Origin of the sequence: Stenotrophomonas sp. (genome assembly GCF_035634915.1) — a bacterium.
Lineage (GTDB): Bacteria > Pseudomonadota > Gammaproteobacteria > Xanthomonadales > Xanthomonadaceae > Stenotrophomonas.
Window position 1 is genome coordinate 1 of record NZ_DASQCB010000016.1, and the last position, 113,848, is coordinate 113,848.

The 113,848-nt window shown below is 67.1% G+C and carries 103 protein-coding genes and 5 tRNA genes (1 of these 108 cut by a window edge); 53 read left to right on the forward strand and 55 right to left on the reverse strand.

Translation table 11 applies throughout. The features are described from left to right. Positions 1-200: 200 nt before the first annotated feature. Both VER16_RS12000 and VER16_RS12005 read right to left on the reverse strand, forming a co-directional pair. Positions 201-287, reverse strand: a tRNA-Leu gene (locus VER16_RS12000). 151 nt (positions 288-438) lie between these two features. Next, a tRNA-Leu gene (locus VER16_RS12005) sits at positions 439-523 on the reverse strand. 129 nt (positions 524-652) lie between these two features. Between VER16_RS12005 and rnr the strand changes: the two genes are divergently transcribed. The 3 genes from rnr (at position 653) to rlmB (ending at position 4,710) form a co-directional block, all read left to right on the forward strand. Continuing rightward, on the forward strand, positions 653-3,118 hold the full coding sequence (gene rnr, locus VER16_RS12010; RefSeq protein WP_414716046.1) for a ribonuclease R: 2,466 nt from the start codon (positions 653-655) through the stop codon (positions 3,116-3,118). 119 nt (positions 3,119-3,237) lie between these two features. Further along, positions 3,238-3,732, forward strand: a complete 495-nt coding sequence (locus tag VER16_RS12015) for a GFA family protein (protein ID WP_108768330.1) — start codon at positions 3,238-3,240, stop codon at positions 3,730-3,732. A 234-nt stretch (positions 3,733-3,966) separates the two neighbouring features. After that, complete coding sequence (gene rlmB / locus VER16_RS12020) at positions 3,967-4,710, forward strand: 23S rRNA (guanosine(2251)-2'-O)-methyltransferase RlmB (RefSeq protein ID WP_079221277.1); 744 nt, start codon at positions 3,967-3,969, stop codon at positions 4,708-4,710. A 376-nt stretch (positions 4,711-5,086) separates the two neighbouring features. On the opposite strand, the gene VER16_RS12025 is transcribed toward rlmB, so the two are convergent. The 3 genes from VER16_RS12025 to VER16_RS12035 are packed head-to-tail and all read right to left on the reverse strand — an operon-like array spanning position 5,087 to position 9,725. Then, on the reverse strand, positions 5,087-6,526 hold the full coding sequence (locus tag VER16_RS12025; RefSeq protein WP_324808437.1) for an efflux transporter outer membrane subunit: 1,440 nt from the start codon (positions 6,524-6,526) through the stop codon (positions 5,087-5,089). Then, a complete protein-coding gene (locus tag VER16_RS12030; RefSeq protein WP_324808439.1) occupies positions 6,523-8,481 on the reverse strand; it encodes a MacB family efflux pump subunit in 1,959 nt (652 codons plus the stop codon). Before VER16_RS12030 ends, VER16_RS12025 begins: the two co-directional genes overlap by 4 nt. Continuing rightward, entirely contained in the window at positions 8,478-9,725 is a 1,248-nt protein-coding gene (locus VER16_RS12035) for an efflux RND transporter periplasmic adaptor subunit (protein WP_324808441.1), read from the reverse strand. Before VER16_RS12035 ends, VER16_RS12030 begins: the two co-directional genes overlap by 4 nt. Positions 9,726-9,930: 205 nt before the next feature. Between VER16_RS12035 and VER16_RS12040 the strand changes: the two genes are divergently transcribed. The 3 genes from VER16_RS12040 to VER16_RS12050 all read left to right on the forward strand — a co-directional run bounded on the left by VER16_RS12040 (position 9,931) and on the right by VER16_RS12050 (position 15,338). Next, positions 9,931-10,659, forward strand: a complete 729-nt coding sequence (locus VER16_RS12040) for a response regulator (RefSeq protein ID WP_324808443.1) — start codon at positions 9,931-9,933, stop codon at positions 10,657-10,659. A gap of 6 nt (positions 10,660-10,665) precedes the next feature. Beyond that, complete coding sequence (locus tag VER16_RS12045) at positions 10,666-12,063, forward strand: ATP-binding protein (protein ID WP_324808446.1); 1,398 nt, start codon at positions 10,666-10,668, stop codon at positions 12,061-12,063. 251 nt (positions 12,064-12,314) lie between these two features. After that, positions 12,315-15,338, forward strand: coding sequence for a two-component regulator propeller domain-containing protein (locus tag VER16_RS12050; protein ID WP_324808759.1), 3,024 nt, complete (start codon positions 12,315-12,317; stop codon positions 15,336-15,338). A gap of 126 nt (positions 15,339-15,464) precedes the next feature. Here the strand turns inward: VER16_RS12050 and rnt are convergent, their stop codons facing one another. From rnt to VER16_RS12130, 16 genes are all read right to left on the reverse strand, one after another. Further along, positions 15,465-16,064, reverse strand: a complete 600-nt coding sequence (rnt, locus tag VER16_RS12055) for a ribonuclease T (protein WP_414716049.1) — start codon at positions 16,062-16,064, stop codon at positions 15,465-15,467. Positions 16,065-16,183: 119 nt separating this feature from the next. After that, positions 16,184-16,501 (reverse strand): RcnB family protein, encoded by a 318-nt coding sequence (locus VER16_RS12060; RefSeq protein WP_324808449.1) that lies wholly within the window; start codon positions 16,499-16,501, stop codon positions 16,184-16,186. A 337-nt stretch (positions 16,502-16,838) separates the two neighbouring features. Next, positions 16,839-17,339, reverse strand: coding sequence for a DoxX family protein (locus tag VER16_RS12065; RefSeq protein WP_324808451.1), 501 nt, complete (start codon positions 17,337-17,339; stop codon positions 16,839-16,841). A gap of 24 nt (positions 17,340-17,363) precedes the next feature. Beyond that, the gene (locus VER16_RS12070) at positions 17,364-18,119 is read right to left on the reverse strand and encodes a DNA-binding domain-containing protein (RefSeq protein WP_324808453.1); all 756 of its coding nucleotides are present in this window, start codon (positions 18,117-18,119) and stop codon (positions 17,364-17,366) included. After that, entirely contained in the window at positions 18,112-18,987 is an 876-nt protein-coding gene (locus VER16_RS12075; protein ID WP_324808456.1) for a DUF692 domain-containing protein, read from the reverse strand. Before VER16_RS12075 ends, VER16_RS12070 begins: the two co-directional genes overlap by 8 nt. Continuing rightward, positions 18,974-19,333 carry a hypothetical protein gene (locus VER16_RS12080; protein ID WP_324808458.1) on the reverse strand — a complete coding sequence of 120 codons (360 nt, stop codon included), beginning with the start codon at positions 19,331-19,333 and terminating at the stop codon, positions 18,974-18,976. Before VER16_RS12080 ends, VER16_RS12075 begins: the two co-directional genes overlap by 14 nt. 298 nt (positions 19,334-19,631) lie before the next feature. Then, positions 19,632-20,339, reverse strand: a complete 708-nt coding sequence (gene phoU, locus VER16_RS12085) for a phosphate signaling complex protein PhoU (RefSeq protein ID WP_079221290.1) — start codon at positions 20,337-20,339, stop codon at positions 19,632-19,634. 65 nt (positions 20,340-20,404) lie between these two features. Continuing rightward, positions 20,405-21,235, reverse strand: coding sequence for a phosphate ABC transporter ATP-binding protein PstB (gene pstB, locus VER16_RS12090; RefSeq protein ID WP_108751511.1), 831 nt, complete (start codon positions 21,233-21,235; stop codon positions 20,405-20,407). A 19-nt stretch (positions 21,236-21,254) separates the two neighbouring features. After that, positions 21,255-22,118, reverse strand: coding sequence for a phosphate ABC transporter permease PstA (pstA, locus tag VER16_RS12095; RefSeq protein WP_108752633.1), 864 nt, complete (start codon positions 22,116-22,118; stop codon positions 21,255-21,257). Further along, positions 22,118-23,086: a phosphate ABC transporter permease subunit PstC gene (gene pstC, locus VER16_RS12100; protein WP_079221293.1), complete on the reverse strand. Its 969-nt coding sequence runs from the start codon at positions 23,084-23,086 to the stop codon at positions 22,118-22,120. The genes pstA and pstC overlap by 1 nt, the downstream gene beginning before the upstream one ends. A gap of 79 nt (positions 23,087-23,165) precedes the next feature. Further along, complete coding sequence (pstS, locus tag VER16_RS12105) at positions 23,166-24,254, reverse strand: phosphate ABC transporter substrate-binding protein PstS (RefSeq protein WP_324808464.1); 1,089 nt, start codon at positions 24,252-24,254, stop codon at positions 23,166-23,168. 402 nt (positions 24,255-24,656) lie between these two features. Continuing rightward, positions 24,657-25,676: a phosphate ABC transporter substrate-binding protein PstS gene (pstS, locus tag VER16_RS12110; protein WP_324808466.1), complete on the reverse strand. Its 1,020-nt coding sequence runs from the start codon at positions 25,674-25,676 to the stop codon at positions 24,657-24,659. Between the two features lie 183 nt (positions 25,677-25,859). Next, complete coding sequence (locus VER16_RS12115) at positions 25,860-27,071, reverse strand: OprO/OprP family phosphate-selective porin (protein ID WP_108768343.1); 1,212 nt, start codon at positions 27,069-27,071, stop codon at positions 25,860-25,862. Between the two features lie 203 nt (positions 27,072-27,274). Beyond that, positions 27,275-27,961 (reverse strand): endonuclease III, encoded by a 687-nt coding sequence (gene nth / locus VER16_RS12120; RefSeq protein ID WP_324808469.1) that lies wholly within the window; start codon positions 27,959-27,961, stop codon positions 27,275-27,277. Further along, positions 27,961-28,314 (reverse strand): hypothetical protein, encoded by a 354-nt coding sequence (locus tag VER16_RS12125; RefSeq protein ID WP_324808471.1) that lies wholly within the window; start codon positions 28,312-28,314, stop codon positions 27,961-27,963. The genes nth and VER16_RS12125 overlap by 1 nt, the downstream gene beginning before the upstream one ends. Before the next feature lie 4 nt (positions 28,315-28,318). After that, positions 28,319-29,113 (reverse strand): enoyl-CoA hydratase/isomerase family protein, encoded by a 795-nt coding sequence (locus VER16_RS12130; RefSeq protein ID WP_324808473.1) that lies wholly within the window; start codon positions 29,111-29,113, stop codon positions 28,319-28,321. A gap of 166 nt (positions 29,114-29,279) precedes the next feature. Here VER16_RS12130 and VER16_RS12135 point away from each other — a divergent pair, with 166 nt between their 5' ends. From VER16_RS12135 to VER16_RS12145, 3 genes are all read left to right on the forward strand, one after another. After that, the gene (locus tag VER16_RS12135; protein ID WP_324808475.1) at positions 29,280-29,981 is read left to right on the forward strand and encodes an FKBP-type peptidyl-prolyl cis-trans isomerase N-terminal domain-containing protein; all 702 of its coding nucleotides are present in this window, start codon (positions 29,280-29,282) and stop codon (positions 29,979-29,981) included. A 190-nt stretch (positions 29,982-30,171) separates the two neighbouring features. Beyond that, the gene (locus tag VER16_RS12140; protein ID WP_324808477.1) at positions 30,172-30,984 is read left to right on the forward strand and encodes a CoA pyrophosphatase; all 813 of its coding nucleotides are present in this window, start codon (positions 30,172-30,174) and stop codon (positions 30,982-30,984) included. Next, on the forward strand, positions 30,981-31,883 hold the full coding sequence (locus tag VER16_RS12145; RefSeq protein ID WP_324808479.1) for a sulfurtransferase: 903 nt from the start codon (positions 30,981-30,983) through the stop codon (positions 31,881-31,883). The genes VER16_RS12140 and VER16_RS12145 overlap by 4 nt, the downstream gene beginning before the upstream one ends. A 393-nt stretch (positions 31,884-32,276) precedes the next feature. Here VER16_RS12145 and VER16_RS12150 read toward each other — a convergent pair whose 3' ends face one another. Next, positions 32,277-32,843, reverse strand: coding sequence for an N-acetylmuramoyl-L-alanine amidase (locus VER16_RS12150; RefSeq protein ID WP_324808481.1), 567 nt, complete (start codon positions 32,841-32,843; stop codon positions 32,277-32,279). Between the two features lie 72 nt (positions 32,844-32,915). On the opposite strand from VER16_RS12150, the gene VER16_RS12155 reads away from it, so the two are divergent. Beyond that, positions 32,916-33,443 (forward strand): hypothetical protein, encoded by a 528-nt coding sequence (locus tag VER16_RS12155; protein ID WP_324808483.1) that lies wholly within the window; start codon positions 32,916-32,918, stop codon positions 33,441-33,443. Positions 33,444-33,588: 145 nt separating this feature from the next. Continuing rightward, complete coding sequence (gene rlmKL, locus VER16_RS12160; protein WP_324808485.1) at positions 33,589-35,727, forward strand: bifunctional 23S rRNA (guanine(2069)-N(7))-methyltransferase RlmK/23S rRNA (guanine(2445)-N(2))-methyltransferase RlmL; 2,139 nt, start codon at positions 33,589-33,591, stop codon at positions 35,725-35,727. Positions 35,728-35,852: 125 nt separating this feature from the next. Here the strand turns inward: rlmKL and VER16_RS12165 are convergent, their stop codons facing one another. The 9 genes from VER16_RS12165 to VER16_RS12205 all read right to left on the reverse strand — a co-directional run bounded on the left by VER16_RS12165 (position 35,853) and on the right by VER16_RS12205 (position 45,811). Further along, entirely contained in the window at positions 35,853-36,308 is a 456-nt protein-coding gene (locus VER16_RS12165) for a hypothetical protein (protein ID WP_324808487.1), read from the reverse strand. 105 nt (positions 36,309-36,413) lie between these two features. Further along, positions 36,414-36,743, reverse strand: coding sequence for a DUF3325 domain-containing protein (locus VER16_RS12170; RefSeq protein WP_324808489.1), 330 nt, complete (start codon positions 36,741-36,743; stop codon positions 36,414-36,416). Continuing rightward, entirely contained in the window at positions 36,740-38,374 is a 1,635-nt protein-coding gene (locus VER16_RS12175) for a PepSY-associated TM helix domain-containing protein (protein ID WP_324808490.1), read from the reverse strand. The genes VER16_RS12170 and VER16_RS12175 overlap by 4 nt, the downstream gene beginning before the upstream one ends. Beyond that, complete coding sequence (locus VER16_RS12180; RefSeq protein WP_324808492.1) at positions 38,371-38,691, reverse strand: DUF3649 domain-containing protein; 321 nt, start codon at positions 38,689-38,691, stop codon at positions 38,371-38,373. Before VER16_RS12180 ends, VER16_RS12175 begins: the two co-directional genes overlap by 4 nt. A 108-nt stretch (positions 38,692-38,799) precedes the next feature. Beyond that, positions 38,800-41,022 carry a TonB-dependent siderophore receptor gene (locus VER16_RS12185; RefSeq protein WP_324808494.1) on the reverse strand — a complete coding sequence of 741 codons (2,223 nt, stop codon included), beginning with the start codon at positions 41,020-41,022 and terminating at the stop codon, positions 38,800-38,802. Between the two features lie 260 nt (positions 41,023-41,282). Beyond that, positions 41,283-41,669, reverse strand: a complete 387-nt coding sequence (locus tag VER16_RS12190; protein ID WP_324808496.1) for a DUF4124 domain-containing protein — start codon at positions 41,667-41,669, stop codon at positions 41,283-41,285. A gap of 437 nt (positions 41,670-42,106) precedes the next feature. Further along, positions 42,107-43,393, reverse strand: coding sequence for a DUF445 domain-containing protein (locus tag VER16_RS12195; protein ID WP_324808498.1), 1,287 nt, complete (start codon positions 43,391-43,393; stop codon positions 42,107-42,109). Positions 43,394-43,516: 123 nt separating this feature from the next. Then, positions 43,517-44,395, reverse strand: a complete 879-nt coding sequence (locus VER16_RS12200; RefSeq protein ID WP_324808500.1) for a plasmid replication/partition related protein — start codon at positions 44,393-44,395, stop codon at positions 43,517-43,519. A 63-nt stretch (positions 44,396-44,458) separates the two neighbouring features. Then, a complete protein-coding gene (locus VER16_RS12205) occupies positions 44,459-45,811 on the reverse strand; it encodes an aspartate aminotransferase family protein (RefSeq protein ID WP_324808502.1) in 1,353 nt (450 codons plus the stop codon). 128 nt (positions 45,812-45,939) lie between these two features. Between VER16_RS12205 and VER16_RS12210 the strand changes: the two genes are divergently transcribed. Further along, complete coding sequence (locus VER16_RS12210; protein ID WP_324808503.1) at positions 45,940-47,436, forward strand: aldehyde dehydrogenase; 1,497 nt, start codon at positions 45,940-45,942, stop codon at positions 47,434-47,436. Positions 47,437-47,675: 239 nt separating this feature from the next. Here the strand turns inward: VER16_RS12210 and VER16_RS12215 are convergent, their stop codons facing one another. Beyond that, a complete protein-coding gene (locus tag VER16_RS12215; RefSeq protein ID WP_324808504.1) occupies positions 47,676-48,329 on the reverse strand; it encodes a hypothetical protein in 654 nt (217 codons plus the stop codon). Positions 48,330-48,460: 131 nt separating this feature from the next. Here VER16_RS12215 and VER16_RS12220 point away from each other — a divergent pair, with 131 nt between their 5' ends. Next, positions 48,461-49,759 (forward strand): MFS transporter, encoded by a 1,299-nt coding sequence (locus VER16_RS12220; RefSeq protein ID WP_324808506.1) that lies wholly within the window; start codon positions 48,461-48,463, stop codon positions 49,757-49,759. Here VER16_RS12220 and VER16_RS12225 read toward each other — a convergent pair. Further along, the gene (locus tag VER16_RS12225; RefSeq protein ID WP_324808508.1) at positions 49,740-50,201 is read right to left on the reverse strand and encodes a bacteriohemerythrin; all 462 of its coding nucleotides are present in this window, start codon (positions 50,199-50,201) and stop codon (positions 49,740-49,742) included. The two genes, VER16_RS12220 and VER16_RS12225, sit on opposite strands and share 20 nt — an antisense overlap. A gap of 71 nt (positions 50,202-50,272) precedes the next feature. After that, positions 50,273-51,625 carry a diguanylate cyclase gene (locus VER16_RS12230; RefSeq protein ID WP_324808510.1) on the reverse strand — a complete coding sequence of 451 codons (1,353 nt, stop codon included), beginning with the start codon at positions 51,623-51,625 and terminating at the stop codon, positions 50,273-50,275. A gap of 214 nt (positions 51,626-51,839) precedes the next feature. Here VER16_RS12230 and VER16_RS12235 point away from each other — a divergent pair, with 214 nt between their 5' ends. Then, the gene (locus tag VER16_RS12235; RefSeq protein ID WP_324808512.1) at positions 51,840-52,268 is read left to right on the forward strand and encodes a hypothetical protein; all 429 of its coding nucleotides are present in this window, start codon (positions 51,840-51,842) and stop codon (positions 52,266-52,268) included. Positions 52,269-52,317: 49 nt separating this feature from the next. On the opposite strand, the gene VER16_RS12240 is transcribed toward VER16_RS12235, so the two are convergent. Beyond that, complete coding sequence (locus VER16_RS12240; protein WP_414716047.1) at positions 52,318-53,970, reverse strand: MASE1 domain-containing protein; 1,653 nt, start codon at positions 53,968-53,970, stop codon at positions 52,318-52,320. Positions 53,971-54,172: 202 nt separating this feature from the next. Continuing rightward, positions 54,173-55,450: an FAD-binding oxidoreductase gene (locus VER16_RS12245; RefSeq protein WP_324808517.1), complete on the reverse strand. Its 1,278-nt coding sequence runs from the start codon at positions 55,448-55,450 to the stop codon at positions 54,173-54,175. A 162-nt stretch (positions 55,451-55,612) separates the two neighbouring features. On the opposite strand from VER16_RS12245, the gene VER16_RS12250 reads away from it, so the two are divergent. The 10 genes from VER16_RS12250 (at position 55,613) to VER16_RS12295 (ending at position 68,064) form a co-directional block, all read left to right on the forward strand. Next, entirely contained in the window at positions 55,613-56,374 is a 762-nt protein-coding gene (locus VER16_RS12250; RefSeq protein ID WP_324808519.1) for a gamma-glutamyl-gamma-aminobutyrate hydrolase family protein, read from the forward strand. Then, complete coding sequence (locus VER16_RS12255) at positions 56,371-57,768, forward strand: glutamine synthetase family protein (protein WP_324808521.1); 1,398 nt, start codon at positions 56,371-56,373, stop codon at positions 57,766-57,768. The genes VER16_RS12250 and VER16_RS12255 overlap by 4 nt, the downstream gene beginning before the upstream one ends. A gap of 94 nt (positions 57,769-57,862) precedes the next feature. Further along, positions 57,863-58,972 carry a polyamine ABC transporter substrate-binding protein gene (locus VER16_RS12260; RefSeq protein WP_324808523.1) on the forward strand — a complete coding sequence of 370 codons (1,110 nt, stop codon included), beginning with the start codon at positions 57,863-57,865 and terminating at the stop codon, positions 58,970-58,972. 337 nt (positions 58,973-59,309) lie between these two features. Next, positions 59,310-60,479, forward strand: a complete 1,170-nt coding sequence (locus VER16_RS12265) for an HlyD family secretion protein (protein ID WP_324808525.1) — start codon at positions 59,310-59,312, stop codon at positions 60,477-60,479. After that, a complete protein-coding gene (locus tag VER16_RS12270; protein ID WP_324808526.1) occupies positions 60,476-62,032 on the forward strand; it encodes a DHA2 family efflux MFS transporter permease subunit in 1,557 nt (518 codons plus the stop codon). Before VER16_RS12265 ends, VER16_RS12270 begins: the two co-directional genes overlap by 4 nt. Before the next feature lie 26 nt (positions 62,033-62,058). Beyond that, the gene (locus VER16_RS12275) at positions 62,059-63,585 is read left to right on the forward strand and encodes an efflux transporter outer membrane subunit (protein WP_324808528.1); all 1,527 of its coding nucleotides are present in this window, start codon (positions 62,059-62,061) and stop codon (positions 63,583-63,585) included. A 124-nt stretch (positions 63,586-63,709) separates the two neighbouring features. Next, positions 63,710-64,846 carry an ABC transporter ATP-binding protein gene (locus tag VER16_RS12280; protein ID WP_324808531.1) on the forward strand — a complete coding sequence of 379 codons (1,137 nt, stop codon included), beginning with the start codon at positions 63,710-63,712 and terminating at the stop codon, positions 64,844-64,846. Next, entirely contained in the window at positions 64,843-65,775 is a 933-nt protein-coding gene (locus tag VER16_RS12285) for an ABC transporter permease subunit (protein WP_324808533.1), read from the forward strand. The genes VER16_RS12280 and VER16_RS12285 overlap by 4 nt, the downstream gene beginning before the upstream one ends. Then, positions 65,772-66,614 (forward strand): ABC transporter permease subunit, encoded by an 843-nt coding sequence (locus VER16_RS12290; protein WP_324808535.1) that lies wholly within the window; start codon positions 65,772-65,774, stop codon positions 66,612-66,614. The genes VER16_RS12285 and VER16_RS12290 overlap by 4 nt, the downstream gene beginning before the upstream one ends. An 85-nt stretch (positions 66,615-66,699) precedes the next feature. Further along, a complete protein-coding gene (locus tag VER16_RS12295) occupies positions 66,700-68,064 on the forward strand; it encodes an NAD-dependent succinate-semialdehyde dehydrogenase (protein ID WP_324808536.1) in 1,365 nt (454 codons plus the stop codon). A 50-nt stretch (positions 68,065-68,114) separates the two neighbouring features. Here the strand turns inward: VER16_RS12295 and VER16_RS12300 are convergent, their stop codons facing one another. The 10 genes from VER16_RS12300 to VER16_RS12345 all read right to left on the reverse strand — a co-directional run bounded on the left by VER16_RS12300 (position 68,115) and on the right by VER16_RS12345 (position 77,619). Continuing rightward, entirely contained in the window at positions 68,115-69,137 is a 1,023-nt protein-coding gene (locus tag VER16_RS12300) for a magnesium and cobalt transport protein CorA (RefSeq protein ID WP_324808538.1), read from the reverse strand. A gap of 6 nt (positions 69,138-69,143) precedes the next feature. After that, positions 69,144-70,397 carry a DUF4105 domain-containing protein gene (locus tag VER16_RS12305; protein WP_324808540.1) on the reverse strand — a complete coding sequence of 418 codons (1,254 nt, stop codon included), beginning with the start codon at positions 70,395-70,397 and terminating at the stop codon, positions 69,144-69,146. Beyond that, on the reverse strand, positions 70,394-71,275 hold the full coding sequence (locus tag VER16_RS12310) for an HlyC/CorC family transporter (protein WP_324808542.1): 882 nt from the start codon (positions 71,273-71,275) through the stop codon (positions 70,394-70,396). Before VER16_RS12310 ends, VER16_RS12305 begins: the two co-directional genes overlap by 4 nt. A gap of 64 nt (positions 71,276-71,339) precedes the next feature. Further along, a complete protein-coding gene (locus tag VER16_RS12315) occupies positions 71,340-71,903 on the reverse strand; it encodes a hypothetical protein (protein ID WP_414716050.1) in 564 nt (187 codons plus the stop codon). A gap of 164 nt (positions 71,904-72,067) precedes the next feature. Further along, the gene (locus VER16_RS12320) at positions 72,068-72,673 is read right to left on the reverse strand and encodes a hypothetical protein (protein WP_324808543.1); all 606 of its coding nucleotides are present in this window, start codon (positions 72,671-72,673) and stop codon (positions 72,068-72,070) included. A 52-nt stretch (positions 72,674-72,725) separates the two neighbouring features. Further along, positions 72,726-73,211 carry an rRNA maturation RNase YbeY gene (ybeY, locus tag VER16_RS12325; RefSeq protein WP_324808545.1) on the reverse strand — a complete coding sequence of 162 codons (486 nt, stop codon included), beginning with the start codon at positions 73,209-73,211 and terminating at the stop codon, positions 72,726-72,728. Between the two features lie 52 nt (positions 73,212-73,263). Further along, a complete protein-coding gene (locus VER16_RS12330; protein ID WP_324808547.1) occupies positions 73,264-74,148 on the reverse strand; it encodes a hypothetical protein in 885 nt (294 codons plus the stop codon). A 37-nt stretch (positions 74,149-74,185) separates the two neighbouring features. Continuing rightward, positions 74,186-75,169 (reverse strand): PhoH family protein, encoded by a 984-nt coding sequence (locus VER16_RS12335; protein ID WP_324808549.1) that lies wholly within the window; start codon positions 75,167-75,169, stop codon positions 74,186-74,188. A gap of 233 nt (positions 75,170-75,402) precedes the next feature. Further along, positions 75,403-76,818: a tRNA (N6-isopentenyl adenosine(37)-C2)-methylthiotransferase MiaB gene (gene miaB, locus VER16_RS12340; protein WP_324808550.1), complete on the reverse strand. Its 1,416-nt coding sequence runs from the start codon at positions 76,816-76,818 to the stop codon at positions 75,403-75,405. A gap of 180 nt (positions 76,819-76,998) precedes the next feature. Continuing rightward, positions 76,999-77,619: a glutathione S-transferase family protein gene (locus VER16_RS12345; RefSeq protein ID WP_324808552.1), complete on the reverse strand. Its 621-nt coding sequence runs from the start codon at positions 77,617-77,619 to the stop codon at positions 76,999-77,001. Between the two features lie 81 nt (positions 77,620-77,700). Between VER16_RS12345 and VER16_RS12350 the strand changes: the two genes are divergently transcribed. The 7 genes from VER16_RS12350 (at position 77,701) to VER16_RS12380 (ending at position 83,754) form a co-directional block, all read left to right on the forward strand. Then, positions 77,701-78,669 carry a helix-turn-helix transcriptional regulator gene (locus VER16_RS12350; RefSeq protein ID WP_324808554.1) on the forward strand — a complete coding sequence of 323 codons (969 nt, stop codon included), beginning with the start codon at positions 77,701-77,703 and terminating at the stop codon, positions 78,667-78,669. 46 nt (positions 78,670-78,715) lie between these two features. Then, positions 78,716-79,642 (forward strand): lytic transglycosylase domain-containing protein, encoded by a 927-nt coding sequence (locus VER16_RS12355; RefSeq protein WP_324808556.1) that lies wholly within the window; start codon positions 78,716-78,718, stop codon positions 79,640-79,642. 179 nt (positions 79,643-79,821) lie between these two features. After that, positions 79,822-80,442 carry a ubiquinol-cytochrome c reductase iron-sulfur subunit gene (gene petA, locus VER16_RS12360; RefSeq protein WP_004151998.1) on the forward strand — a complete coding sequence of 207 codons (621 nt, stop codon included), beginning with the start codon at positions 79,822-79,824 and terminating at the stop codon, positions 80,440-80,442. Then, complete coding sequence (locus VER16_RS12365; protein WP_324808558.1) at positions 80,442-81,701, forward strand: cytochrome bc complex cytochrome b subunit; 1,260 nt, start codon at positions 80,442-80,444, stop codon at positions 81,699-81,701. The genes petA and VER16_RS12365 overlap by 1 nt, the downstream gene beginning before the upstream one ends. After that, positions 81,694-82,443 carry a cytochrome c1 gene (locus VER16_RS12370; protein ID WP_324808560.1) on the forward strand — a complete coding sequence of 250 codons (750 nt, stop codon included), beginning with the start codon at positions 81,694-81,696 and terminating at the stop codon, positions 82,441-82,443. The genes VER16_RS12365 and VER16_RS12370 overlap by 8 nt, the downstream gene beginning before the upstream one ends. 134 nt (positions 82,444-82,577) lie before the next feature. Next, positions 82,578-83,213: a glutathione S-transferase N-terminal domain-containing protein gene (locus VER16_RS12375; protein WP_324808562.1), complete on the forward strand. Its 636-nt coding sequence runs from the start codon at positions 82,578-82,580 to the stop codon at positions 83,211-83,213. An 85-nt stretch (positions 83,214-83,298) separates the two neighbouring features. Next, complete coding sequence (locus VER16_RS12380; RefSeq protein WP_324808564.1) at positions 83,299-83,754, forward strand: ClpXP protease specificity-enhancing factor; 456 nt, start codon at positions 83,299-83,301, stop codon at positions 83,752-83,754. A 39-nt stretch (positions 83,755-83,793) separates the two neighbouring features. On the opposite strand, the gene VER16_RS12385 is transcribed toward VER16_RS12380, so the two are convergent. The 4 genes from VER16_RS12385 to VER16_RS12400 form a co-directional block, all read right to left on the reverse strand. After that, on the reverse strand, positions 83,794-84,144 hold the full coding sequence (locus tag VER16_RS12385) for a DUF3301 domain-containing protein (RefSeq protein ID WP_324808566.1): 351 nt from the start codon (positions 84,142-84,144) through the stop codon (positions 83,794-83,796). 67 nt (positions 84,145-84,211) lie between these two features. Continuing rightward, complete coding sequence (locus VER16_RS12390; RefSeq protein WP_324808568.1) at positions 84,212-85,156, reverse strand: DUF2272 domain-containing protein; 945 nt, start codon at positions 85,154-85,156, stop codon at positions 84,212-84,214. A gap of 92 nt (positions 85,157-85,248) precedes the next feature. Then, positions 85,249-86,103 (reverse strand): carboxylating nicotinate-nucleotide diphosphorylase, encoded by an 855-nt coding sequence (nadC, locus tag VER16_RS12395; RefSeq protein WP_324808569.1) that lies wholly within the window; start codon positions 86,101-86,103, stop codon positions 85,249-85,251. Continuing rightward, positions 86,100-86,369, reverse strand: a complete 270-nt coding sequence (locus tag VER16_RS12400; RefSeq protein WP_324808571.1) for a Trm112 family protein — start codon at positions 86,367-86,369, stop codon at positions 86,100-86,102. Before VER16_RS12400 ends, nadC begins: the two co-directional genes overlap by 4 nt. A 58-nt stretch (positions 86,370-86,427) precedes the next feature. On the opposite strand from VER16_RS12400, the gene purE reads away from it, so the two are divergent. Then, on the forward strand, positions 86,428-86,931 hold the full coding sequence (purE, locus tag VER16_RS12405; RefSeq protein WP_079221357.1) for a 5-(carboxyamino)imidazole ribonucleotide mutase: 504 nt from the start codon (positions 86,428-86,430) through the stop codon (positions 86,929-86,931). Next, complete coding sequence (locus VER16_RS12410) at positions 86,928-88,076, forward strand: 5-(carboxyamino)imidazole ribonucleotide synthase (protein ID WP_324808573.1); 1,149 nt, start codon at positions 86,928-86,930, stop codon at positions 88,074-88,076. Before purE ends, VER16_RS12410 begins: the two co-directional genes overlap by 4 nt. A gap of 68 nt (positions 88,077-88,144) precedes the next feature. On the opposite strand, the gene VER16_RS12415 is transcribed toward VER16_RS12410, so the two are convergent. Beyond that, on the reverse strand, positions 88,145-88,723 hold the full coding sequence (locus VER16_RS12415) for a superoxide dismutase (protein ID WP_324808575.1): 579 nt from the start codon (positions 88,721-88,723) through the stop codon (positions 88,145-88,147). 119 nt (positions 88,724-88,842) lie between these two features. On the opposite strand from VER16_RS12415, the gene grxD reads away from it, so the two are divergent. The 11 genes from grxD to VER16_RS12470 all read left to right on the forward strand — a co-directional run bounded on the left by grxD (position 88,843) and on the right by VER16_RS12470 (position 103,107). Then, complete coding sequence (grxD, locus tag VER16_RS12420; RefSeq protein WP_324808577.1) at positions 88,843-89,163, forward strand: Grx4 family monothiol glutaredoxin; 321 nt, start codon at positions 88,843-88,845, stop codon at positions 89,161-89,163. Continuing rightward, positions 89,160-89,936 (forward strand): SDR family NAD(P)-dependent oxidoreductase, encoded by a 777-nt coding sequence (locus tag VER16_RS12425; protein ID WP_324808579.1) that lies wholly within the window; start codon positions 89,160-89,162, stop codon positions 89,934-89,936. The genes grxD and VER16_RS12425 overlap by 4 nt, the downstream gene beginning before the upstream one ends. A gap of 230 nt (positions 89,937-90,166) precedes the next feature. Further along, positions 90,167-93,379: a TonB-dependent receptor gene (locus tag VER16_RS12430; protein WP_324808581.1), complete on the forward strand. Its 3,213-nt coding sequence runs from the start codon at positions 90,167-90,169 to the stop codon at positions 93,377-93,379. Between the two features lie 250 nt (positions 93,380-93,629). Further along, positions 93,630-95,018 carry a nucleotide 5'-monophosphate nucleosidase PpnN gene (ppnN, locus tag VER16_RS12435; RefSeq protein ID WP_324808583.1) on the forward strand — a complete coding sequence of 463 codons (1,389 nt, stop codon included), beginning with the start codon at positions 93,630-93,632 and terminating at the stop codon, positions 95,016-95,018. 208 nt (positions 95,019-95,226) lie between these two features. After that, positions 95,227-95,745 (forward strand): Tfp pilus assembly protein FimT/FimU, encoded by a 519-nt coding sequence (locus tag VER16_RS12440; protein ID WP_324808585.1) that lies wholly within the window; start codon positions 95,227-95,229, stop codon positions 95,743-95,745. Further along, positions 95,736-96,212 carry a type IV pilus modification protein PilV gene (gene pilV, locus VER16_RS12445; protein ID WP_324808587.1) on the forward strand — a complete coding sequence of 159 codons (477 nt, stop codon included), beginning with the start codon at positions 95,736-95,738 and terminating at the stop codon, positions 96,210-96,212. The genes VER16_RS12440 and pilV overlap by 10 nt, the downstream gene beginning before the upstream one ends. Further along, complete coding sequence (locus tag VER16_RS12450; protein ID WP_324808589.1) at positions 96,209-97,405, forward strand: PilW family protein; 1,197 nt, start codon at positions 96,209-96,211, stop codon at positions 97,403-97,405. Before pilV ends, VER16_RS12450 begins: the two co-directional genes overlap by 4 nt. A 4-nt stretch (positions 97,406-97,409) precedes the next feature. Beyond that, positions 97,410-97,898 (forward strand): pilus assembly PilX family protein, encoded by a 489-nt coding sequence (locus tag VER16_RS12455; protein ID WP_414716048.1) that lies wholly within the window; start codon positions 97,410-97,412, stop codon positions 97,896-97,898. Beyond that, positions 97,895-102,535, forward strand: a complete 4,641-nt coding sequence (locus VER16_RS12460; RefSeq protein WP_324808593.1) for a pilus assembly protein — start codon at positions 97,895-97,897, stop codon at positions 102,533-102,535. The genes VER16_RS12455 and VER16_RS12460 overlap by 4 nt, the downstream gene beginning before the upstream one ends. A gap of 23 nt (positions 102,536-102,558) precedes the next feature. Further along, the gene (locus tag VER16_RS12465) at positions 102,559-102,972 is read left to right on the forward strand and encodes a type IV pilin protein (RefSeq protein WP_324808595.1); all 414 of its coding nucleotides are present in this window, start codon (positions 102,559-102,561) and stop codon (positions 102,970-102,972) included. 58 nt (positions 102,973-103,030) lie between these two features. Further along, positions 103,031-103,107 (forward strand) — tRNA-Asn (locus VER16_RS12470). 56 nt (positions 103,108-103,163) lie between these two features. Here the strand turns inward: VER16_RS12470 and VER16_RS12475 are convergent. Continuing rightward, positions 103,164-103,700 (reverse strand): GspH/FimT family protein, encoded by a 537-nt coding sequence (locus VER16_RS12475; RefSeq protein WP_324808597.1) that lies wholly within the window; start codon positions 103,698-103,700, stop codon positions 103,164-103,166. 130 nt (positions 103,701-103,830) lie between these two features. Here VER16_RS12475 and uvrB point away from each other — a divergent pair, with 130 nt between their 5' ends. From uvrB to VER16_RS12490, 3 genes are all read left to right on the forward strand, one after another. Then, on the forward strand, positions 103,831-105,852 hold the full coding sequence (gene uvrB, locus VER16_RS12480) for an excinuclease ABC subunit UvrB (protein ID WP_324808599.1): 2,022 nt from the start codon (positions 103,831-103,833) through the stop codon (positions 105,850-105,852). 104 nt (positions 105,853-105,956) lie between these two features. Further along, positions 105,957-106,031: transfer RNA gene (locus VER16_RS12485), tRNA-Val, on the forward strand. A 99-nt stretch (positions 106,032-106,130) separates the two neighbouring features. Next, positions 106,131-106,205, forward strand: a tRNA-Val gene (locus tag VER16_RS12490). A 192-nt stretch (positions 106,206-106,397) separates the two neighbouring features. Here VER16_RS12490 and VER16_RS12495 read toward each other — a convergent pair. The 3 genes from VER16_RS12495 to VER16_RS12505 all read right to left on the reverse strand — a co-directional run bounded on the left by VER16_RS12495 (position 106,398) and on the right by VER16_RS12505 (position 107,936). Then, positions 106,398-106,664, reverse strand: coding sequence for a hypothetical protein (locus VER16_RS12495; protein ID WP_324808601.1), 267 nt, complete (start codon positions 106,662-106,664; stop codon positions 106,398-106,400). Between the two features lie 184 nt (positions 106,665-106,848). Then, positions 106,849-107,136, reverse strand: a complete 288-nt coding sequence (locus tag VER16_RS12500) for a hypothetical protein (protein WP_324808603.1) — start codon at positions 107,134-107,136, stop codon at positions 106,849-106,851. 32 nt (positions 107,137-107,168) lie between these two features. After that, entirely contained in the window at positions 107,169-107,936 is a 768-nt protein-coding gene (locus VER16_RS12505) for a MipA/OmpV family protein (protein WP_324808605.1), read from the reverse strand. A 143-nt stretch (positions 107,937-108,079) separates the two neighbouring features. Here VER16_RS12505 and VER16_RS12510 point away from each other — a divergent pair, with 143 nt between their 5' ends. The 6 genes from VER16_RS12510 to msbA form a co-directional block, all read left to right on the forward strand. After that, positions 108,080-108,751 (forward strand): response regulator transcription factor, encoded by a 672-nt coding sequence (locus VER16_RS12510; protein WP_324808607.1) that lies wholly within the window; start codon positions 108,080-108,082, stop codon positions 108,749-108,751. A gap of 1 nt (position 108,752) precedes the next feature. Continuing rightward, positions 108,753-110,096 (forward strand): HAMP domain-containing sensor histidine kinase, encoded by a 1,344-nt coding sequence (locus VER16_RS12515; protein WP_324808609.1) that lies wholly within the window; start codon positions 108,753-108,755, stop codon positions 110,094-110,096. A gap of 68 nt (positions 110,097-110,164) precedes the next feature. Beyond that, a complete protein-coding gene (locus VER16_RS12520) occupies positions 110,165-112,552 on the forward strand; it encodes a DNA internalization-related competence protein ComEC/Rec2 (RefSeq protein ID WP_324808766.1) in 2,388 nt (795 codons plus the stop codon). Between the two features lie 3 nt (positions 112,553-112,555). Continuing rightward, a complete protein-coding gene (locus VER16_RS12525; protein ID WP_324808610.1) occupies positions 112,556-113,218 on the forward strand; it encodes a MotA/TolQ/ExbB proton channel family protein in 663 nt (220 codons plus the stop codon). A gap of 3 nt (positions 113,219-113,221) precedes the next feature. Next, positions 113,222-113,644 carry a biopolymer transporter ExbD gene (locus VER16_RS12530; RefSeq protein WP_324808612.1) on the forward strand — a complete coding sequence of 141 codons (423 nt, stop codon included), beginning with the start codon at positions 113,222-113,224 and terminating at the stop codon, positions 113,642-113,644. Continuing rightward, positions 113,641-113,848: the 5' portion of a lipid A export permease/ATP-binding protein MsbA gene (gene msbA / locus VER16_RS12535; RefSeq protein ID WP_324808614.1), read on the forward strand. 1,541 nt of this gene lie beyond the right edge of the window; the window shows 208 of its 1,749 coding nt (coding positions 1-208); the start codon lies at positions 113,641-113,643; its stop codon lies beyond the right edge, outside the window. Before VER16_RS12530 ends, msbA begins: the two co-directional genes overlap by 4 nt.

The following is a 113,848-nucleotide window of genomic DNA, read 5'->3' on the forward strand; positions in this document are numbered from 1 at the left end:
GACTCGTCTGTCGGCTCGACTCCGCAGATGCTTGCTTGACGGTCCCTCCACCCTGGCTCCTACATACCTCGTGGGAGCCGGGGGGAACATACAAGCTTGCTCGACTGCTGTGAGGATCAGTCGAGCAAGCTCGACTCTACAAAGGCCTGGATTGCAGGCAAGAAAAAACCCGCTTGCGCGGGTTGTTTTCTTTCTCGACATGGTGCCCAGGAGAGGACTCGAACCTCCACGAAGTTGCCCCCGCTAGCACCTGAAGCTAGTGCGTCTACCAATTCCGCCACCTGGGCGTCGAGGAGCGAGATTATGGGGTGTTGTTATGGGGGTGTCAACACCTTTTGCAGATCCGGGGTCGGATCCCGTTTCGCTTGCGAAAGGGGCTCTGACCCTGGCTGGATCGCAGGCAAAAAAAATCCCCGCCGAAGCGAGGAGTTTTTTCGTTGGTGCCCAGGAGAGGACTCGAACCTCCACGGTTTTACCCGCTAGTACCTGAAACTAGTGCGTCTACCAATTCCGCCACCTGGGCGTTCCAGAGGCGCAATTGTGAAGATGAATCCGCAGGCTGTCAACGACTTCCAACAAATATTTCACACGGGACCTCCAACGGTGAACGCTGACCGGTTCTGCACGCCTGCAACGGCTACCATGGAGGGCGATGACTACCAAAAAACCAAGCAAGGGCGGGAGCAAGTCCCGCAGCCAGGTCCCTGCCAAGGGTGCCAAGGCGGGCGCAGCCCGCACCACCAAGCCGGGCAAGCCGTTGCCGGGCTGGTTCCCGGAATTGAATGAAGGCGGTGCGCCGCCGCGCGGCCGCAAGGGCCGCAGCGCCGATGCCGCCGCACCGGGCCCGGCCCCGGGCCGCAAGCTGCCCCCCACCGGCAAGGTGATCGATGATCCCTACGCCGCCCGCGAAGCCGAGAAGTACGAGCAGCCCATCGCCAGCCGCGAGGCCATCCTGGCCCTGCTCGAACGTTGCGAAGGGCCGCAGACCGCCGAAGAACTGGGCGCGCGCCTGGGCCTGACCGCCGCCGACCGTGCCGAGGCACTGTCGCGCCGGCTCGGCGCGATGGTCCGGGACGGCCAGCTGGTGCAGAACCGCCGTGGCGGCTTCGCGCCGATCCAGACCCTGAACCTGGTCACTGGCGTGGTGATCGCCAATCCGGAAGGGTTTGGCTTCCTGCGCCCGGTCGAGGGCGGCGACGATCTGTTCCTGCCGCCCTATGAAATGCGCAAGGTGATGCACGGCGACAAGGTGCTGGCCCGGGTGACCGGCATCGATCACCGTGGCCGCCGCGAAGGCAGCATCGCCCGCGTGCTCGAGCGCGGCATGACCCGCCTGATCGGTCGCTTCAGCATTGAGATGGGCATCAATTACGTGGTGCCCGATGACAAGCGCATCCAGCGCAATGTGCAGGTACCACCGGACCAGACCGGCGGCGCGCGCGATGGCCAGCTGGTGGTGTGCGAACTGACCCAGGCACCGGACAGCCGCCGCCCGCCGATCGGCCGCATCATCGCCGTGCTTGGCGACAAGCTGACCGCATCGCTGGTGGTGGAGACCGCGATTCACGGCCACGAACTGCCGTTCGAGTTCCCGCAGGAAGTGCTGGACGAAGCCGCTTCGGTGCCGATGGTGGTCGAGCCGGCGATGATCGGCGACCGCGTCGACCTGCGCAGCACGCCGCTGGTGACCATCGACGGTGAAGATGCCAAGGACTTCGATGACGCGGTGTACTGCGAACCGAATGCCGACGGTTTCCGCCTGGTGGTGGCCATTGCCGATGTCTCCAACTACGTGCGCCCCGGCACGCCGCTGGACCAGGAAGCGCAGAAGCGCGCCACGTCGGTGTACTTCCCGGGCTTCGTGGTGCCGATGCTGCCGGAGACCCTGTCCAACGGCATCTGCTCGCTGATGCCCAAGGTCGACCGCATGTGCTTCGTCTGCGACATGCAGATCGACCGCGACGGCGTGGTCAGCCATTCGCGCTTCTACGAAGCAGTGATGAACTCGCACGCACGCCTGACCTACACCCAGGTGTGGAAGGCGGTGGGCGAGGACGATGCCGATACCAAGGCCTGGATGGGCCCGCTGCTGCCGCAGGTGCAGCGCCTGCACCAGTTGTACAAGGTGCTCTCCAAGGCGCGTGCCAAGCGCGGTGCCATCGAGTTCGAAAGCAGTGAAGTGCGCTTCGTGCTGGACAACCGTGGCGAGGTGACCCAGGCCGGCATGCTGGTGCGCAACGACGCACACAAGCTGATCGAGGAATGCATGATCGCGGCCAACGTGGAGGCGGCCAAGTACCTGCTGTCGCGCCACGTGCCGGCGCCATACCGCATCCATGAGAAGCCGCCGGAAACCAAGTACGCCGACCTGCTGGAATTCCTCAAGGAGTTCAAGCTGAGCCTGCCGCCGTGGTCGAAGGTGCGTCCGGGCGACTACACCAAGCTGTTGAAGAAGATCCGCGACCGTCCCGATGCCACGCTGCTGGAATCGGTGCTGCTGCGCAGCCAGAGCCTGGCGGTCTACAGCCCGGACAACAATGGTCACTTCGGCCTGGCGCTGGAGGCGTACGCGCACTTCACCTCGCCGATCCGTCGTTATCCCGACCTGCTGGTGCACCGTGCGATCAAGCATGCACTGTCCGGCAAGCCGCTGGACAAGTTCACCTACAACGCCCGCGAGATGGCCGCGCTCGCGCTGCAGTGCTCCGAGCGCGAACGCCGTGCCGACGAGGCCGAGCGCGAGGTCGACGAGCGCTACCGCGCGGCGTGGATGGAAAAGCATGTCGGTGGCCAGTTCGATGGCGTGATCAGCGGCGTCACCAGCTTCGGCCTGTTCGTGGAGCTGGATGATTCCAAGGTACAGGGCCTGGTCCACGTAACCCAGCTGCCGCAGGACTATTACAAGTTCGATGCCACCCGCAAGACGCTGACCGGCGAACGCCGCGGCAGCAGCTACCGGCTGGGTGACCGCGTGCGCATCCTGGTGCTGAAGGCCAGCATGGAAGAACGCAAGATCGACTTCCGCCTGGTCGAGCACAAGGGCGAGGACGAGGGCGATGGCCTGCCGCCGCTGCCCGAACGCGGCAAGCCGGCCAAGCGCACAAAAAAGCAATATTGAAGGTGTGCCGACCAACGGTCGGCACCCACGTTGCCCGGTAGGTGCCAACCGTTGGTTGGCACATTCCTCACCCGGTAGGTGCCAACCTTGGTTGGCACGACGTTCCGGAGGAACCCAGCATGCAAGGCCAACCCGAATACCGCGGCGGCTGCCAGTGCGGCGCCATCCGTTTCGAAGCGCGCGGCGCTCTCACCGACAGCTCGATCTGCCACTGCCGGATGTGCCAGAAGGCGTTCGGCGCCTACTACGCGCCGCTGGTCTCGGTGCGCGGCGCGCAGTTCAGCTGGACCCGCGGCCAGCCGCGCTATTTCCAGTCCTCCAACGTGGTCCGCCGCGGCTTCTGCGGTGACTGCGGCACCCCGCTGACCTACGAGGCCCCGGACGGCATGGCCGTGGCCGCCGGCGCCTTCGACGAACCCGAGCGCCTGCCGCCGACCCTGCAGTACGGCATGGAGCGCAAGCTGCCCTTCGTGGATGGCCTGGGCCTGCTGCCCGGCCGCCGCACCGAGGAGGACGTGGCCGCGCTGGAGTTCCTGGCGACGATCGTGTCCCACCAGCACCCCGACCACGACACCCCGCACTGGCCACCGCGCACCCGTTCAGCCGAAGGATGAACGGCGGGTAGCGCCGGGCCATGCCCGGCGAGCGCGCAGCGCGGCAGGCAAATAGCGTGCGGACCAACGGTCCGCACCCACCAAGCAAAGGTCAGCACCCACCAACCAGCGGTCCGCACCCACCAACCAACGGTCCGCACCTGCCGGGTAGCGCCGGGCCATGCCCGGCGAGCGCGCAGCGCGGCCGCCGCCGATGCTCTACCATAGCCACCCCCTTTCCGGTTCGGCCCCCGCATGAGCAAGAACAGCCAGTGGATCGTCGGCGTCAACGCCGTCGCCTCCTCCATCGAGAACGACGCCGACAACGTCCGCGAAGTGCTGGTCGAGGCCGGTGCGAAGAACCCGCGCCTGGTCGAAATCGAGGAAAACGCCCGCCGCAAGGGCATCGACGTGCGCAAGGTCAACAGCCAGGCGCTGGACGGTGTCGGCGGCTCGGTACGCCACCAGGGCGTGGCCGCGCGCTATGCCGCGGCCCGCACCTACAGCGAGAACGAGCTGGAAGGCCTGGTCACCGCTGCCGAAGGCAAGGCCCTGCTGCTGGTGCTGGACGAGGTGCAGGACCCGCACAACCTGGGCGCCTGCCTGCGTTCGGCCGCGGCAGCCGGCGCCACCGCAGTGATCATTCCCAAGGACAAGTCGGCCACGGTCAATGCCACCGTGCGCAAGACTTCGGCCGGCGCCGCCGACCTCATCCCGGTGGTGGCGGTGACCAACCTGTCGCGCTGCCTGAAGGACCTGCAGAAGCAGGGCGTGTGGATCTACGGCCTGGCCGGTGAAGCCACCGCCTCGCTGTACCAGCTGGACCTGAAGGGCAACATCGCCCTGGTGCTGGGCGGCGAAGCCGATGGCCTGCGCCGCCTGACCCGCGAGAACTGCGATGGCCTGGTCAAGATCCCGATGCCGGGTGAGATCGAGAGCCTGAACGTTTCCGTCGCCGCCGGCGTCAGCCTGTTCGAGGCCGTACGCCAGCGCGGTTGATCGACGGCATGACGTGATCGGGGTCAGATCCCTTTCCTATGGGAAAAGGGGTCTGACCCTTTTTTGTGGGCTCGGCTCTACGGAAGAATCGTGTCGACCAAGGTCGACACCTACCAGAGCAGAACCATGGTCAGGGCCCGTGCCGACCAACGGTCGGCACCCACCATCAGCAGCAGATTCCGGCAGCTCGCGGAAGTCTGTCGAGGGCGGGGTGGGTCCGGTGGCAGGGGTGTGAGCGGCATGGATGCCGCGACCAAGCCCCCATGGACGGGTTCACGGCGTCCCCTGCCACCGGACCCACCTCGCCATCCCACAGGAAGCCAGCTTTTGACGTTGACGTTGCTTCGGCAGGTGCGGGGCGCAGCCCCGCATCGCCTCAGCCCGCGCTGCCGCCCAGCGCCTTGAACAGGGTCACGTCGTTGCTCAGCTGGCTCTGCCGCACGCGCGCCAGTGACAGCTCGGCATCGCGACGGGTCTGCTGCGCTTCCAGCCAGGTGCGCAGGTCGGTGGCGCCCACGCGGTAGCGCACTTCCTGCGCACGCTCCACTTCCACCGCCTGGTCATACGATGCCTGCGAAGCGGCCACCTGCCGCGCCAGCTGCTCGCGCGCGGACAGCGCGTTGTCCACTTCCGAAAGCGCGGTGTACAGCGTCTTGCGGAAGTTGGTCGCGGCGATCTGGTAGGCGGTACCGGCGATGTCGGTGTCCAGCTGCGCGCGCTGCAGGTTGAGGAAGGGCAGCGAGAGGCCGGCGCCCAGGGTGGCCACCGGGTTGCGCAGCACATCCCCCAGCGAGGTCGCACTGGAACCGAGGCTGCCGGTCAGGCTCAGCGCCGGGTAGTACTGGGTGGCGGTCACCTTGATGGTCTTCAGGCTGTTGCGCAGGCGCAGTTCGGCCGCGCGCAGGTCAGGGCGGCGGCCCAGCAGATCGGCCGGCAGGCCTTCGTCGATGCCCGGGCTGCGCGCGGCCTGCAGGTCCTGCGGTTCGTCCTGCTGTGGCCACGGCGTGCCATCCAGCAGCACGGTCAGCGCGTTGCGCACCTCCACCCGTTGCTGTTCCAGCGCGCTCTGCGCCGAACGCTGCGATTCCAGGTTCTGCAGTGCCTGGCGCACTTCCAGCCGCGACACCGCGCCTGCGTCGAAGCGGGCCTGGACCAGGTCGCGGGTGCGCTCCAGCCGTTGCAGGTTGGCCTCGCCACTGGCAATGGACTGGTTGAGGTAGGCCAGCGTCCAGTACTGGTTGATCGTGTCACCGATCACCAGCAGCGCGGTGTTCTGCCGGTCTTCCTCGGTGGCCTGGGCTTCCCAGCGGGCGATGTCACGCTCGGTGCGCAGGCGGCCCCACAGGTCGATCTCCCATGACAGCGACACGCCGGTGGAATAGCCGCGGCTCCAGTCGGCGGCCTGGTCGGTGGGACGGCTGCCGCTGGCGCTGACGCCGGAAGAAGACGGCTGCGGCCACAGCGCGTTGCTGGCCAGCCCGGCCTGCAGCCGTGCACGCTGCACGGCCAGGCCGGCGGCCCCCAGGTCGCTGTTGGCGGCCAGCGCCTGCGCGACCAGGCGGTCCAGTCGCTCGTCACCGAAGCCGGTCCACCAGGTGTCCTGGCGGATGTCGCGGGCCGGGGTATCCAGGCTGCTGCGCGGGTCGTCGGCGGGTGCGTTGAGGGTGGCATCGCCCCGGCCATAGGTCGCGGCCACGTCCGGGTCCTGGATCGGGTAGCGGCCCACCGAGGCGCAGCCGGACAGGGCGAGCAGCACGGCGCCGGCCAGCAGCAGGCGCGACGGGGCAGGGCAGGTCAGTCGGGTCATCATCTTCATTCGCGGGCCAGGGCCTCCACCGGGTCGAGCTGGGCGGCATTGCGTGCCGGCAGGAATCCAAACGCCACGCCGATCAGGGTCGAACAGGCGAACGCGGCAATGATCGAGGCGGTCGAGAACACCACCTGGAAATTGCTGGAAAAGTGGCCGATCAGCACGCCCAGCAGCAGCGCCAGGCCGATGCCGAGCACGCCGCCGATCAGGCACACCAGCACCGCTTCGATCAGGAACTGCTGGCGGATGTCGCTCTGCCGCGCACCCACGGCCATGCGCACGCCGATCTCACGGGTACGCTCGGTCACCGACACCAGCATGATGTTCATCACGCCGATGCCGCCGACCAGCAGGGCGATGGCGGCAATGGCACCGATCAGCAGGGTCATCGTACGCGTGGTCTGCTCGATGGTCTCGCGGATCTCGGCGCTGTTGCTGAGGAAGAAATCCTCGGTGCCGTGGCGCAGGGTCAGCAGCCGCGTGATCGCTTCCTGTGCGGCATCCATCGGTGTTTCATCGTTGACGCGCACGGTGATGCTGGAGACGTAGCTCTGCCCCAGCATGCGCGACATCACCGTGGTGTACGGCACGAACACGCCCAGGCTGGTGCTGCCACCGAAACCGAAGCTCTGCTTCTTGGCCACGCCGACCACGCGCACCGGTACGTTGCCGAGCAGGATCACCTGGCCGATCGGATCGCTGTCCGGGAAGAACTGGGTCTTGGTGTTCTCGTCGATCACCGCTTCCTGGGCCAGGCCACGGATCGCGTCGCTGTCGAAGAAGCTGCCACTGAGCAGGGTCACGCCCTTCACCCGGAAGTACTGCTCGCCCACGCCACTGATCTGCGCGGTGGCCGACTGATTGCGGTAGCGCGCGGTGACCGAGGTCGACACGCTGGGCGTGGCGCTGTCCACGTAGCTCTGCTGGGAAAGCGCGTCGGCATCGCTGGCCTTCAGTGTCTGCACACGCGCCGAGCGCATGTCGCCGAACCCACGGCCGGGATAGACGTCGATGGTGTTGGTGCCCAGCGCGCTGATGTTCTGCAGGATCTGCTGCTGCGAGCCGTTGCCCAGCGCCACCACCGACACCACCGAGGCGATGCCGATGATGATGCCGAGCATGGTCAGGAAGGTACGCAGGCGATGGGCATTCATCGCCAGCAGGGCCATCCGGAAGGCTTCGGTGAAGCGGTCGCGGGCGGCGCGCCAGCTGCTGCCATGGGCGACGTCGGCGCTGGGCTGGCGCTGCGCGCGGTAGCTGGGTGCGTTGGGGTTGGCGCGGTCGGCGATGATCTCGCCGTCGCGGATCTCGATGATGCGCTGGGCGTGCTCGGCCACGCTCATGTCGTGGGTGACGATGATGATGGTGTGGCCTTCGGCATGCAGCTCGCCGAGGATCGCCATCACTTCCTCGCCCGATTTCGTGTCCAGCGCGCCGGTCGGTTCGTCGGCCAGGATCACCTCGCCGCCGTTCATCAGGGCGCGCGCGATCGACACGCGCTGCTGCTGGCCGCCGGACAGCTGACCCGGCTTGTGGTGCATGCGGTCGTGCAGGCCCAGCCGCTGCAGCAGCTGCTCGGCGCGCGCGTTGCGGGTCGGCCCGGGGCTGCCGGCATACACGGCCGGCACTTCGACGTTGCCACGGGCATCGAGGTCGCCCAGCAGGTGGTAGCGCTGGAAGATGAAACCGAAATGCCCGCGGCGCAGCTCGGCCAGCTCGTCCGGCTCCATCTTTCCGGTTTCGCGGCCGGCCACTTGGTAGCTGCCGCGCGTGGGGCGGTCCAGGCAGCCGAGGATGTTCATCAGCGTCGACTTGCCCGAACCGGACTGGCCGACGATGGCCACCATCTCACCGGCATGGATGTCCAGGTTGACGTCGCGCAGGACGGCGATGACATCATCGCCGGCCGGAAACTCGCGGCGCAGGTCGCGCAGGCGCAGCAGGGGGGCCGCCGTGCTCATCGGCGCGGGCCCATGCCACCGGGCGGGCCCATGCGCATCGCGCCGCTGCCGCGGTTGCCGGTGCCACTGCTGGCTGCGGCCGCACCGCCTTCGCCGACCACCACGCGCTCGCCTTCCTTCAGCCCGGACAGGATCTGCGCGGAAGCGCCGTTGTTGATGCCGACCTTGACCTTGCGCGGCTGCGGCTGGCCCTGTTCGTTGACCACGCGCACCACGCGCTCGCCGTCACGCGTCTTCGGGCCCAGCGCCACGGCCGGCACCATCAGCGCGCCCTTGGCCTGCTGCAGCAGCACCGAGACCTGTGCGGTCATGTCGATGCGCAGGGTGCCGTCGGGGTTTTCCACGTCGAACAGCGCGTTGTAGTAGACCGCGCTGCTGGAGCTGGAACTGGAGGAACTGCTGGAGCTGGACGAGCTTTCGTTGGCGATGGACGACGGTGCCGGATTGATCTGGCGCAGCGTGGCGTGGTACTTGCGGTCCGGGTCGCCCAGGGTGGTGAAGTACACCGGCATGCCGGCCTTGATCTTGACCACGTCGGCTTCGGAGACCTCGGCATTGACGGTGACCACGTCAAGCCGCGCCAGCATGACGATGGTCGGTGCGGTCTGGTTGGCGTTCACCGTGCGGCCTTCCTCGGCCACCACCGCCACCACGGTGCCGTCCATCGGCGCGGTGATGCGCGTATAGGCCAGATTCGCGCGCGCGGTGCCCAGTTCGGTCTCGCGGCCCTTGATCTGCGCCTCATAGGACTGCAGCTGGGCGCGGGCGGTCTTCAGTGTGGCCTCGGCGGCATCGTATTCCTGCCGCGAGGTGGCCTCGGCGGCCAGCATTTCCTTCTGCCGGGCGAAGTCCAGTTCGGCTTGGCGCAGGCTGGCCTGCTGCACGGCGCGCTGGGCGATCACCTGGTCCAGCGAGGCCTGCGCGTTGAGGACCTGGTTCTGCTGGGTGGTGGCGTCGATCTCGGCGATGAGGTCGCCTTCCTTCACCGTATCGCCCAGCTGCACCTTCAGCGATTTGATCTGGCCCGAGGCCTGCGCACCGACGCTGACCAGCTTGTAGGCATCGATCACGCCAGTGGCTTCCACCGTCTGTTCGATGTCGCCGCGGCTGACCGGGCTGGTGGCCAGGGCCGGCGCGGCGGGCTTGCGCAGCAGCCACCAGGCCAAGGCTGCAGCGAGCACGACAAGCAGGACGATCAGGATCAGGCGGCCCCGGCGGGACGCGGGCAACAGGCGGGAGATCACGTGGTGGCTTCACTCAGGCAGGCCGCGGCGGCGGCATTGGCAGGCATTGTGAAGATCGGGCGCAGGGCGGCTCAATCCTCGGGGTATGTCTCTGTGTAACACTGTCGGCCAGAATGCGTAACTGCAGGTATCCCGCCCCGGCGCGGATACAGTGGTACGCACTGGACAGGATGCGGTTCAGCTCCCGACACGGGAAAATCGCGACATGGAGACCGAAAACCCGATGCATCGACTGTTGATCGTCGACGACGACAATGACATCCGCACCCTGCTGGCCGAACAGCTGGGTCGCGCCGGCTACCAGGTCAGCACGGCGGCCGACGGCACCAGCATGCGCCAGCTGCTGGAACGCGAGCACGTTGACCTGATCGTGCTCGACCTCAACCTGCCGCGCGAGGATGGCCTGACCCTGTGCCGCGACCTGCGTGCGCGCTCCAACACGCCGGTGATCATGCTCACCGCGCGCGCCGAGCCGATCGACCGCGTGCTGGGCCTGGAAATGGGCGCCGACGATTACCTGGCCAAACCGTTCGAGCCACGCGAACTGCTGGCGCGCATCCGCAACGTGCTGCGGCGGACCGAGGCCCTGCCGGCCAACCTGGAGCCGCTGGCAGTGCGCCGCGCGCGCTTCTCGCGCTGGGTCTTCGACCTGGAGCACCGCCACCTGGTGGACCCGGACGGGCGCGTGGTGGTGCTGTCCGGGGCCGAGTTCCGCCTGCTGCGGGTGTTCATCGCCCATGCCAACAAGGTGCTCTCGCGCGAGCAGCTGGTGGCACTGAGCAGCGGCCGCAACTACGAGGCCCAGGACCGGGCGATCGACCTGCAGGTCAGCCGGCTGCGCAACAAGCTGGCCGACGACGGCGGTCCTGACGGCCTGATCAAGACCGTGCGCAATGAAGGCTATGTGCTGGCCTCGGCCGTCAACCTGGAATAAGCCCCGATGAAGCGCCTGCGCCAGTTCCTGTCCTCGATGGTGGGGCGGCTGTTCGTGATCCTGCTGTTGGGCATGGCGGTGGCCGCCATCGGCGCGACCCTGCTGGCGACCTCCAGGCGGCAGCAGGATTTCGAGCGGCAGAACCTGAACCGCATTGCCGACCGCCTGCAGGGTTACGTGAACATGCTGGACGGCAACCCGGAGCTGCGCGAGCGGTTGCTGGAAACCGGCGGTCCCAGCGTGCGCGCGCTGCAGCCCGGCGCGCGCCTGGGCAATGTCGATACGGCGCTGATGGAAGTGCTCGATGACCGTCCCGGGCCGGTGGCCCGCGCGCACGTGCACTTCACTTCCTTCCGCTCGTGCATTCCCAAGCTGCAGGAGCTGCTGCCGCCGCCGCCGCCGGGACACCGGCGCCCGCCGCGCGAACGGGACCCGTCCTTCATCCCGCCCAAGTGCCGGGCCGTGGACGTGGTGCTCAGCGACGGCACCTCGCTGAAGCTGGCACTGGATTCTCCGGCCGTGGCGCACAACGGCGTGTTGGCGGTGGACCCGCTGTTCCTGACCCTGCTGGTGCTGGCGATTGCCGTGCTGGCCTATATCGTGTCGCGCATGGCCAGCGCACCGCTGCAGGACCTTGCCTCGGCGGCCGAGGAACTGGGTGACGACCTGCAGCGTGATCCGCTGCCACTGCGCGGCCCGCGCGAAGTGCAGCGCGCTGCCGAAGCCTTCAATGCCATGCAGCAGCGGCTGCAGCGGCACCTGGCCGAACGCACGCAGATGCTGGCGGCGATCACCCATGATCTGCAGACGCCGTTGACCCGGCTGCGCCTGCGCCTGGAAAACGTGACCGACGAAATCCTGCGCGAGCGCCTGATCGGCGACCTGGCGGCGATGCAGGCGCTGGTGCGCGAAGGCCTGGAGCTGGCCCGCAGCGCCGAGAGTGCCGAACAGCGCGCTGCCCTGGATCTGGATTCGCTGCTGGAAAGCATCGTCGAGGACACCGCCGAGGGCGGTGCCGACGTGGTCTTCGAAGGCGGCAGCGGCGCCGTGCTGATGCTGCGGCCGCTGGCCATGCACCGGCTGTTCTCCAATCTGGTCGACAACGCGGTGATGTATGCCGAGCGGGTGCGGGTGCGGGTAGACCGCAGCGGCGGGGCGATCACCGTGGTGGTGGCCGACGACGGCCCGGGCCTGGCCGATGACCAGCTCGAAGCGGTGTTCGATCCGTTCGTGCGGGTGGAAACCTCGCGCTCGCGGCAGACCGGTGGTGCGGGCCTGGGCCTGACCATCGCCCGCGCACTGGCCGAGAAGGATGGCGCCCGCCTGTGGCTGCGCAACCGCCCCGAAGGCGGGCTGGAAGCGGTGGTGCAGTGGCCGGTGGGAACCCCGGTGGACGCGCGCTGACGGATGTGGCCGGTCGTGGGGTCAGACCCCTTCCGCCGCAGGCGGCAGGGCTCTGACCCCGCTTCGCGCCCGGTTTTCACGCCACGGTGACGCCGGGAGGGGTGTTTGCCCTATCATTCGCCCCAACTCCCCACAGTTCCAGCGATGAGCCAGCCTGTGCGTACCGGCGAGCGGCCCCGTGCCGCCCGGCTGTTCCTGTTCCCGCCTGTTGCCCCATGGGGCAGCCGCACCTGGCCGCTGCCGTTGCAGTAATGGGCGGGCAGGGGGCTGGCAGGCGCCTGGCGGGGCGCCACCCGGGAGTGGGCATCGGTCGCGTGCTGCGGCTCGGAGTGCTGTGGCTGCTGCTGTTGCTGGCCGCACCGCTGGCGGCGCAGACCGTCGCACCGCCGCTGCGCGATTACGCCATCGATGTCTGGACTTCGCGCAATGGCCTGCCGCACAACTCGCTGCGTGACATCGCCCAGACACCCGAAGGCCACCTCTGGTTCGCCACCTGGGAAGGCCTGGTGCGCTACAACGGCCTGGACTTCACCGTGTTCGACCGCAGCACGCGGCCCGGCCTGCGTGACAACGGCATCGGCGCGCTGCTGGTCGATCGCCAGGGCGGACTGTGGATCAGCGATTCGCGCGGCAACGTGACCTACCGCAGCACCGATGGCCAGTGGCGGGTCTGGGAACACCAGGCCGACACCCCTGAAGTGCTGATCCAATCGATGCAGATGGACAGCCAGGGGCGCCTGTGGCTGCTCTATGAGGGCAAGGGCATCGCCTACCTGACGCCTGAAACCGGTGTGGTCTACCAGCCGCCGCCGGCCGATCTGCCACTGGCGATGAGTTTCACCAAGCTGGTGGTCGATGCCCAGGACCGGGTCTGGATCGGCACCCTCGACGGCTTGGTACTGCGCGACAACGATGGTGAACTCAAGCGCGCGCCGGCCGAGTGGGGCGTAGGCAAGGGCCTGACCTGGCCATACCGCGCGCCCGATGGCGCCCTGTGGATCGTGGCGGGCGAGCGTCTGTACCGGGTCGAGGACGATCGGTTGGTACTGGTCCACAGCCTGCCCGGGCAGCTGCACATGACCGCGATGCTGCAGGACCGTCATGGCGATCTGTGGCTGGGCACCGAGAACCAGGGGCTGCTGCGCATCTCCAGCCATGGCCTGGAACGCCTGCCGGCCGGGCTGAACCTGCCCGGCGGCCGCGTGGTGAGCCTGCGCGAGGACGCCGAAGGCAGCATCTGGGTTGGCGCCAACGGCGGCCTGTACCGTCTGCGCGAAACGCTGTTCAGCAGCTACACCGAACGTGATGGGCTCAGCGGCGACTACGTCCGCACTGTGTTCGAGGACCGCAACCGCCAGCTGTGGGTGGGCAGCGCCAGCGGCCTGGACCTGCAGACCACCGATGGCACCTTCCGTGCGATGCCGCTGCACAACCGCGGCGGCAAGGCGCCCTCGGTACTGAGCCTGGCCCAGGGCCCCGATGGTGACCTGTGGGTGGGCACCTTCGGTGACGGTGTTTACCGCCTGCGTGCCGATGGAAGCCTGCGCCACAACTATGGTCCTGGCGACGGCATGCCCGGCGGCAACATCCGCGCGATCAGCGTCGATCCGGCCGGGGTGGTCTGGGCCGGCACGCAGAAGGGCGTGGTCCGCATCGATGGCGACCGCGTGCACGTATCCAACGTGCCGGGCATGCCCACCGGCCTGATCACTGCGCTGGAACATGACCACCAGGGCAATCTGTGGATCGGCACCATCGAAGGCATCCGCGTGTTGCGCGGCGACCACGTGCAGTCCATCGATCTGGCACCGATGGGGGGCGGTCGAAGCGTGTTTGGTTTCCACCAGATCGGCGAGGCGATGTGGATCAGCAGCGACCGTGGCCTGTACCGCTGGTACAAGGGACGCCTGTCGCGGGTGGGCCTGGAGCAGGGCATGCCGGTCGATGCGGTGTTCCAGCTGGTGCCTGACCGGCTGGGCAACGTATGGATCAGCAGCAACCGTGGCGTGCTGCGCACCGACATGGCCACCCTGAACGCCGTGGCCGATGGCCGCACGCCGCGGGTGACGGTGGAGCGCTACAACGAGATCGATGGCATGGCCAATGCGCAGGCCAACGGCAGTTCCGGGCCGTCGGCGATCCTGCGCCAGGATGGCACCTTCTGGGTGGTGACCGCCGGTGGCCTGAGCACGGTGGATCCACAGCGCCTGCAGCGGTTCCGCGAACGCCCGGCGCCGCCGGCGGCGATCGAGAACGTGCAGGTGGATGGTGCCCCGGTGCACTGGGAAGGCCCGGAGCGCAACCTGATTCCGGGTGGCCGCCGCCTGGCCGTCAGTTTCGTCGGCCTCAGCTACCTGATGTCCGACCGCATCCGCTACCGCACTCGCCTGGAAGGATTGGATGCTGGCTGGGTGGAACGTGGCCCGCAGCGCAGCGTCGAATTCGTCGGCCTGCCGCCGGGCGATTACACCCTGCACGTGGCCGCCTCGCACCCGGGCGGTGCCTGGGGCCAGCAGGAAGCGGTGTGGAGCTTTACCGTCGAACCGTTCTGGTGGCAGCGGCACAGCGTGCAGGCCTTCATCGGCCTGCTGCTGCTGGGGGCACTGGTGGCGCTGTACCGCTTCCTGCTGCAGCAGTACAAGGCCAGCAACCTGCGCCTGGCCCGCCGCGTGGATGAAGCGACCTTCGACCTGCAGGCGCAGACGGTGCACCTGCAGGCGCTGAACCTGGAAAAGACCGAGCTGGCCGAGCGTCTTGCGCGGCAGGCCGAGGCGTTTGAGCGGCAGGCCCGCGAGGATGCGTTGACCGGGCTGGCCAACCGCCGTGGCTTCGACGAAACCCTGGCCCGCGACTTCGCCCGTTCGCAGCGCAGTGGCCACCCGCTGAGCCTGGTGGTGCTGGACATCGACCACTTCAAGGATGTCAACGATACCTACAGCCACAGCATCGGCGACCTGGTGCTGAAGGAAGTGGCCGAGGTGATCGACGCCGCCTGCCGCGACTCGGACCTGCCGGCACGGACCGGTGGCGAAGAATTCGCCCTGCTGCTCAACGACACGCGCCTGGAAGAAGCGGCACAGGTCTGCGCGCGCCTGCGCGGCCTGTTCCATGACCATCCGGACTGGGCGGGGGTGAAGGGCCTGCGGGTGACCTTCAGTGCCGGCCTGGTGGAACTGGCTGGCGACGACCGTACCCCGGCGCTGCTGTACCAGCGCGCCGACCGCGCGCTGTACCGTGCCAAGAGCGATGGCCGCGACCGCACCAGCATCGGGTGATGGCCATTGGGTGGGCGGGTGCGGACCGTTGGTCCGCATTGCGATGGGCCTCATCCACGCATGGCGTGGATTTACTGCCGTAGTAGATCCACGCCATGCGTGGATGCGGTCGCGCCGATGGTCGGTTTACCGCGGCCAGGCGTTGGCGATGGTGCAGAACAGCCGCGCTGTCTGCTCGGTGTCATACACCGCGCTGTGTGCTTCGTTGGCATCCCAGCCCAGCCCGGCCGCATTGGCCGCGCGGGCCAGCACCGTCTGCCCATAGGCAATACCGGCCAGGGTGACCGTGTCGAACACGCTGAAGGGATGGAACGGATTGCGCTTGTGGCCGGTGCGGGCGACGGCGGCGTTGACGAATCCCAGGTCGAAGTGGGCGTTGTGTCCCACCAGGATCGCGCGCTGGCAGCCGTACTTCTTCATCGCCGCCCTGACCGGGGTGAAGATGTGGTCCAGCGCGGCCTTTTCTTCCTTCGCCAGCCGGAACGGATGGTCGAGGATGATGCCGGTCACTTCCAGCGATTTCGGGTCGATCTCCAGCCCCTCGGCGGGCACCACGTGGGCGCTGGCGGTCTGGCCGGGATGGAGCAGGCCGTTCTCGTCCATTTCGATCGGCACGGCGGCAATTTCCAGCAGCGCATTGCGCTGGCTGTCGAAACCGCCGGTTTCCACGTCCACCACCACCGGCAGGAAGCCGCGGAAGCGTTGCGACATCGCGCGCTGCGCCATCGGAACTACGGAAACAGGGGCGGCGTCAGCTGCGGGGGTGGGGTCAGTCATGCGCGGATTCTAGCAGAGCGACCCTGAGTGCCCGGCCATGCAGGTCATGGCCGGGACGCTGCCTGGGGTCAGCGGTGTGCCAGCACTACGTCGGCGACGATGCCGGTGGCCACGGCGATCAGCACATAGCGGCCGTCCACCTTGCGCCATTCCTGGCCGCGGGCCGGGGCACGCAGGCCGTGGTGGCGGTAATCGCGGACCTGTTCGCCACGATGGTCGCGGTCGAGTTTGTGACCGCGACGGGGCGGATCGCGACGGTCGTCGTGATGACCCTTCTGGCTGTGGTGGTCGTCGCGGCCACCGGCGCCGTAGGGAGCGGCCATGGCGGGGGCGGCGGCGGTGGCCAGCAGGGTCAGCGAAAGCGTGGCGGCAATCAGGCGCTTCATGGGGTGCTCCGGGGAAGGACGTGGTCATCGAGGCCACGGATCCAGCATCGGATTTTCTTGATGAATAGGCGATTAAATCGGCCTTTTGACCGGTTTCGGCGCGTATCGGCGTGTAACGCGGCTGGCACCGGTCCGCTGCATGCCAACCTTGGTTGGCATGCGGAACAACCGCCAAGGCGTCCAGCATTCCGGTAGATGCCAACCTTGGTTGGCATGCGGAACAACCGCCAAGGCGCCCAGCATTCCGGTAGATGCCAACCCTGGTTGGCATGCGGAACAACCGCCAACCAAGGTTGGCGACTACCAGGCAAAGGCCACCGCCAACCAAGGTTGGTGGCTACCGGAGCGCGACTGCGCGGCCGGTCATCCAGGCATCCACGCTCAGGCGCCCGGCACCGTTGAACAGCAGCGGCAGCAGCATCGCCATGAACAGTACCGGCAGCTTGAAGTTGCCAAAGCCCTGGTCGCTGATCGCATACCCCATCGCCAGGTCGCCCAGTGAATTCCAGTGCATGGGCCAGTGCACGGCATACGTGGCCACCACCGTCAGTACCAGCAGGCTGGCCGCCGCAAAGCGCGTGCCCAGGCCGAACAGCAGGCAGGCCGCACCCACCAGTTCGAACCAGGTTGCCAGCTGCCAGTTCACGCTGGCCGGCAACTGGTCGAAGGGGAACGGGAAAGCGCCCTGCAGCTCGTCGAACCAGTTCTGGCCATGCAGTTTCTCGCGACCGGACTCGAAATACTCCCAGGCCAGCAGCAGGCGCAGGCCCAGCGGGGCCAACCACGGGCCGAAGCGGTCCATCCAGCCGCGCAGGGCGGCCAGGGGCAGGGTGTTCATCGGGACAATCTCCTTGGGTGGGTATCAGGCGGCGCCGGGTATCGGGCCGATCACACCGGCCTGCAGGAACTGCTGCAGCAGCTGGGTGCCGGGTCCGGCCAACGCATCAGCGTCGAGGTGGTGCAGAAGGGCCAGCTGCTGCAACTGCTGCTGGCCGGTGTTGCCCGGCGCCTGTTCGATGAGAATCAACAGGTGCGCAGCCAAAGGACTGAGCTGGGCGAAGCGCACCACGCCGTCGGCATCGCGACGGACCAGCAGGCCGGTCGGTTCCGGTGGTGGTGCCATGGGCGCGTCGTCTGCCCCCAGGCGGTGGACCGGCCATGCATACAGCAGCGGCCAGGCCAGGGGCGAGCAGCGCAGTGGCACCTGCAGCGGGTCGCAGCCCGAGGCGGGCGGCAGCGGCTCGGCCGCACGCTGGTACAGATCGGTCTCAACCCACTCGTAATGGGCCAGCTCGGCCAATGCCGGATGCGGCAGGGCCGGTTGTGCCTGCAGCCACTGCACGAACTCGGCGGCCACGCCGGTGAACAGCGGCGTGCGTGCGTGATGGCTGGCGAAATAGTGGCGCACCAGTGTGGCCCATGCCGGTTCGCCGAGCAGGCGGACGCAGACCGGGAAGCCGTTGCCGAGCAGGCCCAGCAGGTTGTTGAACAGCAGTTGCTGGTACACCGCGACCCGGCGCGGGTCCAGATCGGGCGGGGCGGGAACCTGCTGCGGATCGCGCAGGTGCGCGGTGAAGGCGTGCTGCTGTGCGCGCAGGCGCTCGGGTGCGTCAGCCATGGGCGACCTCGCGCTGTGCGCTCTGCAGCCGGCGGATGGTGCGCAGCTCGCCCTGCAGTTCGGCATACGGCGGGAAGTTGAAGTCGCGTTCCAGCAGGGTCGGGCGCGGCCCGAAGCGGGCATAGCTGCGCTCCAGCAGCGCCCACACCGGGTCGATCACCGCGCTGCCATGGGTATCGATCTTCAGGTCTGCGGCTTCGTCCAGATGCCCGGCCACGTGCAGGCAGACGATGCGCTCGGCCGGCAGCCCGGCGATGAAGGCATCGGCATCGTAGCCGTGGTTGCAGGCGTTGACGTACACGTTGTTGACGTCCAGCAGCAGATCGCAGTCAGCCTCGGCCAGTACCGCATTGGTGAAGGCCAGTTCGTCCATCGCCGGCTGCGGCGCCAGGTAGTAGGACACGTTCTCCACCGCGATGCGCCGGCCCAGAATATCCTGCACCCGGGCGATGCGCGAGGCGGTGTGGCGCACGGCTTCGTCGGTGAAGGGAATCGGCAGCAGGTCGTACAGCTGGCCGTCGTCGCTGCAGTAGCTCAGGTGCTCGCTGTACAGCGGCACCCGATGGCGTTCAAGAAAGTGGCCGATCTGCTGCAGCAGCCGGGTGTCCAGCGCTGCGCTGCCGCCCAGCGACAGCGACAGGCCATGGCAGCTCAGCGGATGGCGCAGGGCCAGTTCATCCAGGGCTTCGCCCGCAGGGCCGCCCACGTTGATCCAGTTCTCCGGCGCGCATTCCAGGAAATCGAAGTCAGCGGCCGGGGCGTCGTGCAGGACCTGCAGCAGCGCCCGCCGCAGGCCCAGCCCGACGGCTGCCGCGGGCAGCGGCAACCGTGGGTGGACGACGCTGGCCGCAGCGTCAGTGCTTGCCACCGCACTTGCCTTCGCCGCACTTGCCTTCGGCCGACTTCTTGTCGCCAGCGGTCTTGGTCTTGGCATCCGCGCCTGCGGCGGCCTTGGCCTTGCCCTTGTCACCGCCACACTTGCCTTCGGCGCTCTTGCCGTCGGCACCACACTTGCCTTCGGCATGCTTGGCCTTGTCACCACCACACTTGCCTTCAGCAGCCTTGGCGTCGCCCGCCTTGGCCGCCTGGCCGGCCACCAGGTAACCCTGGGCCAGGTCGGTCATGCTCAGGGCCGAAGCACTGGCCGTCACGCCCAGGCCGGCCGCCAGTGCGGTGGCGGTCAGCAGGGACAGGGTCTTGTTGGAATGGCTCATCGGTCATACTCCTTGGGTGGTGGGCTCGCGCCCGGGGTGAAACGATGGTGCAGCGATGCTACTCATGGAATCCTCGCCGAGACCTCAAATTTTCGTGAGGTTTGCCGCAGACGGGAAGGAGGCTGCGCAGCGCATCCACGCATGGCGTGGATCTACTGCCGGCCGGCACCCCGGATTTTCGTGAGTATCCAGTAGATCCACGCCATGCGTGGATGAATGCCCGGATCGCGCGCACAAAAAAGGCCCCTGTCATTCCGACAGGGGCCCCTGGACGCGTTTCCGCTGTTGCAGCGCAGTATCAGACGTGGTCGGTGCTTGACGTCTCGTCGCGCTTCTCGCGCGGCGGCAGCGGCTGCTCACCGTGCACCAGGAACCACACGTTCTCGGCGATGTTGGTGGCATGGTCGCCCACGCGCTCCAGGTTCTTGGCCATGAACAGCAGGTGGGTGCAGGGGGTGATGTTGCGCGGGTCTTCCATCATGTAGGTCAGCAGCTCGCGGAACAGCGCGGTGTACTGCGCGTCCAGGCGGGCGTCGTCCTGGCGCAGCGCGATGGCGGCCTCGGCATCGTTGTCGCGGTAGGCGGCGATGGCGCGGCGCACCTGCTGCGCGGCCAGGCGGCCGAGGGCACGCAGGCCCTGGATCTGCGGCAGCGGCGGCACCTTGCCCAGCGCGATGGAGCGCTTGGCCACATTGGCGGCGTAGTCGCCGATGCGTTCGATGTCGGCAGGAATGCGCAGGCCGGCCAGGATCTCACGCAGGTCGCGTGCCATCGGGCCACGCAGGGCCAGACGCATCACGTCGTGGCTGATCTGCTGTTCCAGCTGGTCGATGGCTTCATCGTTGGCGATGATGCGGTGGGCGGCGTTCTCGTCGCGCTTCTCGATGACGTCCATCGACGCTTCCAGCTGGGCGACGGCCATCTCGCCCATGCGCACGATTTCGGCCACCAGGCGCTGCTGCTCTTCGTCGTAGCTCTTGACGATGTGGTCGTTGGGAAGATTCATGGTCTGCAATCCGGGTAGAGCCAGGCCGCGCCTGGCTGGGACATGTGGCGAGGGAAGAACACCAATCAGCCGAAGCGACCGGTGATGTAGTCCTCGGTCTGCCGCTGCGAGGGCTGCGAGAAGATCACTTCGGTGCGGTCGTGCTCGATCAGGTCACCCAGGTACATGAAGGCGGTGTAGTCGGATACGCGCGCGGCCTGCTGCATGTTGTGGGTGACGATGACGATCGTGTACTCGTGCTTGAGTTCTTCCACCAGCTGCTCGATGCGGCTGGTCGAGATCGGGTCCAGCGCCGAGGTCGGCTCGTCCAGCAGCAGTACCGACGGGCGCAGGGCCACGGCACGGGCGATGCACAGACGCTGCTGCTGGCCACCGGACAGGCCCAGGGCGCTCTGCCCCAGCTTGTCCTTCACCTCGTCCCACAGCGCGCCCTGGCGCAGCGCCTGCTCGACGCGGTCGGCCATGTCGGCCTTGCTCAGCTTCTCGTGGTGGCGGATGCCGTAGGCCACGTTCTCGAAGATGGTCATCGGGAACGGCACCGGCTTCTGGAACACCATGCCGACCTTGCTGCGCAGGCGGTTCATCGGGTACTTCGGCGAGAGGATGTTCTCGCCGTCCAGCAGCACCTCGCCACGCGCTTCCAGCTTCGGATACAGCGCGTAGATGCGGTTGAAGATGCGCAGCAGGGTCGACTTGCCGCAACCGGAGGGGCCGATCAGCGCGGTCACGCGCTTTTCCGGAATCTCCAGGTTGATGCCCTTCAGAGCGTGGAACTTGTCGTAATAGAAGTCCAGACCACGCGCGGCCAGCTTGACCGGCGACGGCGTGTGCAGGTTCTCGTGCGAGGCCGGCACCGCGATGCGCTGCATGGGCACGGCGTTGGAGAGGTCGTTCATGGCGTTATCCACGGAAAGGTCAGTCATGGGAGATACGGTTGCGCAGCAGGATGCCGCGGGCGGCAAGGCTGACCAGCAACACGAAGACAGTCAGCACCAGGGCACCGGCCCAGGCCAGCACCTGCCAGGATTCATACGGGCTGCCGGCGAACTGGTTCATCACCACCGGCACCGAAGCCATCGGCTGGAAGATGTTGTTGTTCCAGTACTGGTTGCCGAAGGCGGTGAACAGCAGCGGTGCGGTTTCGCCGGAAATGCGGGCCAGCGCCAGCAGGATGCCGGTGATGATGCCGGCCGACGCACTGCGGTACAGCACCTGCACGATCACCTTCCACTGCGGGATGCCCAGCGACAGGGCCGCTTCGCGCATCTGCGAAGGCACCAGGCGCAGCATCTCGTCGGTGGTGCGGACCACCACCGGCAGCACGATGAAGGCCAGCGACAGGGCACCTGCGAAGGCAGAGAAGTTGCCGCCGGTCTGCATCACGTACAGGGTGTAGACGAACAGGCCCAGCACGATGGACGGTGCCGACAACAGGATGTCGTTGACGAAGCGGACCACGGTGCCGGCCTTGCGGGCGTTGCCGTACTCGGCCAGCCAGGTGCCGGCCAGCACGCCCAGCGGGGTGCCGATGCCGATCGCCAGCGCACACATCACCGCGCTGCCGAAGAAGGCATTGGCCAGGCCGCCTTCCTGCATCGGCGGCGGCGTCATCTTGGTGAACAGATCAAGATTGATGCCGGCCAGGCCCTTGGAGGCCAGGGTGAACAGGATCCAGCCCAGGAAGAACAGGCCGAACAGGGCGGTGGCGCAGGACAGCGTGATGGCGATGACGTTGCCGATGCGGCGGCGCAGGTACAGGGAGTCAGCGGTGGTGGACATCAGTTGCCCTCCTTGCGGGACAGGCGCATCAGCATCAGGCGGGCGATGGCCAGCACGACGAAGGTGACGATGAACAGGACGAAGCCGAGCAGCAGCAGCGCCGAGCGGTAGGTTTCAGTGGCTTCGCCGAAATCGTTGGCGATCAGCGCGGCGATGGTGGTGCCCGGTTCCAGCAGCGACGGCGACAGGCGCACGCTGTTGCCGATCACGAAGGCCACGGCCATCGTCTCGCCCAGGGCACGGCCGAGGCCGAGGAAGACGCCGCCGATGACGGCCGAGCGGGTGTAGGGCAGGACGATGTCCCAGCTCACTTCCCACTTGGTGGACCCCAGCGCGTAGGCCGATTCCTTCAGGCGGGTCGGCACGGTCAGGAACACCTCGCGCATCACCGAGGAAATGAACGGGATGACCATGATGGCCAGCACGAAGCCGGCGGTGAGCATGCCGATGCCCAGCGGCGGGCCCTGGAACATCGGCCCGATGATCGGCCATTCGCCCAGGGTTTCGTTGAGGAACGGGGTGACGTACTCGGTCATCACCGGTACCAGCACGAACAGGCCCCACATGCCGTAGATGATCGAGGGGATGCCGGCCAGCAGTTCGATGGCGGTACCGACCGGGCCACGCAGCCAGCGCGGCGCGACTTCGGTGAGGAAGAAGGCGATGCCGAAGCTGACCGGCACGGCGATGACCATCGCGATGAACGCGGTGACCAGGGTGCCGTAGATCGGGGCGAGGGCGCCAAACTTGTTTTCGACCGGATTCCAGTCGGAGGAGAAGAAGAAGCTCAGGCCCTGCATCTGCAGGGCATGGCGGCCGCCCCACAGCATGGACAGCGCGGCGCAGGCCAGGGCGATCAGGACGAAGATGACGGTGCCGACCAGCACCCATCGGAACAGTTTGTCGTTGCGGGCATCACGCGCATCGCGCGTGGACGGGGCTGCTACAGGCTGGGCGATGGCATTCATGGGGACGGCAGGGCCAGGAAAGGGGGCGGCACGACGTGGAAGTGACGGTGCCCGCGCGGGGCGGGCACCGTCGGGTCCATCACTTCAGCTCGGTGCCCCAGTAGGCCTCGATCTGCTTGGTCAGTTCGGCCGGCAGCGGCACGTAGTGCAGCTCGTTGGCCTGGGTCTGGCCGTTCTCGAAGGCCCACTTGAAGAAGGCCAGGGTGTCCTGGTTGCGCTTGGCGTCCTTCGGCTTCTTCTGCATCAGCATGAAGTTGGTGGCGGTGATCGGCCACGCCTGCTCGCCCGGGGCGTTGGTGATGACCAGGTTGAAGTCCTTGGCGCTGGCCCAATCGGCGCTGGCAGCAGCGGCGGCGAAGGTTTCAGCGTTCGGCTGCACCCAGGTGCCGGCGGCGTTCTGCAGGGCGGTGTACGGCATGGCGTTCTGCAGGGCGTAGGCCAGCTCGACGTAGCCGATGGAGCCCTTGATCTGCTTCACGTAGGAGGCAACGCCTTCGTTGCCCTTGCCACCGACGCCGTCCGGCCACTGCACCGAGGTGCCTTCGCCGACCTTGGTCTTCCACTCCGGGCTGACCTTGGACAGGTAGTTGGAGAAGTTGAAGGTGGTGCCCGAACCGTCCGAACGGTGGACGATGGTGATCTTGCCGTCCGGCAGGGTCACGCCCGGGTTGGCCGCGGCGATGGCCGGGTCGTTCCAGGTCTTGACCTTGCCCAGGAAGATGTCGGCCAGCAGGGCGCCGGTCAGGCGCAGCTTGCCGGCTTCCAGGCCTTCGATGTTGACGACCGGCACCACGCCGCCGATGGCCGACGGGAACTGCGCCAGGCCGGCCTGGGCCAGCTCGTCGCTGCTCAGCGGCTTGTCTGAGGAACCGAAATCAACGGTGCCGGCCTTGATCTGGGCGATGCCGCCACCCGAACCGATCGACTGGTAGTTGATCTTGGCGCCGCTGGCGGTGTTGTAGTCGGCCGACCACTTGGACACCAGCGGGAAGATGAAGGATGCGCCAGCGCCGGAGACCTCAGCGGTCACCTTGTCACCGGCAGCGGCCGGGGCGGCGGCTGCGTCGGCAGCCGGCTGCTGTGCAGCCTGCTTGTCGCCACCGCAGGCCGACAGGCCCAGGGCGATGGCCAGGGAAAGGGCGGCGAGGCCGGCCGAGTGCAGTTTCATGTTCACTCCATAGCGGGGAAGAGCCGACGGCGTCGGCGGATGCGGCTATGAAATGATGTTTTTGTTACAGCCGTATGACGTCCATGACAGAGGTGTCGGACATCACGTTCTGACAAGGGTTTCACGGGGTTCTGGACGCCCTTGGCGGGGCTGCCAGGGGCGGCCGGGGCCCCGGACTGCGCTTGGGCAGCCCTTGTAGACCCGAGCCCATGCTCGGCTGACGGGCCGTAGTCAAGCGTGGCTCGACTCTACAAAGGCGAAAAGCAGCCGAGCATGGGCTCGACAGCGGGGCCGCGGTCTCCCAAAAAAGAAAGGCGCCAGACCCGAAGGTCCAGCGCCCGGTGGGGATCGGCGGGGGAGAGAGGACCCGCCGACCCCCGTTCCTGCGGGGGAACGCCTTGCTCAGTACTTCAGGTTCTGCGACCAGTAGGTCTCGATCTGCTTGACCAGGGTGTCCGGCAGCGGCACGTAGTCCAGCTGCTTGGCCTGGGCGTCGCCGTTCCTGTAGATCCAGCGGAAGAATTCCTGGGTGGCCTTGGCGCCGGCTACGTTCTTCGGCTGCTTGCGCACCAGGATGAAGTTGGTGGCGGTGATCGGCCAGGCCTGCTCGCCCGGGGCGTTGGTCATGACCAGGTAGAAGTCCTTGGCATTGGCCCAGTCAGCGCTGGCGGCTGCGGCCGAGAACGAGGCGTCCGACGGCTGCACGATCTTGCCGGCGGCATTCTTCATCGCCGCGTAGGACATCTTGTTCTGCAGGGCATAGGACAGCTCGACGTAGCCGATGCCACCCTTGATCTGCTTCACGTAGGCAGCAACGCCTTCGTTGCCCTTGCCGCCGATGCCGGCCGGCCACTGGACCGAGGTGCCTTCACCGACCTTGCTCTTCCACTCCGGGCTGACCTTGGACAGGTAGTTGACGAAGTTGAAGGTGGTGCCCGAGCCGTCCGAACGGTGGACGATGGTGATCTTGGCGTTCGGCAGGGTCAGGCCGCTGTTCAGGGCAGCGATGGCCGGGTCGTTCCAGGTCTTGATCTTGCCCAGGAAGATGTTGGCCAGGGTCGGGCCGTCCAGCTTCAGCGCGCCCGGCGCGACGCCAGCCACGTTGATGACCGGCACCACGCCGCCGATGACCGACGGGAACTGGGCCAGGCCGGCAGCCGCCAGCTCTTCCGGCTTCAGCGGGGCGTCGGAGGAACCGAAGTCCACGGTCGCCGCCTTGATCTGGGCGATACCACCACCGGAACCGATCGACTGGTAGTTGACCTTCTTGCCGGTCGCGGTGCTGTAGTCCGCAGACCACTTGGACATGACCGGATAGATGAACGAGGCGCCCGCGCCGGTGACATCGGCGGCGTTGGCGGCAAACACGGACGATGCAGCCAGGATGGCGACAGCGGCGCGCGACTTGAAGGCGTGGATCACGGGAGAGACTCCTGGGGTGGTCGAAGGGCGGCTGCCCGACGTTTCGGTGCACATTCCATAACGGTTGCGTGACACGCCTGCGTCTGTCATATGACGTTGCGGTGACAGCGTTCGCGGCCAGCGCAGGCAACAGAAAAGGCACGGCCGGAGCCGTGCCTTTCGTTGCAACGCGTGCGTCAGGTCTTACCAGAAGAACTGCGCGCGGGCTTCCAGGATGTTCGGATCGTCATTGACGAAACCGCGGGCGGTGGAGCTGTACTTCTTGCTGTCCACCATCACGTAGTTGACCATGAACTTGAAGTTCGAACGCCAGTACCAGTTGGCGCCGACGGTCCAGATGTCCATCTTGCCGCCCAGCACGCCATCGACGATCGGCGGACGACCGGCGACCGGGTTGGCCGACAGGTTGCCGTCGTTCAGGTCCATGTGGTCGTAGCGCACGCCCAGCTGCCACTGGCCGCCGGCCGGGTTGTTCGGCAGGCCGGTGCCCGGGGTGCCGCCCTTGTAGCTCCAGGTTTCGCCGGTGACGTTCCACACGCCGCTGACGTAGTAGCCGTCGCTGGTGTAGTTGTCGTGGTCGTAGCGCTTGGCCTTGCTGCTGTAGTACTCGGCCTGGGCCTTGAACGGACCCTGGAAGTACATGGCTTCAGCGCCGAGGGTGCTGACGCGGTCGGTGTCGGTCATGTTGCCGCTGTCGACCAGGCGCGCGGTGGCCAGGTCGGCGTTCGGACGGGCACGCACGCGCAGGGTGTCGGCGTCGGCGTCGTAGTCGACGTAGCTCAGGCCGAAGTGCAGGACCTGGCCCTTCTCGTTGATCGGGGCGAAGGTGCCGCGTGCGCCGTAGCCGCTGCCGTGGGCCAGGTTGCGGGTCAGTTCGCGGCCGAAGGCGCTGGCGGTGACCGACCAGTTGTCCTGGCCGTAGCTGTACGCGCCGCCGAGGCGACGGGCGACGGCGTAGGTGTTGGTGACCGCAGCCTTGGAGATGAAGTCGTTGTTCTTGGTGCTGGACAGTTCTTCCAGGCTGTTGGGCTGCTTGAACTGGCCGGCCTGGATGAAGTGGTTGGCGTTGCCCAGCAGCTTGTACTTGACGTTGGTGTCGAGGAATTTGTCAGCCTTGGCATCGTAGCCGACCACCCATTCCACGTTGCCCGGGCCCTTGCCCTTCAGCACCAGCTCGGCGCGACGCAGTTCGAACTCGCTGTCCTTGCCGTTGCCGGCGTCACCGCCGTTGAGGTCCACGACATCATTGTCGAACCAGTTGCCGTCGGCCTGGACCAGGCCTTCGAAGGTGATTTCCGAACCGCCGATCACATCGATGGCGACTTCAGCGTGTGCAGCCGGCACATACAGCGCAGCAGCCACGGCCACCGTCAGGAGTTGGTGATGCAGTTTCATGGGAAGGAGCCTTGCAGGCAGGTGGGAAGATGCGCGCAGGCTAGAAGGTAAAGATTGCGTAAATGTGACAGTTCACGCGCGGCAGACATCCGCCGCAGGCCCCGTCGCGTCAGGGGCTGACGATGTAAACGCTTGCATGTGACGCTGCGGTTGCTTGCCGGTTGCAGTAGATCCACGCCATGCGTGGATGGGTTTCCTGCGGGCTACGCGGCGGTTTTTTCCTTGAACCTGCACAGGTCGGCAATCACGCAGCCCGGGCAGTCCGGCTTGCGTGCCTTGCACACATACCGCCCGTGCAGGATCAACCAGTGATGGGCGTCGAGCAGGAATTCGGCGGGAATCGCCTTGACCAGGCGGTCCTCCACTTCACGCACGTTCTTTCCCGGTGCCAGCCCGGTGCGGTTGGAGACGCGGAAGATGTGTGTATCCACCGCCATCACCGGTTCGCCGAAGGCGGTGTTGAGCACCACGTTGGCGGTCTTGCGGCCGACCCCGGGCAGGGCTTCCAGCGCCTCGCGTTCGCGCGGCACTTCGCCACCGTATTTTTCCAGCAGGATCGCGCAGGTGGCGATCACGTTCTTCGCCTTGGCGTTGAACAGACCGATGGTGGCGATGTACTTCTTCAGACCGTCCTCACCCAGCGCGAGGATCTTCGCTGGTGTATTGGCCACCGGGAACAGGCGTCGGGTGGCCTTGTTGACGCCCACGTCCGTGGCCTGCGCCGACAGCGCGACAGCCACCAGCAGCTCGAACGGTGAGCTGTATTCCAGCTCGGTCTTCGGGTGCGGGTTGAGTTCGCGCAGGCGGGTGAACATCTCCACCACGTCGGCGCGCGGCATCACGCTGCGGCGGCGCGCCGGTGCGCGCGTGGTCTTCTTCGCAGTGGCCATTACTGTTCCTTGCCTGCAGCGCGGGCCTTGGCCCGTGCGAGGATCGCAGCCGCCGCCGCGGGCAGCGCGGGTTTCACATCGGGCGCTGGCGCAGGTGTGCGGCGTGCATCACGTTCGGCCTCGCGGCGTGCCAGGCGTACGGCGCGTGCGCGATAGCGTTCGCGTGCGGCCCAGGCCGTTCGCAGGTCAGCCTGTGCCTGCAGCAGCCGTTGCGGAAGTTCCGGGTGGCCGGGCAGCAGGCGTGCGTCGGCATCAGCGGCGATGTAGTCCATCAGGCCAGCCTGCAGAGCGCCATCGAGATCGTCTGCCTGGACCCGGGCAAACAGCTGCACGGGGTTGGGTCGGGATGCCATGGGATCAGCGGTTCTGGAAGGCCGGCGAGCGGCGCTGCAGGAACGCGCTGGTGCCTTCGCGCATGTCCTCGGTGGCAAACAGCAGGCCGAACTGCGCGCTTTCATATTCCAGGCCGGCGTCCAGGCTGCATTCGCCGCCCACGTGCACGGCATCGAGCAGGCCGCGCAGGGCCAGCGGTGCCGAACGTGCCAGCTGCCTGGCGACGTCCTGCACGCGGTTGTCGAGTTCGGCTGCCGGCACGACCTGGTTGACGATGCCCAGCGCGAGGGCGCGTTCGGCGTCGATGGGGGCGCCCAGCAGGCACAGTTCCAGGGTGGCGGCGCGGCCGCACAGGCGCAGCAGGCGCTGGCTGCCGCCGAAGCCGGGGATCAGCCCCAGGTTGATCTCCGGTTGCCCCACCTTGGCGGTATCGGCGGCGATGCGCAGGTGGCAGGCCATGGCCAGTTCCAGCCCACCGCCCAGTGCGAAGCCGTTCACCCGGGCGATGACCGGCTTGGGCATGCGCTCGATCTGCCGCATCAGGGCCTGGCCGAGCAGCGAGAAATCACGTCCCTGAACCGCGCTGAGGGTGTTCATCTCGGCGATGTCAGCCCCGGCCACGAAGGCTTTCGGGCCGGCGCCGGTCAGCACCACCACACGCACGTCCGGGTCGGCCGCCGCCGCGCTGAACGCCTCGGCCAGGGCCTGAAGGGTGGCCGCATTGAGGGAGTTGAGCTTTTCCGGGCGCTGCACGGTAATGATGCGGATGGCACCTTCATCGGTCACGGCGACGGGGTGGTCGGCGGGGACTGTGGCCACGGAAAGCTCCTGAAACGTTAAAAAAAAGTGAGATTGAACTCTTGAAACGCAGGTGGGTCAAAGCCTGCGTGGTCAGTAGCGGTTACACGTTGTGGCCGGTATCCTAACCCGTCGCCTCAGGGCGGCGCAGAACGTCCCTGAGTTACCACCCCTGGAGAACTGTTTGATGAAGTTGCGTTCTATCGCGGTCGCCGTCGCGGCCCTGGCCCTGACGGGCAATGCCTTCGCCCAGGACGTCTCGTCCGAAAAGGGCAAGCTGAGCTACTACTTCGGTTACGACTACGGCAACAACCTGGCTGAGCTGACCGCTCGTGGTGAGCAGCTGGACATCAACTCGGTGGTGAAGGGTCTGCAGGACGCCTACGCCAAGAAGCAGCCGGCGATCACCGCCGACCAGCTGAAGCCGGCCGTTGAAGCCTTCCAGAAGCGCGAGCAGAGCCGTGCCCAGGCTGCCAAGGCGGAGTACGAAAAGGCCGCTGCCGAAAACAAGACCAAGAGCGACCAGTTCGTTGCGGCCAACAAGGCCAAGGCGGGCGTGCAGTCGCTGCCGAGCGGCGTCCAGTACCGCGTGATCGAAGCCGGCAAGGGCGCCAAGCCGACCCAGGCCAGCACCGTGCAGCTGGAAGTGGCCGGTCCGTACCCGTTCGGCCAGCGTCCGACCGAAGCCCGTCCGGCCCAGCAGATTCCGTCGATCAAGGTCAGCGAAGTCGAAATGAAGGCCATGCGTGAGACCCTGCTGCAGATGCCGGCCGGTTCGAAGTGGGAAATCACCCTGCCGCCGGACCAGGCCTACGGTGCCGATCCGCGTACCGGCTTCCCGCCGAACGTGGCGGTGCAGTTCGAAGTCAAGCTGGTCAGCGTCAAGTAAATCGAAGCAGTGAAAACAACGCGCCGGTGGTTTCCACCGGCGCGTTTCTGTTTGCGCGCCCGGGTAGAGTCGACCGTTGGTCGACTGCGCTCCCCGCGCTTCGCGCGATAGTCGACTGACAGTCGACTCTACCGCCCATCCGCGTGTCGTGATCGTCCCCAACCGCAGCCATTCGCGCTACTGTTGCAGGGTGCAAACTACGGAAGAGCCGGCGCGTGTTGTCGCAAGCCCCTGCATTGGAGTGTGCAAGCTGGATCACAACCGGCTGTGCGCCGGGTGCGGGCGGCATATCGATGAAATCGCAGGATGGTCGAGCATGAGCGACCTCGAACGCAGCCGCATCCTGCACCGTGTGCAGCCCCTGCGCGAACAACTGCAGCAATCGCTGCGCGGATCACTGGCTGACCACGAACGCCTGCTGCGCGCGCTGCACCCGCTGGCCGAACCCCCGCAGGGGGATGGCTGGAACCGCAGCGAACTGAGTGACCTGCTGCCGCCGGGGCCGCCGGTCGAAGCGGCGGTGCTGGCCGGCATCGTGCCGCGCGCCGGGGGCGCCCAGGTCATCCTCACCCGCCGCACTGACACGCTGCGCACCCACGGCGGCCAGGTCGGATTTCCCGGTGGTCGCACCGAACCGGACGACCGCGATGCCCTTGCCGCTGCACTGCGTGAGAGCCAGGAAGAAATCGCACTGGCCCCAGGCCAGGTGCAGGCGCTGGGTTACCTCGATCCCTTCGTGACCATCACCGGCTACCGCGTGACCCCGGTGGTGGCAGTGGTCGATCCGGCGTTCGTGCCGGTGCCGCAGCCCAGCGAAGTGGCCGAAGTGTTCGAGGTGCCGCTGGATTACCTGATGGCAGCCGACAACCTGCACCAGGTTGAAATCAACCACCGCGGGCGCGTGCGCCATGTCCTGGAATACGGCTGGCCCGGCCAGCGCATCTGGGGTGCCACGGCCGCCATTCTCTACAACCTGCGTCGCCGTCTGGAGCAAGTGCAATGAAGCCAATCGATCCGCCGTGGACCACCCTGGTCGATGTGGCCACCCTGGCCGCTGTGCTGGGCGACGATGTGCGCGTGGTCGATGCGCGGGCAACCGCCAGCACCGCCGTGCGCGTGATGGATGCGCGCGCGTCCCTGGCCGACCCGCAGGCCGGGGCAGGGCAGTACGCCGCCGGACACATCCCGGGCGCAGTGCATGCTGATCTCAATCGTGATCTGTCCGATCTGTCGCGCGTGGGTCACGGTCGCCATCCGCTGCCCGACAGCGACGCCTTCGCCGCGCGCGTGGGCCAGTGGGGCATCGGCCCGGACACCCAGGTGGTGGTCTACGACAGCAGCGATGGCAGCATGGCCGCCGCACGCCTGTGGTGGCTGCTGCGCCTGCTCGGCCATACCCGGGTGGCGGTGCTGGATGGCGGTATCGCGGCCTGGCAGGCGGCCGGCCATGCATTGGCCACCGGCCACAGCACGGTCACCGTACAGCCGCCGTATCCGGGCCGCTTCGACACCACCCAGGTGGCGTCGGCCGACGAGATCGCCGCGCGCCTCAAGCATGCTCCGGGCTGGCTGGTCGATGCCCGCGCCGGCGAGCGTTTCCGCGGCGACGTCGAGCCGCTGGACCCGGTGGCCGGCCACGTGCCCGGCGCGGTCAACCGCCCCTTCGCCCTGAACGTGCTGGACGGCCGCCTGCGCGATCCGCAGGAGCTGCGCGCGGAGCTGCAGGGCGTGATCGGCAGCCAGGACCCCGAGCGTGTCGTGCTGATGTGCGGTTCCGGCGTGACCGCCTGTCACCTGCTGCTGGCGATGGAAAGCGCCGGCCTGCGCGGCGCCCGCATCTACGCCGATTCCTGGAGCGGCTGGGTGAGCGACAGCACCCGCCCGGTCGCCAGCGGCGCCTGACAGCACGGGGGCTGATGCTCATCCACGCATGGCGTGGCTCTACTGTCGACCAAGGTCGACACCTGCCAGAGCAGAGCGCGGTTCCGACAGATTGAGGCCAGTAGATCCACGCCACGCGTGGATGAAATCCATCAGATATCGAATTCCAGATTGGGGTCAGAGCCCGTTGCGAAGCAACGGGATCCGACCCCGTGCCGTACCGTCAGATCGCGGGAAACCGTCGAAGGCGGGGTGGGTCCGGTTGAGGGGGGGTGAGCGCCATGGATGGCGCGACCAAACCCCCATGGATGGGTTTACGGCGTCCCCCTCAACCGGACCCATCCCGCCATCCCACGGATAGCCAGCTTTTGACGTTGACGTTGATCCGGCAGGTGCAGGGCGCAGCCCTGCCGATCAATCCAACCCCCGCAACGGCACCTTCGCCAGCACCCGCGCCCACGGAAACAACGGCCCCGGATCCCGCTTGCGCGCCACCGTCAGCCCCGCATCATCACTGGCCGGCACCTGTTCCAGATCCAGCTGGTCATGCCCGGCAATCCGCTGCAGCGACGGATAGCGCGCCACCAGCGCCTGCAGCAGCGCCTCCAGCGCTGCCAGCTGCGCCTCGGTATACGGCTCATCCATCGCCTGGTGGCGGCTGTCGAACCAGTGCGGGTAGCGCCCGGTATTGACCAGTTCGATGCCCACGCTGTCGGCATTCATGCCGCGCACGTGATGGGCGATGCGCTCCGGCGCCACGTACTGCACCACGCTGCCATCGCGGTCGATGTAGAAATGCCCGCTGTTGCCGGCTCCGCTGTCGTAGAGCACGCGCTCGCCGTACTCGCGGGCCATCGCCAGGTCGGGCAGTTCGGTGCAGTGGATCACCACCATCCGCAGGCTGTCGGCATCACGCAGGGGCAGGCGGTCATGGTAGGGCAGGGGCTGCAGCTGCAGGCCGGGCAGGAGCGGGATGGGCATGCGGCGATGCTAGCATCGCAGGATGAACCTGCCTTCCCGATCGACGTTGAACCGCTCCGTGGGAGCGCATGCATGAGCCGCGGCCACTGCATCCTGTCCCACGGCTTCGAGAGCGGCCCGGAGGCCACCAAGGTCACCGCGCTGGCCGAAGTCGCCCAGCGCCTGGGCTGGACCCACGAGCGCCCCGACTACACCGACCTGGACGCGATGAGCGAGATCAGCCGCGTCGGCGACGTACGCACCCGCCTGCAGCGCCTGGTCGAGCGTGCCGCCGCGGCCGCCGCGCAGGGCCCGGTGGTGCTGGCTGGCTCCAGCCTGGGCGCCTACATTTCCGCCATCGCCTCGCTGCAGGTGCCGGTGGCCGGGCTGTTCCTGATGGTGCCGCCCACCACCATGGGCCCGATGCCGGCGCTGGACGCCGCCGCCGTGCCGACCACCGTGGTCCAGGCCTGGCATGACGAGGTGGTGCCTGCCGCCGGGGTCATCGCCTGGGCGCAGGCGCGCTCTGCGCAGCTGCTGCTGGTGGACGACGGCCACCGCCTGGAACGCCACGTGGAGGCCTCCGCGCAGGCCTTCGAGCGCCTGCTGCGGCAGCTGTGAAGCCCGGGCGCACGGCGCGCCCGCCCGCTTTGACTACAATGGCAGCCCCGCCGCCCCCGGCGCGGGCCTGCCGGCCGTATCCACGGCCCTCCTTTCCGACTGGCCCAGCCCCTGTGCCGCGCCCGACCACCTGCGAACCGATCCCGTGAAATTCTTCGTCTCCTGCGCCAAGGGCCTGGAATACCTGCTTGCCGATGAGCTGTCGGCCCTGGGCCTTGGCAAGGCCACCGCCACCATTGCCGGCGTCAACGCCGATGGCGAACTGGAGCAGGCGCTGCGGATCGTGATGTGGTCGCGCCTGGCCAGCCGCGTACTGTGGCCGATCGACGAGTTCGAGTGCCCGGACGAGCAGGCCCTGTACGACGGCGTGCGTGCGCTGCCGTGGCACGAGCACATCAAGCCGGAAATGACCCTGGCGGTGGACGCGCACGTGTCCGGCGACAAGATCACCCATGCGCGCTTCGCCGCGCAGCGGATCAAGGACGCCATCGTCGACCGCATGCGCGATGAAGGCCTGGAACGCCCCTCGGTCAACACCGATCTGCCGGACGTGCGCGTGAACCTGTCGCTGCGCAAGGGCCGTGCCTCGCTGTCGATCGATCTGGGCGGTGGCCCGCTGCACCGCCGTGGCTGGCGCGGTGCCGCCCACGAGGCGCCGCTGAAGGAAAACCTGGCCGCCGCGCTGCTGCTGCGCGCGCAGTGGCCGCGCTTGCATGCGGCCGGTGGTGGCCTGCTGGACCCGATGTGCGGCAGCGGCACGCTGCTGATCGAAGGCGCGCTGATGGCCGCCGACGTCGCCCCCGGCCTGATGCGCCATGGCAGCCTGCCGCCGAGCCGCTGGCTGGGCTTCGACAAGGCCGCCTGGAAGACCATCCAGAGTGAAGCGCGTGACCGCGAAGCTGCCGGCCTGGCCGCGCTGAAGCCGGTCATCCACGGCAGCGACATCGATCCGGTGGCCATCCAGGCCGCCCGCGAGAATGCCGAAGTGGCCGGCGTGGCCCACGCCATCCGCTTCACCCGCGCCGATGTGGCCGACCTGGCCGCACCGGAGCAGGAGATCGGTGCCGTGGTCTGCAATCCGCCCTATGACGAGCGCCTGGCCGCCGATCCGGCGCTGTACCGCGCGCTGGGCAACGCCCTGCAGAAGGCGGTGCCGCAGTGGCGTGCCAGCCTGCTGTGCGGCAATGACGAACTGGCCTTCGCCACCGGCCTGCGCGCCGGCAAGAAGTACCAGATGTTCAACGGCGCGCTGGAATGCGCGTTGATCGTCTGCGACCCGATTGCCGTCCCCGGCCGCGACCCGGCGCAGCCGCGCGAGCTGAGCGAAGGCGCGCAGATGGTGGCCAACCGCCTGCGCAAGAACCTGAAGAAGTTCAAGAGCTGGCGCGCGCGCGAGGACATCACCTGCTTCCGCGCCTACGATGCCGATCTGCCGGAATACGCTGCAGCCATCGACGTCTATGAAGAAGACGGTGGCCAGCGTCGCACCTTCCTGCACGTGCAGGAATACGCCGCACCGGCTGCGATTCCGGAAAACGACGTGCGTCGCCGCCGCAACGAACTGCTGGCCGCGGCGCGTGAAGTGTTCGGCGTGCCGCCGGAGCAGGTGTCGATGAAGTCGCGCGAGCGCGGCAAGGGCGGCAGCAAGTACGGCCGTTTCGAGCAGCGCGATGAGTTCATCGTGGTACGTGAGAATCATGCGCTGCTGCAGGTGAACCTGTTCGATTACCTCGACACCGGCCTGTTCCTGGACCACCGCCCGCTGCGCCGGATGATGGCCGAGCAGGTGCGTGGCAAGCGCTTCCTCAACCTGTTCTGCTATACGGGCGTGGCCAGCGTGCAGGCGGCGGTGGCCGGTGCGGCCAGCACCACCAGCGTCGATCTGTCGGCGACCTACCTGCAGTGGTGCTACGACAACCTGGCCCTGAACGGCCAGGGCGGCAACCAGCACCTGCTGGTGCAGGCCGATGCGATGGCGTGGCTGGAAGGCGACCGCGGCCAGTACGACGTGATCTTCTGCGATCCGCCGACGTTCTCCAACTCGGCCCGCGCCGATGACTTTGACGTGCAGCGTGAGCAGCTGAAGCTGCTGCGTGCGGCGGTGGCGCGCCTGGCGCCGGGCGGCGTGCTGTATTTCTCCAACAACTTCCGCCGTTTCAAGCTGGAAGAGAACGCCATCGCCGAGTTCGCCCAGTGCCGCGAGATCACCGCACGCACGATTGGCCCGGACTTCGAACGCAACGCGCGCATCCATCGCGCGTGGGAACTCAAGCGCCTGGGGTAACTCCCGATGCGGGGTCAGAGCCCTTGCGCCGTGCGCAAGGGATCCGACCCCGGCAGGCCATGCCCGTAGTAGATCCACGCCACGCGTGCGCGTTCTCAGTAGATCCACGCCATGCGTGGATGGCGCTACAGCACCATCAACCGACCCGGGGCATGGGCCAAAGGCCAATGCCCCTGTTCGTACAGCGCAATTACTGGCTCCCAGTGTGCCGGCAGGCCGAGGTGTATCTCCAGCAACCGCTGCCGCCCGGCAAACATCGCCGCATCGCGTGCAACCAGGTGCAGGTCATGCGCGCCGCAGCGCAGGGCGGGAAGATCGAGGGCGGACAACATCCGCATCAACGACCGGTGGAGTTCACGGCGATGCTCTGCCAGTTTGGGCGGCCGTGGCAGCACGCCATGGAACGGATCCGGATCGTCCAGCGTCGTCGGCATCCACCCAAAGCCATCGGCATCTATGGCTTGCAATGCTTGCGCCAGGGACGCTACGGGAACGACGTCTGAGGTTGCCGGCAATGCTTCGCCCAGGCGGGAAAAGAAGCGGATTCCGTCGATCCGCTGCAGCAGGTCGGTAGCTTCCATGCAGACGATTGTAGGTCGGTAGCGCCGGGCCATGCCCGGCGGGTGGATATGCATGGGGTCAGAGCCCTTGCGCTGCGCGCAAGGGATCCGACCCCGGCCGTCGGGTTACAACACCGCCACCAGCAACCCGGCCAGCGGCAGCGCGATGGCCAGCGGTGCAATCCACGCCGGCCGATACGGGTACAGCCCGAAGGCCAGTGCCACCCCGCCCAGGGTCATCGTGCCCAGCCACAGCACCGGGCCCATCGCCCAGCCGTGGTCGACCACGCACAGCGCGAACGCGACCGTCAGCAGTACCCAGCCCAGCACCCGCCACTGCGTACGCCGTGCGGGCGTGGCGGCCGCCTTGCCGTGCAGGTCCTGCTGGTGCTTTTCCATCGCCAGCGACAGCGCGGTGAACGCGGAGAACGACAGCGCCAGGGCCAACAGCATCATGCGCCGGCCTCCGCTTCAGTCGTCGCAGGCGCAACCGGTGCCTTGGCGGCTGCAGCGGCCGCTGCGCGCTTCTTCTTTTCGGCCGCGCTCAGCGGCGGTGTCCAGCGCTGCATGCGCCAGCCGCACAGGGCCAGCATCGCGCCGAAGGCGAGCATCGACAGGTCGAAGCCGGCCAGCACCCAGTCGCCACTGCGCAGGGTCACGCCCAGGTGCGCGTGGGTGGTCAGCGCATTGACCACCGGCACCAGCGCGAACGCGGCCGCGCCGATGTACAGCTGCCACGCCCACATCATCCGCTTGGGCCAGATGAAGGCGGCCAGCAGGGCGGCGCCCCAGGCGTAGAAGAACACGTTGGCTTCAGCGTTCGAACGCTCGGCCATCTCCAGCGGCAGCAGGCGGTTGCCCCAGAAGTAGGCGGCAAACGCAATCGGCAGGCCGGCCACGGCACCAATGTTCAGTGCGTCGACCAGGCGCAGGCCGAAGCCGATGCGCCCGCTCTTGGCATGCTTGGGCCGTTCCTTCACCGCCCACAGCACCACGCCGCTGGCCACCATCAGGCAGCCGGTCAGGCCGGACAGGAAGAAGAACGCACGCAGGCCCCAATCTGCGAACCGCGCCAGGTGCAGGCCGTACATCACGCCACGGGTGGCGGTGGCGCCTCCGGAGGGCGGGCTCGCTTCCAGCAGCGCGCCGCTCACCATGTCATAGCGCAGCGAAGGGGTATCGATGGACAGACGCTTGCCGTCGCGCTGGCGGATGTCGATGACCGCGTTGGCGGCGCCAGGGTTGGTCACGGTGAAACCGGCCACTTCCACGCCCTTCCAGTACGTGCGTGCGCTGTCCAGCAGCCGCGCGATCGGCAGCGGCGCGGCGCGGCCCTCGGCCGGTGCGCTCACCTCGGGCATGCCACCGAACGCTTCGGCGAAGAATTTGTCCTCGTCCTGCGGGTAGGCCACTTTCACCCCCCACGGCAGGTACATGATCATCAGCGTGACGATGCCGGTGTAGGTGATCATCGCGTGGTAGGGCAGGGCCATCACCGCGCTGACGTTGTGGAAATCCAGCCACGACCGCAGGCCCTTGTCCTTGCGGAAGGTGAAGAAGTCCTTGAAGATTTTCTTGTGGGTGATGACGCCGGTGATGATCGCCACCAGCATGAACATCGCGCAGAAGCCCACCAGGTAGCGCGCCCAGTACACCGGGATGTAGTGCAGGTCGAAATGCAGGCGGTAGAAGAAATCACCACCACGGGTGTCACGCGCCTTGAGTTCGCCGCCGCTGTTCGGGTCCAGCGTGGCATCGCCGAAGGCACCACGGCGGCCCTTGGACGGATCGGCCTGGTCGGCCGGCACGCGCCAGAACGTGCTCATGGCCGGGTTGCGCGGCTGTGGCAGGGTCACATACCACATCTCGGCATTGCCGGCCCTGTCCTGCAGGAAGTCGACGGCGCGCTGCGCGGCCACGTCGGTGCTGACCTTTGCGCTCGGTAGTTCCGGGCGCATCCAGCGGCTGATCTCCTCGCGGTAGTAGCTGGCGGTGCCGGCCATGAAGATCAGCAGCAGCAGCCAGCCGACCAGCAGGCCGGTCCAGGTGTGCAGCCAGGCCATCGACTGGCGGAATCCGTTCTTCATGCCCAGGCCCCCAGCAGGCGCGACGCGGCCGCCAGCAACAGGGTCGGGACGAGGATGCCGACCCAGGCGCGCAGCGCGCTGCGCGTGGCAAAGGCCCACAGCGCGGCACAGGCGGCGACCACGATGGCCAGCAGCATGCCGGTAAGCACGGCCTGTCCACGCGCGGTGGGCAGGGCTACGGCGCAGAACACGCTGGTCATCGAGGCCAGCGCATAGCCGCCGAAGATCGCGGCCAGGGAACGGGACAGCACTCCCCAGCGCTCACTGGCGAAGAAGGTGCTGAGGCGGGAGCTGGCAAGTTGGGGCGAGCGGTCCACGGCGGTCCTGCAGTTTCGTTGGAGGAAAGACCGGCGCACCGAAGCGCGCCGGGGTTGGCCGTCCGTGGCCGGGCGCCGGTCGCAGAACCGGCACCATCCATCAGGTCATCAGAGCTTCCAGCGCAGCGTCACGCTGACGTTGCGCGGCTCGCCCCAGTACACGCCGTTGTAGAAACCGACGTTGTTGTAGTACTTCTTGTCCAGCAGGTTGCTGATGTTGAGCTGGGCGCTGAAGTTCTCGTTGAAGCGGTAGCCACCGGCCAGGTTCACCAGGTAGAAGGCGTCCTGCTGGATGACACCCTGTTCGGTGCGGCCGGTGGTGAGGTAGTCGGCCGCCGGCTTGGTGCTTGAACGCCAGATGCGGCTCTGCCAGGTGGCACCGCCGCCCAGCCAGAAGCGGCCATCGATGCCACCCGGCCGCCAGCTGGCGTTGAGGCGGAACGTGTCCTGCGGGGTGGTGGTGTTCTGCACGACGCCAGCCTGGCTGCGGCTGACCGCATGGGAGAAGCCAGCCGACAGGTTCCAGCTTTCACCCAGGCTGCCCTGTGCTTCCACTTCCCAGCCGTGCACCTTGTTGCCCTTGCCGGTGGAACGGTAGGCCTGGGTGCCGTCGGGCAGCGAGTTGAGCGGCACCGAGTCATCCACTTCCGCCACGTTGTCCTTCTCGCCCTCGAAGATCGCCGCGGAGGTATTCAGCAGGCCATCGAAGAACTCGGCCTTCAGGCCGCCCTCGTACATCCTGCCGACCACCGGTTCGAGGTAGCTGCCGTTCTTGTCGCGGTAGTTCTGCGGCGCGAAGATGTCGGTGTAGCTGGCGTAGGCGCTGAGCACGCTGTTGAAGTCGTACACCACGCCCGCGTAGGGGGTGGTCTGGTCCTTGGGCTTGTAACCGGTGCGCGTGGTGCCGGTACGGTTGCCGCTGGCGTCGTAGCTGTAGCGCCAGGTCTTGGTTTCCCAGTTGCCATAGCGCACGCCGGCCACGACCAGCAGCGGGTCGGCCAGGCGCAGGCGCGTGGCGATATAGGCGGCCTGCTGGCGCAGCTCATCCTGCGAGCCGAGGTAGCCCGGACGGGTCACCGACAACGGGGCGACATCGCCGGTCCAGTTGCGCCAGTCCGGTACGACCGCGTAGCTGGTGGGGTAACTGTCGATGGTGGCCGCGGGGTAGTCGCCCTTGCGCAGGGACTGGCCCAGGCCGAACACCACTTCCTGGGTGTGGCCGAACAGTTCGAAGTTGCCGGTGGCGTTGACGTCCACCACGTCCATCGTGCTGTTCTCGACGAAGTTGCCGATGTAGGCCGTCACACCCGTGCCATCGGCACGCGGGTAGCCCTGCGCGCCGTACCAGACCGCGCCATCGGTGTTGCGCTTGGCGCGGCTGATGGCGGCCTTGACCGACCAGTTGCTGCCCAGCTGCTGCTCCAGGCGGGCGAAGGTGCTCTTTTCGACGATGGGCCAGCTGCTCCACGACGCGGACAGGTTGGTCGAGCGCGGCAGGTTGGCCGGCGTGCCATCCGGGCCCCAGTACGGCACCACGCCCCAGGTGACGCCAGTGGTGCGCGGCGACTGGTACTCGTAGCCGACTTCGAACAGGGTGCTGTCGGTCAGGTCGGCCTGGACGATGCCGTAGAACACGTCCTTGTCGAGCTGGTAGACATCGCGGAACGAATCGCTCTGCTGCTTGGCGGCGACCACGCGCGCGCGGATGCGGCCATCCCAGGCGACCGGGCCGCCGAGGTCGGCCTCCAGGCGCTGGTTGCCCCAGCGGCCGACGGTAATGTTGGCGCCGGCCTGGAAGGTATCGGTCGGGCGCTTGCGCACCATGCTGATGGTGCCGGACGGATCGCCGGCGCCGGTGGTCAGGCCGGTGGCACCGCGGATGACCTCGATGCGCTCGTAGATCACGTTGTCGGTGTTGGTCTTGATCGACCCACCGAAGGTGTTGAGCATGCCGTCGATCTGGAAATTGCTGATGTTGTAGCCGCGCGAGACATAGTTGATGCGCTCGCTGTCGGTGACCGCCACGTGCACGCCGGTGACCTGGGCCATCACATCCGACAGCGCGAACAGGCCCATGTCATCCAGCCGCTGGCGGGTGATGACCGTGACCGACTGCGGCGTCTCACGCAGCGACAGGTCCAGCTTGGTCGCGCTGCGGGCGTTCTTGACCGTGTAGCTGTTCTGGATCTCGCCATCAGCAGTGACCTTCACCGTGTCCAGCGTGCGTGCATCGGCAGCGGACGGTGCATCGGCATGGGCCAGCGGGGTGCAGAACAGCGTGGCCAAGGCAAGCGCCAGGGGTGAAACGACGGGAATGTTCGGTCGGGACATGCAGTGCGATTCCATGCAGGAGAAAGACATGAGCGATGGAATCCATGCGTGCGGGCGCCTGCGCGGAGTCGCGCAACCCATGGCATCTCCCATCGCCACATGCCCACGGCGGGGCCGGGGCACACGGGGAGCCGGGGATGTACACGGGCGGAAGCGCGGTGGGGGCGCCGGGTGGCTGAGCGTACAACCGATCAGTAAATGATAGGCATTCTCATTTTGTTAATCAAGCGTTAGCGAACGATGACAATGGGAGCCCGTGTTCAGCGCGACGCGCAGGCGCGGCTGACATCCTCGTCCAGTTGCCGCAGCGGGGTGCGAGTGCCAAACCACTCGGCCATCTCGCGTCGCGTACGCGCCTTGTCGCACGCCTCGGCATTGCTGGCGGCCTGGATCACGGTGCCCGAGCCCTGTCCCGCCGCGCGGCTGGCGTTGGCCTGCAGCTGGCGCTGCGCATCGCGAAGACCACGGTCCACCCGTTCGGACTCCTGCCAGCTCAGCTTGGGATCGCGCACGATCGGCCGCGTCACCCCCGTGTCCTGCCCGGGCGGGCAGGGCAGGGTCTGGTAGACGGTACGGCCGCCGTCATTGCACTTGTAGACACGCTGCGCGCACGCATCGCCTGCCGCCGCCAGCAGCGGCAGCAACACCCATATCCTTCGCATGGATCCCCCCACGGGCCACCCTGGCCCGCATGGCGCGGGAGCATAAGGAGTGCGCCCCCGGTCGCGCAACATGCCTTCGCCTCTTGCCAGACATGGGGTCAGAGCCCATTGCGCAGCAACGGGATCCGACCCCGTGCCGACCAACGGTCGGCACCCACCATCAGCAGCAGGTTCCAACAGCTCACGGAAAACTGTCGAAGGCGGGGTGGGTCCGGTTGCGGGGGCGTGAGCCGCATGGATGCGGCGACCGAGCTTACATGGACGTACTTGCAGCGTCCCCCGCAACCGGACCCACCCCGCCAACCCACTGAATGCAGGCTTTTGCCGTTGCCGTTGCCGTTGCCGTTGCCGTTGACGTTGACGTTGACGTTGACGTTGACGTTGCTTCTGCGGGTGCAGGGCGCAGCCCTGCCAAGCAATCATCAGAATCTGAACAACACCGTTGCCGCATGCAGCAGTACACCGATCAACCCACCCACCAGCGTGCCGTTGAACCGGATGAACTGCAGGTCGCGGCCCACGCTCAGTTCCAGCTGCTCGACCAGGTGGCGCTCGTCCCAGCCCTTCACCGTCTGCGCGATATGCGTGGTCACCCCTTCGCGCAGGCGCTCGGTCAACCGCTGCGCTCCCTCAAGCAGATGCTGGTTCAGCGCATCGCGAAGCGCCGGATCGGCCTGCAGGGTCGCGCCCAGTGACGCCAGGCTGCGCTGCAGGTGGCCGACCAGTGCCGAATCCTCGCGCTGCAGGTCCGCGCGCAGGCTGGCGTGGATGCGCGCCCACAGCCCCTGCACGTACTCCTGCAGGGCCGGGTGGTCGATCATTTCCTGCTTCAGCTGCTCGATGCGCTCGGCCAGCGCCGGGTCTTCGCGCAGGCGCTGCACGTAGTTGCCCAGCCACGTCTCGTAATCCTGCCGCAACGGATGCAGCGGCTCGGCCAGGACCTGCTGCAGCTCCTCCAGCACCGCGCGCGCCAGCCGCTCGGCCAGGCTGTCGCCGATCTCATCGATCGGCTTGATCCAGTTCACCGTGTTCGACAGCGTCGGCCACTCGCGCTGGATGTAGCGCACGATCAACTGCGAAGCGCGCTCCTTCACTTCCGGTTGTTCCAGCCAGCGGCCGAGCCGCTGCAGGCCCTCGTCCAGCACGCGCTGGTGGCGGCCATCGGCGGTCAGCAGGGCCAGCAGCTCGCCGGCGGTGGAGGCCGCGTTCCACTGCCGCAGCTGTTGCACGACGAAACTGTGCAGCTGCCGACGCACGGCGCCTTCGTCGAAGAAATCCAGGGCCTGCAGCGCCCAGCCGCGGGCCATGTCGGCCAGCATGCGCGAGCGCGCCGGGTCGGCCAGCCAGCTGCCAAGGCGGCTGGCGGGGTCGAATACCTGCAGCTTGGCCAGCAGCACACCCGGTTCCAGGAACTGGTCGCGCACGAACAGGGCCAGGCTGTCGCCGATGCGTTCCTTGCTGCGCGGGATGATCGCCGTATGTGGAATCGGCAGGCCCATCGGCCGCCGGAACAGCGCGACCACCGCGAACCAGTCGGCCAGTGCACCGACGGCGGCGGCCTCGCAGAAGGCCGATACCCAGGCCCAGCCACCACGCTCGCCCTGCCAGTGGCTGACCGCGAACCCGGCCAGCATCAGCAGCAGCAGGCCCAGGGCGATGGCTTTCAGGCGCCGCAGCTGCGCGCGACGCGGATCGATGGCAGACGTCATGGCTGCAGTCTACCGGCAGCATGGTGACGCGCATCTGTAGAGCCGAGCCCACGCTTGGCTGCCTTTGCCCTGGTGCAGAACCGCCGAGCGTGGGCTCGGCTCTACAGGGGCGCTACCACCCGCTTACTGGGTTTCGAGCTGCCTGCGCAGCGCGGCCAGCTGCGCGCGCAAGGTGTCGTTCTCACGGGTCAGGGCGACCACGCGGCGGCGCAGCGCCGGGGCGTCCTCGCCCAGCTGCTCCAGTGCGGACAGCACCTCGGCGTCGCGGCTGGCGACCTCATCCTCGCTCGGCTCCTCGAAATCCATCTCGGCCGCTTCAGGCTTGGGTGCGCGCGGCTTGCGCTTGGATTCGCGCGCGCGCTTGGCCGCCTGCTTCAGTTCGTCCTTGCCACCGGCGGCGGCAGCGCGCTGTTCTTCTTCCGGCAGGTCGGCCACGGCCGCAGCCGCGCTGATCGAGATCACGCCGGCCTTCACCGCTTCCACCACCTCGGCCGCAGCCTGGGCGTGGATGCGCTCGATCATGCCGACCTGGCTGGTGCTCAGTTTGGCTTCGCGGGCCAGTTCGGCGCGGCTGACCTTCGGTGCCGGTTCCCACGGCGGGCTGTCTTCGCCTGCGTCGTCGGCCGGTTCGGCCGTACCGTCGCTCTCGCGCTGCAGCTGCGCCTGTTCCACCTGCTTGCGGGCGGACAGGATGTCGCGCTTGCGCAGGGCCAGCACGCCGCGCTGGAAGTCGGACACGCTGCGGCGGCCGAGGTGCTGCTCGATCATCCACAGGTGCACGTCTTCCATGCTCTGGAAGCGGGTGTTCTGCACGGTGTTGAACGGCAGGCCGTGCTTCTGGCAGATGCCGAAGCGGTTGTGGCCATCGACCAGCACATCGCCCCACAGCACCAGCGCATCGCGGCAGCCCTCGGCCAGGATGCTGCGCTCCAGCGCGTCATGTTCGTCCGCGGTCAGCGGATCGATGTAGGCCTTCAGTTCTTCTTTGACGACGATGTCCATGGGCACGGCAACAGTCAGGAGCGGAACCGACCATTGTACCCGCTCGCCGCCGCCGGCCCGGCCTCAGGCGGTGGCGTGGATCATCTCGCCGAGAATGCCGGTGATCTGGTCGATCTGCGCCTTGTCCACGATCAGCGGCGGCGACAGGGCGATGATGTCGCCGGTGCAGCGCACCAGCAGGCGGCCATCGTGGAAGCAGCGCCGGTAGACCTCATGACCACGGGCGCCGACGGCATCGCGGCGTGGCGCCAGCTCGACCGCGCCCACCAGGCCGAAGTTGCGGATGTCCACCACGTTCGGCAGGCCCTGCAGGGCATGCAGGCGCTCCTGCCAGTATTCGCCCAGTTCGATGGCGCGCTCGAACAGGCGCTCCTCGGCGTGGATGTCCAGGGTGGCCAGGGCGGCCGCGCAGGCCAGCGGGTGGCCCGAATAGGTATAGCCATGGAACAGCTCGATGGCCTGCGCCGGGCCCTGCATGAAGCTGGCGTGCTCCGCATCGCCCACCAGCACGCCGCCCAGCGGCACCGCGCCGTTGCTGACGCCCTTGGCGAAGGTCAGCAGGTCCGGGGTGACCCCGAAGCGCTGTGCGGCGAAGGGCATGCCGACCCGGCCGAAGCCGGTGATGACCTCGTCGAACACCAGCAGGATGCCGTGCTGGTCGCAGATCTCGCGCAGCCGCTGCAGGTAGCCGGGGGCGGGCAGGATCACCCCGGCCGAGCCGGCCACGGGCTCGACGAACACGGCTGCGATCGTCGAGGCATCGTGCAGGGCGATCAGCCGCTCCAGATCGTCGGCCAGCTCGGCACCGTGGCGCGGCAGACCCTTGCTGAACGCGTTGCGCTCCAGGTCCAGGGTGTGGCGCAGGTAATCCACACCGCCCAGCTGCAGGCCGAACTGCCTGCGGTTGTTGGGCAGGCCGCCCAGTGCCATGCCGCCGAAGCCGACCCCGTGGTAGGCCTTCTCGCGGCTGATGAAGCGGGTGCGCTGGCCCTCGCCACGCAGGCGATGGTGGGCCAGCACGATCTTCATCGCGGTATCCACCGCCTCCGAGCCGGAGCTGGTGAAGAACACATGGTTAAGCCCCGCCGGTGCCAGCGCGGCCAGCCGCTGGGCCAGGGCAAACGCGGGCGGCGAGCCCATCTGGAAGGCCGGCGAGTAATCCAGCGTGGCCGCCTGTTCGGCGATGGCCTGGACGATGCGCGGGCGCGCGTGGCCGGCATTGCAGCACCACAGGCCAGCGGCGCCATCGAGGATGCTGCGCCCGTCGATGTCCTCGTAGTGCATGCCCTCGGCGCGGACCAGCATGCGCGGTGCGCCCTTGAACTGGCGGTTGGCGGTGAACGGCATCCAGTACGCCTCAAGCGACTCGGGGCGCTGGGTCGCCAGGGTGTGCGGGTCGATCGCGGGGTGTTTCATGCCGCCTCCGTCGGGTCCGATGCAGCGACTGTAGCGCAGTCATGTCATCGCGGCGGCAGCGCCGTGGGAGGACGGCCGCATCACGGTCATGGGGCTATAAACAGGCCAACTGCTGCATGGAGCCGGACATGGCTGACTTCCCTGATCGCACCCACTGGCAGGCACTGGCCGGCCAGCTGGCCATCCCCGCACAGGCCTTCATCGATGGCCGCTACGTGGACGCGGCCAGCGGTGCGCGTTTCGACTGCATCAGCCCGATCGATGGCCGTGTGCTGGGCCAGGTGGCCGACTGCGATGCGCAGGACGTGGAGCGCGCGGTGGCGGGGGCGCGGCGTGCATTCGACGCCGGTCACTGGTCGCAGGCCAGCCCGGGCCACCGCAAACGCGTGCTGCAGGCACTGGCTGCGCTGGTGGAAAAACATGCCGACGAACTGGCCCTGCTGGACACCCTGGACATGGGCAAGCCGGTGCGTGACGCGCGCCGCATCGACCTGCCCGGCGTGGTCCGCTGCCTGGACTGGACAGCCGAAGCGGTGGACAAGCTGTATGGCGGGATCGCGCCGACCGGCCCGCACGAACTGGGCCTGGTCAGTCGCGAGGCGGCCGGTGTGGTGGCTGCCATCGTGCCGTGGAACTTCCCGCTGCTGATGGCCTGCTGGAAGATCGCCCCGGCGCTGGTGATGGGCAATTCAGTGGTGCTCAAGCCCTCCGAACGCTCACCGCTGAGTGCACTGCGGCTGGCCGCGCTCGCGGCCGAAGCCGGACTGCCCGATGGCGTACTGAACGTATTGCCCGGGCAGGGCATGTTCGTGGGCGAACCTCTGGCGCTGCACATGGATGTGGATGTAGTGGCCTTTACCGGCTCCACGGCAACCGGCGCGAAACTGCTGCAGTACGCCGGTCGCTCCAACCTCAAGCGGGTCTGGCTGGAATGCGGTGGCAAAAGCCCGCATCTGGTGTTTGCCGATGCGCCGGATCTGGATGCGGCGGCCAAGGGCGTGGCGCAGGGCATCTTCTTCAACCAGGGCGAGGTGTGCACGGCGGGCTCGCGGCTGCTGGTGGAACGGTCGATCCGTGACGATTTCGTGCACCAGGTGGTGGCGTATGGGCGGCGCATGCAGCCACGCCATCCGCTGGAGGCCGATGCACCGATGGGTGCGCTGGTGGATGCCGCGCACGTGGACAAGGTGTTGGCTGACATTGCGCAGGCGCAGGGCGACGGTGCGCGCCTGTTGCTGGGCGGACAGCGGGCAGACGTGGAGGCCGGTGGCTGTTACGTGCAGCCCACTGTCTTCGACCAGGTGCGTCCGGATCAGGCGTTGGCCCGTGAGGAGGTGTTCGGGCCGGTGCTGGCCGTGCTGGGGTTTGATGGCGAAGCCGAGGCGGTGCGGCTGGCCAATGACAGCCGGTATGGCCTGGCGGCCGGGCTGTGGACCCGCGACCTGGGCCGCGCGCACCGCGTGTCGCGACAGCTGCGCGCAGGCAGTGTGTGGGTCAATGGCTGGGACGGCGGGGACATGACCGCACCGTTTGGCGGCTACAAGCAGTCGGGCAATGGTCGTGACAAATCGCTGCATGCGTTCGACAAGTACAGCGAGATCAAGGCGACCTGGATCCAGTTGTAGCGTCGAGCTTGCTCGACTGCTCGTCGTTTTTCTGTAGAGCCGAGCCATGCTCGGCTGCTCTTCGCTTCTCAGTAGAGCCGAGCCATGCTCGGCTGCTCTTCGCTTTTCAGTAGAGCCGAGCCATGCTCGGCTGCTCTTCGCGCAAGGCAGTCGAGCATGGCTCGACTCTACAGGGAGCGAAGTCGAGCAAGCTCGACCTCTACCAGCAGCAAAGCGAAGGCGGTCGAGCGCGCGCGACGCTACGGGCAGCGCTCGCTCACCACCAGCACGGCATCACGCAGCGCTTGCCGGTCCATCTCCTCCACCGCACCCTGGAAGTAGTCCATATCCTGCCTGCCGAGCGCGCAGGGATCGACGATGTAACCCGGCGGCCATGTCCCCAGCAGCTGCGCCACGCCCTGCACGATCTGTTCGGGCGTCATCGTCCTGCGGATCCGGAAGTAGTTCCGCCGCGGTGCGAACGCGGCATGCTGCTCGCGGCGTCCGATCAGCCGTGGCGCGACTCCCGCCGCTGTAATGCCATCTCCACCGTCGATGCTGCCGGTCGGCAGGCCCAGCAGGAGGGGGGCCGGTGTCGGCGTGCCGTCGCTTGCCACATCTGCCGGCGGCAGCGGTACAGGCGCGAGCCGCGGCGAGGGGCGGGCAGGTGTCCGTGCCGCCGATATCGCAGCAGGCACGTCTCGGGGCGAGGGCGGCTGCAGCACCGGCGCCAGCCAGCGCAGGCTGATGCGTTCTTCGGCCTCCAGCGCCGCACCAAGGCGGCCGCTCTGCCACAGCCACGCGCCCAGCAGGGCATGCAGCAGCACCACGACCAGCCAGGCCACCGTGCGCGGCAGCCGTGGTGAATCGGACCAGCGCAACGCAACCCCAGAGGCCATCGGCGAAGCTTCCATGCAGGGACCGGTGGCGCAGCCTAACCAGTGTCCAGAAAAATTCCGTTGGCATCGGTGTCGGCTGAAACCATCGTCCCGTCAGGCTGCCCGCGCGTGGCAGAATCGGTCGATCCACCTTCCACGCCTTGCCGATGTCCTCGATCACTGCAGCCGCGCCGCCCGTGAACTCCCCCAGCCGTGTCCTGCTGGCCAGCCTGATCGGTACCACCATCGAGTTCTTCGATTTCTACATCTACGCCACCGCCGCGGTGCTGGTGTTCCCGCACCTGTTCTTCCCGGAAAGCAGCGACCAGGCGGCCCTGCTGCAATCGCTGGCGACCTTCGCGGTGGCGTTCATCGCGCGCCCGGTCGGCTCGGCGGTGTTTGGCCATTTCGGCGACCGCATCGGCCGCAAGGCCACGCTGGTGGCGGCGCTGTTGACCATGGGGCTGTCGACGGTGGCCATCGGCCTGCTGCCCACCCACGCGCAGATCGGCCTGTGGGCGCCGGCACTGCTGGCGCTGTGCCGCTTCGGCCAGGGCCTGGGGCTGGGCGGTGAATGGGGCGGGGCGGTGCTGCTGGCCACTGAGAACGCGCCGCCGGGCAAGCGCGCCTGGTACGGCATGTTCCCGCAGCTGGGCGCACCGCTGGGTTTCCTGCTGTCGGCTGGCATTTTCCTGCTGCTGGGACGCTGCCTGGGCCAGCAGGATTTCCTGCAGTGGGGCTGGCGCATTCCCTTCGTGGCCAGCGCGCTGCTGGTCGGCCTGGGCCTGTGGGTGCGCCTGAACATCCACGAGACCCCGGATTTCCAGCAGGCGCTGCAGCGCAAGGCGCCCGTGCGGCTGCCGATGTGGACCGTGCTGCGCGACCACTGGTTGCCGATGCTGCTGGGCACGCTGGGCGCGTTCGCCACCTTCGTGCTGTTCTACCTGATGACGGTGTTCAGCCTCGGCCACGGCACGTCCGTGCTGGGCTACAGCCGCGAGCAGTTCCTGCTGATGCAGATGGGCGCGATGCTGTTCTTCGCGGCGGGCATTCCGCTGTCGGCGCGATATGGCGACCGCTGGGGCACGCGCCGCACGATGGTGTTCGCCAGCCTGCTGATCCTCGGCTTCGGCGTGCTGTTCGCACCGCTGTTCCAGCCGAACAGCCCGTGGCTGGTGTTGACCTTCCTGTGCCTGGGCCTGTTCCTGATGGGCTTGACCTACGGCCCGTGCGGTACCTTCCTGGCCGAGATCTATCCGGTGGAAGTGCGTTACACCGGCGCATCGCTGTCGTTCAACCTGGCAGGTATTCTCGGCGCGGCACCGGCCCCCTACCTGGCCACCTGGCTGGCCGAGCGTTTCGGCCTGGTCGCGGTCGGTTACTACCTGTGCCTGACCGCGGTGGCCACGCTGTGTGCACTGCTGGCCCTGCAGCGACGCGCGCAGGTCAGCCAAAGAAGCGCTTGAGCGTGCGGCCCAGCCAGCTGCCGCTCTGATGCTCGCGGGCGAACTGGTTGAGGTGTGCCTTGACCTGTTCGGCGTAGGCCTGGTCATCGCCGCGGATGTGGTTGAACAGCCACCGTGACAGCATCGTGCGCAGCTCGTCGGTGATGTCTTCGCCGGCCTGGAAGCGCAGGCGGTACTCGGCCACGCGCTTGATGAAGATCTCATGCACGCGCTTGTGCGCGGCGCAGAACGGGTAGCCGGCTTCCTCCATCAGTTCTTCCTCGAACGCGAAGTGCGACATGGTGTAGTCCACCACTTCGTCGATCACTTCGGCCACCACCGCCGTCTGCAGCCCGGCCTGGGCCACGTGCAGGTGGTTGAGCATGTCCACGATGCGTCGATGCTGCTGGTCGATCACATCGATGCCGATGTTCAGATCGTCCTGCCAGACCAGTAGTGCCATCCCCGGCTCCCCTTCGTTCTTGTGTCGGGGCCGACTGTAGGGCCGCCGCGCTCAGGCGGCGTTGATCTGGATCAAAGCGCGGCGACCATCGCTGCTTCGCGCGGGCGCAACGGGCTGGCCACGGTAGTACAGCTGACCCGGTTGCGGCCGGCCGCCTTGGCCAGGTAGAGCTGGCGGTCGGCCTCGGAAATCAGCCGGTGCAGCGCATCGCGCTGCGGGCGCAGGCAGCACAGGCCGATGCTGACGGTCATGCGCAGGGTAGCCGTGCCGATATCCACTTCCAGCGCGGCGATACGCTGGCGCAGTTCCTCGAAGTAGACGATGGCTTCGTCCTGCTCCATGTCCGGCACCAGCAGGCAGAACTCTTCGCCGCCGAAGCGTGCGATCAGGTCCTGGTTGCGCGCATGGTCGCCCACCGCGCGCGCCACCGCGCGCAGCGCATCGTCGCCGGCTTCATGGCCATGGGTGTCGTTGATGTGCTTGAAGTGGTCGATGTCGATCATCGCCACCGCCACGCACTGGCCATGCAGCTGCAGCTGCGGCAGCTGGCGCTGGCTCTGTTCAAGGAAGAAGCGGCGGTTGGGCAGGCCGGTGAGGAAATCGCGGGTGGCGAGATCCTGCAGCGTGCCGATCAGTTCCAGCTGGTCCACGTTCTGCGAGACGCGGCAGAAGAACTCCTCGCGCGAAAAGGGCTTGCGCAGGAAGTCGTTGGCACCGTTCTTCAGGAAGCGCGGGATCAGCGAGGCATCGGTGTTGCCGGAAATGCCGATCACCGCCACTTTGTCGCGCGAACGCAGGGTGCGCAGGCGGCGGGTGAATTCAACGCCCTGCATGCCCGGCATTTCCTGGTCGACCACCGCAAGGCGGATGGCCGGGTGGGCTTCGATGGCAGCCAGGCCCTCGGCGCCATCGGCGGCCTCGAACACTTCATGGCCGTACATGCGCAGCAGCGCGGCAGCATAGCCACGGGCCGAGGGCGAATCGTCCACCACCAGCGCGGCGATACGGCGGTTGCGTTCCAGCCGCTGCACCAGCCACACCAGGTAATCGATGCTGCCGGGCGTGTTCTTCAGCACGTAGTCGATGATCTGCTGCTGCAGCACGCGCTTGCGCAGATCCTCGTCATACACGCTGCTGACCACCACGGTGGGCAGGTCACGCTTGAGGAAGAACTCGACCACCGCATCGCGGTCGCCGTCGGCCAGCACCAGCCCGGTCAGCACAAGGAACCAGCCCCCTTCGTCGCTGAGCAGGCGGCCGGCCTCGGCCAGGGTGGAGGCCACCACCACCGGCAGTTCCAGGCGCTGTTCAATGGCTTCGCGCAGCATGCCGGTGAACGCACGTGAGTTTTCCACCAGCAGGATCCGCTGCGGAAGGGAATCGGCCAGGTCGCCATCGACAACGACCTGTGGCAGGACGGGCATGCGGAGGCTCACGTGAGGGAGGGGCGCTCGGGAGTGGTAGCGGCGGTTTCGGGGGAAACTTTAGCCGGAGAATGTGATCTGTCGGCAGCAGGGGCTGATCTATAGTAGTGAGCGGGTGTCTGTCGCATGCACGAGATGCGGGCCCTCCTTCGGCACCCTGGGGGGAATCAATTTACATGTTCCGGACAGCAATCCTGCTGTCCCAGATGAGGAGGTGGATGTGCGGATCTCAAACGCTCGTGTGCTCGTTCTGGCGCTGCTGGCAGTCCTTCCGGCGGTAGCGTCCGCCCAGTCGGATGACCATGGCATCCGGTTGGCGAAGCGTGGTCTTGGCCAGGCCAATCCCGTTGCGGTCAATCTGAGCCAGGACCCGAGCTGGTTGCTCTACGGTTTCCAGCGCGACGGCATCAGCTATTTCCAGGTGAATGATCAGGCGGGCCGAGTGGAATTGATCATCGGCAATGCCGGGGATGAGTTCTGGGTTCTTCCCGCCGGTGAAAGCCTGGCGCAGGTGTCCCTGCCGGGTCGCGAGCTGCCCTTGCCGGGCGGCGCGGTGCGAACGGTGGTGTACCGCGGCAGCGCGTTCACCCTCGTTCGCTACGGCACCGGTGTGGACGCACTGTGGTCGGTGGAGGCACCGTAAGCCACGAGCCGGCAGGCTGCTTCGGCACCTGCTGGCTTTCGATCTGCGGCTAAGCGCGGGTCCGGCTCCACGCGGAAGGCGATGCTGCCTGCGGCTCGGCGCGGCCGTGGCCGGAGGTGGAGAGCCTTTCGCTGCTTGGCTCGACCAGCAGCATCCTGATGCGATTGTGACGCGTTCGGACCGTTCCGGCGAATGCCAGCATGCGTCCGGCCAGCCGGTCTGCAGCCAGTTCGCCCGTGTCGGAGGAAAGGGCGCGGTGCGGGTCCAGCAACGCGACCGTCATGACGATGCCGCGCTGCCCACGGCCACGGACGCAGCGCGTACGGACCACAATCTGCCCCGTCTCGTGCTTGAGCATCAGTGAAACGGCGTCGATCAGCGTGCGGTAGGCCAGTAGCTGCAGGTCGAGGCTAAGCTTGCAGGGATCGCCGCTCAAGCGCGGGTCCACCACCCGATGCGTGCCGTTCCATGCAGCCCGCACGCCACCAGCCTGCAGGGCGACATAGAGGCCGAGCTGCTCGAGCGCCGTTGGATAGACCATGCTTGCCTGCTCGCGGAACAGGCGCGAATGTACGGTGGCGGTGTGCAGCAGGCTGTTGGCAATGGACTGATGACCTTGCGACGTCAGCCAGTTCACGACTTCCGTCAGTGAAAGATCGATGCCGTCGCCGAGCTTGCGCAGGCTGATCGCACGTTCACGCAGTTCCATCTCACTGGCGACGTGGGAACTGCGGGCGAGGGAGATCGCCTTCTGCTCGCTGGATTCACGCTGGCGATAGCGGCGGTGATACTGGGAAATGCGTGCGCCCAGCAGCAGCAACGCAATGCCGGTAATTGCCATGACCTGCTGGGTGGCAAGGACCGTCGCGTCAAACGTGGCAGGGTAGGGCTTGGGCATGCTCAGGCCGATCATCAGGTTGAGCAGGGGCACGCCGACGGCTGCACCTTTCCAACCGTGCAGGCAGGTCAGGACGACAGCCGGCAGGCCAAGCAGCAGTTGTACGGACGTGCGCGCTGCCGCTGAGTCATCCGGCATCCACGCTGCCATGATTCCCAGCACGATCATCGATACAAGCGCCAGCGTAGTGATGCCCCGATGCCCAGGCTTCAACGTCGGATCGGCGTGCCTTGCCGCCCAGACCAGCGCCAGCGGTGCGACGGTGAGGATTCCCAGGAAGTCACCCGTCGTGAAGCGTCCTGCGCGGGTGAGGAATGCGGTCAGTGAGTCGCTGGGAGGCGATGGCCACAGCGCATGGGAAAGCCCGAGGTTGGTCAATGTGACCACGACCGATGCGGCGGCGGCGATGGCCAGCAGCCCGGCGTTGGTCGATCGCGACATCAGCTGTCCTGAGCGATGGACGATCAGCATTACTGCAGGCATCAACAGCGTAGAGGCCAGGATGACCCAGGCAATGCCGTATTTCTCGATCAGCGGATAGCGGATCTGGGCGAAGTAGGCGTACTCGCCCAGCAGAAGATAGGGCCACAGTCGCGGTGGACACAGGAGCAGAGCGGCCACCCGGATGCCCGCGGGCAAGTAGAACTGGTCAAACGAGAGCTGTCGCGCGCCCCAGCATGCAATCGCGTACAGCGCAGCCAAGGCAAGACCTGCCGGATGGATGCGCAACTTCAACTGCAGGCCTTCATTCCACCAGTTCAATCGTACTTCCCCTTCCTGTCTACGTACCCGGTCAGCTTCCATTCGCCGCGGGCGCCGGTTGGACCGACGGTATAAGCAGGCGTCCGAATATGCAATCGCCGCAAGCCGGATTTCCGCAAGTGAGAAAGTCATCACACCCGTGTTGTGATTTACCGAAACCACACGTCCGCGGGAACGAGGCAGCCCATTGATAATGGATATCTCTTCATTGGTGCGTGTGCCGGGATAATCCCCGTCAGCGGTACTACCACAGCGCATCCCGCAGTTTGTACCACGACATCGCCGCCACCAGCAGCGGCATGCGCAGCAGCCGTCCCCCCGGGAAGGGCGCGTGCTGCAGGCGCTGGAACACATCCAGGCGCGCGCTCTGGCCGTCGATGGCGGCCGCGATGACCTCGCCCGCCAGCCCCGCAGCGGCCACGCCGTGCCCGGAAAAGCCCTGCGCGAAATACAGGTTCCCATCCAGCCGGCCCCAATGCGGGGCGCGGTTGCGGGTAATGTCCACATAGCCGCCCCAGACCTGCTCCACCGCCACATCGGCCAGCTGCGGGAACACCTGGTGCATGCGCCGCTGCATGACCCCGCGCAGTCCCGGCGGTGGCAGCGCGGAATAGCTGGCCCGGCCGCCGAACAGCAGCCGGTGGTCATGGCTCAGGCGGAAGTAGTCCAGCGCCCACGCGGTGTCGGCCACCGCCATGTCGTTGCGGATCAGCTGCCGTGCACGCTCGGCGCCCAGCGGGGCGCTGGCGCCGATATAGGTGCCGACCGGCATGATGCGGCGCTCCAGGTCCGGCAGCAGCCCCTGCAGCCAGGCGTTGCCGGCCACCACCAGCTGCGCGGCACGCACGCTGCCCCGCGCCGTGTGCAATACCGCCTGCGCACCGCGCTGCACGCGGGTGACCGGCGAATGCTCGTGGATGACCACGCCGGCCGCACGGGCGGCATCGGCCAATCCCCACGCATACGCCAGCGGATGCAGGTGCGCGCTGAGCGGATCGAACATCGCAGCACGGTAGCGCGGGCTGTCCAGCTGCGTGTGCAGCGCATCGCGATCCCACCACTGCATCGGGTAGTCGTAGTGGCGCTGCAGGTGTTCGCAGTTGGCGTGCAGGTCACGTTCGTGGCGCGCGCGGATCGCCACGCTGGCATGGCCTTCCACCCAGTGGCAGTCAATGCCGTGCCGCACGATGCGCTGCTGCATCGACCGCACCGCCTCGCGCGACCAGTCGAACAGGTGACGGGCATCATCGCGCCCCAGCTGCCGCTCCAGTTCATCCACCTCGCAGCCGTAGCCCACCAGCGCCTGGCCGCCATTGCGCCCCGATGCCCCCCAGCCGATGCGCTGCGCTTCCAGCACCACCACGCGGTAGCCGCGCCGGGCAAGCTCAAGCGCGGCGGTCAGGCCGGTATAGCCCGCGCCGAGCACCGCCACGTCGGCCTGCACATGGCCCTGCAACGGGGGCAGCGCAGCCGGCTCGGGCAGGCTGCTGGCGTACCAGCTGGGCGGGAAATCCGCGCTCACGGCCGTCTTCCCGGGGGCAGGGCGGCGAGGCAGGGCGGGGGCGGGCGATCGCTGTTCACCGGCATAGTCTGGACGATGCGCGAACGCGGGTGTGTGACGGTGACGGCTTGCCGCCTGCGCGCACCGACGGTTACCTTGATTCCCACGCCAAGGAGCTTTCCCATGCGTCGCCTGCCCTGGGTGGGCCTGCCCACCGACAGCACCGTGCTTGGCCATCATCGTTTCGTGGTGGCTGGCGAGAAGTACGTGCGTGCGCTGGTCGATGCGGCCGAGGTCACCCCGCTGGTGCTGCCCAGCCTGCAGCCGGCCCTGCCGGCCGGGGAGTGGCTGCAGGGCCTGGATGGACTGCTGTTGACCGGAGCAGTCAGCAACATCGCGCCGCAGCACTATGAAGGGGGCCGCAGCTGGCCGGGCAACCTTCATGATCCGGCGCGCGATGCCACGGCCTTCGCCCTGCTGCAGGCGGCGTTGGCGCTGGACCTGCCGGTGCTGGCCATCTGCCGCGGTTTCCAGGAATTGAACGTGGCCCTGGGCGGCAGCCTGCACCCGCAGGTGCAGGCGGTGCCGGGGCTGGCCGATCATCGCGAGGATCCGCAGGCGCCGGTCGAGGTGCAGTATGGCCCCACGCATGCGGTCACCCTGGCCGGCGATGGCTGGCTGGCACAGTGGCACGGCAGCGACCAGGCCCAGGTCAATTCCGTGCATGGCCAGGGCATCGCCCGGCTGGCAGATGGCCTGCAGGTGGAGGCATGGGCCGGGGATGGCCTGGTCGAAGCCGCGCGCAGCCGCGACCACGGTTTCGTGCTGGGCGTACAGTGGCACCCGGAGTGGCGTGTCATGCAGGCGCCGTTCTATCACGCTATTTTCCGTGCTTTCGGCCAAGCTTGCCGGCAGTACCGACAGAACCGAGTGGATTCCCGATGAGTTCCCGACCTCGCCCGCGCAAGACGGCCACGCCCCCCGCACCGCAGGAAAGCAGCCTGCTGCGCTGGCTGAAGGAGCGGCGCATCACCGAGGTCGAGTGCCTGGTGCCGGACATCACCGGCAATGCGCGCGGCAAGATCATTCCGGCCGACAAGTTCTCGCATGACTACGGCACGCGCCTGCCCGAAGGCATCTTCGCCACCACGGTCACCGGCGAATTCCCGGACGACTACTACGACCTGACCTCGCCGTCGGACTCGGACATGATGCTGCGGCCCGACCCGGACACCGTGCGCATGGTGCCGTGGGCGGCCGACGCCACCGCGCAGGTCATCCATGACTGCTACACCAAGACCGGCGAGCCGCATGAGCTGGCCCCGCGCAACGTGCTGCGCCGCGTGCTGGCCGCCTATGCCGAACTGGGCCTGCGGCCGGTGGTCGCACCGGAGCTGGAATTCTTCCTGGTGCAGAAGAACACTGACCCCGACTTCCCGCTGCTTCCGCCGGCTGGCCGTTCCGGGCGCCCGGAAACGGCACGGCAGTCGTACTCGATCGATGCGGTCAACGAATTCGATCCCATCCTCGACCTGATGTACGACTACGCCGATGCGATGAAGCTGGATGTGGACACGCTGATCCACGAATCCGGTGCAGCGCAGCTGGAGGTCAACTTCACCCATGCCGATGCGATGGACCTGGCCGACCAGGTGTTCCTGTTCAAGCGCACCATGCGCGAGGCGGCGATGCGCCACGGCGTGTACGCCACCTTCCTGGCCAAGCCGATGGAGAATGAACCGGGCAGCGCCATGCACATCCACCAGAGCCTGGTGCGGGTGAGCGACGGCAGCAACGTGTTCACCGGCGAGACCCACGGCGAGGGTGAGTTCAGCCCGGTGTTCGGGCATTACCTGGGCGGCCTGCAGAAGTACGTGCCGCAGGCGATGGCCTTCTTCGCGCCGAACGTCAATTCGTACCGGCGCCTGGTGTTTGGCGAGGTATCCCCCAGCAACACGCACTGGGGCTATGACAACCGCACCTGCGGCCTGCGCGTGCCGCTGGACACGCCGGAGAACATGCGGGTGGAAAGCCGCTTCGCCGGATCCGATGCCAACCCCTACCTGGCGATGGCCGCGACCCTGGCCTGCGGCCTGCTCGGCATCCGCGAGCGGCTGGCCCCGGACGCCCCGGTGACCGGCAGCGCCAAGGAGCTGGGCTACAACCTGCCGCGCTCGCTGGGCGAGGCGCTGGACGGGCTGGAACAGTGCGCCGAACTGCAGGCCCTGCTGGGCGAACGCTTCTGCCGGGCCTACATCTCGGTCAAGCGCAAGGAATACGAGACTTTCTTCCGCGTCATCAGCTCCTGGGAGCGCGAATTCCTGCTGTTGAACGTGTGAAGGCCCACAATTGATGAATGAGCCGCCGGGGGGTAGGCTGGCACCCGTCGCCGGCCCCGCCGGCCTCCCCCCATTCCGCATTCTGGAGCACCCGATGAAGCTGCGTATCCTCACGCTCGGCCTGGCCTCCGCCTTGCTCGCCGCCTGCGGCGGTGGCAACGGTGGCGCACAGGACAGCCAGGTCCTGAACGTCTACAACTACAGCGATTACATCGCCGAAGACACCATCCCGAACTTCGAGAAGGAGAGCGGGATCAAGGTGACCTACGATGTGTTCGACAGCGATGAGATGGTCGAGACCAAGCTGCTGGCCGGCAACAGCGGCTATGACGTGGTGGTGCCAACGCTGAATTTCTTCGGCCGCCAGATCCAGGCCGGCGTGTTCCTGCCGCTGGACAAGAGCAAGATCCCGAACCTGGCCAACCTGGACCCGTCGGTGATGAAGCGCATCGCCACCCAGGACCCGGACAACAAGTACGGCGTGCCGTACATGATCGGCACCACCGGCATCGGCTACAACGTGGACATGCTGAAGGAGCGTTTCGGCGGCAGCGCTGACATCGCCAACAGCTGGGACCTGGTGTTCAAGCCGGAAAACATCAGCAAGATGAAGGACTGCGGCGTGACCATCCTGGACACGCCGGCCGACATGATCCCGATCGCCCTGCATTACCTGGGCCTGGACCCGCACAGCGGCGACCCGGCCGAACTGCAGAAGGCCGCCGACCTGCTGAAGTCGATCCGCCCGTACGTGCAGAATTTCCACTCTTCGCAGTACGTCAGTTCGCTGGCCAACGGTGGTACCTGCCTGGTGGTGGGCTGGTCGGGTGACATCATCCAGGCCCGCGACCGCGCCGAGGAAGCCAGCAACGGCGTGCACGTGGCCTACTCGATCCCGAAGGAAGGCGCACCGCAGTGGTTCGACATGCTGGCGATCCCGAAGGACGCCAAGCACCCGGAAGCGGCCTACACCTTCATCAACTACCTGCTGGAACCGAAGGTTGCAGCGGCCAACACCAACTTCATCCACTACGCCAACCCGGTCACTGCGGCCACCCCGCTGGTGGACGAAGCCATCCGTACCGACCCGACCATCTACCCGCCGGCCGACGTCGCCGAGAAGATGTTCACCTACTCGATCAACACCCCGGAAACCGACAAGCTCTACACCCGCCTGTGGACCGAAGTGAAGACCGGCAAGTAAGTGAGGGCCGACCAGCGGTCGGCCTCCACCAAGCAGAAGAACGGAGGCCAACGGCCTCCGTTTTTTTTTTTGCTTCTGCTCTGCCGTTGATCTCCTGTCCGCCGGCGGGATGCGTGAGGGCAGGGTGCAGAGCCGGGGGCTTGGCCAGGACCGTAGGCGCCAAGGATGGCGCCTACGAGCCCCATGGACGGGTTCACCGCGTGTCCTGGCCAAGCCCCCGGCTCTGCACCCTGGCAACCGGGAACCAATCACCGGCACGCGACAAACGCTTTCACCTCACCTCCTCACCCCTTCCCCTACCGTTCCGTATGGCACCGACCACCGCCGCGACGAGACGATGACCGACCAACCCCAGCGCACCGACGCCCCTGCCGGCGAAGACACCTCAACCACTGAGGACAAGCCCTCGCCGCTGAAGAACCCCAAGGTCCGCTGGACCCTGGCCATCATCGGCGCCGTCGTGGTCATCGCCCTGGTCGCCTGGCTCATCTACCACCTGCTGGTCGGCCGCTACCTGCAGGACACCAACAACGCCTACCTGCAGGCCGACGCCGTCGCCGTCGCCCCGCGCATCAACGGCTACGTCACCGAAGTGCTGGTGCAGGACAACCAGTGGGTCAAGGCCGGCGAACCGCTGCTGCGCATCGACCCGCGCACCTACCGCGCCACCCTGGACCAGGCCGAGGCGGTCATCGCCGTGCGCCAAGCCGACATCGCCGCCGCCGCTGCCGGCGTGCAGGGCCAGCAGTCCAGCCTGCTGCAGGCGCGCACCCAGCTCACCGCCGCCACCGCCTCGCTGCGCTTCGGCAAAGCCGAGCTGGCCCGGTTCACTCCGCTGGCCGCCAGCGGCGCCGACACCCACGAGCATGTGGAAAGCCTGCGCCACGATGTCGAACGTGCACAGGCCCAGTACGATGCAGCCAAGGCGCAGATCCAGGGCGCGCAGAGCCAGATCGACGCCAGCCAGGCGCAGCTGGAACAGGCCAACGCCGGCCTGAAGCAGGCCCAGGCCGATGCCGCGCAGGCGCGGGTCGCCTTCGAAGACACCGAGCTGCGCGCGCGCATCGATGGCCGCGTCGGCAACAAGACCGTGCAGGTCGGCCAGTTCGTTGCAGCCGGTACCCGCACCATGACCATCGTGCCGGTCGAATCGCTGTACCTGAGCGCCAACTTCAAGGAAACCCAGGTCGGCCTGATGCGCGCCGGGCAACCGGCCGAGATCAAGGTCGATGCGCTGCCGGGCACCACCCTGCGCGGAACGGTAGAGAGCATTTCGCCGGGCACCGGCTCGCAGTTCGCCCTGCTGCCGCCACAGAACGCCACGGGCAATTTCACCAAGGTCGTGCAGCGTGTGCCGGTGCGCATCCGCGTGGATGCAGGTGCCGAGGCGCGCAAGGTGCTGGTGCCGGGCATGTCGGTGGAAGTGACGGTGGATACGCGCAATGCCAGGGACGCGCGCGAGCGCACGAAAGACGAGGCCGAGGCCACGGCCGCGCCGGCGCGATGAACGCCACCACCGCCCCCACAGCACCCGCCGCCGAAGGCAAGGCCGATGCCGGTGCCTGGCTGGCGGTGGCGGCCGGCACCATCGGCTCGTTCATGGCCACGCTGGACATCTCCATCGTCAACGCGGCGCTGCCCACCATCCAGGGCGAGGTCGGCGCCAGCGGCACCGAGGGCACCTGGATCTCCACCGCCTTCCTGGTCTCGGAAATCGTGATGATTCCGCTGACCGGCTGGTTCGTGCGCACGCTGGGCCTGCGCACCTTCCTGCTGATCTGCGCCACGCTGTTCACCGCCTTCTCGGTGATGTGCGGCCTGGCGGATTCATTGCCGATGATGATCGCCGGCCGGGTAGGGCAGGGCTTTGCCGGCGGTGCGCTGATTCCCACCGCGCTGACCATCGTCGGCACGCGCCTGCCGCCGAAGCAGCAGCCGCTGGGCACTGCGCTGTTCGGCATGACCGTCATCCTCGGGCCGGTGATCGGCCCGCTGCTGGGTGGCTGGCTGACCGAGAACGTCAGCTGGCACTACGCGTTTTTCATCAACGTGCCGATCTGCGCCGGCCTGGTCGCCCTGCTGCTGCTCGGCCTGCCGCATGAGAAATCGAACTGGGGCGGGCTGCTGCGCGCCGACTGGCTGGGCATCCTCGGCATGACCGCCGGGCTGTCCGCGCTCACCGTGGTGCTGGAAGACGGCCAGCGCGAGCGCTGGTTCGAATCGACGATGATCGTGGTGCTCAGCATCGTCTCGCTGCTGGGCTTTGCCCTGCTCGCGCTTTCGCAGTTCACCAGCAAGGCACCGGTCATCCGCCTCAACATCCTGTTCCAGCGCAGTTTCGGCGCGGTGTTCGTGATGGTGATGGCGGTGGGCATGATCCTGTTCGGGGTCATGTACATGATCCCGCAGTTCCTGGCGATCATCGCCGGCTACAACACCGAACAGGCCGGTTACGTGCTGCTGCTGGCCGGCCTGCCGACCATCCTGCTGATGCCGTTGATGCCGAAGATGCTGGAAACGGTGGATGTGCGCATCATGGTGTTCGGCGGCATGCTGTGCTTCGCCGCCGCCTGCTTCGTCAACCTCGGCCTGACCCCGGACAGCATCGGCCCGCACTTCGTCATCGGCCAGCTGCTGCAGGGCTGCGGCCTGGCGCTGGCGATGATGGCGCTGAACCAGGCGGCCATCACCTCGGTGCCGCGCGAATACACCAGCGATGCCTCGGGCCTGTTCAACGCCGCGCGCAACCTGGGCGGCTCGATCGGGCTGGCCATCATCTCCACCTTCCAGGAACGCCGCGCCACCCTGCACATCGATGCGATCGGCAGCAGCGTCACCGCCAATTCGGCCGTGGCGCAGGACGCGCTGCATGCCTATGGCCAGCAGCTGGGCGATGCGACGCAGGCGATGGCGGTGCTGGCGCAGACGGTGCAGATGCAGGCGATGGTGATGGCCTACAACGACCTGTTCTGGATCTTCGGCCTGATCGTGGTGGCGACCCTGCCACTGGTGTTCCTGCTCAAGCCCCTGCCCAAGGGCGTTCCATTGGCGATGCACTGATGACTTCGACGACCTTGCCCCTTTCCGTGCCCCCGTCCCGCCGCCTGCGCCGCCTGTGGCCGGCTACGCTGCCGCTGCTGCTGGCCGGCTGCATGCTGGGGCCGGATTACGTGAAGCCAGAGGTGGCCGGCAACGCCACCGCGCAGGCACGGCTGCCACGCGCCGCACAGGCCGACGTGCAGCCGGCCACGCCGCCCAGCCAGTGGTGGCGCGCGCTGAACGATCCGCTGCTGGACCAGCTGGTGGACGAGGCCCTGCGCAACAGCCCCAACCTGCGTGCTGCCCAGGCCAAGCTGCTGGCCTCGCGCGCGCTGCAGCGCCAGCGCCGCGCCGAACAACTGCCCAGCGTCGGCGCGGTGGCCGGCTATGCGAACGTCAAGGCGCCGGATTCGCTGGAAAACAGCGTGCGCGGCCTGGGCGAGAACATTGCCGGCGTGGCCGAGGCCAATGGCCGCCCGCAGGAGGCGGCGCAGCTGCGCCAGCAGTTCGCCGATATCGACCTGGATACCGAGCTGTACGTGGCCGGCTTCGACGCCAGCTGGGAACTGGACCTGTTTGGCCGCCGCCGCCGTGCAGCAGAGCAGGCCGCTGCCGAAGCCGGGGCCAATGCTGCGGCGCTGGCCGATGCGCAGGTGCAGCTGGCCGCCGAACTGACCCAGGTCTACCTGGGCTACCGCAGCAGCCGCGAACGCATCGCCCTGGCCGAAGACAACCTCCGCGCAGCCGATGACAGCCTGCAGCTGACCCGCCAGCGCCGCCAGCGCGGTGCCGATTCGGACCTGCAGGTCGAACGCGCGCAGGCCCAGCGCGAGCAGCAGCAGGCCGCGCTGCCGCCATTGCAGGCGCAGGCCGATGAGGCGCGTGACGTGCTGGCGCTGATGGTCGGCCGCGAGCCCGGTGCGCTGGACGCGCGGCTGGCCGCGGACCTGCCGTTGCCGGCGCTGCCGGCCAGCGTGCCGGTGGATGACGCGGGCGCGTTGATCCAGCGCCGCCCGGATGTGCGCAAGGCCGAGCGTGAGCTGGCGGCCTCCTCGGCGCAGATCGGCCAGGCGATCTCGGCCTACTTCCCGCAGGTGACCCTGCTGGGCAGCATCGGCGCCGGTGCAACCTCGATCTCCGATCTTGGGCCGGACTCGGCGGCGACCATCGTCGCCCCGTTCCTGCGCTGGTCGCTGTTTGATTTCGGCGTGAACAAGGCCCGCGTGGCCCAGGCCCGGGCCGGCAACGAGGCGCGGCTGGCGGCCTACGAGGGCACCGTGCTGGCCGCGCTGCAGGATGCCAATACGGCGCTGGCGCGGTTTGGTGCCGCCCGCCAGCAGCTGCAGGCCAGCGTGCGCGCCGAGGCCTCGGCCGACCGCTCGCTGGCGCTGATGGGGCAGCGCCGGCAGGCCGGTGCCACCTCGCAGATCGACCTGCTGGACGTACAGCGGCAGCGCCTGCAGGCCCAGGATGCCGCCGCCCAGGCGCGCCTGCAGCTGCTGGTGCGCTATGTGGCCCTGCAGAAGAGCCTGGGCCTGGGCTGGCAGGAGGCCCCGCCGGTAGCCGCGCGTTGACCTTTCCCGCCTGGCCATACGTGGAGGCCCCCCCGGTAGGTGCCGACCGTTGGTCGGCACGCATTTCCAGCCCCCCGGCCGGTAGAATGGCCACCGCTGTCCACCGCCCGCTCCCGGAGCCCCCATGCCCGTTGAAGCCCAGCCGGAAGTCGCCGTCGTCGATGCGAATGGTGCGCCCGGCTATCTGTCCATTCGTGATCTGCGCAAGGAATTTGATGGCTTCGTCGCCGTCGACGACGTCAACCTGGACGTGCGCAAGGGCGAGATCTTCGCCCTGCTCGGTGGCTCGGGCAGCGGCAAATCGACCCTGCTGCGCTGCCTGGGCGGCTTCGAGACGCCCACCAAGGGCAGCATCACCCTCGATGGCCAGCGCCTGGACGCACTGCCGCCGTACCAGCGGCCGGTCAACATGATGTTCCAGTCCTACGCGCTGTTCCCGCACATGACGGTCGAGCAGAACATCGCCTTCGGCCTGAAGCAGGACGGGCTGGCCAAAGATGCGATCCACCGGCGCGTAAGCGAGATGCTGGACCTGGTGCAGATGGCCCACCTCGGCAAGCGCAAGCCGCACCAGCTCTCCGGCGGCCAGCAGCAGCGCGTGGCGCTGGCGCGGTCGCTGGCCAAGGGGCCCAAGCTGCTGCTGCTGGACGAACCGATGGGCGCGCTGGACAAGAAGCTGCGCTCGCAGATGCAGCTGGAACTGGTCAGCATCATCGAATCGTCCGGCGTGACCTGCGTGATGGTCACCCACGACCAGGAAGAGGCCATGACCATGGCCACCCGCATCGCGGTGATGGATGCCGGCTGGATCCAGCAGGTCGGCAAGCCCGATGAGGTCTACGAACAGCCGGCCAACCGCTTTGTCGCCGGCTTCATCGGTTCGGTCAACCTGTTCGAGGGCGTCATCGACGAGGACCTGCCCGAGTACGTGACCGTGCGCTCGCCGCTGTTCCCGGCGCCGGTCTACATCGCCCACGGCATCACCTGTTACGAAGGGCAGCCGGTTGCATTCGCGCTGCGCCCGGAGAAGGTCATGATCGGCAAGGACGAACCGGAAGGTCATACCAACAAGGCGCAGGGCGTGATCGAGGACATCGCCTACTTCGGCAGCCACTCTGTCTACCACGTGCGCCTGCCCAGCGGTGCCAAGGTGCTGGCCAACTTCGCCAACTCGCAGCGCTGGGCCAGCGATGGCCTGACCTGGGGCGACGAGGTGTGGGTGCACTGGCGCGACAACGACGGCGTGGTGCTGACCTCATGAGCGCCGCAGGCCTGAAGCGCTGGCTGCCGGGCACGCGTGCCACGGTCATCGGCATTCCCTACCTGTGGCTGCTGCTGTTCTTCGCGGTGCCGTTCCTGATCGTGCTGATGATCAGCTTCTCGCACAGCCGGGTCGGCTCGCCGCCGTACACCTGGCTGCTGCAGTACGTCGATGGCGCGTTCTCGCTGAAGCTGAACCTGGAAAACTACCTGGCGCTGTTCCGCGATTCGATCTACGCCCAGGCCTTCCTCAGCTCGATCAGGATCGCGGCCATCTCCACCTTGCTCACCCTGCTGATCGGCTACCCGATGGCCTATGCCATCGCGCGCATGTCGCCGGCCGCGCGCAACGTGGCGATGATGCTGGTGGTGCTGCCGTCGTGGACCTCGTTCCTGATCCGCGTGTACGCGTGGAAGGCGATCCTGGACCGCAATGGCCTGCTCGACCAGTTCCTGCAGTTCACCGGCCTGCAGTCGCTGATGACCAGCATGGGCCTGCCCAGGCTGCAGCTGATCGACACGCCGACGGCGGCCTATATCGGCATCGTCTACTGCTACCTGCCGTTCATGGTGCTGCCGCTGTACGCCAACCTGGTCAAGCATGACCATCGCCTGCTGGAAGCGGCCTACGATCTCGGCGCCAAGCCGTGGCAGGCCTTCCTGCGCATCACCCTGCCGTTGTCGAAGGCGGGCATCATCGCCGGCTGCATGCTGGTGATGATCCCAGCGGTGGGTGAATTCGTCATCCCGGAAATGCTCGGCGGCTCGGAAACACTGATGGTCGGCCGCCAGCTGTGGAATGAATTCTTCAACAACCGCAACTGGCCCGGTGCCTCGGCCATGGCGGTGGCGATGATCCTGCTGTTGCTGGTGCCCATCCTCTGGTTCAACCGCTCCCAGCAGCGCCTGCTGGAAGGGAAGCAGGCATGAGCCCGCGTACCGCAAAGGGCCTGGGCCTTGGCGTACTGCTGCTCGGCTTTGCTTTCCTGTACCTGCCGATCCTGCTGCTGATGTTCTATTCGTTCAACAGCTCGCGGCTGGCGATGGTCTGGGCCGGGTTTTCCACCCGCGCCTACAGCGATCTGTTCGCCGACCGCGCGCTGATGGAGGCGATGTGGACCAGCCTGGTGGTGGCATTCTGGACTGCCTGTACGTCCACCGTGCTCGGCACGCTGGCAGCAATGGTGATGACCCGCTTCCGCCGGTTCCGTGGCAAGCAGGTGTTCGGTGCACTGGTCACCGCGCCCCTGGTGATGCCCGATGTGATCCTCGGCTTCTCGCTGATGGCCCTGCTGGCCTCGATGGGCGCCATTCCCGGCTTCCCTGCGCGCGGCCTGACCACCATCTGGATCGCCCACGTCACCTTCACCCTGTGCTTCGTCACCGTGGTGGTGTCCTCGCGCCTGCAGGAAATGGACCTGTCGCTGGAAGAAGCGGCGATGGATCTCGGCGCCAGCCGGCTGACCGTGTTCGGTCGCATCACTCTGCCGATCATCGCCCCGGCGCTGGTGGCAGGCTGGCTGCTGGCCTTCACCCTGTCGCTGGATGACGTCGTGGTGGCCAGCTTCGTCGCCACACCGGGTTCGACCACGTTGCCGATGAAGGTGTTCGCCTCGGTCCGCATGGGCATCAGCCCGAAGATCAATGCGCTGGCCACCCTGCTGGTGTCGGCCGTGTCGGTTGCCGCAGTGATCGGCTGGTACATCAACGCACGGGCCGAGAAGCGGCGCCAGCGCGATCTGCAGCTGGCCCGCCAGGACAACGGCTGAGGCCGGCACGCCGCCGCCATGTGGCGGCAACATCCGGCTCACGGCCGCGGGCGCACAATGGGGATCTGCCTGATGGAGATCCCCCATGACCGTCGAAATCGTCAACCCGGCCACCGGCCTGGTCACCTACCGCCATGAGCTGATCGGCACTGCCGGGATCGAGCAGCGCCTGCAGGCCGCCGCCGATGCCTTCCCGGCGTGGGCCGAACGTTCGCTGCAGGATCGCGGGGCCATCCTCAAGCAGATCGCGGCCCAGCTGCGCGCGCGGCGTGATGAACTGCAGCAGGCGATGACCGGCGAGATGGGCAAGCTGAAGGCCGAGGCGCTGGCCGAGGTCGAGAAATGCGCGGTGGCCTGCGAGTACTACGCCGAACATGCCGCCGATTACCTCAAGCCGCAGCTGATCGATACCGAAGCGCAGCGCAGCTACGTCCGCTACGAGCCGATCGGCTGCGTGTTCGCGGTGATGCCGTGGAATTTTCCGATCTGGCAGGTATTCCGTTTCCTCGCCCCGGCGTTCATGGCCGGCAACGTGGCGTTGCTCAAGCACGCCAGCAACGTGCCGCAGTGCGCCGACCTGATCCTGGCAGTGTGCCGCGAGGGTGGCCTGCCGCCCGGCGTGTTCGATGTGCTGCATATCGACAATGACCAGGCCGCCGAGGTGCTGCGCGACGCGCGGGTGAAGGCGGTGACCCTGACCGGCAGCGAGCGGGCAGGGCGTTCGATCGCCTCCAATGCGGGCAGCCAGTTGAAGAAATCGGTGATGGAACTGGGCGGCAGCGACGCCTTCGTGGTGCTGGAGGATGCTGACCTGGACAAGGCCGTTGCCGCCGCAGTGAAGTCGCGCTTCGACAACAGCGGGCAGACCTGCATCGCGGCCAAGCGCTTCATCGTGGTCGATGTGGTGGCCGATGAATTCACCCGCCGCTTCGTCGACGCCGCCGGCCAGCGCCAGTACGGTGACCCCAACGAACGCGGCACCACGCTGGCACCGATGGCCCGCGCCGACCTGCGCGACGAGCTGCACACGCAGGTGCAGGCCAGCGTGGCCAAGGGCGCGCGTGTCCTGATTGGTGGCGAACCGATCACCGGCAGCCATGCAGGTTACCCGGCCACCGTGCTCGACCAGGTGGGGCCGGGCATGCCGGCCTACGACGAGGAACTGTTCGGGCCGGTGGCTGCGGTCATCCGGGTCAGTGATGAAGCCGAGGCGCTGCGCGTGGCCAATGACACCCGCTTTGGCCTGGGCGGCAGCGTCTGGACCGGCGACCCGGTGCGCGGCGAGCGTTTCGCCCAGCGCATGGAATGTGGCGCGGCGTTCGTCAACGCGATCGTCAAGAGCGATGCGCGGCTGCCGTTCGGCGGCAGCAAGCAGTCGGGTTTCGGTCGTGAGCTGGCCGACCACGGCATCCATGAGTTCATGAACATCAAGACCGTCTACGTGGCCTGATGCCGCTGCCCATGTAGAGTCGAGCCATGCTCGACTCTACACAATGCGGGTCACAACCACTTCGCGCGCTTGAACAACCGGTACAACCCCACGCACACCGCGCCGACGCCGACGATCATCAACGGGTACGCCCACGGCTGGTTGAGTTCGGGCATGTGGCTGAAGTTCATGCCGTACCAGCTGGTAATCAGCGTCGGTGCTGCCAGCAGGGCCGCCCACGCACCCAGACGCTTCACCGTCTCGCCCTGTGCCAGCGTCACCAGAGACAGGTTCACGCTCAACGCCGTACCCAGCATCTCGCGCAGGGTATCGATCACATCGCTGATGCGCGCGGCATGGTCGTGCACGTCACGCACGTACAGCTTCACTTCGTCGGGAATCAGGTCGCCCTGGTAGCGGCGCAGCTGCGCCAGCACGTCCTGCAGCGGGGCCACCGCCATGCGCATCTTGTTCAGTTCGCGCTTCAGCTCGTACAGGCGCGTCACCGTGCTGCGCTTGTACGTCTCGGCGAAGATGTCCTTCTCCAGCAGATCCAGCGTGTCGCGGAAGCGGATGGTGATCGGCAGGTAGTTGTCGACCACGAAATCGGCCACGGCATACAGGCAATACGAGGCGCCCATCTTCAGCAACTGCGGCTCGCGTTCCACCCGCGCGCGCACCGGCGCGTAGGACAGCGATGCGCCATGGCGCACGGTCACCAGGAAGCGCGGGCCAAGGAAAGCGTGGGTTTCACCGTACTGTATGCGTTCGTCGACCATCTGCGCGGTGGTCATCACCACGAACAGCGAGTTGCCGTAGGCCTCGGCCTTCGGCCGCTGGTGCGCGTTGCGGGCGTCTTCGATGGCCAGGTCGTGCAGGCAGAACTCTTCCTGCAGTTTCAGCAGCACATCGTCGTTGGGATCGAACAGGCCCACCCAGACAAAGCCATTGCCACTGGCGATCACATCGCTGATGGCATCCAGGCTGATGTCGTGGCGCTTGCCCTGGTCATCGTAGTGGACGCAGTTGATGACGCAGGCAGGGTTGTGGGAAGCGGGTGCGGAAGCAGAGGCGGGCAATGACATGCCCGCCATCCTGCGTCAGCGGGGTGTTGCGGACAAGTGAGGACGACGCCCCAGCACCCAGGCCAGCGCAACGTGCACCGGCAGCAGCAGCACGATCCACTGCACGTTGTACTGCGCCTGCAGGCTCAGCCAGTGCAGGACCAGCGCTGCCACGGACTGCGCAGCCAGCAGCCACAGAACGATGCTGAACATGCGCCCGGGCACGCGCCGGCGCAGCAGGGCGATGGCGCCCGGCACCAGCAGCACTGCCAGCGGCGAGAGCAGCAGCAGGTTGCGGTTGGCCCAGGCAGCGTAGTGGATGCTGAAGCCCCACAGGAACACCAGTACGCCACCCAACAGGGTGCACAGCAGCCAGAACGGCAGGGCGATGCCGGCGAGCAGGCGCGGGCGGTTGCGCAGGGCCAGCACGCCGGCGGCGATCACCAGCCCGCACAGCAGCCACGGCCACCAGCGGCGGGCGAACTCCTTCGGCTCGGCGGCGATGCGGTGCGGCAGCAGTTCCTGCTCGCTCTGCACCAGCGGCCGGCCGTCGCTGTTGCGCACCTGGCGCAGGGCATCGGCCAGACGCATCGGCACGAACGCTTCCTGCCAGCGCGACAGCGGCTGGTCGGCGAACGGCCCCAGGCCGACGTCGAAGCCCAGCCACATCCACGGTGCCGGCGAGGCCAGGCGCACTGATTCGCTGCGGTAGGTATTGCCGCGCGAGCGCCCGGACAGCTGCGCGTGCAGTCCGCCGCCCAGTGCCTTGTCGAGGGTGTCGCGCACCATCGTGGCGCAGTTGGCGGTGTAGTAATCGTAGTGGTAGCGCGCATTCTCCGGCCTGGCCCGCTCGGCCAGGCCGTTGGCCAGGGCACGGGCCTGGTCAGGGCGCAGGTCCAGCCACTGCACGCTGGCGCCGCGGCCGGTCTCGTCGTAGTACGACAGGTCCTGCTGCAGCGGCAGTGCCACCAGGTAATACATCATGTCGCCGCGCGCGAAGCGGCTGATGAAATCGTCCTCGGACGGATCGAAATAGCCGAAGTTGTACGAGACCGCCTCGCCGCTGACCGGGTCGAGCACCACGATGGCATCGTGGCCGAAGCGTTCGAAGAACACCGTGCCCGGCTGCATGGTCACCACGCCGATGCGCGGTGCCGGTGCCTGCTGCGAGCCGGCGGCATCGGCGGCCGGCGCGGCAGTCATGGCCTGCGCGAACGCCGCCTGCGGCAGGGCCATGGCCAGCACGCACAGTGCCAGCCACACGCTCAGGATCAGGCCCGGGCGCTTCAAGCGTCGTCCTGCTCGTCCGGCGGCAACACCGTCACATGGAAGGCCTGCACCCGGCGCGCATCGGCGCGCGCCACGCGGAACATGAAGCGGTCCAGCGCCAGTTCGTCGCCCACCTCCGGCAGGTGGCCGATGGCTTCGGTCACCAGCCCGCCGATGGTGTCGTAGTCCTCGTCGGAGAACGTGGCACCGAAACGCTCATTGAAATCGCCGATCGCGGTCAGCGCATCGACCACATAACGGCCGTCGGCCTGGATGGCGATCTGCGCGGACGGATCCTCTGCCTCGTCATGCTCGTCGTCGATCTCGCCGACGATCTGCTCCAGCACGTCTTCGATGGTGACCAGCCCGGCGACACCGCCGTACTCGTCCACCACCATGGCCATGTGGTTGCGCGACAGGCGGAATTCCTTCAGCAGCACGTTGAGCTTCTTCGCCTCGGGGATCAGCACCGCCGGGCGCAGCAGCTCGCGTACGTTGGCCGGGCCGTTGTCGGCGACCACGCCGCGCAGCAGGTCCTTGGCCAGCAGGATGCCAAGGATGTCGTCCTTGTTCTCGCCGTGTACCGGGAAGCGTGAGTGGCCCGATTCGACGACCTGTTTCATCAGGTCCAGGAAGGGCGCCTCGACCGGCAGCGAGACCATCTGCGAGCGTGAGATCATCACGTCGCCCACGGTCAGCTCGGCCACCGAAATGGCGCCTTCCATCATCTTCAGGGTATCGGCGGCGATCAGACCCTCGTCCTGCGCGGTGTGCAGGACAGCGACCAGCTCGTCGCGGGTATGGGGTTCGCCGGAGAAGGCGGAGGTCAGGCGTTCCAGCCAGCCGCGCTTCTTTTCATGGGGCTCCTGGGAGGAGCTACTACTGTCGTCTTCAGACATCTCTGGAAAAAGGGCACCCGGCAAGCCGGGCGTTGTCCCCAGTCTAGCAGGATGTTGGCGGCTTTCAGTGACCGCCGTCGGTGCCGCCGGGGACCTCGTCCTCGGCCGGCAGGTCCAGGCTGTAGGTGCAGCCGGCCAGGGTCTTGCCGGGGTGGCTGGTCACCGTGGACACACTGAGGATGATCGACTCGATCTGGGCCTCGCCGGTCCTGGGGTCGGTCACATCACGGCTGACCACCTCGCGGCCGGCCATGAACTTGCCGTCCTGGTCATAGCCGGTTTCCAGCTTCAGCTGTTTGGCCAGCGGGTGCGGGTCGGCCTGGTCCAGGACGGCCATGATGCTGGCCCCGGCCAGCGCCACCCGTTCGGTCTGCTGGCCGAACACGGTGATGGGATTGGCCAGGCGGAACTCGGTCATGAACTGGTTGCCCTGTGGCAGCGGCTGCAGGCCCTGGGCCACGGCCTTCAACGGGTCGGCCAGCAAAGGGGCCAGCGCGGCATGTTCGGTCACGCCCTGGCGGCATTCGATCAGCGCCGGCAGGTCAAGCGGGGCGGCCGAGGCGGGGGCGGCGAGGGAGGCGAGCAGCAGGGGCAGGGCAGTAAGGGCAGAGCGCAGCAGCACAGGCAGGGAATCCGCGATGGAGGATGCGTGCCCATGGTAGCGGCGGTGGGCGCCGGCCGCGAACGGCCTGGCGCGTGCGCGTTGGGCCAGCGTGCCTTCCGGCTTCACGTCATTCCGCCCAGCGGGCTGCTCGTCGGACGGGGCGTGCTGCCGGTCGGCCGCACGCATCATCAGCCCTGCGCTGCCGCGCGCCAGCGTGCCCTGGCAGACTGGACCGCCGTGGTGACCAGGCCACGCAGCGCCATCAGCGGCAGGGTGATGATGATCGCGACCAGCGCCAGGTGGACCAGGGCTGCGACGATGTCGATCACCCGCTGCAGCAGGCCGGGTTGCAGCATCGGCGTCAGGGGAACTGCGCCGCTGAGGCTGCGGATGCCCATGTATGCCGCCGCAAGGACGAACAGCGCCAGCAGCTGCGTTCTCGTTGCGCGGAAGAATGGCAGGCTGCCACTGTCGCGCTGCAGGCGGCGCAGCACGACGACACGCCAGCTGATGGGGGCGGCGAACACACCGATGAGAACGAGCAGCAGCGCGGACAGCGTCAGCGCGTTGACCCCCACCGCAGGCACGAGTCCGTAAGGTAGATACGCCGCGGCGGCGCCGATGCCCGTGCCCGCCAGCAGGCTCACAGGCGACAGCAGCGCCAGCATGCCCAGCAGCCAGTGCCGGCCATCGGGGTGGCGCACGCTGATCCGGCGCACCACGTACAGGCCTGCAACCGTCATCAGGATGCAGGCCGCAGGCCCGGCAAGGGAGAGTGCGAACTCACCTGTCATCGTCCATGTCTCCAGCAAGGCGATCCCACCGCAGAGTAGCGCGTTGCGCGCCTCAGCGCTCGCCGGCGTACGGATCGTCGATGCCCAGCTCGGCCAGGATCTCGCGCTCGAGCTGTTCCATCGCCTCGGCTTCCTTGTCGTCCTCGTGGTCCCAGCCCAGCAGGTGCAGCACGCCATGCACGGTCAGGTGCGCGTAATGGGCGTTCAGTGCCTTGTCCTGCTCGTCGGCCTCGCGGGCCACCACCGGCGCGCAGATCACCAGGTCACCCAGCAGCGGGAACTTCACGCCCTTGGGCAGGCCTTCGGGCACCTCGGCCGGGAAGCTGAGCACGTTGGTGGCGTAGTCCTTGCCGCGGTAGTGCCGGTTCAGCGACTGGCCTTCTTTCGCATCGACCAAGCGGATGGCCAGGTCGGCCTCGCGAATGCGCCCCTTCAGGGCGGCAGCCACCCATTTGCGGAAGCTCACCGCCGCTGGCAGGCCGGCACGGGGCAGGGCATAGCTGACGGCGACATCGAGGCGGACAGGGCCCTTGGTCATGACAATTCCGGCATTCAGATCTGAGAGGCGACAGTATCGCGCGTGTGGCGTCCTACTGCGACGCCCAGTCGCCCGCGTCGTAGTCAATCCTGACCACTTCTGTGTTTTCCGCCGGCGCCCAAGCGGCGTCGCGGCAGTTGTAGCGCATCTGCGTGGCGAGTTGCCGGGTGGCCGCCTCGGCCATCTGCTCCGGGGTCTGGCCTTCGGCAAGGTCGATGCTCAGGTCGGCACAGGCGCCGACATTGGCAACCTCGATGGCCGGCACCAGCCCTCGCGTGGCAGCGTCGGCCAGGGCCTGGAAATCGGCCTCGTCCATCAGCGTCTCCGCGCCGGACACGCGCACCTTGAAGTAGTACAGCTGCTTGTAGAACAGATAGCCGTTGGAACGCATCGGCAACTTGCCAGGCCTGCGCTGGCTGGACGCCAGATCCATCCGCAGCTGCAGCTTCTGACCGGTGAGGGTGCCGTTGTCCATCCGTTTGGCGATCGCGGCAAGTGCAGCGTCGTCGCGGCTGCTTCCGGCGCGGCCATCGGCCAGCGCCAGGTTGAACGCGCTGCTGCCGCGCTCCTCCAGCCCGCTGTAGACCCCGGCCGTGACCGCCGCCCGCAGGTCGCTGCGGAAATCCGCCATCCCGTGTTCAAGTGCCGCGTCGTGGGTCATCCGGCCCGCCGGGTAGACATAGACGCTGGCGATGACCCCGGCGTGGTCGGGGTGGGTATATGAGAATCCTGCCCCGGCCCGTTTGTTGTCCGGGTCGTAGCTGTGGTTGACCATCTGCCACGGCCCGACCTGGCGCGGTGCGGTGATGTCGCTGTATTCGATGAACGCCCTCCCCGCCGCCGGCGCTGCTGCCGGTGCAGGGACGGGGCCGGCTGCCGCGGCGGCCAGCGGCACTACCGCCAGCGCTGCTGCAAGGATCACGGAACAACGAAACATGGCACCTCCTGTGCGGGATCGTGACGGCAGTGTACGGCTATTCGGCGCCCGGCTTGAGCTGGTGCAGGTCGCGGCGGTCGTAGGCGTTGACGATGCGTGCCACCAGCGGATGGCGGACCACGTCGCGCGCTTCGAAGAAGGTGAACGTCACCCCTTCCACATCGCGCAGCACGTCGATCGCATCGCGCAGGCCCGACTTCACGTGCTTGGGCAGGTCGGTCTGGGTCAGATCGCCGGTGACCACCGCGGTGGAGCCATAGCCCAGGCGGGTCAGGAACATCTTCATCTGCTCGATGGTGGTGTTCTGCGCCTCGTCCAGGATCACGAACGCATCGTTGAGCGTGCGCCCGCGCATGTAGGCCAGCGGCGCGATCTCGATGACGTTCTTTTCCAGCAGCTTCACCACTTTTTCCACGCCCATCATTTCGTACAGGGCGTCGTACAGCGGGCGCAGGTAGGGGTCGACCTTCTGGCTCAGGTCGCCGGGCAGGAAGCCCAGCTTCTCGCCGGCTTCCACCGCCGGGCGTACCAGGATCAGCCGCTGCACCCGCGATTCGTTCAGGGCTTCCACCGCACTGGCCACGGCCAGGAAGGTCTTGCCGGTGCCGGCCGGGCCGATGCCGAAGTTGATGTCGTGGGTGGCGATCTGGTGCAGGTAGCGGCCTTGGTTGGCGCCGCGGCCGCGCACCGTGCCGCGCTTGACCTTGATCGCCACGTCCTGCGCTTCGTAGGAGCGCTCGGCGATCTGCTCGACGTTGGCCTGCGCCAGGCGCAGGTGGATGGCGTGGCTGTCGAAGGTGGTCTCGGCGGCTTCGACGTACAGCGCCTCGATCAGTTTCTGTGCCTCGACGATGGCTTCGTCAGGCCCGCTGATGCGGAACACGAAACCACGGTTGGCGATCTCCACGCCGAGCTTCAGCTCGATCTGGCGAAGGTGGCCGTCGAAGGGGCCGCACAGGTTGGCCAGCCGCTCGTTGTCTTCCGGCGACAGGGTGAAATCTCGATGCTCGATGCTTTTCATTGCGTGGGGTGGGGCGGGTTCGCCGTCCACCGCGATGGACCCAGGGGAGACAAGATTAGCGCGCGGACGGGGGGGGGCGACAGTTCTCCACATGGGGTGTGGATCGGCGCCGAAGAAAGCTGTGGACAAGTGCGCGCGGAGCCTGCACGGCAAGGGAGGTGAAGCGCTGGTGAAAAATGTGCCAGCCCGCCCGGCCGCAGTGGGTGCCGACCGTTGGTCGGCACGCCCTGGCCTTACTCCGCCACTACACGCGCACGCAGCGAATTGGTCAGCGCCTCGGTGATCACCACGTCCACGAACTGGCCGATCAAACGCGCCGGCGCCGGGAAGTTCACCGAACGCATGTTCTCGGTCTTGCCGGTCAGCTCGTTCGGGTTCCTGCGCGAGGGGCCTTCCACCAGCACGGTCTGCACGGTGCCGACCATCCTTTCGGAAATACCGGCGGCGTGCGCATTGATGCGTTCCTGCAGGCGCGACAGGCGCGCGTGCTTTTCCGCATCGCTGATCGTGTCCTCAAGGTCGGCCGCCGGGGTGCCCGGGCGACGCGAATAGATGAAGGAGAAGCTGTGGTCGAAGCCGATGTCCTCGATCAGCTTCATGGTTTTCTCGAAATCAGCGTCGGTCTCGCCGGGGAAGCCGACGATGAAATCCGAGCTGATCGAGATGTCCGGGCGCACCGCGCGCAGCTTGCGGATCTTCGACTTGAATTCCAGTGCGGTGTAGCCGCGCTTCATTGCCGACAGCACGCGGTCGCTGCCGGCCTGGACCGGCAGGTGCAGGAAGTTGGCCAGTTGCGGTACGTCGCGGAACGCGTCGATCAGCGAGTCGCTGAATTCCAGCGGGTGCGAGGTGGTGAAGCGGATGCGGCCGACGCCGTCGATCTCGGCGATGGTGCGGATCAGCAGGCCCAGGTCGGCGAACTCACCGTCACCGTAGGGGCCACGGTAAGCGTTGACGTTCTGCCCGAGCAGGTTGATCTCGCGCACGCCCTGGGCGGCCAGCTGCGCCACTTCCACCACCACGTCCTCGAACGGGCGGCTGACCTCGGTGCCGCGGGTGTAGGGCACCACGCAGAACGAGCAGTACTTGGAGCAGCCTTCCATGATTGACACGAACGCCGATGCGCCTTCGGCGCGCGGTTCCGGCAGGCGGTCGAACTTCTCGATCTCGGGGAAGCTGATGTCCACCTGCGGGCGCTTCTGCTCGCGGCGGGCGCGGATCAGCTCCGGCAACCGGTGCAGGGTCTGCGGGCCGAACACCAGATCCACGAACGGGGCGCGCTTGATGATGGCTTCGCCTTCCTGCGAGGCCACGCAGCCGCCCACACCGATGATGACCTCGCGGCCCTTGTTCTTCAGGCCCTTCCATACACCCAGCTGGCTGAACACCTTCTCCTGCGCCTTTTCGCGGATGGAGCAGGTGTTGACCAGGATGACATCGGCGTCGTCCGGGCTGTCGGTCAGTTCCAGGCCATCGCTGGCAGCAAGCACGTCGGCCATCTTGGCCGAGTCGTACTCGTTCATCTGGCAACCGTGGGTCTTGATGTAGAGCTTGCCTTTGGCCTGGTCGGGCTTGCGCGGACCGGCGGGCAGGGCAACGAGCGGGGTACCGCCCGCGGCGGGCGGAAAGACGTCTGGCGTCCCGGTCATGGCGCTTAATCCATTCGGGTGGCGGGAAAGCGGGCAATTCTACCCGCATCCCACGCCGCCCGCGCGCTCCTGTAGAGCCGAGCCCACGCTCGGCTGCCCTGCGCGCCCACGGGCAGCCAGGCACGGCCTGGCTCTACCTGAAACCAGCCGAGCATGGGCTCGGCTCTACAGCGGGAACCTTTACGCCGCCACCAGCTCGGTGTCGATCTGCCGCGAGCGGTCGAACGCGGCCAGCGTGCCCATCCGATCAATATAGGCTGCGGTCGCCGGGGCCGGCTGCACCAGCCCGAACTCGCGCATCCAGCCCAGCGCATTGCCCCACAGGATGTCCGCCGCGCTCAACGCCTCGCCCAGCAGGTACGGACCCTGCGCCAGCTGCGCCTCGATCACCTGCAGCACGGTCTCGGCATCGTTGTAGGGCGACATCATCCGCGGTGGCGGGTCGCGGTGCAGGGCCTTGTCGATCATCGCCGGCTCGAAGCAGGCGCCGTAGAACGCCATCCAGCGCAGGTAGGGGCCGCGCTGCGCATCGCCGATCGGCGGCGCCAGGCCGGCTTCGGGGTACAGGTCGGCCAGGTAGAGATAGATGGCGACCTGTTCTGTCACCAGCGCGCCGTTGTGGATGATCGCCGGCACCTTGCCCATCGGGTTGATGGCCAGGTAGGCCGGGGCCAGGTTGGCGCCGGACTTCAGATCCAGCACGTGCAGCCGGTAGTCGGCGCCCAGTGCCTCCAGCAGGGCGACGGCGCCGCTCGAGCGGGAACGGGCGGCGTGGTAGAGGGTGATCTGGCGTGCAGTCATGGCAGGGCTCCTTGCGATGGGTGGTGATGCGGAAGGCCATCCTCGGGCACAATCGCGGACGACTTCTGTCCTCGATCCTTCATGCGCCATACCGCCCATCGATTGCTGCGACTGATCGCCCTGCTGCAGGCCCGCCGGCACTGGTCCGGCGCGGAACTGGCCGAGCGCATGGGCGTGGACCGGCGCAGCATCCGCCGCGACATCGAGCGCCTGCGCGAGCTGGGCTATCCAGTGCAGGCCTCGGCCGGGGTAGGCGGCGGCTACCGGCTTGGCGCCGGCGCCCCGGTGCTGCCGATGCTGCTGGACGAGGACGAGGCCACGACCCTGGCCATCGCCCTGAGGGCCGCCTCGGCCACCGTGTCGGGCATCGACGAAACCGCCCGTGGCCTGCTGTCCAAGCTTGACCCGCTGGTGCCGGCGCGGCGCCGCCAGCAGGCCGGCGAGGTGCATGCAGCCACCGCCACCCTGTCCGACCTGCCGGCCACCGATGCGCGCCTGCTCGGCCGTCTGGCCCAGCACTGCCGGCAGGCCGCACGCCTGTCCTTTGAGTACCGCAGCGCGCAGGACGTAGTGACCCAGCGCCAGGTCGAGGCTCAGCATCTGGTCAACTACGGCCGGCGCTGGTACCTGCTGGCCTGGGATCTGCTTCGCGAGGACTGGCGCACCCTGCGCGTGGACCGGATGGGCGTGGTGCAGCTGCAGCCCGGCCGCGGTCTGCACCGGCGCACCCCGGCGCCGCCCGACGTGATGGTGCGGCAGGCGGTCAGCCAGGCGCCTTTCACCCTGCAGGCCACCCTGCGCCTGGCCGGCAGCCAAGCCGAGCTGGAGGGTCGCATTCCACCGTGGTGCGGGGTGCTGGAGGCGGATGGTGCCGACCACTGCCTGCTGCGGATGGGCGCGGAGAGCCGCGGCATGATGCTGGCGCAGATCCTCAGCCTGGACCGGCTGCCATTGGCCCTGTGGACCTCTCCGGTGGAACTGCGCGACGAACTGGCCCAGCGCCTGGCGGGCCTGGGCCAGCTGCTGGCTGTGCCGGCGGTCACGGACTGAGCCGGGCGGCTTGGCAAGCCCCGGCGAAGCTGGGACACTCGCCGCCATGAAGGGGATACTGGGGACAACGGCGATCATCATCGCTGCGCTGACCGCTGCGCCGGCCAGCGCCGGCACCCTGTTCAAGTGTCTGGGTGCCGACGGCGTCACCAGCTATGTCAGCAAGCGCGTGCCCGGCGCGCGTTGCAGCAGCATCAGCTACAGCCGCGATACCCGCCGTCCGGCCGCGCCGCGCGCGGTGCCGGCTGCCGCGCCAGTTCAAAGCGCCAGTGCAACCACGGCCCAGGTGGCCAGTGCCGAACGCAATCCGGTGGCCGTGGCTGCCAGTGCGGCCAGTCCGGCCATCGCCGCCACACCCGCGCCGAAGCCGGCCGCTGCCTCGCGCGGTGGCCGCATGGTCAGTGGCCAGGTCTATTCCTACATGCAGGACGGGGTGCGCCACTACACCAGTGCACGCCCCACCCAGGTGGCCAATCTGGGCCCGGTGCGCACCATCCGCTACAGTTTCATGGAGCGTTGCTTCGCGTGTGGGGTCAATCCGCGCGTCGACTTCGGCAGCGTGCGCCTCAACACCACCTCGTTCCAGACTGAAATCGCCTCGGCCGCGCGCGAGTTCGGCGTGGACGAAGCGATCGTGCGTGCGATCATCCATGCCGAGTCGGCCTACAACCCGACCGCGCTCAGCCGCGCCGGTGCGCAGGGCCTGATGCAGCTGATGCCGCCGACCGCGGCACGCTTCGGGGTCAGTGATTCCTACGACGCCGGCCAGAACATCCGTGGCGGCGTGCAGTATCTTGCCTGGTTGTTGAAGCGCTTCAACGGCGACCTGACCCTGGCCGCAGCGGGCTACAACGCCGGCGAAGGCGCGGTCGACCGCCACGGTGGCGTGCCGCCGTACAGTGAAACCCAGTACTACGTGCGCCGCGTCGGCCAGCTGGCCGACCGCTACCGCACGGCACTAAGCCACCAGTAGCGCCAGACCATGCCTGGCGAGCGAAGCGGCGAGCCGTTGGCATACGTTCAAAATTTTGTTGCACCGCGTTGTGTGGCGCGCGACGGTTCCGCTACACTCGCCCATGATTCAATGCGGCTCTGGCCCCCACCGGATCCGCTGGCAGCCTTAAAGCTACCTAATCAATATCGGAGTGCCGGATGGCCAACGATGGGGTACACGATCCAGTCAACACCGGACGTCGGCGTTTTCTTTCTGCCACCACAGCCGTGGTGGGCGCCGTCGGCGTCGGATTCACCGCAGTTCCTTTCATCAAATCCTGGAACCCCAGTGCCCGCGCCAAGCTTGCCGGCGCACCGGTGGTGGCCGACATCAGCGCCCTGCAGGAAGGCCAACGCCTGATCGTGGAATGGCGTGGCCAGCCGATCTGGATCGTCAAACGGTCCAAGGCCATCCTCGACGCGCTGCATGGGCTGGATGGCCGTCTCAAGGACCCCGAGTCCGGCGAGAAGGACCAGCAGCCGGACTACGTGCTCAAGCAGAACCCCGAGCTGCGCTCGATCAAGCCGGACATCTCCGTGCTGGTGGGGCTGTGCACGCACCTGGGCTGCTCGCCTGAAATGGTGGCCGAGATCCGGCCCGAGCCCTACGACCCGCAGTGGAAGGGCGGCTATTTCTGCCCCTGCCACAAGTCGCGCTTCGACATGTCCGGCCGCGTCTTCAAGGACGTGCCGGCGCCGATCAACCTGAAGGTGCCCGCGCACCACTACCAGGACGACAACACCATCATCATCGGTGTCGATCCGCAGGGGGCAGCCTGATGGCCAATATCCTCAGCCGTACCGCCAGCGGCGTGGCCGACTGGGTCAACGCCCGCGCGCCCGGCCTGATGCCGGTCTACCGCAAGCACGTCAGCGAGTACTACGCGCCGAAGAACTTCAACCTCTGGTACTACTTCGGCTCGCTGGCGCTGCTGGTGCTGGTCAACCAGATCGTCACCGGCATCTTCCTGACGATGCACTACAAGACCAACGCCGCCGAGGCGTTCGGTTCCATCGAATACATCATGCGGGATGTGGAGTGGGGCTGGCTGATCCGCTACATGCACTCCACCGGGGCCTCGCTGTTCTTCATCGTGGTCTACCTGCACATGTTCCGCGGCCTGATGTACGGCAGTTACCAGAAGCCGCGCGAGCTGGTGTGGATCCTCGGCATGCTGATCTACCTGGTGCTGATGGCCGAAGCCTTCATGGGCTACGTGCTGCCGTGGGGCCAGATGTCGTTCTGGGGCGCGAAGGTCATCATTTCGCTGTTCGGCGCGATACCGGTCATCGGCAATGGCCTGACCGAATGGATCATGGGCGACTACCTGCCCAGTGATGCAACGCTCAACCGCTTCTTCGCCCTGCACGTCATCGCCCTGCCGCTGGTGCTGCTGCTGCTGGTGGTGCTGCACCTGGGCGCGCTGCATGAAGTGGGTTCCAACAACCCCGACGGCGTGGAGATCAAGAAGGGGCCCAAGGGCAACCGCTGGTCGCCGAACGCGCCGGCCGATGGCATTCCCTTCCATCCGTACTACACGCTCAAGGATGGCGTCGGCGCCGGCTTCCTGCTGATCATCGCCGCCTTCATCATCTTCTTCGCACCGGCCTTCGGTGGCCTGTTCCTGGAGCACGACAACTTCACCGAGGCCAACCGCCTGGTGACGCCCGAGCACATCAAGCCGGTCTGGTACTACACGCCATACTACGCGATGTTGCGCGTGGTGCCCAACAAGCTGGGCGGCGTGCTGGTGATGTTCTCGGCCATCGCGATCCTGTTCCTGGTGCCGTGGCTGGACCGTGCGAAGGTCAAGTCCTACCGCTACCGCGGCGTGCTCTCGAAGGTGCTGCTGGGCGTGTTCGCCGTGTGCTTCGTCTGGCTGGGCGTGATCGGTTCCGGCCCCGGTACCGATGCGCATGAAACCTACGTCGGGCGGGTACTGACCTTCCTGTACTTCGCGTTCTTCATCACCATGCCGCTATGGACAAGGTTGGACAGAACCAAGCCGGTACCGGAGAGGGTGACCACCCATGACTGATCGCTGGATGGTCCGGCTGGCCCTGACGGCCACCCTGATGCTGGGCAGTTTCCTGGCCTCCGCCGCCGAAGGTGGCACCAAGCTGCTGCAGGCCGGCAACGACCTCGGTGACCGCGCATCCCTGCAGCGCGGCGCGCAGCTGTACATGAACTACTGCTCCGGCTGCCATGCGTTGAAGTACCTGCGCTATTCGCGCATGGCACAGGACCTGGGGCTGAGTGAGGAGGAGGTGATGGCCAACCTCAACTTCACCGGCTCGGCCATTGGTGATCCGGTTCCGGTGGCCATGCCCAAGGAACAGGCGGAGAAATGGTTCGGCAAGATGCCGCCGGATCTCAGCCTGATTTCGCGGGTGCGCGGCAGCGACTGGGTCTACACCTACCTCAAGTCGTTCTACCTGGACAGCAGCCGCCCGCTGGGCTGGAACAATGCGCTGTTCGCCAATGCATCCATGCCCAACCCGCTGTGGGAGATGCAGGGCCTGCAGCACGCCGTGCACGGCAAGGCCGAAGCGCCGGGGATGGATCCGCCGGTCACCGGCCTGCGCATCGAAACACCGGGCAGTGTCGATGCCGGGCAGTACGACCAGGCCGTGCGGGACATCACCAACTTCCTTGAATACGCCGGTGAGCCGGCCGCGTTGAAGCGGCAGCAGCTGGGCGTGTGGGTGATCCTGTTCCTGGCCCTGCTGACGTTCCTGCTGTACCTGCTGAAAAAGGAGTACTGGAAGGACGTGCACTGATTCTGCCGCCGGCCATGCGCAAAGGCTATTGGCTTTTGTGATGGTCGGTTGCACACTCGGGGAGGAGTCGACCGCCGGCACGGTGCTGGCGGCGCCGATGCGGCAGGCGGTCTCCTGTCGTGGGAGAGCCTTTGATGGCGGCGAGCGTACGCATGCGCAATACACTGACGCTGTTTTCCTCGAATGATGATGTCCTGTGCCACCGGGTCCGCCTGGTCCTGGCGGCCAAGGGGGTCACCTATGACTCCGTTCCCGTCGACCCGCAGAACCCGCCTGAAGATCTGATCGACCTCAATCCCTACCACTCGGTACCGACCCTGGTCGAACGTGAGCTGGTGCTGTACGCCGCTTCGGTGGTCAGCGAGTACCTCGACGAGCGCTACCCGCATCCGCCGCTGATGCCGGTCGATCCGCTCTCGCGTGCGCGCATCCGCCTGGCGATGCTGCGCATCGAACACGACTGGGTGCCGCAGGTGCAGGCCATCCAGCTGGGCAACAAGACCCAGGCCGAGGCCGGCCGCAAACGGCTGAAGGAACTGCTGACCGCCTCGCTGCCGCTGTTCAAGGCCAGCAAGTTCTTCCTCAATCCGGAAATGAGCCTGGCCGACTGCGCGATGGCACCTATCATCTGGCGCCTGCAGTCGCTGGATGTGCCGCTGCCCAAGGATGGCAAGGCCATCGAGGACTACGGCAACCGCATCTTCCGTCACCCCGGTTTCGTCCGCAGCCTGACCGAACAGGAAAAGAAGCTGCGCGACCTGCCGGGCTGAATCCGGAGGCCGCATCCCGTCTGCATGCCCACCGGCGTGCAGGCGATCCACCCCGGCAGGGGCGTCGGGCGCGTACACTTCACGCATGACCGACGACTTCTTCCACATGACCAGCCACCGCCCGTACCTGCTGCGGGCACTGGTGGAATGGATCAACGACAACCAGCTGACCCCGCACATCCTGGTCGATGCTGGTGTTCCCGGCGTCCACGTCCCGCCTTCGGCGGTGAAGGATGGCCGGGTGGTGCTCAACATCGCCGAACGGGCGGTGGTGCAGCTGATGATCAACAACGAGATGGTGAGCTTCTCGGCGCGCTTCTCCGGCACCAGCTATCCGGTGCAGGTGCCGATCAGCGCGGTGCTGGCCGTGTACGCGCGCGAGACCGGGCAGGGCATGGCATTGCCGGATGACATCCCGGGCACCGAACCGGCAGCGACCAGCGACGAACTGCTGCACGAAGGCGAGACCCCGTCGGATGACACGCCGCCGGATGACCGGCCGCCACCGAAGGGTCGCCCGACCCTGCGCGTAGTCAAATAACGGGTGGGTGCCGACCGTTGGTCGGCACGCCGTCACCGCCTACACATCCTCGGCATCTTCCACATCCGCGCGGATCTGGCTGATCCGCGCCGCGCCCGGGCCGGTGAACGAGACCAGCTGGTCGCCGCGCAGTACCATGCGGCCGACATGGCGGTCCATGCCGTCATAGGAATACTCGAACTTGAAGGTGCGCTCGAAGCCGAGCCGGCCATCCTCACCCCGGGACAGCCGCATGCCGGTGGCATGCACGGCCTGGTCGAGCCACTGCACATCGGCCGCGCGGCACGCATTGCGGCCCAGTTCGACGGCGCGTTCGGCGGCCGAGCGCGCGGCATTCCAGAAGAAATAGACGATACCGCCAGCGATCAGCAACAGGAGCAGGGTGGGCATGGCACGGAGTGTCTTGAGTCGATGCAGCCAAGATGGCGGCGAAGCGGCGCGGGATCAAGCGTGATCGTCAGCGATTTCCCGCAGGTTCGGCCGCTGCAGCGGGCGGGGCGACGGTGGCGGGCGCAGCGGCATTCAACTGCAGCAGTGCCGCCCAGTCCTGGCGGTTGAAGCTGCATTCGTCTTCGCGCCCGGGCGTGCAGCTGGGCTCCACGCCGGTACTGTCGCGCGAGCGTGCCGGCGGCAGCTGGATGCGTCCGCTGCGGTCCAGCTGCAGCAGGCGCATGGCCACAGTGTTCATCACATTGCCACCGACCAGGTACAGCGTCTGGTCGCCGCCCAGGTTTGCCGCCACCACCACCTCGCAGTGCGATTTCCAATGCCCGACCGAGCCGTTGCCCAGCGCCTGCACCAGGCCGCTGTAGCTCAGCGTCGTGCTGCGGTCACGCAGGAAACACAGCAGGTCACCCGGCGCCGGCTTTGCCGTGGCCGGGTCCACCAGCCGGTACGGCACCCCGGATGGCCCGGCCTGGTAGGCGGCGCGGATGTAATCGATATGCCGCGGCGAGGTGTTGAAGCCAGGTACCCCGGCACGGGTCATCACCCATGAAATGAAGGCGGCCGACCACGGGTTGTCGACCAGGAAGGCGCGGCAGTCGCTGTCGGTGTAGCGCGTGCCCAGCGGCGCCAGGCAGCTGCTGGCGCCGGGAATGCTGCCCATCGCGTTGAGCGTGCCGCTGTCGCGCCAGTAGCTGGCCACGCGTTGCCAGGCGATCAGGCCGTTGTCGGCCAGGTTCTCGTTCTCCGCCTCGGTGACGCTGAGGCTGGCCGCGCGTCCCTCGCGGTCGATGAAGGGGCGGTACCAAAGCCGGTGTTCGTTGCAGGCGGCATTGCGGATGGAGATCGCCAACGGACTGAGGCCGAAGCGGGGTGGCACGTCGCAGGCTTCGGCGGCGGCGGCTGACAGCGGCGCGGTGGCCAGCAGCAGGCAGGCAGGCAACAGCATCCGGCGCATGCGTGGCTCCTGTGGGGGATGGCCGCAGCGTCGCAGTGCCGTCGTGAACGCAGGGTGTGAGAACGGGATTGAACATGGGGTCAGATCCCCCCTCAACCCGGCGGCGGCCCCAGCTTCAGCGACAGGTCGATGGCCTGCACGTGCTTGGTCAGGCCGCCGATGGAAATGCAGTCCACGCCGTCCTCGGCAATCGCCCGCAATCCATCCAGGCCGACACTGCCGGAGACTTCCAGCGGAATGCGGCCGGCGGTGATGCGCACGGCCTCGCGGCGCAGCGCGGCATCGAAGTCGTCCAGCAGGATGCGCTCGCAGCCGGCATCCAGTGCCTGTTGCAGCTGGTCCAGGTCTTCCACCTCCACCACCAGCGGCAACGACGGCCACTGCTGGCGCGCGGCAGCCACGGCGGCGGGCAGCGAGCCGGCCGCGCGGATGTGGTTTTCCTTCAGCATCACCGTGTCGTACAGGCCGAAGCGGTGGTTGTCGCCACCGCCGCAGCGCACTGCGTACTTCTGCGCCAGGCGCAGGCCGGGCAGGGTCTTGCGGGTATCGAGGATGCGCGTGCCGGTGCCGGCCACCGCGGCCACGTAACGGGCGGTGGTGGTGGCGGTGCCGGACAGGGTCTGCAGGAAATTCAGCGAGGTGCGCTCGGCGCTGACCAAGCTGCGGCTGCGCCCGTGCAGCAGGGCCAGCACGGTGCCGGCGGCGACGCGGTCGCCCTCGGCCACGCGCCATTCAATGCGGACGTCCGGGTCGAGCGCCCGATGGGTGGCGTCGAACCAAGGGCGCCCGGCGATCACCGCATCGTCCTGCTTGCACAGCAGGTAGGCGCTGTCGGCCTGGTCGGGCAGCAGGGCGGCGGTGACGTCACCGCTGCCCAGGTCCTCGGCCAACGCGCGGGCGACATCGGCCGCAACAAGGGCCGCATCCGGCGTCGGCAGGGCGGTCATGCGGCGGGGAAGTCGGCGACCTGCGCGGTCGCGATGGCCTCTTCGGCCAGCAGCACCGGAATGCCGTCGTCAACCCGGAACACCTGCTTGCGGTCGCGGGTGACCAGCGCTTCGCGCAGCGGCTGGGCCAGCGGGTTGCCGTCGGCCTTGTTGACCGAGCCGGCGGAAATGGCCTTGTTGAGGGCTTCCAGGCCCTTGCCATCCAGCAGGGACAGGGGCTGGCGGGTGTCCGGCGACACCAGCAGGTCAAGCAGCTTGCGATCCATGGTTCTTCGTCTTGCGTGGAAGACGGCTAGAATACGTCTTTAAGGCAGGTGACGGCCAATGACCCCCAATCCGATCGCGCCGCTTGTCGGCATCGTCATGGGTTCCCGCTCCGACTGGGAAACCATGCAGCACGCCGCCCAGAAGCTTGAAGCCCTGGGTGTTCCGTTCGAAGTGAAGGTGGTCTCCGCCCACCGCACCCCGGACGTATTGTTCAGCTACGCAGAAGAGGCGGGCCCGCGCGGTCTGCGCGCGATCATCGCCGGTGCCGGCGGGGCCGCGCACCTGCCGGGCATGATTGCCGCCAAGACCGCCGTGCCGGTGCTGGGCGTGCCGGTGCAGTCCAAGGCCCTCAACGGCATGGATTCGCTGCTCTCGATCGTGCAGATGCCGGCCGGTATCCCGGTCGCGACCTTCGCCATCGGCAATGCGGGCGCGTCCAACGCGGCGCTGTTCGCCGCAGCGATGCTGGCCAGCGACCAGCCGGCCATCGGCCAGGCGCTGGAAGCCTTCCGCACCCGCCAGACCGAAGATGTCATGGCCCACGACGATCCGCGCCAATGAGCCTGACCGTCGGCATCCTGGGTGGCGGCCAGCTCGCCCGCATGATGGTACTGGCCGGTGCGCCGCTGGGACTGCACTTCGAGTTGTATGACCCGGCTGCCGATGCCTGCAGTGGCCCGCTGGCGCCACTCACCGTGGCGGCGTTCGATGACCGCGACGCGCTGGCCGCATTTGCCGCCAAAGTCGACGTGGTCACCTTCGATTTCGAGAACGTGCCGGCCGACAGCGCGCAGTGGCTGGCCGAGCAGGTGCCGGTCTACCCGCCGCCGTCGGCGCTGGCCGTTGCCCAGGACCGGTTGAGCGAAAAGACCCTGTTCCAGCAGCTGGGCATCCCGCTGCCAGCCTTCGCCGATATCCGCAGCCGCGACGAACTGGCCGCCAAGGCCGCCGAGTTCGGCCTGCCCTGCATCCTCAAGACCCGTCGCCTGGGCTACGACGGCAAGGGCCAGTTCCGCCTGCGCAGCGAGGCCGACATCGATGCCGCATGGGACGCCCTCGGCGCCCAGGTCGAGCGCACCGGTCTGATCCTGGAGGGCTTCGTTGCGTTCCAGCGCGAAGTGAGCGTGGTCGCCGTGCGTGGCCGCGACGGCAGCTTCCAGGCCTGGCCGGTCACCGGCAACTGGCATGTCGATGGCGTGCTGTCGGCAAGCGTGGCCCCGGCCGTGCTGTCCGATGCCGAGCATGAGGCGGCGATTGGTTACGCGCGCCGCGTGGCCGAGCACCTAGGCTACGTGGGTGTGTTCGCGCTGGAGCTGTTCTGCCGTGATGGCGAGCTGCTGGCCAACGAGATGGCACCGCGCGTGCACAACTCCGGCCACTGGACCATCGAAGGCAGCGAGACCTCGCAGTTCGAGAACCATCTGCGTGCCGTGCTGGGCCTGCCGCTGGGCAGCACCCGCATGCTCGGCCATGCCTGCATGCTGAACTGGCTGGGTGCGATGCCCGATGCGGCGCCGGTACTGGGCCAGGCCAGTGGCCATTGGCATGACTATGGCAAGCAGCCGCGTGAGGGTCGCAAAGTCGGCCATGCCACCCTGCGTGACGATGATGCCGATGCGCTGGCCGATGCGCTGGTGCAGGTCGGCCTGGAGCTGGACCGCCAGGACCAGGTGGCGCCTGCGGTGCACGCGCTGCGCAATCGCTGAATCGGGTAGTGCCGGCCGTTGGCCGGCAATGCCCACCAAGGCGGGCATCTACCAGAGCAGCAGCCCCCTCAGCGCAGCTGGCTCTCGGCGAACTCCCAGTTGATCAGCTGCCAGAACCCCTCCAGATAGCGCGCGCGCTCGTTCTGGTAGTCGGTGTAGTACGCGTGTTCCCACACATCGCAGCACAGCAGCGGGGTGCTGTCGCCGGTCAGCGGCGTACCCGCGTTGCGGGTGGCCTGGATGCCGAGCTGGCCGCCGGGGTGCTGCACCAGCCAGACCCAGCCCGAACCGAACACGCCCAGCGCAGCGCGGTTGAATTCCTCGCGCAGGCGCTGGGCGTCGCCGAACTGGCGCTTGACCAGCTCGCCCAGCCGGCCCTGCGGCTCGCCGCCGCCGCGCGGCCGCAGGCACTGCCAGTAGAAACCGTGGTTCCAGGCCTGGGCGGCCGCGTCGAACAGCGTGCCCTGGGCCTGGCGGACGATGTCTTCCAGCGGCGCCTCCTCCCATTCGGTGCCGGCGATGGCGGCATTCACCGCGTCCACATAGGCGCGATGGTGGCGGCCGTGGTGCAGTTCCACGGTCTGCGCGGACAGGTGCGGCTGCAGGGAGCCGGGAAGGTAGGGCAGGGCAGGCAATTCGACGGGCATGGACAGGTTCGTGGCCAAGGGACGGCGGCAGCCGGTTCCATCGGCTTACAATGGCGGCTACCGTGGGCAGTCTAGCCGACCACTGCGGTCGGTTTGTCCGGCGAAGCAAGGAGTGAGGTGTGGCGGTAATGCAGCAAATCCAGGCCGAGGTGGATCGTTACCCGCTCGTGCTGTTCATGAAGGGCACCCCGCAATACCCGATGTGCGGCTTTTCCAGCCGCGCCGTGCAGGCGTTGATGGCGGCCGGTGCCGTCGCCCTGCGTACGGTCAATGTGCTGGAAGAACCGGAGATCCGCGCCAACCTGCCGCGCTTCTCCAACCTGCCGACCTTCCCGCAGCTGTTCATCCACGGCGAGCTGATCGGCGGCTGCGACATCGTCATGGAACTGTTCGAGGCCGGCGAACTCAAGCGCATCGTTGAAGAGGCCACCCAGGGATGAGTGCCTGGCCATCGACGTCGGCGACCGATGCGGCGCGCGATGGCCGTCCCCTGCAGGACCGCGTGGTGCTCATCGCCGGTGCCGGTGGCGGGCTGGGCAGTGCCGCAGCGGTTGCGGCCGCCCAAGCCGGGGCCACGGTGGTCCTGATGGGGCGCAAGCCGCGGCGGCTGGACCGGGTCTATGCCCAGGTGCAGGCCGTCGGCCCCGAGCCCCTGCTGTACCCGCTGGACCTGGAAGGCGCCGGTCCCGATGACTACGCCGAACTGGCCCAGGCCCTGCAGCGCGAGCTGGGGCGGCTGGATGGGCTGCTGGTGTGCGCCGCGCACTTTCCGGGGCTGACCCCCTTCGAGCTGGCCGACCCGGCCAGTTTCGCCCGCGCCGTGCACGTCACCCTGACCGCGCCGGCCTGGCTGGCCCAGGCCTGCCTTCCGCTGTTGAAGCGGCAGGACGATGCAGCGATGGTATTCGCCGTCGATGCGCCGGAACGGGTGGGGCAGGCCTATTGGGGCGGCTATGGCGTGGCCCAGCATGGGCTGCGCGGCCTGATTGCCAGCCTGCACGACGAGCTTGGCCGCAGCCCGGTCCGGGTCAGTGGCCTGTATCCGGGCCCATTGCGCACCGCGCTTCGCGCCCGAGCCTATTCAGTTGACCAGGATCCGACCGCCCAGGGCCCGGAAACCGCCGCCGCTGCGGCCGTTGCGCTGCTTTCGCCTGCCGGGGTGGCATGGCGAGGGCAGGTACTTGACGCCAGTCACATTACTGTCGCCAGTTAGCTGGACGATAAGACGGAATGAAGGTTCCGTCACGATCGCGTTGCGATCCCGTGCCGTTTGTCGCACAACCGTCACATTGAAGGCGTAGCGTGTTAATCTAGTGTTAACCGTTGCGGCAGCTGCTGTTCACGGTAGGGAACCCCAGATAAATGTCCAGTCAGCCGCCCGCAAGGCTGCTTGGATGCGCTTTTTTTTCCGCCATCGCCAACTCGCATCGAGGCTACCGAAAAATGACCCACCCACTCCGGATGTCCAAGCTTACCCTTGGTCTCGTGGCTGCACTTGCCGCCGCCCCCGCCTTCGCCCAGAGCACCTCTGCCGGTGTCGGCGGCCAGGTGATCTCCCGCGCCGGCCAGCCCGTCGCCGGTGCTGAAGTCACCATCACCCACACCGAGTCGGGCACCGTTTCGCGTGCCACCACCGATGCGGCCGGTCGCTACAACGCCCGCGGCCTGCGCGTGGGTGGTCCGTACTCGATCACCATCACCAAGCCGGGTGAAGGCACCAAGACCGAAGATGGCGTCTACCTGGGCGTGAACCAGACCGGCACCATCAACGCCACCCTGACCGGTGACCTGGCCGCCGCCACCAACCTGGACACCGTGCAGGTCACCGCCGTCGGCGGTGGTTCGGAAGTGTTCAGCGCCACCAAGATGGGCTCGGGCACCAACCTCAGCCAGCAGCAGATCGAAGTTGCGCCGTCCATCGGCGGCAACATCCAGGATCTGATGCGCCTTGACCCGCGCGTGACCTTCATCGACCGCGCCTCGGGCTCGATCTCGGCCGGTGGCCAGAACCCGCGCTTCAACTCGATCAACATCGACGGCGTCTCGGCCAGCGACACCTTCGGCCTGGAAGGCAACAACATGCCGACCCGCCGCCAGCCGGTCGCGATGGAAGCCATCGAAGCGCTGGACATCAACCTGTCCAACTACGACGTCAGCATCGCTGCCGCCGCCGGTGCCACCGTCAACGCGGTGACCAAGTCCGGTACCAACGAATTCCACGGTTCGGTGTACGGCACCTACCGTGACGGCGACTGGTTCGGTGACAACCCGGAAGGCCAGCCGTTCAAGGGCTTCACCAAGGAAAAGACCTACGGCATGACCCTGGGTGGTCCGCTGGTCAAGGACAAGCTGTTCTTCTTCGCCAACTACGAGAAGTTCGAGCAGGCCGCTCCGGGTGCCGACATCTCCGGCACCGCGCTGGGCAAGGCCAATGCCAACTTCACCATGGCTGACGTTACCCGTGCGCAGCAGATTGCCAAGGACGTCTACGGCTTCGATGCCGGCGGCACCGAAAGCAACGGCGACACGAGCCTGGAAGAGTACGCGCTGAAGCTGGACTGGAACATCAGCGAGAACCACCGCGCCAACATCCGTTACAGCAAGCTCGAGCAGGACAAGCTGCGCATCAACGGCATGAACTCGACCTCGACCGCGTCGTTGAGCTCGTACTGGTACCAGCACGCCAAGACCAACGAGAGCTACGTCGCCCAGCTGTTCAGTGACTGGAGTGACAACTTCTCCACCGAGCTGAAGGCTTCGTACCGCGAGTACTCGGCCATCCGTGAAGTGTCGACCAACGCGCCGAGCATCCGCATCTATTTCCCGCGCAACGCGACCACCCCGCAGGGTGATTCGCTGTACCTGGGTACCGAAGCCAACTCGCAGGACAACATCCTGCAGACCAAGGCGTGGAACTACTACGCCGCGGCTACCTGGACCCTGGGCGACCACGACGTTAAGTTCGGTGCCTCGTACGACACCAACGACATCTACAACTACTTCGGCGCCAACACCTGGGGCACCTACACCTTCTACGGCCTGGACAACTTCCAGAACGGCATCTGGCAGACCTACGTCTACAACAAGGAAAACCAGCCGGGCTCGATCGCTGCTGACTACAAGTTCAGCAACCTGGCCCTGTTCGTGCAGGATACCTGGTACGTCAACAGCAACCTGACCCTGACCATGGGCGTGCGTGCCGACCGTCCGGACACCAGCCCGGCGCCGGCCTTCAACCAGAGTGCGCTCAACGCGTTCGGTTATGACAACAGCAAGGTCTTCGGTGGTGATTTCCTGATCCAGCCGCGCCTGGGCTTCAACTACACCTTCGACAGCGATCGTCCGACCCAGCTGCGCGGCGGCGTGGGCCTGTTCCAGGGTGATGCCCCGCAGGTGTGGCTGAGCAACAGCTACTCCACCACCGGCTTCAACTACACCGGCTACAACATCACCCGTTACAACGGCATGCCGTTCAGCCCGGACAAGGACAACCAGCCGGTTCCGACCACGCCGGGCCAGGCTCGCCAGAGCGTCAGCTTCGTCGGCAAGGATTTCAAGCTGCCGTCGATCTACAAGGCCAACATCGCCCTGGATCACGAACTGCCGTGGTACGGCATCGTGGCATCGGCTGAGCTGCTGGTCACCAAGGTGAAGGACGGTCTGTACTACCAGCACCTGAACCTCGGTACGGGCCGCCAGGTCGGCGCTGATGGTCGCGTCAACTACTACAACCCGTCGGCAAACAACCGTCTGTGGACCACCGGCGACGTGCGCTTCGGCGCCAACGGTGCCTTCGACTCGGTCTACCTGATCGACAACACCCATAAGGGCCAGACCTCGCAGGCGACCTTCTCGCTGGCCAAGCCGTTCTCGGCTGACAGCGACTGGTCCTGGAACCTGGGCTACACCTACACCGATGCAAAGGAAGTGGGTTCGCTGACCAGCTCCACCGCCGGTTCGGGCTGGGGCTACCAGTACGCCTTTGACGCCAATGCTGACCAGCTGAACACCTCGCGTTATCAGATCCGTGACCGCCTGTCGGGTTCGTTGAACTGGAAGCACAAGTTCTTTGGCGATTACGAAACCAAGGTCGGCCTGGTGTACGAAGGCCGTAGCGGTCGTCCGTTCAGCTACATCTACGCGAACGACGCCAATGGCGACGGCCGCTCGGGCAACGACCTGTTCTACGTGCCGCAGCGTGGCGAAGTGTTGTTTGGCGCGCTGGGCCAGAACGGAGGCTTCACGCCGGATGCCGCGATGGAGAAGAGCTTCTACGATTGGCTGGCTGCCAACCCGCAGCTGGAGAAGTACCAAGGCAGCGTGGCTCCGGCCAACGGTTTCCGCACCGGCTGGATCAACACCTTCGACATCCGTATCAGCCAGCAGCTGCCGGGCTTCATGAAGGGCCACAAGTCGGAAGTGTGGGTCGACATCCAGAACGTCGGCAACATGCTGAACAAGAAGTGGGGCAACATCTACGACTATGGCTTCTACGCCAACAGCCGTGTTGCAACCCTGCAGGGCATCTACGACGGCAAGTACGTGTACAACTTCACTGGTGCTGACAAGACCAGCGTCGCCAACCAGGATGCCGACGGCTTCGACGCCGGTGTCTCGCAGTGGTCGCTGCAGGTCGGCTTCCGCTACCAGTTCTGATGAACTGACGTAGTTGCTGCACACGGAAACGGCCGGGGAAACCCGGCCGTTTTCCGTTCAGGCGAAAGTCCTTGCAGGTGTGCGGGCGGCGGCGTAGCATCGCCCCTCGTGCGCGGCGCAATGGCCGCCTGGCGGTCCCGGAATGGCGAACGCGGGCAGCACACATCCAACGGTCGGGTTTCCCGGCCGTTTTGCTTTTTAAGGGGGCGGCAGTACAGTCGGAAACCTTGAAGGAAGCGAAAAGTTGGATATGACGACGAACGAAAAGGCAGCCCGCGCGCTGCCGGTGCAGGATGCGCGGATCTACCCGCGCGGTGGGCTGGATGTGCTGTCGCGGGCCGAGGTAGCACGCCTGCGCGATGCCTCCGGTGGCGGCATGCACGAGCTGCTGCGCCGCTGCGCGCTGGCGGTGCTGACCAGTGGCAGTGCTTCGGACGATCCGCGCGCGGCGCGTGATCTCTACCCCGATTTCGACATCCAGGTGGCGCAGCAGGATCGCGGCGTGCGCATCGACCTGGTCAATGCCCCGGCAATGGCCTTCGTCGATGGCGAGATCATCCGCGGCGTGGCCGAGCTGCTGTTCGCGGTGGTCCGCGACCTGGCCTACATGGCCATCGAGATGGGCCCGGCCTATGCGGCCGAACTTGAGTCGTCGGAGGGCATCACCAACGCGGTGTTCGGCCTGCTGCGCAACGCGCGCATCCTCAACCCGGGCGACCCGAACCTGGTGGTCTGCTGGGGCGGCCACTCGATCGGCCGCGATGAGTACCTGTACACCAAGCAGGTCGGTTACGAGCTGGGCCTGCGCGGCCTGGACATCTGCACCGGCTGCGGCCCGGGTGCGATGAAGGGGCCGATGAAGGGCGCCACCATCGCCCACGCCAAGCAGCGCAAGACCGTGACGCGCTACATCGGCCTGACCGAGCCGGGCATCATCGCGGCCGAGTCGCCGAACCCGATCGTCAACCACCTGGTCATCATGCCGGACATCGAGAAGCGCCTTGAGGCCTTCGTCCGCATCGGCCACGGCATCATCGTGTTCGCCGGTGGCGTCGGCACGGCCGAGGAAATCCTGTACCTGCTCGGCATCCTGCTGCGCGAGGAAAACAAGGACCTGCCGTTCCCGCTGATCCTGACCGGCCCGACCGTGGCCGCGCCGTACTTCGAGCAGATCGACCGCTTCATCCGCCTGACCCTGGGCGACGCGGCCGCCGAGCGCTACGAGATCATCATCGGCGACCCGGTGGCAGTGGCCCGCAAGATGGCCAGCGGCATCAAGCAGGTGCGCGAGCACCGCCTGGCGCAGAAGGATTCGTTCTTCTTCAACTGGTCCATCGAGATTCCGTGGGAGTACCAGCAGCCGTTCGTGCCGACCCACGAGGCGATGGCCGCGCTGGACCTTCACCACGGCCGCGCGCCGCATGCGCTGGCCGCTGACCTGCGGCGGGCGTTCTCCGGCATCGTGGCCGGCAACGTGAAGGAAGATGGCATGCGCCGCATCGAGCAGTTCGGGCCGTTCCAGATCCATGGCGACGCCGACATGATGCAGGCCCTGGACGCGCTGCTGCGCGCGTTCGTCGACCAGCGCCGGATGAAGATCTCCGGTGAATACCAGCCCTGCTACCAGGTGCTGGCCTGACCGGCCGGGGTCGGAGTCCTGCGGGATCCGACCCCGGCCCCGGGTCGGATCCCCGAAGCGGCTCCGACCCCTTCCGGGAGCTGCCGGAAGGGTAGGGCGTGTCAACGCTTTGACGCCCGTCCCCCCGTTCTGACCGTTCATCCTGCCGCCGCTTGCCGGCGGCAACCGGGTGCGCCATCGTGGGCTCCAACACGCTGGGGAGCGTTCCATGTCACTGCGCCGGTCCAAGGGCTTCACACTGCTCGAGCTGATGATCACGGTGGCCGTGCTGGCGATCATGACCGCCATCGCCTATCCCAGCTTCCAGAGCACCATCCGCTCCAACCGCATGGCCACCACGGCCAACGAGTTGATGGCGGCCCTGTCGCTGGCCCGGTCCGAAGCGATCCGCGGCACCCATGGTGGCGCGGTCTGTGCGTCCAAGGCGGGCACCGCCTGCGATGGCGCCAGCTGGGCCGATGGCTGGATGGTCTGGAACGACAGCAACGGCAATGGCAGCTACGACAAGGATGAGCCCGTGCTGCGCTACGCCGAAGCGCGTTCGCAGATGAAGGGTGTTTCCGACGACGCGCTCAGCATCGCCTTCGATGCGCGCGGCCGCAGCCGGGCTGCCGCGGTCACCAACATCACCCTGCGCCCGGCCGACTGCGGCGGGCAGCCGTTGCAGCGGCGGATGATCGTCTCGCTCACCGGCCAGGTCCGGCTGCAGAAGGAAGCATGCAAGTGAAGCCTCGTCCTCCCCGCCGGCTGTCCCTGGCCCCCCGCGCCCAGCAGGGTTTCACCCTGATCGAGGTGCTGATCGCGATCCTCGTGCTGGGCTTTGGCCTGCTTGGCTTCGCCCTGCTGCAGACGATGAACGTGCGCTACGTGCAGAGCGCGAACTTCCGCACCCAGGCGACCAACCTGAGCTACGAGCTGCTGGACCAGATCCGCGCCAACCGCGTTGGTGCGGCCTTCTACCTCGGCGACTACACGGCGACGACCACCAAGTGTTCGCCGCCCACCGGCAGCGCCATCGACAAGGCGGCGTTCATGACCGACTGGCGTTGCCGCCTCGGCAAGGCGATGGGCGAGGGGGCAACGGCCAAGGTCACCCGCAACGGCACCCTGTACACCGTGCAGGTCACCTGGGGTGATGAACGCTGGAAGGCCGACGCCGCAGATACCACCTTCAGCGCGAGTACCCGACTGTGAAAAACGTCCATCGCCCTCGGAGTGCCACCCGCGGCCTTTCGCTGATCGAACTGATGATCTCGATGGTGATTGGCCTGATCATCATGCTCGCCGTAGTGCAGGTGTTTGCCGCCTCGCGCGAAGCCTACCGGCTTTCCGAAGGCCTGGCGCGGGTGCAGGAAAACAGCCGCTTTGCGATGGATACCCTGCAGCGCGAGATCCGCATGGCCGGGCACTTCGGCTGCGTCAACGATCAGGCGCAGACCTCGGCAACACGCGTTTCGCTGCGCTCCACGCTCGATGGCGCCACCAATCCGGTGCTGGACTTCAACCGCTCGATCCAGGGCTACGAGGCCACCGACACCGGGCCCGGCAAGACACTGGCCATCAAGGCCACCCCGGATACCGGCGGCACGGCTTACAGCCCGGCGCTGCCTGACGCCATCGCCAATGCGCTGAGCAACCGCGTCGACGGCAGCGACATCATCGCGCTGCGCTATCTGATGCCCGATGGTGTGCCGGTGACCTCCATCGGCGGCGATGCCAGCAAGCCGGTGTTCAATTTCGATGCCTCGCGCCTGTCGGTGCTGCGCAGTGGCGTGGCCAATCCCGGGCTGTATGGCGTCGCTGACTGCTCTTCGGCCACGGTGTTCCAGGCCAGCGCCGTGAATGCCACCAGCGCCAGCGTCACCTTCAACACGGTCAAGCTCAACGGCTCGCGCACCTTCGTGGAAGGCTACACGGTGGGCCAGGCCAATCTGTACCGGGCCGAGAGTGCCGTGTACTACGTGGGCTATGACGCCGACACCAGGCAGCGCTCGCTGTACCGGGTCCGTTTCAGTGCAACCCCGGGCGGCGACCTGGCCGCCGGTGCGCCGGAACCGCTGGTGGAGGGCGTGGACAACCTGCAGCTGCTGTACGGCCAGGATCGCAATCTGGACACCCCGGCACCGTCGGGCTACATCGACCGCCAGGGCACCGCCAAGACAGTGCAGGAATCGCTGCCGGCCGATGTCCAGCTGGCCTGGCGCCGGGTCGGCGCCGTGCAGATCGGCCTGCTGATGTCCAGCCCGGACCCGGCCTCCGCGCGCCAGTCCGATGGCGCGGCCGCGCTGATCGGCATGGGCGTCACCTATACCCCCCCGACTGACGGGCGCATGCGTGCGGTCTACCAGACCAGCGTGGCGCTGCGAAACCGCCTTTACGGCAATTGAGGCCATGATGCGTACCTCACGATCCCTGCCGGCTTTCCCGCAACGTCAGCGTGGCGCCGTGCTTTATGTCGCGCTGATCATGCTGATCCTGCTCGCGCTCATCGGCATCGCCGGCATGCAGGTCACCAGCATGCAGGAACGCATGGCCTCCAATTACCTGCGTACCAACCTGGCGTTCCAGAATGCCGAGTCGAGCGCGCGCGCCACCGAGGCCGCCATCGAGACCGCCCTGGAGGGCAGTACCAACGTCTACCGGGCGAACCAGGAAGAGTGCAGCCCCACCTACGATCCGCTGACCTGGGCCAACGCCGTCACCAAGACCGGTGACCAGTACACCCGCCGCCTGGACAAGTGCTTCGCCGCCTCCAGCCGCCGCATCGGTGAAAAGGCCAACGAGGAAACCGGAAACATCTACCAGGTCACGGCCCTGGCCAGCGACCAGGCCACCGACGCAACCGCCAGCGCTGTCATCGATACGGTCTTCATCCCATGAACAACGACCAACGCTTTCTTCGTCTTCGCCCCTCCACCTGGCTGCGTGCCGGTGCCGGGCTGGCCGTGCTCGCCGGGCTGGCCGCGCTGATCATCCCGCTGCATGCCGCGCTCGGCGACTACGACATCGCCCAGGAGCCGCTGTACACCAAGCAGAGCCAGCCGCCGCTGATGATGATGGTGATGTCGCGCGACGAGCAGCTGTTCAACAAGGCGTACAGCGATTACAGCGATCTGAACGAAGATGGCATCCTCGATACCACCTACCTCGACACGTTCGAGTACGGTGGCTATTTCGATTCCAATCTCTGTTACTCGGCGACGGCCGGCAACTCGGACACGAATGTGTTCAAGGCATCCGCCGCTGCCGGTGGTACCAACAAGCACAGCTGTAGCGGCGCCTGGTCGGGCAACTTCCTGAACTGGGTGACCATGAGCCGCCTGGACGTCATGCGCAGCGTGCTCTATGGCGGCCAGCGCTCCACCGATACCGCCGACAAGACGGTCATCGAGCGCGCGCAGATTCCCAGCGACTTGCATGCCTGGGTGAAGGTCTACAGCGGTAGCGACATCGGCAGCTTCACCCCGCTGAGTGGAACGCAGTCGTTCTGTAACTCCACGGTCACCTCCGGCGGTCGCCCGTTGATGCGCGTTGCCTCGGGCAACTGGTCGGAGTGGGCGTCGACCGCCTCCTACCAGTGCGGCGTCAACCGCAGCGGTGATGGCAGTGCCGACACGCCGAAGTCCGTATCTGACTATGTCGTTCGCGCCGAAGTCTGCGCGTCCACCAATGCTGCGCTGCGCGAGGGCTATTGCCGCAAGTACAACGACGGCACCACCGATCGCTACAAGCCCGCTGGCGTGCTGCAGACCTACGGTGAAAGTGGCCGCCTGCGCTTCGGCCTGATCAGCGGCACCTATTCCAGCCCGCGCGATGGTGGCGTGCTGCGCCGGAACATCGGCAAAATCGCCGGCAATGGCACCACGTTCTGTGCTGCCGGCGACGAAATCAACCTGTCCAACGGCCGTTTCTGCAATACCCAGGCCAGCGGTACCGAAGGCATCATCAACACGATCTCCAACTTCCGCATCGATCAGTGGAACTGGAGCAGCAACTGGAACGACTGCAACAACTACGGCATCCTCAATCGCGCCGGCCCTGACAAGAACCGCATCCTGGACAATCCGGGCAACGGCTCGCAGAAGTGCAGTGCATGGGGCAATCCGCTGGCGGAGATGTATGCCGAAGCTCTGCGATATGTCGCTGCTTCCAACAAGACGAGCAGTTACAACAACGGTACCGACCTCAGTGGCCTGCCGACCGGTCTGACCTGGAAGGACCCGTATGCACTGCCGGCCGATGGTGGCAACTCCTACTGCGCCACTTGCAACATCCTGGTGCTCTCTTCGGGCCTGCCCTCCTTCGATGGTGACAACATCGGTACACTGCCGCAGCAGATCGATGCGGCGGCGCAGACCAACGCCATTGGTACCGCCGATGGCATTTCCGGCAAGTCGTGGATGGTGGGGCGTGATACGGCGACGGCTACCGATGCCAACAACACCCACGAGGATATCTGCCAGGGTCGCACCCTGAACAACCTGAGCACCGCTCGCGGCATCTGCCCGGACATTCCGAGCATGGAGGGCAGTTACCTGATGGCCGGCATGGCCAAGGGGGCGGCGGCGACCGACCTTCGTCCGGGCGTACAGGGCAAGCCCTCCGGCTACAAGGTGACGGCCACTACCTACACCGTCGCCCTGGCGGAAACCCTGCCGCAGTTCGAAATTGCGGTGGGCAACAGCAAGATCGGCCTGGCGCCGCTGTGCCAGGCCAACAACACCGGCACCGCCACGGCCGCCAGCAGTGGCTGGCGCAGCTGCTTCCTGGGTTCAGTCGGTATCGGCATCAAGGAAGCCAACAATTCCGGTGGCAATCTGGTCTATGGCCGCACCTACCGCTCGGATGCGAAGGCGGGCAGTTTCTCCCTGGTCTGGGAAGATTCCCTGTGGGGCAACGACCATGACAACGACGTCGTGGCGATGCTGAGCTACTGCGTGGGTTCCACCTGCACGGAAAACACTGGTTTCAACAACATCTGCTGGCGCGCGGACACCACAAAGAGTGTCAGCGCCGCCAACAACGCCGCGATCTGCAACAGCAGTGGCGGCCTTGTCAGCACCCCGGGCGAGGACGAAGTCCTGATCCGCATCGAGAACCTGTCGGCATACGCCGGCAACGCGATGCTGACCGGCTACACGATCACTGGTTCCAATGCTTCTACCGCCGTCCAGCGGCTTGCCCTGCGCCCCGGTGGCTCCGACAACTCGGTGTTGAGCAATACCAACAACTTCCCCAGCAACTGGCAGAAGCCGGTCGTCATCAAGTACAAGGCTTCGACGACCGCCGCCGGCCAGCTGCAGAGCCCGCTCTGGTATGCGGCCAAATACGGCGTTCCCGCCGGTGGCAAGGCATGGGACAGCAAGGTCAAGGGCGTGCCGGACAACTACTTCCTGGCCCGTAACCCGACCAAGCTGAAGCAGGCCCTGGAAGAGATCTTCGACAGTGCCGCGCAGGGTGATGCGCCGGTCGGCGGCGATGGCTCGGGCGCTCGCATCAGCACCAATTCATTCACTGTCTCGTCGCACTTCCGCGTGCCCTCCGGCAGCAATGACTGGACGGGCGACGTCATTGCAACGCGGGTCAGCAGCAACGGCACCGACGGTACGGAGCTGTGGAAGGCTTCGAGCAAGATCAGCTCGTCAACGCGCCGCATTTTCATGGCAACCGCGCCGACCTCGACCGACTCGGCCAAGGATACGGTCACGGCGGCTGCAGTCGCCGAGTTCACCTCCACCAACATTCCCGGTGCTAACGACAATGCGAAGGCGGCGACGCTCGGACTTGTCACGCGACCGGCATGGTACTCGGGCAAGAGCCCAAGCGACCTTGTCAGCTATCTGAAGGGCGGCGCGGTGAGCGGCTTCCGTTCGCGCACCTCTCCGCTGGGCGACATCGTCAACTCAACCACCCAGGTTGTGTCCAACCGCGACGACTACGGGTATACGTCGTGGGGCAGCAGTGCAACGACCTGGAAGAAGACGCTTGGTGCCTCGTACGCCTCCTTCCTGACCGCCAAACTGGCAACCGGTGGCCCGCCGACCATGGTCTATGTGGGCGCCAATGACGGCATGCTGCATGGCTTCAATGCATCAGATACCACCTCCGGTGGCAATGAGGAGCTGGCCTTCATTCCTTCAACGGCGTTGCAGCACATCGCTGAACTGGCGAACCCTGCTTACGGCCACCGCTACTACGTTGACGGCCCGCTGACCTCCTCGGACGTGTATGACGGTACCAAGTGGCGCACCGTGCTGGTGGGTACCACCGGCGGCGGTGGCTCGTCGGTCGCCCCCAGTGGCGGCAAAGCCAGCAACGGCTCGGTGTTCGGCCTGGATATCGGCAGCCCGACCAGCTTCGGTGCCAGCAACGTGCTGTGGGAAGTCTCGGGCAAGACCGAGTCCGACCTCGGCTTCGTGCTGGGCAAGCCGGTGGTCGTGCCGGTGACCGGTACCACGGCCGGCGGCCAGCCGCGCTTCGTGGCGCTGTTCGGTAACGGCGTCAATTCCACCAGCAGCAAGCCCGTGCTGTTCGTGGTGGATATCACCAGCGGCAAAGTGCTGCGCCGCATCGCGCCTACCGGTGCTGCCTATGCCGTGCGCAACGGCCTGATCAACCTGGCCCCGGTGGCGTTGAAGAACAGCGATGGCGTCACCGACACCGTGTACGGCGGCGACATGCAGGGCAACCTGTGGAAGTTCGATCTGTCCGACACCAACATCAACAACTGGAAGGTCGCCCTGGATGGCGTACCGTTGTTCACCGCCGTGCGTGACAACAAGCCCCAGCCGATCATGAGCGGCATCGAGGTGACCAGTGGACCGGCCGGCGGCGTCAGCCTGTACTTCGGTACCGGCCAGTACTTCGCTGCCGACGACAATGCGGTCAGCAGCACTTCGCCGGTGCAGAGCCTGTACGGCATCTGGGACAACCTGAAGACGGCCGTCAGTGGTCGCAGCGTGCTGCAGGGGCAGACCGTGTCCACGACATCGGCCAATGCCGGCTACTCCGGACGCGCGGTCACCCGCACCGAGTTCGTGTATGGCGATGTCCGTGGCTGGTACGTCGATCTGCTGGTGGGCAATACGCTTGATGGCGAGCGCTTCGTCGGCAACCCCAACATCCAGAACGGCACAGTGTTCTTCACCACCTATGTGCCGGGTACCGCCATCTGCGGCAGCGGCGGCGGTGTGAACTGGCTGTATGGCCTGAACCTGTTGACCGGCGGCGGCGCCATGAGCGGGTTGACCACCAGCATCAACGGTACCTCGGTGTGCACGGGCAACTGCGGCGCGGTGGCCCTGAACAAGGGCGGTGCGCCCGCCCAGGGGCCGCCGGTGAAGGACACCAGCATCTTCGTGCCCAAGCTGACGCCATGCGACCCGACCAAGGCCACCTGCACGGTACAGCAGCTGCTGGACGCTGAAGCGTGTACCTTCGTGCTGCGTGCCCCGGGCGCCGACGCCATGTACATGCCACGCCCCTGTGGTCGCCAGTCGTGGCGGCAGATCCGCTGATGAGGTTGCCAGAGAGCATCGTTATGAAGATCAACTCCTCCCCGCGCGCAGTGCGAGGCTTCACCCTGATCGAGCTGATGATCACGGTGGCGGTGGTGGCGATTCTCGCCGCCATCGCAGTGCCGTCCTACAGCGAGTACGTACTGCGTTCGCGCCGTGCGCAGGCCAAGGCCGACCTGGTGGAGATCGCCCAGCAGCTGGAGCGTTTCCATACCGTGCAGAACACCTATGCTGGCATGACGCTGCCCTTCGAGAAGTCACCACGGGATGGCACCTCGCGCTATACGATCTCGCTCAAGGAGGCTGCTACCGCCTCTGCTTTCACCCTGCAGGCGGTGCCGGGCACCGGCCAGGACAAGGACAAGTGCGGCACCCTTACCCTGGACCAGGCGGGGCGCAAGACCCCGGATGCCAGCAAGGTTGCCGGGTGCTGGTAGGGCGTTCTTGAACAGGGTGTTGCATCGCCTGCGTTGACCGTCTAGAATGCGCCTCCCCGCCCGAATAGCTCAGCCGGTTAGAGCACTTGACTGTTAATCAGGGGGTCGTTGGTTCGAGTCCAACTTCGGGCGCCAGATTCGAAAAAGCCGCGAGAAATCGCGGCTTTTTTCGTTGTTGGCCAAGCATTGCCTCAGCAGTCGGCCACCCCGCGCATGCGCTCGCTGCGTACCCGGCCACTCACGTTGATGACCACGCGGCTGTGCTCACGCCCATCCACGCACAGCACCAGCGACTGGTTGGTGCCCGCATTGCGCCCATCCGGCAGGAACTGCACATGCGGGCGATGCTGGCTGGATTGAATCCGGATACCGTTCGCGGGCCTGTCGTGGGTCTGCACCACCTTGCCCGGTGGCGCTGAAGCCCAGGAGGCATCCTCGGTGCGCACCAGCCAGCCCTGGCTCCAGTGCTGGCTGCAGTTCATGCCGTCAGCCGAGCCGCACACCGTTACCCGCCTGCGCTGGGTCAGCGCCGTGCTGCGTGCCATTGCCAGGCTGCCGCTCAGTTCGGCGCGCAGGGTATCGACGCGCAGCCGTGTCACAAGCCGCTGCCACGGTCCCCAGGCCAGCGTGAGCAGGACGGCCAGCACCATCAGTACCAGCAGCAGTTCGATCAGCTGGAAGCCGGGTGCCGGGCAGGGCGGGGGATGGTGGGGCGGAGGAGTATCCATGGCTTCAGCCTGAACGTCGACTGGCCGCGTCCGCCATCAGTGCAGGGGCTGGCGCGGGGCAGGACGTTTCCTCAACCGGCCGTCACCAAACCGGCCGCTATAATCATCATTCCCGGGACCTGGCAATACCATGAGCGACAGTTTTCAACTCGTCTCGCCGTATTCACCGGCGGGCGACCAGCCCAACGCGATCGCGAAGCTGACCGATAATTTCGAAGCGGGCATTGCCAAGCAGACGCTGCTGGGCGTAACCGGTTCGGGCAAGACCTACACCATCGCCAACGTCATCCAGAACGTGCAGAAGCCGACGCTGATCATGGCGCCGAACAAGACGCTGGCTGCGCAGCTGTATGGTGAATTCAAGGCGTTCTTCCCGCACAACGCGGTCGAGTACTTCGTCAGCTACTACGACTACTACCAGCCCGAAGCCTACGTGCCGTCCTCGGACACCTTCATCGAGAAGGACAGTTCGATCAACGAGCACATCGAGCAGATGCGGCTGGCGGCGACCAAGACGCTGCTGTCGCGCCCGGATGCGATCGTGGTGGCCACCGTGTCGGCCATCTACGGCCTGGGCGCGCCGGAAGACTACCTGTCGCTGCGCCTGATCCTGTCCAAGGGCGAGCGCATCGAGCAGCGCGACCTGATCAACCATCTGACCCAGCTGCAGTACACGCGCAACGAGTACGAGCTGCAGCGCGGTACGTTCCGCGTGCGCGGTGAAGTGATCGACGTGTTCCCGGCCGAATCGGACAGCGAGGCGCTGCGCATCGAACTGTTCGATGGCGAGGTCGAGAAGATCACGATGTTCGATCCGCTCACCGGCGAGACGATCCGCAACATGCAGCGCTTCACCGTGTACCCGAAGACCCACTACGCCACCACCCGCGAGCGCGTGCTGGCCGCAGTGGAGACCATCAAGGTGGAGCTGAAGGAGCGCCTGGAGCAGCTGTACGCGGAAAACAAGCTGGTCGAAGCGCAGCGCCTGGCCCAGCGCACCCAGTTCGACATCGAGATGATGGCCGAGGTCGGTTTCTGCAACGGCATCGAGAACTACTCACGGCACCTGACCGGCAAGAGCGCCGGTGAACCGCCGCCGACCCTGTTCGATTACCTGCCGCCGGATGCGCTGCTGGTCATCGACGAATCGCACGTGACCATTCCGCAGATCGGTGCGATGTTCAAGGGCGATCGCTCGCGCAAGGAAACCCTGGTCGAGTTCGGCTTCCGTCTGCCGTCGGCGCTGGACAACCGGCCGCTGCGTTTCGAGGAGTGGGAAGCGCGCTGCCCGCGGGCGATCTACGTGTCGGCCACGCCGGGCCCGTACGAGTATCGCGAGGCGGGTGATGAAATCACCGAGCTGGTGGTGCGCCCGACCGGCCTGATCGATCCGGTGGTGGAAATCCGCCCGGTCGGCACCCAGGTCGACGACCTGATGAGCGAGGCCAACGAACGCATCAAGGCCGGTGACCGCGTGCTGGTCACCACGCTGACCAAGCGGATGGCCGAGAACCTGACCGAGTACCTGACCGAACATGGCATCCGCGTGCGCTACCTGCACTCGGACGTGGACACGGTGGAGCGGGTGGAGATCATCCGCGACCTGCGCCTGGGCAAGTTTGATGTGCTGGTGGGCATCAACCTGCTGCGCGAAGGCCTGGACATGCCGGAGGTCTCGCTGGTGGCGATCCTGGATGCGGACAAGGAGGGTTTCCTGCGCTCCACCGGATCGCTGATCCAGACCATCGGCCGCGCTGCCCGCAACGTGCGCGGCAAGGCCATCCTGTATGCGGACAAGATCACCCGCTCGATGCAGGCCGCGATTGACGAGACCGACCGCCGCCGCGCCAAGCAGGTCGAGTACAACGAGGAACACGGCATCGTGCCGCGCTCGGTGGCGCGCCCGATCGTGGACGTGCTGGAAGGCGCGCGCTCCGATGCTGCCGAGAAGGAATCGCGAAAGGGCAAAGGCAAGGGCAGGGCGGTGGCCGAAGAGGCGGCCGATTACCGGTCGATGTCGCCGGCCCAGCTGGCCGCCCGGCTCAAGGCGCTGGAACAGCAGATGTACCAGCACGCCAAGGACCTGGAGTTCGAGGATGCCGCCCGCGTGCGCGACCAGATCCGGCAGCTGAAGGAGGCCAGCCTCGGCTGAACACGGCAGCGCAGCCATCTTCACAAAAGTGTTGCGCTTACCTGCCGGCATCCGTAATATACGCGGCCTGCACCGACGCAATCGCGGAAATGCAGAGGCAAAACGGGCGGTTAGCTCAGCGGTAGAGCACTACCTTGACATGGTAGGGGTCACAGGTTCGAACCCTGTACCGCCCACCACGACGTTCCTTCTGAAGGGGCGCTCGTGACCTGAAAAGCCCGGCCCTGGCGCCGGGTTTTTACGTAACAAAGCCAGCTTTCGGGCGGCACGAACAAGATGGGCGGTTAGCTCAGCGGTAGAGCACTACCTTGACATGGTAGGGGTCACAGGTTCGAACCCTGTACCGCCCACCACCTGGCTCCCGGCATTGCCGGTGCAGCGGTGGAAACAGGAAAGCCGGCCCGATGGGTCGGCTTTTTTGTTGCCTGGCTTCCGGCGCTCAGAACTGGATCATGCGGCACATCCGCACCGGGCCCATGGCATCCTTTCGACAGGGCACCATGCTGTCACCAGACGTGCCGGCGAGGAAGAATCGCGGCTGGCGATCAGTGCGCGGCCGATGCGCCGATGTTGAAGCGGTGACGCAGCTGCCAGCGGCCATCGACCAGGTGCACGACGCCCAGCACATGTGAGCGCCCGCCCTCGCCGCGCTCCCAGCGCAGCATGCTGTCCTGGCGCAGGTGCAGCTGCAGGCAGAGGTCCTCGTGGCTGGCCGGGGCAAGCCCGGAGGGGAGCGCATGGCCTGCATCCACGCCGCCGCTGCCGACGCTGGACAGGACCGCGTGCAACAGCAGCAGGGCAAGCATCGGCATGGCGCGGTGCTCCGGAGAAGGGAGCCCAGCGTGTCATCGGCCCCGGCCAACCGGAACCGCCATGCGACGAAGCGGGGAATTGCGCGTGCCAAGGGCAGGCAGCAGGGATGAATCCGGGCGCTGGCGGGCTGATCCACGCGCGTCCGCGCTGGCAGACGGACGCCTGCCGACCACATCCGGGCGGTCAGACGGCGGTGTACACCTGGCGCAGATTGCGCAGCGTCGTCTGCCGATGCGCCGTGGCACAGGGCTCGTCCATCTCCAGTTCCTGCAGCCGCAGGCCGACCAGGGTCATCGACAAGGCATAGCCGCGGGCGGCATCGGCAACGCGCGACAGGCCCAGTGCGCGGCGCACCAGCGCGTCGATGTGAGCCTGGTCCGGCATCAGGCCAAGATAGGCCTGCTCGGCACTGTCCAGATCGGGCGCGCGCAGGATGGCCTGCGCATCGGTGGGGAAGGAGACGGAGGCCATGGGGGTGTCCTTGTCCGTTGCGGGGCGCGCGATCAGAACGCGCGCATCAGGGAAATGAAGGCAGAGTTCTGCGCGCCGCGGCGGGCCATCGGGCTGTCCTTGACCGCATCGCCAAACCACTGGCTGGCGACCACGCCGGTGGCCCGCCACTTCGTGCCCAGTGGTGTGCTGACCGCGATCTGCAGGCCTGGCGAGGTGGCGCTGCCCGGCGAATAGGCGGCCAGGCCCGAGCGCACGGCCTCCTCGTCGCTGATGCCGTAGTAGTAGTCGAGCAGGCGTGCACTGCTGTGCACCACACCCACGCGCGGCACCCAGGTGAAGCGCCCGGCCTGGATCGGATAGCTGTAATACAGGCTGGATTCGAGGCCGCCACCGTGGCCGCTGACCTCACGCTTGATGCTGGCCGACAGGGCACCCCAGTCGGCGCTGTATTCGGCGCTGACGCCGGCCATGGCTGACATCTGCCGGCTGTGCAGGCGGCGCAGCTGCGGATCGTTCACGTCATCGGTCTTGAAGCGCAGCGTGTACGGCGTGACCACGGCCGAAACGCGCAGGCCTTCCTGCTTGTACAGGTGCATGCCCAGCGAGCCGGGGCTGGCGAAAAAGCGCTTGCCCTGCCATGCCAGGGCCGGCACCACCAGCGGCTTGTCGTCGTAGTGCGCGTACGCGCCGGTAGTGGCGCCGACGGTGATGCCGGCCTGCACGCCCGGTGCCTGTTCCTGGGCCCTGGCCAGCAACGGCGTGGAGAGAACGACGGTGCACAGCAGGGGGCGCAGCAGGGCAGAGGGCAACGGGAGCATCGAGGGCGCTTTTCAGGAAACCGCGTTGCATCGTGAAGGTGCAACATTGTCGGAACATTGCGCCCTGGCAATGTCCGCGCGAAGGCCTCATCGGTGCCCCGCAGGCACTATCATCGGCAGCGTTTCCGGTAGCCGAGCCCACGATGCGCATCCTCCTGGTGGAAGACGATCCCGATCTCTCGCGGGCCCTGCAGTCCGGGCTGGAGCGTCAGGGCGTGGTTGCCGATGTGGTCGGCAGCCTGGCCGAAGCCGCGCTGGCACTGCGCGAACCGGTGCACCAGCTGCTGCTGCTCGACCGCCAGCTGCCCGATGGCGATGGCGCCGGTTTCGTTGCCACCGCGCGTGCGCTGCGGCCGAACATCGCGGTGATCATGCTGACCGCCAAGGGCACGTTGTCGGACAAGGTGGAGGGACTCGATGTCGGCGCCGACGACTACCTGGTCAAGCCGGTGGCGATCGAAGAACTGATGGCGCGCATTCGCGCGGTGTCGCGACGGCCGTCGGCGATGGTCACTCCGAGCCTGCGGCTGGGCAACTTCGAGTTTGATTTCGAATCGCTGCAGGCGCAGGTCGACGGCCAGCCGCTGGCGCTCCCGCGCCGGCAGGTGCTGGTGCTGCAGGCGCTGGCGATGCGGCAGGGACGCACCGTCACCCGCAGCGCACTGGAGGCGGCGGTGTATGGCTTTGACGATGAGATCCAGTCCAATGCACTGGATGCGCACATCTCCAAGCTGCGCAAGGCGTTGCAGCAGGCGGGTGCGAGCGTGGAGATCCACGTCATCCGCGGCGTCGGCTACCTGTTGGCGGAGGCCTGACATGGCGCGGCAGATCCGTTCGATCACCCTCGGCCTGGCTTGGCGCCTGTTCCTGGCACAGGCCTTCACCGTGTTGTTCGCCGTGGTAGCACTGATCCTCACCTGGGGCGACAAAGAGTCCTGGGGCATGGACATGTTCACGGCCGAGGACATTGCCAGGGCCGTGCACGGCCAGGGCGCGCACCTGGTGCTGGATGAACCGCGCTGGCAGGCATTGAACACCCGTGAGGGCGGCAACCTGTGGTTCGTGGCCGTCGATGACCGCGGCATCTGGCTGGAACGTGGCAGGGTGCCGGCCATCCATGCGCCGCTGCTGGCGCGCCTGCCGGCGCTTGGGGCCACCGAAGTGGGCTCGCTGGTGCCACCGTACCTGGATGTGGCACGGGTGATGGTGCGCAATGAAGATGGCCGCCGCATCACGGTGATGGCCGGTGGCGCGCCCAAGGGTGGGCTGGTGGATGGTGCGCTGATGGTGCTGCGCCTGATCGGCTTCTGGTTCTTCCTGCCGCTGATCGTAGTCACCCTGCTGGTCATGCCCACCGTCATCCACCGTGCCATGCGTGGCGTGCGCAGGCTGGCCCAGCAGGCCCGGGCGCTGGATATCGGCCAGCCGGGCGCGCGCCTGGACGAGCAGCTGGTCTCCACCGAAGTCGCACCGCTGGTGGGTGCGTTCAACGATGCCATCGACAAGGTGCAGCAGGGTTACGCGGCACGCGACAAGTTCCTGGCCGATGCCGCACATGAGCTGCGCGTGCCGATCGCGGTAGTGCAGGCCCGGCTGTCGCAGCTGCCGCAGGGCGAGCTGAAATCGCAGCTGCTGACTGACATCGCGCGGCTGGGCAACGTGGCCGAGCACCTGCTCGACCTGCAGCGCCTGGACCGCAACATCAGCACATTGCAGCAGGTCGATCTTGCCCATGTGGTGCGCGAATCGGCTGCGGAGCTGGCTCCGCTGGTGGTGGGGGCCGGCTACGGCTTCGAAGTGGATGCGCCGGACGCACCGGTGTGGATCCAGGGCGATGGCCTGGCGCTGGGGCGGGTGATGGCCAATCTGGTGCACAACGCCATCGTCCATGGCGGTGGCCGCGGCACCATCTGCGTGCGCCTGGATGCGCAGGGCCTGCTGGAAATCAGCGACCAGGGCGCGGGCGTGCCGGTGGGCGATCGCGAGGCCATCTTCGAGCCTTTCCATCGCCTGCGTGCCGCTGGCAGTGGCAGCGGCCTGGGGCTGCACCTGGTGAAGGAAATCGTGCAGCACCACGGCGGCAGCGTCAGCGTGGCCGAAGCGCTGGGCGGTGGCGCCAGCTTCCGGATCAATTTCCAGCGCGGTACGCCTCGCCGCTGAGAGCGCCCACAGCCCTGTGCGTGCTTGCCTGATAGGCAGCGGTGTCACTGCGCGGCGACGCTGCGCCGATGCGCTTTCCTGCCGGACCTGTCCCTCTGCTGGGTGCTGCCTGTGCCGCCGGTCTGGTGCTGGGGGCGCTGGCCTGCGTGCTGCTGCCAGTGCTGGTGCCGCGCGCGGTGTGCATCAGCCTGGCGCTGTCTGCTCTGGTCGGCTGGGCCTGGCCGTGGCGCGGGCGCGCGGTGGCTGCTGCCCTGTTTGGCCTGGCCTGGGCGGGGTGCCATGGCCACCTGGCCCTGCAGCAGCAGCTGCCGCCGGGTGCGGCCGCGCAGGACGTGCGGGTACGCGGCCGGGTTGTCGATCTGCCGCTGTGGCGCGAGGACCACAGCCGTTTCCTGTTTGACGTGGAGGAGGCGAACGCCTGGCCCGCGTTGCAGGGACGCCGCCTGCAGGTCAGCTGGCATGAGCCGCGGCATTCCCGCAGCCCCGACCGTCTGCGCGGCACATTGCGCGCCGGGGCCCACTGGGAACTGTCGCTGCGCGTGCGTCCGCCGCGCTCGCGTATCAACCCAGGTGGATTCGATGCAGAGCGGCATGCCCTCCTGCAGGGGCTGGCGGGCAGCGCCAGCGTGCGTGAGCCTGGCCGTGCGCGGCAGCTGCGCGGCGCACACGGGCTGGCCGCCTGGCGCGAGCGGTGCAGTGCCGCCATCGCCACGCAGGTGGACCGTCCCACCGCACGCTTTGTCCAGGCACTGGCGCTGGGGGACACCCGTGGCTTGAGTGACGCCGATTGGGAGCAGCTGCGCGCACTGGGCCTGACCCATCTGATCGCGATCTCCGGTTTCCATGTAGGTCTGGTTGCCGGCTGTGCGGCCCTGCTGTGCGCGGGCCTGTGGTGGCTGTGGCCGACGCTGGCGCATCGGTGGCCACGCCCGCAGGCGGCGGCCTGCGCCGCTGCCGTGGCCGCTGCCGGCTACACGCTGCTGGCCGGCAGCGAGCTGCCCACGGTACGCACGGCACTGATGATCGCGGCGGTGGCTGTAGCGCGTGCCAGCCGACGACCGTTGGGTACGTCGCAGGCACTGGCCCTGGCGGCGGCAGTGATGCTGTTGCCCGCGCCGCTGTCAGTGCTGTCGGCAGGGTTCTGGCTCAGCTTCGGCGGTGTGCTTTGGCTGCTGTGGTGCCTGCCGCAACGGCCACCGGCGGGTATCGCAGGCGCGCTGCGCATGGCACTGGCCGGGCAGGGCGTGGCCAGCGTGGCGCTGCTGCCCTTGGCGGCGGTGTTGTTTGGCGGTACGTCATGGCTGGGGCCGTTGATCAACCTGCCGGTCATTCCGTGGTGGAGCCTGCTGGTGGTGCCGTTGGCCCTGCTCGGCACCGCCATGCAGGCCCTGTACGAAGGCGCAGGGGCGTGGCCGTGGCGTGCGGCAGCGTGGGTGTTCGATCTCAGCTGGGGGCTGCTGCAGCCGCTGGCCCGGCACCCGCAGGCGATGTGGTGGCTGCCGCAGGCGCCGGGCTGGGCGTTGCCAGCAGCGCTGGCCGGCGTGTTCTGGTGGCTGCTGCCGCGCGGCGCCGGAGGCGGCCTGGCCGGCGCGCTGCTGTGCCTGCCGCTGTTATGGCCGGCCCGGCCAGGGCCACGGCCGGGCGAGGTGGAACTGCTGGTGCACGACGTAGGGCAGGGCGCTGCAGTGCTGCTGCACACCGCCACGCATGCCCTCTGGTACGACGCGGGCCCGCCACCCGGTTCGGGCCGCGAGCGCGTCCTGCTGCCCGCCGTGCGCGCGCTGGGTCACGCGCCACCGGAGCAGCTGCTGCTCAGCCACGACCATCTGGACCATGCCGGGGCGTTGCCGGCGCTGCGGCAGGCACTGCCGGGCCTGCAGGTGCTGGCCCCACCGGGCAGCCAGATTCCGGGCATGCGGCCGTGCGTGCGGGGAATGCGCTGGCAGTGGGACGGGGTGGATTTCCAGGTGCTGCATCCGCCGGCCGGTGGCCGTCAGGGTGACAACGAGGCCAGCTGCGTGCTGCGCGTGGCCGGCGCGCATGGGGTGGTGCTGCTGCCGGGCGACATCGGTCGCCAGGCCGAACAAGCGCTGCTGCGGTCCGCTGCCGGGGCCCTGCGCGCCGATGTGGTGCTGGTGCCGCACCACGGCAGTGGCGGCAGCTCGACGGTGGCCTGGGTCGCCGCCGTGGCACCCCGGCTGGCCGTGGTCTCAGCCGGCCACCAGAACCGCTTCGGCCACCCGAAACGTGACGTGGTGCAGCGCTGGCAGGCGGCAGGCGCCGAAGTACTGGCCACGGCCGAGTCCGGCGCGATCCGCGTATGGCTTGGCGCACAAGGGCTGCAGGTGCGTGAACAGCGCATCCACGCGGCCCGGTGGTGGGATGCCGCTGAGCGGGCGCGGTCGGCTGCTATCCTATCGCCGATCGAACAAGCGGCCGATGGGCCGGAGGGTTGAAACGTGTGGGAACTGGTCAAGGCCGGTGGCTGGCCGATGGTGCCGCTGCTGCTGTTGGGCGTACTGGCTTTGGCGATCGTCCTGGAGCGTTTCTGGTCCCTGCGGCGCAATGAGGTGCTGCCGCCCGGCCTCGGCCAGGAAGTGCGCAACTGGGCTGCCCGCGGCAAGCTCGACCCGGCCCACCTGCAGACCCTGCGGGCGAACTCGCCGCTGGGCGCGCTGCTGGCCGCTGCGCTGGACGCACGCAACCGCCCGCGTGACCAGATCCGCGAGCGCATCGAAGACACCGGCCGCCACCTGGTCCATCGCATGGAGCGTTTCCTCAACGCGCTGGGCACCATCGCCTCGGCCGGCCCGCTGCTGGGCCTGCTCGGCACGGTCATCGGCATGATCCAGATGTTCCTGGGCATCCTCGACCACGGCGTGGGCGATGTGAACCAGCTGGCCGGCGGCATCGGCAAGGCGCTGGTGTGCACCGCCACCGGCATGATCGTGGCCATCCCGGCGCTGATGTTCCACCGTTTCTTCAAGGGCCGCATCCACGGCTACGTGGTGGAGATGGAACAGGAAGCCAGCGCCCTGCTGGACACGCTGGACGGTCGTCCGGGGGTGATGAACCCCGCAGTGGCCCCGCGCGCCGCCGCACCTGCCACGGCCAAGGCCTGATCGATGCGCATCGGCAACGACCGATCCCAGGATGAGCCGCATATCGATCTGGTGCCGCTGATCGACGTCATCCTGGTGCTGATCATCTTCTTCGTGGTCACCACCACGTTCGACGCGCGCTCGACCCTGCAGGTGCAGCTGCCCACCGCCAGCGACCAGCAGACCAACGAGCCGCCGCGTTCGCTCAGCGTGCTGATCAACGCCGACGGCCGCTACTTCGTCAACGACCAGGAAGTGCTGCGTACCGACGTCGAATCGGTCAAGCAGACCATCGCTGCAGTGGCCGGTAGTGACCGCCAGCAGACGGTGCTGCTGCGCGCCGACGCGCGCACCCCCTACCAGGCCGTGGTCACCGCGCAGGACGCGCTGGGCCAGCTCGGCTTCCGCCGTATCGCCATTGCAACAGCGCCAGAGGTGCGTCCATGAGTTCCAATCACGCGCCGGTGTGGCCGATCTACAAACGCCTGCTTGGCTATACCCGGGCTTACTGGGTGTTCATGGTGGCCGCCGTCATCGCGATGGTGGTCGAGGCCCTGGCCGGGTACCACTTCACCAAGCTGATGGAGCCGCTGGTCAACGAGGGCTTTGTCGACCCGCAGCCGCGCGCTGCCGTCGTGCTGCCGCTGACCA

Bases quoted from the DNA above. Each gene is read 5' to 3' on its own strand.
- rnr (WP_414716046.1), top strand. From the start codon at position 653: ATGACTACCAAAAAACCAAGCAAGGGCGGGAGCAAGTCCCGCAGCCAG.
- VER16_RS12015 (WP_108768330.1), top strand. From the start codon at position 3,238: ATGCAAGGCCAACCCGAATACCGCGGCGGCTGCCAGTGCGGCGCCATC.
- rlmB (WP_079221277.1), top strand. From the start codon at position 3,967: ATGAGCAAGAACAGCCAGTGGATCGTCGGCGTCAACGCCGTCGCCTCC.
- VER16_RS12025 (WP_324808437.1), bottom strand. From the start codon at position 6,526: ATGAAGATGATGACCCGACTGACCTGCCCTGCCCCGTCGCGCCTGCTG.
- VER16_RS12030 (WP_324808439.1), bottom strand. From the start codon at position 8,481: ATGAGCACGGCGGCCCCCCTGCTGCGCCTGCGCGACCTGCGCCGCGAG.
- VER16_RS12040 (WP_324808443.1), top strand. From the start codon at position 9,931: ATGGAGACCGAAAACCCGATGCATCGACTGTTGATCGTCGACGACGAC.
- VER16_RS12045 (WP_324808446.1), top strand. From the start codon at position 10,666: ATGAAGCGCCTGCGCCAGTTCCTGTCCTCGATGGTGGGGCGGCTGTTC.
- VER16_RS12050 (WP_324808759.1), top strand. From the start codon at position 12,315: ATGGGCGGGCAGGGGGCTGGCAGGCGCCTGGCGGGGCGCCACCCGGGA.
- rnt (WP_414716049.1), bottom strand. From the start codon at position 16,064: ATGGCGCAGCGCGCGATGTCGCAACGCTTCCGCGGCTTCCTGCCGGTG.
- VER16_RS12060 (WP_324808449.1), bottom strand. From the start codon at position 16,501: ATGAAGCGCCTGATTGCCGCCACGCTTTCGCTGACCCTGCTGGCCACC.
- VER16_RS12065 (WP_324808451.1), bottom strand. From the start codon at position 17,339: ATGAACACCCTGCCCCTGGCCGCCCTGCGCGGCTGGATGGACCGCTTC.
- VER16_RS12070 (WP_324808453.1), bottom strand. From the start codon at position 18,119: ATGGCTGACGCACCCGAGCGCCTGCGCGCACAGCAGCACGCCTTCACC.
- VER16_RS12080 (WP_324808458.1), bottom strand. From the start codon at position 19,333: ATGAGCCATTCCAACAAGACCCTGTCCCTGCTGACCGCCACCGCACTG.
- phoU (WP_079221290.1), bottom strand. From the start codon at position 20,339: ATGAATCTTCCCAACGACCACATCGTCAAGAGCTACGACGAAGAGCAG.
- pstB (WP_108751511.1), bottom strand. From the start codon at position 21,235: ATGAACGACCTCTCCAACGCCGTGCCCATGCAGCGCATCGCGGTGCCG.
- pstA (WP_108752633.1), bottom strand. From the start codon at position 22,118: ATGTCCACCACCGCTGACTCCCTGTACCTGCGCCGCCGCATCGGCAAC.
- pstC (WP_079221293.1), bottom strand. From the start codon at position 23,086: ATGAATGCCATCGCCCAGCCTGTAGCAGCCCCGTCCACGCGCGATGCG.
- pstS (WP_324808464.1), bottom strand. From the start codon at position 24,254: ATGAAACTGCACTCGGCCGGCCTCGCCGCCCTTTCCCTGGCCATCGCC.
- VER16_RS12115 (WP_108768343.1), bottom strand. From the start codon at position 27,071: ATGAAACTGCATCACCAACTCCTGACGGTGGCCGTGGCTGCTGCGCTG.
- nth (WP_324808469.1), bottom strand. From the start codon at position 27,961: ATGGCCACTGCGAAGAAGACCACGCGCGCACCGGCGCGCCGCCGCAGC.
- VER16_RS12125 (WP_324808471.1), bottom strand. From the start codon at position 28,314: ATGGCATCCCGACCCAACCCCGTGCAGCTGTTTGCCCGGGTCCAGGCA.
- VER16_RS12135 (WP_324808475.1), top strand. From the start codon at position 29,280: ATGAAGTTGCGTTCTATCGCGGTCGCCGTCGCGGCCCTGGCCCTGACG.
- VER16_RS12145 (WP_324808479.1), top strand. From the start codon at position 30,981: ATGAAGCCAATCGATCCGCCGTGGACCACCCTGGTCGATGTGGCCACC.
- VER16_RS12150 (WP_324808481.1), bottom strand. From the start codon at position 32,843: ATGCCCATCCCGCTCCTGCCCGGCCTGCAGCTGCAGCCCCTGCCCTAC.
- VER16_RS12155 (WP_324808483.1), top strand. From the start codon at position 32,916: ATGAGCCGCGGCCACTGCATCCTGTCCCACGGCTTCGAGAGCGGCCCG.
- VER16_RS12165 (WP_324808487.1), bottom strand. From the start codon at position 36,308: ATGGAAGCTACCGACCTGCTGCAGCGGATCGACGGAATCCGCTTCTTT.
- VER16_RS12170 (WP_324808489.1), bottom strand. From the start codon at position 36,743: ATGATGCTGTTGGCCCTGGCGCTGTCGTTCTCCGCGTTCACCGCGCTG.
- VER16_RS12175 (WP_324808490.1), bottom strand. From the start codon at position 38,374: ATGAAGAACGGATTCCGCCAGTCGATGGCCTGGCTGCACACCTGGACC.
- VER16_RS12185 (WP_324808494.1), bottom strand. From the start codon at position 41,022: ATGTCCCGACCGAACATTCCCGTCGTTTCACCCCTGGCGCTTGCCTTG.
- VER16_RS12195 (WP_324808498.1), bottom strand. From the start codon at position 43,393: ATGACGTCTGCCATCGATCCGCGTCGCGCGCAGCTGCGGCGCCTGAAA.
- VER16_RS12200 (WP_324808500.1), bottom strand. From the start codon at position 44,395: ATGGACATCGTCGTCAAAGAAGAACTGAAGGCCTACATCGATCCGCTG.
- VER16_RS12205 (WP_324808502.1), bottom strand. From the start codon at position 45,811: ATGAAACACCCCGCGATCGACCCGCACACCCTGGCGACCCAGCGCCCC.
- VER16_RS12210 (WP_324808503.1), top strand. From the start codon at position 45,940: ATGGCTGACTTCCCTGATCGCACCCACTGGCAGGCACTGGCCGGCCAG.
- VER16_RS12215 (WP_324808504.1), bottom strand. From the start codon at position 48,329: ATGGAAGCTTCGCCGATGGCCTCTGGGGTTGCGTTGCGCTGGTCCGAT.
- VER16_RS12220 (WP_324808506.1), top strand. From the start codon at position 48,461: ATGTCCTCGATCACTGCAGCCGCGCCGCCCGTGAACTCCCCCAGCCGT.
- VER16_RS12225 (WP_324808508.1), bottom strand. From the start codon at position 50,201: ATGGCACTACTGGTCTGGCAGGACGATCTGAACATCGGCATCGATGTG.
- VER16_RS12230 (WP_324808510.1), bottom strand. From the start codon at position 51,625: ATGCCCGTCCTGCCACAGGTCGTTGTCGATGGCGACCTGGCCGATTCC.
- VER16_RS12240 (WP_414716047.1), bottom strand. From the start codon at position 53,970: ATGGAAGCTGACCGGGTACGTAGACAGGAAGGGGAAGTACGATTGAAC.
- VER16_RS12250 (WP_324808519.1), top strand. From the start codon at position 55,613: ATGCGTCGCCTGCCCTGGGTGGGCCTGCCCACCGACAGCACCGTGCTT.
- VER16_RS12255 (WP_324808521.1), top strand. From the start codon at position 56,371: ATGAGTTCCCGACCTCGCCCGCGCAAGACGGCCACGCCCCCCGCACCG.
- VER16_RS12260 (WP_324808523.1), top strand. From the start codon at position 57,863: ATGAAGCTGCGTATCCTCACGCTCGGCCTGGCCTCCGCCTTGCTCGCC.
- VER16_RS12265 (WP_324808525.1), top strand. From the start codon at position 59,310: ATGACCGACCAACCCCAGCGCACCGACGCCCCTGCCGGCGAAGACACC.
- VER16_RS12270 (WP_324808526.1), top strand. From the start codon at position 60,476: ATGAACGCCACCACCGCCCCCACAGCACCCGCCGCCGAAGGCAAGGCC.
- VER16_RS12280 (WP_324808531.1), top strand. From the start codon at position 63,710: ATGCCCGTTGAAGCCCAGCCGGAAGTCGCCGTCGTCGATGCGAATGGT.
- VER16_RS12285 (WP_324808533.1), top strand. From the start codon at position 64,843: ATGAGCGCCGCAGGCCTGAAGCGCTGGCTGCCGGGCACGCGTGCCACG.
- VER16_RS12290 (WP_324808535.1), top strand. From the start codon at position 65,772: ATGAGCCCGCGTACCGCAAAGGGCCTGGGCCTTGGCGTACTGCTGCTC.
- VER16_RS12295 (WP_324808536.1), top strand. From the start codon at position 66,700: ATGACCGTCGAAATCGTCAACCCGGCCACCGGCCTGGTCACCTACCGC.
- VER16_RS12300 (WP_324808538.1), bottom strand. From the start codon at position 69,137: ATGGCGGGCATGTCATTGCCCGCCTCTGCTTCCGCACCCGCTTCCCAC.
- VER16_RS12310 (WP_324808542.1), bottom strand. From the start codon at position 71,275: ATGTCTGAAGACGACAGTAGTAGCTCCTCCCAGGAGCCCCATGAAAAG.
- VER16_RS12320 (WP_324808543.1), bottom strand. From the start codon at position 72,673: ATGACAGGTGAGTTCGCACTCTCCCTTGCCGGGCCTGCGGCCTGCATC.
- ybeY (WP_324808545.1), bottom strand. From the start codon at position 73,211: ATGACCAAGGGCCCTGTCCGCCTCGATGTCGCCGTCAGCTATGCCCTG.
- VER16_RS12330 (WP_324808547.1), bottom strand. From the start codon at position 74,148: ATGTTTCGTTGTTCCGTGATCCTTGCAGCAGCGCTGGCGGTAGTGCCG.
- VER16_RS12335 (WP_324808549.1), bottom strand. From the start codon at position 75,169: ATGAAAAGCATCGAGCATCGAGATTTCACCCTGTCGCCGGAAGACAAC.
- miaB (WP_324808550.1), bottom strand. From the start codon at position 76,818: ATGACCGGGACGCCAGACGTCTTTCCGCCCGCCGCGGGCGGTACCCCG.
- VER16_RS12345 (WP_324808552.1), bottom strand. From the start codon at position 77,619: ATGACTGCACGCCAGATCACCCTCTACCACGCCGCCCGTTCCCGCTCG.
- VER16_RS12350 (WP_324808554.1), top strand. From the start codon at position 77,701: ATGCGCCATACCGCCCATCGATTGCTGCGACTGATCGCCCTGCTGCAG.
- VER16_RS12355 (WP_324808556.1), top strand. From the start codon at position 78,716: ATGAAGGGGATACTGGGGACAACGGCGATCATCATCGCTGCGCTGACC.
- petA (WP_004151998.1), top strand. From the start codon at position 79,822: ATGGCCAACGATGGGGTACACGATCCAGTCAACACCGGACGTCGGCGT.
- VER16_RS12365 (WP_324808558.1), top strand. From the start codon at position 80,442: ATGGCCAATATCCTCAGCCGTACCGCCAGCGGCGTGGCCGACTGGGTC.
- VER16_RS12370 (WP_324808560.1), top strand. From the start codon at position 81,694: ATGACTGATCGCTGGATGGTCCGGCTGGCCCTGACGGCCACCCTGATG.
- VER16_RS12375 (WP_324808562.1), top strand. From the start codon at position 82,578: ATGGCGGCGAGCGTACGCATGCGCAATACACTGACGCTGTTTTCCTCG.
- VER16_RS12380 (WP_324808564.1), top strand. From the start codon at position 83,299: ATGACCGACGACTTCTTCCACATGACCAGCCACCGCCCGTACCTGCTG.
- VER16_RS12385 (WP_324808566.1), bottom strand. From the start codon at position 84,144: ATGCCCACCCTGCTCCTGTTGCTGATCGCTGGCGGTATCGTCTATTTC.
- VER16_RS12390 (WP_324808568.1), bottom strand. From the start codon at position 85,156: ATGCGCCGGATGCTGTTGCCTGCCTGCCTGCTGCTGGCCACCGCGCCG.
- nadC (WP_324808569.1), bottom strand. From the start codon at position 86,103: ATGACCGCCCTGCCGACGCCGGATGCGGCCCTTGTTGCGGCCGATGTC.
- VER16_RS12400 (WP_324808571.1), bottom strand. From the start codon at position 86,369: ATGGATCGCAAGCTGCTTGACCTGCTGGTGTCGCCGGACACCCGCCAG.
- purE (WP_079221357.1), top strand. From the start codon at position 86,428: ATGACCCCCAATCCGATCGCGCCGCTTGTCGGCATCGTCATGGGTTCC.
- VER16_RS12410 (WP_324808573.1), top strand. From the start codon at position 86,928: ATGAGCCTGACCGTCGGCATCCTGGGTGGCGGCCAGCTCGCCCGCATG.
- VER16_RS12415 (WP_324808575.1), bottom strand. From the start codon at position 88,723: ATGCCCGTCGAATTGCCTGCCCTGCCCTACCTTCCCGGCTCCCTGCAG.
- VER16_RS12425 (WP_324808579.1), top strand. From the start codon at position 89,160: ATGAGTGCCTGGCCATCGACGTCGGCGACCGATGCGGCGCGCGATGGC.
- VER16_RS12430 (WP_324808581.1), top strand. From the start codon at position 90,167: ATGACCCACCCACTCCGGATGTCCAAGCTTACCCTTGGTCTCGTGGCT.
- ppnN (WP_324808583.1), top strand. From the start codon at position 93,630: ATGACGACGAACGAAAAGGCAGCCCGCGCGCTGCCGGTGCAGGATGCG.
- VER16_RS12440 (WP_324808585.1), top strand. From the start codon at position 95,227: ATGTCACTGCGCCGGTCCAAGGGCTTCACACTGCTCGAGCTGATGATC.
- pilV (WP_324808587.1), top strand. From the start codon at position 95,736: ATGCAAGTGAAGCCTCGTCCTCCCCGCCGGCTGTCCCTGGCCCCCCGC.
- VER16_RS12455 (WP_414716048.1), top strand. From the start codon at position 97,410: ATGATGCGTACCTCACGATCCCTGCCGGCTTTCCCGCAACGTCAGCGT.
- VER16_RS12460 (WP_324808593.1), top strand. From the start codon at position 97,895: ATGAACAACGACCAACGCTTTCTTCGTCTTCGCCCCTCCACCTGGCTG.
- VER16_RS12465 (WP_324808595.1), top strand. From the start codon at position 102,559: ATGAAGATCAACTCCTCCCCGCGCGCAGTGCGAGGCTTCACCCTGATC.
- VER16_RS12475 (WP_324808597.1), bottom strand. From the start codon at position 103,700: ATGGATACTCCTCCGCCCCACCATCCCCCGCCCTGCCCGGCACCCGGC.
- uvrB (WP_324808599.1), top strand. From the start codon at position 103,831: ATGAGCGACAGTTTTCAACTCGTCTCGCCGTATTCACCGGCGGGCGAC.
- VER16_RS12495 (WP_324808601.1), bottom strand. From the start codon at position 106,664: ATGCCGATGCTTGCCCTGCTGCTGTTGCACGCGGTCCTGTCCAGCGTC.
- VER16_RS12500 (WP_324808603.1), bottom strand. From the start codon at position 107,136: ATGGCCTCCGTCTCCTTCCCCACCGATGCGCAGGCCATCCTGCGCGCG.
- VER16_RS12505 (WP_324808605.1), bottom strand. From the start codon at position 107,936: ATGCTCCCGTTGCCCTCTGCCCTGCTGCGCCCCCTGCTGTGCACCGTC.
- VER16_RS12510 (WP_324808607.1), top strand. From the start codon at position 108,080: ATGCGCATCCTCCTGGTGGAAGACGATCCCGATCTCTCGCGGGCCCTG.
- VER16_RS12515 (WP_324808609.1), top strand. From the start codon at position 108,753: ATGGCGCGGCAGATCCGTTCGATCACCCTCGGCCTGGCTTGGCGCCTG.
- VER16_RS12520 (WP_324808766.1), top strand. From the start codon at position 110,165: ATGCGCTTTCCTGCCGGACCTGTCCCTCTGCTGGGTGCTGCCTGTGCC.
- VER16_RS12530 (WP_324808612.1), top strand. From the start codon at position 113,222: ATGCGCATCGGCAACGACCGATCCCAGGATGAGCCGCATATCGATCTG.